The organism is Amycolatopsis acidiphila, from assembly GCF_021391495.1.
Classification (GTDB): Bacteria; Actinomycetota; Actinomycetes; order Mycobacteriales; family Pseudonocardiaceae; genus Amycolatopsis_E; species Amycolatopsis_E acidiphila.
In genome coordinates, this window is sequence record NZ_CP090063.1 from 7,328,311 (window position 1) to 7,441,446 (window position 113,136).

108 protein-coding genes, 1 tRNA gene, 5 pseudogenes and 1 riboswitch (2 of these 115 cut by a window edge) are annotated in these 113,136 nt (G+C 70.5%); of the genes and pseudogenes, 50 read left to right on the forward strand and 64 right to left on the reverse strand.

Going from position 1 to position 113,136, the window contains the following annotated elements; all coding sequences use genetic code 11:
* The 6 genes from LWP59_RS35835 to thiD (LWP59_RS35860) form a co-directional block, all read left to right on the forward strand.
* Positions 1-506 carry the 3' portion of a peptide deformylase gene (locus LWP59_RS35835; RefSeq protein ID WP_144642803.1) on the forward strand. It extends 52 nt beyond the left edge of the window, so only the last 506 of its 558 coding nucleotides appear in the window; its start codon lies beyond the left edge, outside the window; its stop codon occupies positions 504-506.
* A 149-nt stretch (positions 507-655) separates the two neighbouring features.
* Positions 656-1,510, forward strand: coding sequence for a S1C family serine protease (locus LWP59_RS35840; protein WP_144642823.1), 855 nt, complete (start codon positions 656-658; stop codon positions 1,508-1,510).
* Positions 1,511-1,851: 341 nt separating this feature from the next.
* Entirely contained in the window at positions 1,852-2,292 is a 441-nt protein-coding gene (locus LWP59_RS35845) for a hypothetical protein (protein WP_144642802.1), read from the forward strand.
* 199 nt (positions 2,293-2,491) lie between these two features.
* Positions 2,492-4,123, forward strand: a complete 1,632-nt coding sequence (gene thiC, locus LWP59_RS35850) for a phosphomethylpyrimidine synthase ThiC (protein WP_308431752.1) — start codon at positions 2,492-2,494, stop codon at positions 4,121-4,123.
* On the forward strand, positions 4,120-4,938 hold the full coding sequence (thiD, locus tag LWP59_RS35855; protein ID WP_144642801.1) for a bifunctional hydroxymethylpyrimidine kinase/phosphomethylpyrimidine kinase: 819 nt from the start codon (positions 4,120-4,122) through the stop codon (positions 4,936-4,938). The genes thiC and thiD (LWP59_RS35855) overlap by 4 nt, the downstream gene beginning before the upstream one ends.
* A 5-nt stretch (positions 4,939-4,943) precedes the next feature.
* Positions 4,944-5,768, forward strand: coding sequence for a bifunctional hydroxymethylpyrimidine kinase/phosphomethylpyrimidine kinase (gene thiD / locus LWP59_RS35860; protein ID WP_144642800.1), 825 nt, complete (start codon positions 4,944-4,946; stop codon positions 5,766-5,768).
* A gap of 384 nt (positions 5,769-6,152) precedes the next feature.
* On the opposite strand, the gene LWP59_RS35865 is transcribed toward thiD (LWP59_RS35860), so the two are convergent.
* From LWP59_RS35865 to thiO, 4 genes are all read right to left on the reverse strand, one after another.
* Positions 6,153-6,584, reverse strand: coding sequence for a MarR family winged helix-turn-helix transcriptional regulator (locus LWP59_RS35865; protein ID WP_144642799.1), 432 nt, complete (start codon positions 6,582-6,584; stop codon positions 6,153-6,155).
* Positions 6,585-6,701: 117 nt separating this feature from the next.
* Complete coding sequence (gene thiG, locus LWP59_RS35870) at positions 6,702-7,463, reverse strand: thiazole synthase (protein WP_186383422.1); 762 nt, start codon at positions 7,461-7,463, stop codon at positions 6,702-6,704.
* A gap of 4 nt (positions 7,464-7,467) precedes the next feature.
* Positions 7,468-7,668, reverse strand: a complete 201-nt coding sequence (gene thiS / locus LWP59_RS35875) for a sulfur carrier protein ThiS (protein ID WP_144642798.1) — start codon at positions 7,666-7,668, stop codon at positions 7,468-7,470.
* Entirely contained in the window at positions 7,668-8,756 is a 1,089-nt protein-coding gene (gene thiO / locus LWP59_RS35880) for a glycine oxidase ThiO (protein ID WP_144642797.1), read from the reverse strand. Before thiO ends, thiS begins: the two co-directional genes overlap by 1 nt.
* A riboswitch (TPP riboswitch) is annotated at positions 8,751-8,860 on the reverse strand. It overlaps the preceding gene by 6 nt.
* Positions 8,861-8,891: 31 nt before the next feature.
* On the opposite strand from thiO, the gene thiE reads away from it, so the two are divergent.
* On the forward strand, positions 8,892-9,551 hold the full coding sequence (thiE, locus tag LWP59_RS35885; RefSeq protein WP_144642796.1) for a thiamine phosphate synthase: 660 nt from the start codon (positions 8,892-8,894) through the stop codon (positions 9,549-9,551).
* A gap of 3 nt (positions 9,552-9,554) precedes the next feature.
* On the opposite strand, the gene LWP59_RS35890 is transcribed toward thiE, so the two are convergent.
* The 3 genes from LWP59_RS35890 to LWP59_RS35900 all read right to left on the reverse strand — a co-directional run bounded on the left by LWP59_RS35890 (position 9,555) and on the right by LWP59_RS35900 (position 12,796).
* The gene (locus LWP59_RS35890; RefSeq protein WP_144642795.1) at positions 9,555-10,430 is read right to left on the reverse strand and encodes a hypothetical protein; all 876 of its coding nucleotides are present in this window, start codon (positions 10,428-10,430) and stop codon (positions 9,555-9,557) included.
* Between the two features lie 165 nt (positions 10,431-10,595).
* On the reverse strand, positions 10,596-12,005 hold the full coding sequence (locus LWP59_RS35895) for an MFS transporter (protein ID WP_144642820.1): 1,410 nt from the start codon (positions 12,003-12,005) through the stop codon (positions 10,596-10,598).
* Between the two features lie 62 nt (positions 12,006-12,067).
* Complete coding sequence (locus LWP59_RS35900) at positions 12,068-12,796, reverse strand: GntR family transcriptional regulator (RefSeq protein WP_144642794.1); 729 nt, start codon at positions 12,794-12,796, stop codon at positions 12,068-12,070.
* 229 nt (positions 12,797-13,025) lie between these two features.
* On the opposite strand from LWP59_RS35900, the gene LWP59_RS35905 reads away from it, so the two are divergent.
* Both LWP59_RS35905 and LWP59_RS35910 read left to right on the forward strand, forming a co-directional pair.
* The gene (locus LWP59_RS35905) at positions 13,026-14,033 is read left to right on the forward strand and encodes an SIS domain-containing protein (RefSeq protein ID WP_144642819.1); all 1,008 of its coding nucleotides are present in this window, start codon (positions 13,026-13,028) and stop codon (positions 14,031-14,033) included.
* A complete protein-coding gene (locus LWP59_RS35910) occupies positions 14,030-14,941 on the forward strand; it encodes an N-acetylglucosamine kinase (protein WP_144642793.1) in 912 nt (303 codons plus the stop codon). Before LWP59_RS35905 ends, LWP59_RS35910 begins: the two co-directional genes overlap by 4 nt.
* Here the strand turns inward: LWP59_RS35910 and LWP59_RS35915 are convergent.
* Positions 14,876-15,592, reverse strand: coding sequence for a DUF3159 domain-containing protein (locus tag LWP59_RS35915; RefSeq protein WP_144642792.1), 717 nt, complete (start codon positions 15,590-15,592; stop codon positions 14,876-14,878). The genes LWP59_RS35910 and LWP59_RS35915 overlap by 66 nt on opposite strands.
* Before the next feature lie 222 nt (positions 15,593-15,814).
* On the opposite strand from LWP59_RS35915, the gene LWP59_RS35920 reads away from it, so the two are divergent.
* Genes LWP59_RS35920 through LWP59_RS35940 form a run of 5 tightly spaced genes read left to right on the forward strand, consistent with a single transcriptional unit; the run spans position 15,815 to position 18,756 of the window.
* A complete protein-coding gene (locus LWP59_RS35920; protein WP_186383421.1) occupies positions 15,815-16,618 on the forward strand; it encodes an SGNH/GDSL hydrolase family protein in 804 nt (267 codons plus the stop codon).
* 36 nt (positions 16,619-16,654) lie between these two features.
* Positions 16,655-17,113: an OmpA family protein gene (locus tag LWP59_RS35925; RefSeq protein WP_144642790.1), complete on the forward strand. Its 459-nt coding sequence runs from the start codon at positions 16,655-16,657 to the stop codon at positions 17,111-17,113.
* Positions 17,114-17,122: 9 nt separating this feature from the next.
* The gene (locus LWP59_RS35930; protein WP_144642789.1) at positions 17,123-17,371 is read left to right on the forward strand and encodes a hypothetical protein; all 249 of its coding nucleotides are present in this window, start codon (positions 17,123-17,125) and stop codon (positions 17,369-17,371) included.
* A 27-nt stretch (positions 17,372-17,398) separates the two neighbouring features.
* On the forward strand, positions 17,399-17,878 hold the full coding sequence (locus tag LWP59_RS35935) for a DUF6932 family protein (protein WP_144642788.1): 480 nt from the start codon (positions 17,399-17,401) through the stop codon (positions 17,876-17,878).
* Complete coding sequence (locus LWP59_RS35940; RefSeq protein WP_144642787.1) at positions 17,872-18,756, forward strand: hypothetical protein; 885 nt, start codon at positions 17,872-17,874, stop codon at positions 18,754-18,756. The genes LWP59_RS35935 and LWP59_RS35940 overlap by 7 nt, the downstream gene beginning before the upstream one ends.
* 211 nt (positions 18,757-18,967) lie before the next feature.
* Here the strand turns inward: LWP59_RS35940 and thpD are convergent, their stop codons facing one another.
* The 9 genes from thpD to LWP59_RS35985 form a co-directional block, all read right to left on the reverse strand.
* Entirely contained in the window at positions 18,968-19,861 is an 894-nt protein-coding gene (gene thpD, locus LWP59_RS35945) for an ectoine hydroxylase (protein WP_373299701.1), read from the reverse strand.
* Between the two features lie 60 nt (positions 19,862-19,921).
* A complete protein-coding gene (locus LWP59_RS35950; RefSeq protein ID WP_144642785.1) occupies positions 19,922-20,314 on the reverse strand; it encodes an ectoine synthase in 393 nt (130 codons plus the stop codon).
* Between the two features lie 14 nt (positions 20,315-20,328).
* Entirely contained in the window at positions 20,329-21,582 is a 1,254-nt protein-coding gene (gene ectB / locus LWP59_RS35955; RefSeq protein ID WP_144642784.1) for a diaminobutyrate--2-oxoglutarate transaminase, read from the reverse strand.
* 47 nt (positions 21,583-21,629) lie between these two features.
* Positions 21,630-22,130: a diaminobutyrate acetyltransferase gene (gene ectA / locus LWP59_RS35960; protein WP_186383420.1), complete on the reverse strand. Its 501-nt coding sequence runs from the start codon at positions 22,128-22,130 to the stop codon at positions 21,630-21,632.
* 229 nt (positions 22,131-22,359) lie between these two features.
* On the reverse strand, positions 22,360-23,112 hold the full coding sequence (locus tag LWP59_RS35965) for an Abi-alpha family protein (protein WP_229857876.1): 753 nt from the start codon (positions 23,110-23,112) through the stop codon (positions 22,360-22,362).
* Positions 23,113-23,142: 30 nt separating this feature from the next.
* A complete protein-coding gene (locus LWP59_RS35970; RefSeq protein WP_144642783.1) occupies positions 23,143-23,529 on the reverse strand; it encodes a LapA family protein in 387 nt (128 codons plus the stop codon).
* A 37-nt stretch (positions 23,530-23,566) separates the two neighbouring features.
* On the reverse strand, positions 23,567-24,343 hold the full coding sequence (locus tag LWP59_RS35975) for a class I SAM-dependent methyltransferase (protein ID WP_144642782.1): 777 nt from the start codon (positions 24,341-24,343) through the stop codon (positions 23,567-23,569).
* 32 nt (positions 24,344-24,375) lie between these two features.
* On the reverse strand, positions 24,376-24,975 hold the full coding sequence (locus tag LWP59_RS35980) for an alpha/beta hydrolase (RefSeq protein ID WP_144642781.1): 600 nt from the start codon (positions 24,973-24,975) through the stop codon (positions 24,376-24,378).
* Positions 24,972-25,934: a ring-cleaving dioxygenase gene (locus LWP59_RS35985; RefSeq protein WP_144642780.1), complete on the reverse strand. Its 963-nt coding sequence runs from the start codon at positions 25,932-25,934 to the stop codon at positions 24,972-24,974. Before LWP59_RS35985 ends, LWP59_RS35980 begins: the two co-directional genes overlap by 4 nt.
* A gap of 98 nt (positions 25,935-26,032) precedes the next feature.
* On the opposite strand from LWP59_RS35985, the gene LWP59_RS35990 reads away from it, so the two are divergent.
* Together LWP59_RS35990 and LWP59_RS35995 are read left to right on the forward strand one after the other, a co-directional pair.
* On the forward strand, positions 26,033-26,476 hold the full coding sequence (locus LWP59_RS35990; RefSeq protein WP_144642779.1) for a MarR family winged helix-turn-helix transcriptional regulator: 444 nt from the start codon (positions 26,033-26,035) through the stop codon (positions 26,474-26,476).
* Positions 26,477-26,549: 73 nt separating this feature from the next.
* Entirely contained in the window at positions 26,550-26,930 is a 381-nt protein-coding gene (locus LWP59_RS35995) for a VOC family protein (RefSeq protein WP_144642778.1), read from the forward strand.
* A 256-nt stretch (positions 26,931-27,186) separates the two neighbouring features.
* Here LWP59_RS35995 and LWP59_RS36000 read toward each other — a convergent pair whose 3' ends face one another.
* The 4 genes from LWP59_RS36000 to boxC are packed head-to-tail and all read right to left on the reverse strand — an operon-like array spanning position 27,187 to position 32,675.
* A complete protein-coding gene (locus LWP59_RS36000; protein WP_144642777.1) occupies positions 27,187-28,044 on the reverse strand; it encodes an amidohydrolase family protein in 858 nt (285 codons plus the stop codon).
* On the reverse strand, positions 28,041-29,603 hold the full coding sequence (locus LWP59_RS36005; protein WP_144642776.1) for a benzoate-CoA ligase family protein: 1,563 nt from the start codon (positions 29,601-29,603) through the stop codon (positions 28,041-28,043). The genes LWP59_RS36000 and LWP59_RS36005 overlap by 4 nt, the downstream gene beginning before the upstream one ends.
* A 39-nt stretch (positions 29,604-29,642) precedes the next feature.
* Positions 29,643-31,061, reverse strand: a complete 1,419-nt coding sequence (gene boxB / locus LWP59_RS36010; RefSeq protein ID WP_144642775.1) for a benzoyl-CoA 2,3-epoxidase subunit BoxB — start codon at positions 31,059-31,061, stop codon at positions 29,643-29,645.
* A gap of 3 nt (positions 31,062-31,064) precedes the next feature.
* Positions 31,065-32,675, reverse strand: coding sequence for a 2,3-epoxybenzoyl-CoA dihydrolase (boxC, locus tag LWP59_RS36015; RefSeq protein ID WP_144642774.1), 1,611 nt, complete (start codon positions 32,673-32,675; stop codon positions 31,065-31,067).
* Positions 32,676-32,775: 100 nt separating this feature from the next.
* Here boxC and ilvD point away from each other — a divergent pair, with 100 nt between their 5' ends.
* Positions 32,776-34,443: a dihydroxy-acid dehydratase gene (gene ilvD, locus LWP59_RS36020; protein ID WP_144642773.1), complete on the forward strand. Its 1,668-nt coding sequence runs from the start codon at positions 32,776-32,778 to the stop codon at positions 34,441-34,443.
* A 765-nt stretch (positions 34,444-35,208) separates the two neighbouring features.
* On the opposite strand, the pseudogene LWP59_RS41310 reads toward ilvD, so the two are convergent.
* The 3 genes and pseudogenes from LWP59_RS41310 to LWP59_RS36025 form a co-directional block, all read right to left on the reverse strand.
* Positions 35,209-35,763: pseudogene (locus tag LWP59_RS41310) on the reverse strand (transposase); the annotation flags it as partial.
* 169 nt (positions 35,764-35,932) lie between these two features.
* A pseudogene (locus tag LWP59_RS41315) lies at positions 35,933-36,265 on the reverse strand (transposase domain-containing protein); the annotation flags it as partial.
* A gap of 310 nt (positions 36,266-36,575) precedes the next feature.
* The gene (locus tag LWP59_RS36025) at positions 36,576-37,070 is read right to left on the reverse strand and encodes a hypothetical protein (protein ID WP_144639289.1); all 495 of its coding nucleotides are present in this window, start codon (positions 37,068-37,070) and stop codon (positions 36,576-36,578) included.
* 93 nt (positions 37,071-37,163) lie between these two features.
* Between LWP59_RS36025 and LWP59_RS36030 the strand changes: the two genes are divergently transcribed.
* The 4 genes from LWP59_RS36030 (at position 37,164) to LWP59_RS36045 (ending at position 42,011) form a co-directional block, all read left to right on the forward strand.
* Positions 37,164-37,571, forward strand: a complete 408-nt coding sequence (locus tag LWP59_RS36030; RefSeq protein ID WP_144639287.1) for a CoA-binding protein — start codon at positions 37,164-37,166, stop codon at positions 37,569-37,571.
* A gap of 71 nt (positions 37,572-37,642) precedes the next feature.
* Positions 37,643-39,499, forward strand: coding sequence for an ArnT family glycosyltransferase (locus LWP59_RS36035; RefSeq protein WP_144639285.1), 1,857 nt, complete (start codon positions 37,643-37,645; stop codon positions 39,497-39,499).
* 113 nt (positions 39,500-39,612) lie between these two features.
* Positions 39,613-40,143 carry a hypothetical protein gene (locus LWP59_RS36040; protein WP_144639283.1) on the forward strand — a complete coding sequence of 177 codons (531 nt, stop codon included), beginning with the start codon at positions 39,613-39,615 and terminating at the stop codon, positions 40,141-40,143.
* 65 nt (positions 40,144-40,208) lie between these two features.
* Entirely contained in the window at positions 40,209-42,011 is a 1,803-nt protein-coding gene (locus LWP59_RS36045; protein WP_144639281.1) for an arabinofuranosyltransferase, read from the forward strand.
* A gap of 9 nt (positions 42,012-42,020) precedes the next feature.
* Here LWP59_RS36045 and LWP59_RS36050 read toward each other — a convergent pair whose 3' ends face one another.
* Complete coding sequence (locus LWP59_RS36050; RefSeq protein ID WP_144639279.1) at positions 42,021-43,010, reverse strand: glycoside hydrolase family 25 protein; 990 nt, start codon at positions 43,008-43,010, stop codon at positions 42,021-42,023.
* A gap of 93 nt (positions 43,011-43,103) precedes the next feature.
* Positions 43,104-43,253 carry a hypothetical protein gene (locus LWP59_RS36055; RefSeq protein WP_186383273.1) on the reverse strand — a complete coding sequence of 50 codons (150 nt, stop codon included), beginning with the start codon at positions 43,251-43,253 and terminating at the stop codon, positions 43,104-43,106.
* A 224-nt stretch (positions 43,254-43,477) separates the two neighbouring features.
* Between LWP59_RS36055 and aroQ the strand changes: the two genes are divergently transcribed.
* Entirely contained in the window at positions 43,478-44,044 is a 567-nt protein-coding gene (gene aroQ / locus LWP59_RS36060; RefSeq protein WP_144639277.1) for a gamma subclass chorismate mutase AroQ, read from the forward strand.
* A 155-nt stretch (positions 44,045-44,199) separates the two neighbouring features.
* Here aroQ and LWP59_RS36065 read toward each other — a convergent pair whose 3' ends face one another.
* Entirely contained in the window at positions 44,200-44,574 is a 375-nt protein-coding gene (locus tag LWP59_RS36065) for an ArsR/SmtB family transcription factor (RefSeq protein WP_144639275.1), read from the reverse strand.
* Between the two features lie 103 nt (positions 44,575-44,677).
* Between LWP59_RS36065 and LWP59_RS36070 the strand changes: the two genes are divergently transcribed.
* Entirely contained in the window at positions 44,678-45,694 is a 1,017-nt protein-coding gene (locus tag LWP59_RS36070; RefSeq protein WP_144639273.1) for a cation diffusion facilitator family transporter, read from the forward strand.
* 317 nt (positions 45,695-46,011) lie between these two features.
* Here the strand turns inward: LWP59_RS36070 and LWP59_RS36075 are convergent.
* Positions 46,012-46,084 (reverse strand) — tRNA-Thr (locus LWP59_RS36075).
* Positions 46,085-46,134: 50 nt separating this feature from the next.
* Here LWP59_RS36075 and LWP59_RS36080 point away from each other — a divergent pair.
* From LWP59_RS36080 to LWP59_RS40535, 5 genes are all read left to right on the forward strand, one after another.
* Positions 46,135-46,548, forward strand: coding sequence for a MarR family winged helix-turn-helix transcriptional regulator (locus tag LWP59_RS36080; protein WP_144639271.1), 414 nt, complete (start codon positions 46,135-46,137; stop codon positions 46,546-46,548).
* Positions 46,549-46,672: 124 nt separating this feature from the next.
* Positions 46,673-48,190 (forward strand): threonine/serine exporter family protein, encoded by a 1,518-nt coding sequence (locus LWP59_RS36085; RefSeq protein WP_144639269.1) that lies wholly within the window; start codon positions 46,673-46,675, stop codon positions 48,188-48,190.
* Positions 48,191-48,281: 91 nt separating this feature from the next.
* Positions 48,282-49,724 carry an alpha,alpha-trehalose-phosphate synthase (UDP-forming) gene (locus LWP59_RS36090; RefSeq protein ID WP_144639267.1) on the forward strand — a complete coding sequence of 481 codons (1,443 nt, stop codon included), beginning with the start codon at positions 48,282-48,284 and terminating at the stop codon, positions 49,722-49,724.
* A 48-nt stretch (positions 49,725-49,772) separates the two neighbouring features.
* Entirely contained in the window at positions 49,773-52,325 is a 2,553-nt protein-coding gene (otsB, locus tag LWP59_RS36095) for a trehalose-phosphatase (protein WP_186383271.1), read from the forward strand.
* A gap of 291 nt (positions 52,326-52,616) precedes the next feature.
* Entirely contained in the window at positions 52,617-52,739 is a 123-nt protein-coding gene (locus tag LWP59_RS40535) for a hypothetical protein (RefSeq protein WP_267903767.1), read from the forward strand.
* A 93-nt stretch (positions 52,740-52,832) separates the two neighbouring features.
* Here LWP59_RS40535 and radA read toward each other — a convergent pair whose 3' ends face one another.
* Together radA and LWP59_RS36105 are read right to left on the reverse strand one after the other, a co-directional pair.
* Positions 52,833-54,191: a DNA repair protein RadA gene (radA, locus tag LWP59_RS36100; protein ID WP_144639262.1), complete on the reverse strand. Its 1,359-nt coding sequence runs from the start codon at positions 54,189-54,191 to the stop codon at positions 52,833-52,835.
* Between the two features lie 33 nt (positions 54,192-54,224).
* Positions 54,225-54,854: a copper chaperone PCu(A)C gene (locus tag LWP59_RS36105; protein WP_186383270.1), complete on the reverse strand. Its 630-nt coding sequence runs from the start codon at positions 54,852-54,854 to the stop codon at positions 54,225-54,227.
* A 277-nt stretch (positions 54,855-55,131) separates the two neighbouring features.
* Between LWP59_RS36105 and LWP59_RS36110 the strand changes: the two genes are divergently transcribed.
* The 8 genes from LWP59_RS36110 (at position 55,132) to LWP59_RS36145 (ending at position 62,178) form a co-directional block, all read left to right on the forward strand.
* Positions 55,132-55,623 (forward strand): CarD family transcriptional regulator, encoded by a 492-nt coding sequence (locus LWP59_RS36110; protein WP_020417039.1) that lies wholly within the window; start codon positions 55,132-55,134, stop codon positions 55,621-55,623.
* Positions 55,624-55,704: 81 nt separating this feature from the next.
* Entirely contained in the window at positions 55,705-56,304 is a 600-nt protein-coding gene (locus tag LWP59_RS36115) for an IspD/TarI family cytidylyltransferase (RefSeq protein ID WP_233459052.1), read from the forward strand.
* A complete protein-coding gene (ispF, locus tag LWP59_RS36120) occupies positions 56,301-56,768 on the forward strand; it encodes a 2-C-methyl-D-erythritol 2,4-cyclodiphosphate synthase (protein ID WP_144639258.1) in 468 nt (155 codons plus the stop codon). Before LWP59_RS36115 ends, ispF begins: the two co-directional genes overlap by 4 nt.
* A 46-nt stretch (positions 56,769-56,814) precedes the next feature.
* A complete protein-coding gene (locus LWP59_RS36125; RefSeq protein WP_144639256.1) occupies positions 56,815-57,501 on the forward strand; it encodes an HAD family hydrolase in 687 nt (228 codons plus the stop codon).
* Positions 57,502-57,535: 34 nt separating this feature from the next.
* Positions 57,536-58,915, forward strand: coding sequence for a cysteine--tRNA ligase (gene cysS, locus LWP59_RS36130; RefSeq protein WP_144639254.1), 1,380 nt, complete (start codon positions 57,536-57,538; stop codon positions 58,913-58,915).
* 5 nt (positions 58,916-58,920) lie between these two features.
* Positions 58,921-59,877, forward strand: a complete 957-nt coding sequence (rlmB, locus tag LWP59_RS36135) for a 23S rRNA (guanosine(2251)-2'-O)-methyltransferase RlmB (protein ID WP_144639252.1) — start codon at positions 58,921-58,923, stop codon at positions 59,875-59,877.
* Between the two features lie 248 nt (positions 59,878-60,125).
* Entirely contained in the window at positions 60,126-61,559 is a 1,434-nt protein-coding gene (locus LWP59_RS36140; RefSeq protein WP_144639250.1) for an MBOAT family O-acyltransferase, read from the forward strand.
* A 79-nt stretch (positions 61,560-61,638) separates the two neighbouring features.
* A complete protein-coding gene (locus LWP59_RS36145) occupies positions 61,639-62,178 on the forward strand; it encodes a hypothetical protein (RefSeq protein WP_144639248.1) in 540 nt (179 codons plus the stop codon).
* On the opposite strand, the gene LWP59_RS36150 is transcribed toward LWP59_RS36145, so the two are convergent.
* The 3 genes from LWP59_RS36150 to LWP59_RS36160 form a co-directional block, all read right to left on the reverse strand.
* Positions 62,168-62,548 (reverse strand): VOC family protein, encoded by a 381-nt coding sequence (locus tag LWP59_RS36150; protein ID WP_144639246.1) that lies wholly within the window; start codon positions 62,546-62,548, stop codon positions 62,168-62,170. The two genes, LWP59_RS36145 and LWP59_RS36150, sit on opposite strands and share 11 nt — an antisense overlap.
* A 33-nt stretch (positions 62,549-62,581) precedes the next feature.
* A complete protein-coding gene (locus LWP59_RS36155; RefSeq protein WP_233921956.1) occupies positions 62,582-64,222 on the reverse strand; it encodes an APC family permease in 1,641 nt (546 codons plus the stop codon).
* 276 nt (positions 64,223-64,498) lie between these two features.
* Entirely contained in the window at positions 64,499-65,608 is a 1,110-nt protein-coding gene (locus LWP59_RS36160; RefSeq protein WP_229858544.1) for a coiled-coil domain-containing protein, read from the reverse strand.
* Between the two features lie 173 nt (positions 65,609-65,781).
* On the opposite strand from LWP59_RS36160, the gene LWP59_RS36165 reads away from it, so the two are divergent.
* From LWP59_RS36165 to LWP59_RS36175, 3 genes are all read left to right on the forward strand, one after another.
* Positions 65,782-67,008, forward strand: a complete 1,227-nt coding sequence (locus tag LWP59_RS36165; RefSeq protein WP_373300065.1) for a DUF445 domain-containing protein — start codon at positions 65,782-65,784, stop codon at positions 67,006-67,008.
* A 129-nt stretch (positions 67,009-67,137) separates the two neighbouring features.
* Positions 67,138-68,304 (forward strand): DUF445 domain-containing protein, encoded by a 1,167-nt coding sequence (locus LWP59_RS36170; protein WP_144639362.1) that lies wholly within the window; start codon positions 67,138-67,140, stop codon positions 68,302-68,304.
* Between the two features lie 22 nt (positions 68,305-68,326).
* Positions 68,327-69,637: an alginate O-acetyltransferase AlgX-related protein gene (locus tag LWP59_RS36175; protein WP_144639241.1), complete on the forward strand. Its 1,311-nt coding sequence runs from the start codon at positions 68,327-68,329 to the stop codon at positions 69,635-69,637.
* Here the strand turns inward: LWP59_RS36175 and LWP59_RS36180 are convergent.
* Genes LWP59_RS36180 through LWP59_RS36190 form a run of 3 tightly spaced genes read right to left on the reverse strand, consistent with a single transcriptional unit; the run spans position 69,591 to position 72,175 of the window.
* Positions 69,591-70,475, reverse strand: coding sequence for a metal ABC transporter permease (locus LWP59_RS36180; RefSeq protein ID WP_144639239.1), 885 nt, complete (start codon positions 70,473-70,475; stop codon positions 69,591-69,593). The two genes, LWP59_RS36175 and LWP59_RS36180, sit on opposite strands and share 47 nt — an antisense overlap.
* Positions 70,476-71,276, reverse strand: coding sequence for a metal ABC transporter ATP-binding protein (locus LWP59_RS36185; RefSeq protein ID WP_144639237.1), 801 nt, complete (start codon positions 71,274-71,276; stop codon positions 70,476-70,478).
* Positions 71,273-72,175, reverse strand: coding sequence for a metal ABC transporter solute-binding protein, Zn/Mn family (locus LWP59_RS36190; protein WP_144639360.1), 903 nt, complete (start codon positions 72,173-72,175; stop codon positions 71,273-71,275). The genes LWP59_RS36185 and LWP59_RS36190 overlap by 4 nt, the downstream gene beginning before the upstream one ends.
* Before the next feature lie 198 nt (positions 72,176-72,373).
* Here LWP59_RS36190 and LWP59_RS36195 point away from each other — a divergent pair, with 198 nt between their 5' ends.
* From LWP59_RS36195 to LWP59_RS36205, 3 genes are all read left to right on the forward strand, one after another.
* Positions 72,374-73,474: a LacI family DNA-binding transcriptional regulator gene (locus tag LWP59_RS36195; RefSeq protein WP_144639235.1), complete on the forward strand. Its 1,101-nt coding sequence runs from the start codon at positions 72,374-72,376 to the stop codon at positions 73,472-73,474.
* A 78-nt stretch (positions 73,475-73,552) separates the two neighbouring features.
* A complete protein-coding gene (locus LWP59_RS36200) occupies positions 73,553-74,044 on the forward strand; it encodes a beta-class carbonic anhydrase (protein ID WP_144639233.1) in 492 nt (163 codons plus the stop codon).
* A 68-nt stretch (positions 74,045-74,112) separates the two neighbouring features.
* Complete coding sequence (locus tag LWP59_RS36205; RefSeq protein WP_144639231.1) at positions 74,113-74,994, forward strand: HhH-GPD family protein; 882 nt, start codon at positions 74,113-74,115, stop codon at positions 74,992-74,994.
* Here the strand turns inward: LWP59_RS36205 and LWP59_RS36210 are convergent.
* Complete coding sequence (locus LWP59_RS36210) at positions 74,974-75,723, reverse strand: alpha/beta fold hydrolase (protein WP_144639229.1); 750 nt, start codon at positions 75,721-75,723, stop codon at positions 74,974-74,976. The genes LWP59_RS36205 and LWP59_RS36210 overlap by 21 nt on opposite strands.
* Positions 75,724-75,750: 27 nt before the next feature.
* Between LWP59_RS36210 and LWP59_RS36215 the strand changes: the two genes are divergently transcribed.
* Positions 75,751-76,056 (forward strand): antibiotic biosynthesis monooxygenase family protein, encoded by a 306-nt coding sequence (locus LWP59_RS36215; protein WP_144639227.1) that lies wholly within the window; start codon positions 75,751-75,753, stop codon positions 76,054-76,056.
* The gene (locus tag LWP59_RS36220) at positions 76,046-76,873 is read left to right on the forward strand and encodes an SIR2 family NAD-dependent protein deacylase (RefSeq protein WP_229858546.1); all 828 of its coding nucleotides are present in this window, start codon (positions 76,046-76,048) and stop codon (positions 76,871-76,873) included. The genes LWP59_RS36215 and LWP59_RS36220 overlap by 11 nt, the downstream gene beginning before the upstream one ends.
* Here the strand turns inward: LWP59_RS36220 and LWP59_RS36225 are convergent.
* Positions 76,860-77,774, reverse strand: a complete 915-nt coding sequence (locus LWP59_RS36225) for an endonuclease/exonuclease/phosphatase family protein (RefSeq protein ID WP_144639224.1) — start codon at positions 77,772-77,774, stop codon at positions 76,860-76,862. The two genes, LWP59_RS36220 and LWP59_RS36225, sit on opposite strands and share 14 nt — an antisense overlap.
* Before the next feature lie 84 nt (positions 77,775-77,858).
* Here LWP59_RS36225 and LWP59_RS36230 point away from each other — a divergent pair, with 84 nt between their 5' ends.
* The gene (locus tag LWP59_RS36230) at positions 77,859-78,077 is read left to right on the forward strand and encodes a M20 family metallo-hydrolase (protein WP_144639221.1); all 219 of its coding nucleotides are present in this window, start codon (positions 77,859-77,861) and stop codon (positions 78,075-78,077) included.
* Between the two features lie 221 nt (positions 78,078-78,298).
* Positions 78,299-79,249, forward strand: a complete 951-nt coding sequence (locus LWP59_RS36235; RefSeq protein WP_144639219.1) for an ATP-binding cassette domain-containing protein — start codon at positions 78,299-78,301, stop codon at positions 79,247-79,249.
* 8 nt (positions 79,250-79,257) lie between these two features.
* Here the strand turns inward: LWP59_RS36235 and LWP59_RS36240 are convergent, their stop codons facing one another.
* Positions 79,258-80,505, reverse strand: a complete 1,248-nt coding sequence (locus LWP59_RS36240; RefSeq protein ID WP_407653134.1) for an IS110 family RNA-guided transposase — start codon at positions 80,503-80,505, stop codon at positions 79,258-79,260.
* Between the two features lie 176 nt (positions 80,506-80,681).
* Between LWP59_RS36240 and LWP59_RS36245 the strand changes: the two genes are divergently transcribed.
* Positions 80,682-81,482, forward strand: coding sequence for an ABC transporter permease (locus LWP59_RS36245; protein ID WP_144645502.1), 801 nt, complete (start codon positions 80,682-80,684; stop codon positions 81,480-81,482).
* Between the two features lie 52 nt (positions 81,483-81,534).
* Here LWP59_RS36245 and LWP59_RS36250 read toward each other — a convergent pair whose 3' ends face one another.
* Together LWP59_RS36250 and LWP59_RS36255 are read right to left on the reverse strand one after the other, a co-directional pair.
* Complete coding sequence (locus LWP59_RS36250; protein WP_144645500.1) at positions 81,535-84,684, reverse strand: BTAD domain-containing putative transcriptional regulator; 3,150 nt, start codon at positions 84,682-84,684, stop codon at positions 81,535-81,537.
* Positions 84,685-84,829: 145 nt separating this feature from the next.
* On the reverse strand, positions 84,830-87,382 hold the full coding sequence (locus tag LWP59_RS36255) for an ATP-dependent Clp protease ATP-binding subunit (protein ID WP_144645498.1): 2,553 nt from the start codon (positions 87,380-87,382) through the stop codon (positions 84,830-84,832).
* A 333-nt stretch (positions 87,383-87,715) separates the two neighbouring features.
* Between LWP59_RS36255 and LWP59_RS36260 the strand changes: the two genes are divergently transcribed.
* A complete protein-coding gene (locus LWP59_RS36260; RefSeq protein ID WP_373300006.1) occupies positions 87,716-88,507 on the forward strand; it encodes a (2Fe-2S)-binding protein in 792 nt (263 codons plus the stop codon).
* A 410-nt stretch (positions 88,508-88,917) separates the two neighbouring features.
* Here LWP59_RS36260 and LWP59_RS36265 read toward each other — a convergent pair whose 3' ends face one another.
* Together LWP59_RS36265 and lysS are read right to left on the reverse strand one after the other, a co-directional pair.
* Positions 88,918-89,265, reverse strand: a complete 348-nt coding sequence (locus tag LWP59_RS36265) for a histone-like nucleoid-structuring protein Lsr2 (RefSeq protein WP_139095606.1) — start codon at positions 89,263-89,265, stop codon at positions 88,918-88,920.
* A gap of 147 nt (positions 89,266-89,412) precedes the next feature.
* Entirely contained in the window at positions 89,413-90,924 is a 1,512-nt protein-coding gene (gene lysS, locus LWP59_RS36270; RefSeq protein WP_144645494.1) for a lysine--tRNA ligase, read from the reverse strand.
* A gap of 72 nt (positions 90,925-90,996) precedes the next feature.
* Between lysS and LWP59_RS36275 the strand changes: the two genes are divergently transcribed.
* On the forward strand, positions 90,997-91,758 hold the full coding sequence (locus LWP59_RS36275) for a class I SAM-dependent methyltransferase (protein ID WP_144645492.1): 762 nt from the start codon (positions 90,997-90,999) through the stop codon (positions 91,756-91,758).
* Positions 91,759-91,761: 3 nt separating this feature from the next.
* On the opposite strand, the gene LWP59_RS36280 is transcribed toward LWP59_RS36275, so the two are convergent.
* The 7 genes and pseudogenes from LWP59_RS36280 to LWP59_RS36310 form a co-directional block, all read right to left on the reverse strand.
* Positions 91,762-92,532, reverse strand: coding sequence for a type III pantothenate kinase (locus LWP59_RS36280; RefSeq protein ID WP_144645490.1), 771 nt, complete (start codon positions 92,530-92,532; stop codon positions 91,762-91,764).
* Between the two features lie 56 nt (positions 92,533-92,588).
* Positions 92,589-93,086 (reverse strand): aspartate 1-decarboxylase, encoded by a 498-nt coding sequence (gene panD / locus LWP59_RS36285; protein ID WP_144645488.1) that lies wholly within the window; start codon positions 93,084-93,086, stop codon positions 92,589-92,591.
* Positions 93,087-93,099: 13 nt separating this feature from the next.
* Positions 93,100-93,981: a pantoate--beta-alanine ligase gene (panC, locus tag LWP59_RS36290; RefSeq protein WP_144645486.1), complete on the reverse strand. Its 882-nt coding sequence runs from the start codon at positions 93,979-93,981 to the stop codon at positions 93,100-93,102.
* Positions 93,978-94,880: pseudogene (locus LWP59_RS36295) on the reverse strand (Rossmann-like and DUF2520 domain-containing protein); the annotation flags it as partial. The pseudogene LWP59_RS36295 and the gene panC, both read right to left, overlap by 4 nt.
* 135 nt (positions 94,881-95,015) lie before the next feature.
* Entirely contained in the window at positions 95,016-96,122 is a 1,107-nt protein-coding gene (locus tag LWP59_RS36300; RefSeq protein WP_144645504.1) for a PrsW family intramembrane metalloprotease, read from the reverse strand.
* An 82-nt stretch (positions 96,123-96,204) separates the two neighbouring features.
* Positions 96,205-97,947 carry a DUF6779 domain-containing protein gene (locus tag LWP59_RS36305; protein WP_191334882.1) on the reverse strand — a complete coding sequence of 581 codons (1,743 nt, stop codon included), beginning with the start codon at positions 97,945-97,947 and terminating at the stop codon, positions 96,205-96,207.
* A 69-nt stretch (positions 97,948-98,016) separates the two neighbouring features.
* Positions 98,017-98,478, reverse strand: coding sequence for a DUF3180 domain-containing protein (locus LWP59_RS36310; RefSeq protein WP_144645558.1), 462 nt, complete (start codon positions 98,476-98,478; stop codon positions 98,017-98,019).
* A 52-nt stretch (positions 98,479-98,530) separates the two neighbouring features.
* Here LWP59_RS36310 and LWP59_RS36315 point away from each other — a divergent pair, with 52 nt between their 5' ends.
* Positions 98,531-99,454, forward strand: coding sequence for a helix-turn-helix domain-containing protein (locus tag LWP59_RS36315; protein WP_144645556.1), 924 nt, complete (start codon positions 98,531-98,533; stop codon positions 99,452-99,454).
* 91 nt (positions 99,455-99,545) lie between these two features.
* Here the strand turns inward: LWP59_RS36315 and folK are convergent, their stop codons facing one another.
* The 14 genes and pseudogenes from folK to dacB form a co-directional block, all read right to left on the reverse strand.
* Complete coding sequence (gene folK, locus LWP59_RS36320) at positions 99,546-100,037, reverse strand: 2-amino-4-hydroxy-6-hydroxymethyldihydropteridine diphosphokinase (RefSeq protein WP_144645553.1); 492 nt, start codon at positions 100,035-100,037, stop codon at positions 99,546-99,548.
* On the reverse strand, positions 100,034-100,393 hold the full coding sequence (folB, locus tag LWP59_RS36325) for a dihydroneopterin aldolase (RefSeq protein WP_144645551.1): 360 nt from the start codon (positions 100,391-100,393) through the stop codon (positions 100,034-100,036). Before folB ends, folK begins: the two co-directional genes overlap by 4 nt.
* On the reverse strand, positions 100,386-101,186 hold the full coding sequence (gene folP / locus LWP59_RS36330) for a dihydropteroate synthase (RefSeq protein ID WP_144645565.1): 801 nt from the start codon (positions 101,184-101,186) through the stop codon (positions 100,386-100,388). Before folP ends, folB begins: the two co-directional genes overlap by 8 nt.
* Before the next feature lie 35 nt (positions 101,187-101,221).
* Positions 101,222-101,566, reverse strand: a pseudogene (folE, locus tag LWP59_RS36335) (GTP cyclohydrolase I); the annotation flags it as partial.
* Between the two features lie 867 nt (positions 101,567-102,433).
* Positions 102,434-102,748: pseudogene (locus LWP59_RS36340) on the reverse strand (GTP cyclohydrolase I); the annotation flags it as partial.
* Positions 102,714-105,059: an ATP-dependent zinc metalloprotease FtsH gene (gene ftsH, locus LWP59_RS36345; RefSeq protein WP_144645549.1), complete on the reverse strand. Its 2,346-nt coding sequence runs from the start codon at positions 105,057-105,059 to the stop codon at positions 102,714-102,716. The pseudogene LWP59_RS36340 and the gene ftsH, both read right to left, overlap by 35 nt.
* A 203-nt stretch (positions 105,060-105,262) precedes the next feature.
* Positions 105,263-106,072, reverse strand: a complete 810-nt coding sequence (locus tag LWP59_RS36350; protein ID WP_229858405.1) for an ESX secretion-associated protein EspG — start codon at positions 106,070-106,072, stop codon at positions 105,263-105,265.
* Entirely contained in the window at positions 106,069-106,872 is an 804-nt protein-coding gene (locus tag LWP59_RS36355) for an ESX secretion-associated protein EspG (RefSeq protein WP_144645545.1), read from the reverse strand. Before LWP59_RS36355 ends, LWP59_RS36350 begins: the two co-directional genes overlap by 4 nt.
* A complete protein-coding gene (locus LWP59_RS36360; RefSeq protein WP_144645543.1) occupies positions 106,869-108,242 on the reverse strand; it encodes a hypothetical protein in 1,374 nt (457 codons plus the stop codon). Before LWP59_RS36360 ends, LWP59_RS36355 begins: the two co-directional genes overlap by 4 nt.
* A gap of 13 nt (positions 108,243-108,255) precedes the next feature.
* Positions 108,256-108,624: a hypothetical protein gene (locus tag LWP59_RS36365; protein WP_144645541.1), complete on the reverse strand. Its 369-nt coding sequence runs from the start codon at positions 108,622-108,624 to the stop codon at positions 108,256-108,258.
* Positions 108,625-108,778: 154 nt separating this feature from the next.
* Positions 108,779-109,333 carry a hypoxanthine phosphoribosyltransferase gene (hpt, locus tag LWP59_RS36370; protein ID WP_144645563.1) on the reverse strand — a complete coding sequence of 185 codons (555 nt, stop codon included), beginning with the start codon at positions 109,331-109,333 and terminating at the stop codon, positions 108,779-108,781.
* A 2-nt stretch (positions 109,334-109,335) separates the two neighbouring features.
* A complete protein-coding gene (gene tilS / locus LWP59_RS36375; protein ID WP_144645539.1) occupies positions 109,336-110,292 on the reverse strand; it encodes a tRNA lysidine(34) synthetase TilS in 957 nt (318 codons plus the stop codon).
* Positions 110,279-111,340 (reverse strand): zinc-dependent metalloprotease, encoded by a 1,062-nt coding sequence (locus LWP59_RS36380; protein ID WP_186383616.1) that lies wholly within the window; start codon positions 111,338-111,340, stop codon positions 110,279-110,281. The genes tilS and LWP59_RS36380 overlap by 14 nt, the downstream gene beginning before the upstream one ends.
* Before the next feature lie 20 nt (positions 111,341-111,360).
* On the reverse strand, positions 111,361-113,136 hold the 3' portion of the coding sequence (dacB, locus tag LWP59_RS36385; protein ID WP_191334883.1) for a D-alanyl-D-alanine carboxypeptidase/D-alanyl-D-alanine endopeptidase. The gene runs 390 nt beyond the window's last position; only the last 1,776 of its 2,166 coding nucleotides appear in the window; its start codon lies off the right edge, out of view — the gene reads right to left on this strand; the stop codon is at positions 111,361-111,363.

Below are 113,136 nucleotides of genomic sequence, written 5' to 3' on the forward strand. Positions count from 1 at the left end.
CGCGCGAGGTGGAGAAGTTCGACGAGGAGCTGCGCACGCTCACCGACGACATGTTCGAGACCATGTACGCCGCCGAGGGAGTGGGCCTCGCGGCCAACCAGATCGGCATCGACCTGCGGGTGTTCGTCTACGACTGCCCCGACGACGAGGGCATCCGGCACAAGGGCCTCGTGGTCAACCCGACGCTGGAGACCTCGGAGATCCCGGAGACCATGCCGGACCCGGACGACGACTGGGAAGGCTGCCTGTCCGCGCCCGGCGAGTCGTACCCGACGGGCCGCGCGAGCTGGGCGAAGGTGACCGGCTTCGACGTCGAGGGCAACCCGATCGAGGTCGAGGGCACCGGCTACTTCGCGCGTTGCCTGCAGCACGAGACCGACCACCTCGACGGCTACATCTACCTCGATCGGCTGGTCGGCCGGCACGCGCGGGACGCTAAGCGGATGCTCAAGCGCAACAAGTGGGGCGTGCCGGGCCTGGCCTGGCTGCCGCCGAAGGAGTCGTGAGTTCGCTCCTGGTGAACGGAGCGCACGACCGCGCTGAACGGACGGACACTGATACTCAAGTAACGGTGTAATCCGAGGTGGTGGCCGCGGTGGAAGACTCCGACGTCCTCGATGCCTATTCACGGACGGTGAGCACGGTCGCGGCCGAGATGACGCCGCACGTGGCGAGCCTCCGCCTCGCCCACGGCGGGGGTTCCGGCGTCGTCTTCAGCGACGACGGGTACCTGATCACCAACGCGCACGTCGTCGGCCGGGATCGCCGTGGCGTCGCGACGTTCTCCGACGGCACCGAAGCGGACTTCGTGGTCGTGGGGGCGGACCCGCTGTCCGACCTCGCCGTGGTGCGGGTCGGGGAGGCGCCGCCCGCCGCCCGGCTCGGTGACGCGGACAAGCTCGTCGTCGGGCAGCTCGTGGTCGCGGTCGGCAGCCCGCTCGGACTCGCCGGTTCGGTGACGGCCGGCGTGGTCAGCGCGCTCGGCAGGTCGCTGCCGGTGCGCAGCGGCCGGGCCGGGCGGGTGATCGAGAACGTGATCCAGACCGACGCGGCGCTGAACCCGGGCAACTCCGGCGGCGCCCTCGCCGACTCCAGCGGACGCGTGGTCGGGGTGAACACCGCGGTCGCCGGGATCGGCCTCGGCATGGCGGTGCCGATCAACGCCACGACACAGCGGATCGTCGACACCCTGCTGGTCGAGGGCCGCGTCCGGCGGGCGTACCTCGGCGTCGTCGGGGTGCCCGCGCCGCTGCCGGACGAGGTCGCCGAGCACACCGGCCAGCGGGCGGGGCTGCGCGTGGTGGAGGTGGTGCCGGGCGGCCCGGCCGCACGGGCGGGCCTGCACGCCGGCGACCTGGTGCTGACCGTGGGCCGCGCCAGGGTCGCCGACGCACAGGACATCCAGCGGCAGCTGTTCGCCGAGGTGATCGGCACCCGGTTGCCGATCACCGTCCTGCGCAACGGCGCGATGGTGGACATGGTCGCCGCCCCGACCGAGTTGGCGGGTTAGCGCCGCTTCGCGGAGGGCGAACGCCGTCGTTCCTGCCCGGCCCGGCGGTTGACACGCTTCGGCGAACTCACGCATTCTTGCGGCAGGCGTTGATCCGCCGCCCAACCTCCTTCGGCTCTCCCCGGCAGAGCCGCCCGGTGGAGGCAAAGGGGACTCGTATCCTCGGATCGTTGTCATCCGCCTGCACGGGCTCTTCGCCGGGGGCCGGGCCGCGTGCTGCCGAGGGCCTGATGACAGCGAACAAGAGCTTCAAGCGCCGCGTCCGGGAACGCGCCCGTCGCACCGGGGAGTCCTACACCGCTGCCCTCAGTAACCTTCGGCGTGATCCGAGGAGAAACCTGATGCAGTGGCAGCGGGTCGAAAAGCCCGACTTCGGCTACGCCGTGGCAGTTCCCCAGGGCTGGGACGAGCGGCCGCCGAACCTGAAGAACAGCCCGTGGGAGACCGCCCGCTTCGGAGAGTCCGGCGACCGCAGGCACAGCCTGATCGTCTTCCGGCACCCGGTGAAGCCGGGCCGTGACGTCATGGAAGTCGCGGAACTGGTGCAGCCGTCCCTGGAGCGTTCCGGCTTCACCGACTTCGAGATCACACCCGGCACGATGGCGGGCAGGCCCGCCGCCGTGCTGTGGTGCGCGAAGCACGACGCCGGGCGCACCTGGGCGGTGCGGGAGTACCTGTCCGTCCAGGACGATGTCGCGTTCTGCCTCGGCTGCGGCACCTCCGTCCCGGGTGAGGACGACGAACTGTTCGCGAGCATCGCCGAGCGGTTCGAACTGCTGTGATCCCGTGCGGGTCCCCGCCGTGCGCCGGGGCCCGCACTTGTTCTCCGGGCCGTCGCATGGCATGGTCGGAAGACACAACAGAAATCGCGGGAGCTCGCGCCTTGGCGGGCTGAGAGGGTGACTGGTGTCCTTCGGCGGACCCGGTGTCACCGACCGCCGAACCTGACCGGGTAATGCCGGCGTAGGGAGTGACTCTGCTTTGACGACCCTGGAGAACAACGCGGATGTTCGCGTCACCACCGGGCCGATCACCGGGTCGCGGAAGGTCTACCACGCCACCGAGTCGGGGCTGCGCGTCCCCGCCCGGCGGATCGACCTCTCCAACGGTGACCACTTCGACGTCTACGACACCTCGGGCCCGTACACGGACCCGGACGCCGCCATCGACGTCCACAATGGACTCCAGCCGCTGCGCAGTGGCTGGAGTCAGCAACACAACACCCAGCTGGGCTGGGCGAAGGCGGGTGTGATCACCCGCGAGATGGAGTTCGTCGCGGCCCGGGAGCGGGTCAGTCCGGAACTGGTGCGCGACGAGGTCGCCCGTGGTCGCGCGGTGATCCCGGTCAACCGCAGGCATCCCGAGAGCGAACCGATGATCATCGGGAAGAAGTTCCTGGTGAAGGTCAACGCCAACATGGGCAACTCGGCCGTGTGGTCCTCGGTCGAGGAAGAGGTCGACAAGATGGTGTGGGCCACCCGCTGGGGCGCCGACACGATCATGGACCTGTCCACCGGCAAGCGCATCCACGAGACCCGCGACTGGATCCTGCGCAACTCGCCCGTGCCGGTCGGCACCGTGCCGATCTACCAGGCACTGGAAAAGGTCGACGGGGAACCGGAAAAACTCTCCTGGGAGGTCTACCGGGACACCGTGATCGAGCAGTGCGAGCAGGGCGTGGACTACATGACCGTGCACGCCGGGGTGCTGCTGCGGTACGTGCCGCTGACCGCGAAGCGCGTCACCGGCATCGTGTCGCGCGGCGGCTCGATCATGGCCGCCTGGTGCCTCGCGCATCACCGGGAATCGTTCCTGTACACGCATTTCGATGAGCTCTGCGAGATCCTCCGCCAGTACGACGTCACGTTCTCCCTCGGCGACGGGCTGCGCCCGGGTTCCATCGCCGACGCGAACGACCGCGCGCAGTTCGCCGAACTGGAGACGCTCGGCGAGCTGACGCACATCGCACGCGAGCACGACGTGCAGGTGATGATCGAGGGCCCCGGCCACGTGCCGATGCACAAGATCAAGGAGAACGTCGAGCTGGAGGAACGGCTCTGCGGCGAGGCGCCGTTCTACACCCTCGGTCCACTCGCGACGGACATCGCGCCGGGCTACGACCACATCACGTCGGCCATCGGCGCAGCGCAGATCGGCTGGTACGGCACGGCGATGTTGTGTTACGTCACCCCGAAGGAGCATCTGGGGCTACCCAACCGCGACGACGTCAAGACCGGCGTGATCACCTACAAGATCGCCGCGCACAGCGCCGACCTCGCCAAGAGCCACCAGTACGCGCAGGACTGGGACGACGAACTGTCCAAGGCACGCTTCGAGTTCCGCTGGCACGACCAGTTCAACCTGGCGCTGGACCCCGACACGGCACGCTCGTTCCACGACGAGACGCTGCCTGCCGAGCCCGCCAAGACGGCGCACTTCTGTTCCATGTGCGGGCCGAAGTTCTGCTCGATGCGGATCACCCAGGACGTCCGCAAGTACGCCGAGGAGCACGGTCTGTCCACTGTGGATGCCATCGAGGCCGGGATGCGGGAGAAGGCGGACGAGTTCGGGGAACAGGGCAACCAGGTCTATCTGCCGGTAGTGGAGCGATGACGGGAACACCGAGGACGGCTCTCACCATCGCCGGTTCCGATTCCGGCGGTGGTGCGGGCATTCAGGCCGACCTGCGCACGTTCTTCGCCTGCGGGGTGCACGGGCTCGTCGCGGTGACGGCGGTGACCGTGCAGAACTCGCTGGGCGTGCAGGGGTTCACCGAGATCCCGGCGGACGTGGTGACCGCGCAGATCAAGGCGGTCGCCGGGGACATGGGCGTGGACGCGGCGAAGACGGGCATGCTGGCGACCGCGGAGATCATCGACGCGGTGGCCAAGACGCTGGACGAGGTCCACATCGGACGGTCGGGCGAGACGCCGTTCGTCGTGGACCCCGTCGCCGCGTCGATGCACGGCGACGCCCTGCTGCGCGAGGAGGCGCTGGAGGCGATCCGCACCCAGCTGTTCCCGCGGGCCACGCTGGTCACGCCGAACCTCGACGAGGTGCGGCTGCTGACCGGCGTGGAGGTGACCGACCGGGACAGCCAGCGCCGCGCGGCGGACGCACTGCTGGCGCTGGGGCCGCAGTACGTGCTGGTCAAGGGCGGGCACCTGTACGACGACCCGGACTGCGTGGACCTGCTGTCCGACGGCTTCCAGTACATCGAACTGCGCGGGCCGCGCTACGAAACGAAGAACACCCACGGCGGCGGTGACACCCTCGCGTCGGCGATCACGGCGTCGCTGGCGCAGGACCTCGGGGTGCCCGACGCCGTCGCCGAGGGGAAGCGGTTCATCGAGCGGTCCGTCGCGGACGCGTACGAGCTGGGTGCCGGTGTCGGTCCGGTGTCGCCGTTCTGGCGGCTGCGACACTAGGGACCATGGGTGATATTCCTAGCGCGCTGACGATCGCCGGCTCGGACTCCGGTGGCGCGGCGGGGTTGCAGGCCGACCTGCGGACGTTCCTGACGTGCGGGGTGCACGGGCTGGTCGCGGTGACCGCCGTGACGGTGCAGAACACCCTCGGCGTGCACGGCCGGTCCGACGTCCCGCCGCACATCGTGGCGGGGCAGATCGAAGCGGTCGCGACGGACATGGGCGTGAACGCGGCGAAGACGGGCATGCTCGCGTCGGCGGCGATCATCGAAGCCGTTGCCGAGGCGTGCGACCGGGCGGACATCGGCCGGGACCGCGCGGTGCCCTTCGTCGTCGACCCGGTCGCCGCGTCGATGCACGGGCACCCGCTGTTCGACGAGGCCGGGCTCACGGCGTTGCGGGACCTGCTCCTGCCCCGGGCGACGGTGCTGACACCGAACCTGGACGAGGTGCGCCTGCTGACGGGCCTCACGGTGACCGGTCGTGAAGGAATGCACGAGGCGGCGGTGGCGCTGCACGCGATGGGGCCGCACTATGTGCTGGTCAAGAGCGGGCACCTGCGGGACGATCCGGAATGCGTGGATTTGCTGTACGACGGCTCGGGTTTCGTCGAGCTGCCGGGCCCCCGGATCGCGACGCCACACACGCACGGCGCCGGCGACTCGATGGCGTCAGCACTGACGGCGGGCTTGGCGCGTGGCATGACCGTCCCCGACGCGGCGCGGTTCGGGAAGTGGTTCGTGAGCAACGCCGTGGCGAACGCCTACCCGATGGGCGCCAAGGTCGGCCCGGTGTCGGCCTTCTGGCGCCTGGCCCCGGAGGAGCGGTAGGCGGCGGTGGCGGCGGTGGGCCGACCACCCACCCAGGCCGAACCCGGCAACGCCCAGCTACCCACCATGGCGAACCCGGCAACGGCAGCCGAATGCCCGCGCCCAGCCCGCTCCCTAACCCCGATCCCCGCCTCCTTCAACGATCAAAAATCGGGGTAGGACGGGCGTTCCCAACCACCCGCGCGCTACGCGCCCCCGCGCTTCGCGCGACCCCCGCGCTATGCGCGGGGGAAAAGATCAAGAGAGTCCTCGCCGGACGGGCAGGCTCAAACCGGACGGGCAGGCTCAAAGATGAGCCAGGAAAAGGCCCCTTCACGTCACCTTCTCGAGGTGGTCGAGTTGGGGGTCTTCGGCCTTGGCTTACGCCAACCCACCCCGAACCCCTCAATCCTCCTCCGACAGCAGCATCTCCAGCGCCACCAGGCCCGCCGCCAGGTCCTTCCGCTGCTCCGGCGGCAGGCGGTCGATGCGCTTGTTCAGCTCGTGCACCCTCGTCGACCGGACGCCCGACAGCATGCGCTCGCCGTCCTCCGTCGCGGTCGCCAGCCAGGCTCTGCGGTCGACCGGGTCGGGCTCGCGCCGGGCATAGCCCGCCTCCACCAGGCCGGCGATGATCCGTGACATGGTCGCCGCCGCGACGCCTTCCTTCACGGCCAGGTCACCGAGCCGCATCGAGCCCGACGCGACCAGCGTGGCGAGCGCCGAAATCGCGCCGTGCCCGGGACCGGGCGATCCCGCCTGCCGCAGCGAGCGCGACAGCCTGCCCACTGCCAGGAACAACCGCCCGGCGACGTCCTCGGTCGTCGACGTGTCCACCTCGGGCTCCTTCTGTTCGCCGTTCCCCCGACCCCCGAAGGGTGCGGACAACCATACGTGGTTCCCCTGTCTGAGTACGGTGAACACCCGAAAAGGGGCATTCCGCGTCGTCGCGCCTCAGCGGGCCGGCGAAGACGCCTGCGCCCAGAACCGCTGCGGAACCCGGCCCGCGCCGCGCGCGAGCCGGCCCGCGACCACCGCCGAACGCATCGCGTGCGCCATCCGCTCCGGGTCCTGCGCCCGCGTCACCGCCGTCGACAGCAACACCGCGTCGCAGCCCAGCTCCATCGCCAGCGCTGCGTCCGACGCCGTGCCGATACCCGCGTCCAGCACGATCGGCACGCCCGCGCGGGACACGATCAGCTCGATGTTGTGCGGGTTCCGGATGCCGAGCCCCGTCCCGATGGGCGCGCCGAGCGGCATCACCGCGGCACAACCCGCCTCCTCCAGCCGCAGCGCCAGCACCGGGTCGTCGTTGGTGTACGCGAACACCGTGAACCCGTCGTCGGCCAGCCGCTCCGCCGCGTCGAGCGTCTCGACCGGGTCCGGCAGCAGCGTCCGGTCGTCGGCGTGCACCTCCAGCTTGATGAGGTCGGTCTCCAGCGCCTCGCGCGCCAGCTGCGCCGTCAGCACGGCCTCGGCAGCGCTCCGGCAGCCCGCGGTGTTCGGCAGCAGCCGGATCCCCAGCCGCCGCACGAGCTCCAGCACCCCGGACCCGCCCTCGGCGTCGGCCCGGCGCATCGCGACCGTGGTCAGCTCGGTCCCGGACGCCACCAGCGCCCGTTCCAGCACCGCCAGGTTCGCCGCGCCACCGGTCCCGATGATCAGTCGCGAGCCCAGCTTGTGCTCGCCGATCGCGAGCTCGTCGCCCTCCAGCATGTCCTCACCCACCTTGTACCGCCGTCAGGATTTCCAGCCGCGCGCCCGCGGGCACGACCACCTCGGCCCAGTCGCCCCGCCGGACGACCTCGCCGTCGAGCGCCACCGCGATCCCGCGCGGCGCCGTGCCCAGTGCCTCGAGCAGCCCGGCCACCGTCGTCCCGTCCGGGAACGTCCGCCAATCGCCGTTGATCCGTACTTCCATCACTTCGCTCCCAGCCGATGTGGATGTGCCGCTTCGACGTGCGGAGGCGGCGCGGCGCCGTCGAGCCACGCGACGATCGCGTCCGCGGTCACCGGGGCCATCAGCAGCCCGTTGCGGTGGTGGCCCGTGGCCGCGAAGACGCCTTCGCCGAGCTCGCCGATGAACGGCAGCGTGTCGACGCTCGCCGCGCGAAGGCCCGCCGCGGTCTCGACGAGCTCGTACTCGTCGATGCTCGGGAAGATCCGTTCCGCGCCTTCGAGCAGCTCGCGCACCCCGCGCGCGCTCACGGTCTCGTCGAACCCGGCCTCGTACTGCGTCGCGCCGAGCACCAGCTCGCCGCCCGCGCGTGGCACCAGGTAGATCGGCCGCCCCTCGACGACGGCACGCACGGTGCGCGACGGCGGCGGCAGGCTCGTCCGCCGGGCTCGCAACCGCAGGATCTCGCCCTTCAGCGGCCGGACGGCCAGCGCCGGGTGCAGCCGCGCGCTGCGTGCACCGGCGGCGATCACCGCGACCTCGCACGGCACCTCCCCGGACACGGTGCGGACGCGGCCGGTTTCCACCTCGGTCGCGTCGTCGTCGACGAACTTGACGCCGTGCCGGATCGCGGCGGCCTGCAGCGAACGCAGCAGCTTGCGGTTGTCGACGGCCAGGTCACCCGGCACGAGCAGGGCCCGCACGCCGCTGACCCCCGGTTCGAGCGAGCGCAACTGTCGCCCGGTGACGGACTCGACCTCGCGGCCGACCGTGCGCAGGTAGTCGGCGAGCACGCCCAGCTGGTCGGCGTCGCCGCGGTCGAGCGCGACCACGACGGTGCCGGTGGTCGACAGGCCAGGGTCGCCACCGTCTTCGGCAAGTGCGGCCGCGAACGCCGGCCACCGCCGCAGCGACTCCTCGCCCAGGTGCAGCGCGGCTTCCTCGCCGGGCCAGGCTTCGGTGACCGGCGCGAGCATCCCGCCCGCGACCCACGACGCACCGCACCCCGGCGAACGATCGATGACCGTCACGTCGTACCCGGCGGCCGCGGCACGCCAGGCCACGGACAGGCCGATGACGCCGCCACCGACGACTGCCAGCTGGTTCACCACAGAAATCACGCTCCCTGCGCCGGCATGATCCGGATCAGGTTCCACGGTCGGAGCGGTTCCGGCTCCCTCTCAGCCCGTGTCCTCGGGCTCCCGTGCGGACACCTCCACGTTACCTCTTGCACTACCGTGACCATCATGCCAGGCCTCAGTGGGGATCAGATCAGGAAGCGGCTCGACGCGGCGCGGCTCTACCTGTGCACCGACGCGCGCAGTGAGCGCGGCGACCTCGCCGAGTTCGCCGACGCGGCGCTCGCCGGAGGCGTCGACATCATCCAGCTCCGCGACAAGACCAGCGGAGCGCCGCTCGAGGCGAAGCAGGAGCTGGCCGCGCTGGAGGTGCTCGCCGAGGCGTGCGCCCGGCACGGCGCACTGCTCGCGGTGAACGACCGGGCGGACGTCGCGCTCGCCGTCGACGCGGACGTTCTGCACCTGGGCCAGGACGACCTGCCGGTGCCGCTCGCGCGCCGCGTCATCGGGGACGAGCCGGTCATCGGCCGCTCCACGCACTCCGTCGAACAGGCACGGGCGGCGGCGGCGGAACCGGGCGTGGACTACTTCTGCACCGGGCCGTGCTGGCCGACCCCGACCAAGCCGGGCCGCTCGGCGCCGGGCCTGGACCTGGTGCGGGCGACGGCCGGGGCGACGCGGCCGTGGTTCGCCATCGGCGGGATAGACGACGAACGCCTGCCCGAGGTGCTCGAGGCAGGCGCTACCCGTGTCGTGGTGGTGCGGGCGATCACCGAGGCCGAGGACCCGCAGGCCGCGGCCCGCCGGATCGTCTCCGCCCTGCCGTAGCGGTCAGCCGCTGGTCGGGCCGGCGCTCTCGGTCGGCGTCGCCGAAGCCGTCTGCGAGGCGCTGCTCTGCGAGGGCTGTTCCTGCTGAGTGGTGCTGGGGACGGACGTCTCGCTCTGCTCGGTCGAGGTGGCGGTCGGACGCGACTTCGAGGTCTGCGTCTCGGTGACCGTCGTCGTCTCGTGCGTGGTGGTCGCCGAACCGCCCGACCTGCCCACGACCTGGCCGAACGTGGTGCCCGAACCACCTGAAACCGCGTGCCCGGTCAGGCTCTCGAACCCGGTCAGGGCCAGCATCCCGACGAGAAACGCCACGACGCTGGTGCCCGCGATGAGCGTCCAGCGGTTCTTCCACCAGGGCGGCTTCGGCTTGGTCTCGGGCTTCGCCAGCACCTGCGTCGGTGCCCCCGTCGCGTTCTGCACCGCGGTCGCGTTCTGCGCGCCGGGCCGGGGGAGGTACACCGTGCGCTCCCCGCCGCCGGACTGCCCCGCGCCCGCCATCGGCAGGTACTGGGTGGGCTGCACCCGGTTGACCGCCGTCGCCGGCAGCTGCCCCTGCTGCGCCGGCCCGGGCTGTATCAGCGGGTTGGCCGGGAGCCGCGGCGGCGGTTCGACGAACCGCGTCTCCTGCCGCAACCGCGTGTCGGTCAGCGCCAGCACCTCGGCCGTCTTGCGGGCGGCCTCCTTGGTGCGGCGCAGCGACCGCAGGTACACCTCACTGCCGATCGTGGTGATGATGCTGGCGATCCCCGCGCCCGCGACGGTTCCCCCCACGCCCAGCGTCGAACCCAGGAACGCCGCCGTGATCGCGGCGAGTGCCGACGCGACCACCTGTGCCGGCTTGAGACCGGTCTTCTGAGTCTCTTCCTTTTCCTCGGTCATGATTCCGATCTGCTCGCAAGTTGCCCCACCGTGATCCCACGGTGTCCAACGTGTTAGTCGATCGGAATGCTCCCGGCGTTAGCAGTTTCGTGAGCAGCACCACGACGACTGTCCACTTTGGATCAAGCGGCCTTCACCACGACCTCATACCCGTGAAATCCGGATTCATCCGCGAACGTGCGTAGGCGGTCCGTCGACGGCGCAGTGCAGGCACTTTCCTAGATCAAGCTTCCCTTGCGGCGCAACGTGTTCCGGCGCCAACACGGAGTTACGGACACCGAGCCCGCACAGCGCCCCGACGACCGCGAGCCCGGCGCAGACGAGAAGCGAGACCCGCCAGCCCGAGGTGAGCGCGGCGGGATCGGAATACGACTCGCCGGTAAGTCCGGCGATCGCGGGCAGCACCGCGATGGCGATCAGGTTTCCGGCGCGGGCGATCGCGTTGTTCACGCCCGAGGCGACTCCGGCGTGCTCGTCGGGCACCGCCGCGAGCACGGTCGCCGTCACCGGCGCGACCACCGTGGCCAGGCCCAGCCCGAACACGACGATCGCGGGCAGCACGCTGCCGACGTAGGACGAGCCAGGGCCGACCCGCGTCAGCAGCAGCATGCCCGTCGCCAGCAGGCACGGCCCCACGACCAGCTGCGTTCGCGGCCCGATGCGCTGGGCGAGCGCGCCGGAACGCCCGGACAGCAACAACATGATGATCGTGATGGGCAGCCCGGCGAGGCCGGCCGCGGTGGGCGAGTAGCCGAGCGAGACCTGCAGCTGCAGCACCAGCAGCATCATCACGCCGCCGAGCGCGGCGTAGACGACGAAGGTCAGGCCGTTGGACAGGGTGAACGTGCGGTCCGCGAACATGACCGGCGGCACCAGCGGGGTGGCCGAGCGCAGCTGCAGCCGGACGAACGCGGCGAGCCCGGCGAGGCCGACGACCGCCGCGACGAGCACCAGCGGGTCGGCGACCCCTCGTCCGGGCGCCTCCACCAGGGCCGCGGTGATGCCGGCGAGCCCGATCGCGCCGAGCACGGAGCCGGTCACGTCGATCCGGCCGCTCACGGTCTCGTCGCGGGACTCGGGCACGTACTTGCGGGCGAGCCAGACGCACACCACGGCGATCGGCAGGTTGATCAGGAAGCCCAGCCGCCACGACCACACCTGCACGAGCAGGCCGCCGACCAGCGGGCCGATCGCGGCCGCGAGGCCGCCGAGCCCGGACCAGGCGCCGATCGCGCGCCCGCGGTCGGCGCGGACGAACGACGCCTGCAGGATCGCGAGCGAGCCGGGCGTCAACAACGCGCCGCCGATGCCCTGCAGCACGCGCGTGCCGACCAGCATCGGCGTCGACACCGCGAGCCCGCACAGCACTGAGGAGGCGCCGAACCACACGACGCCGATGACGAACATCCGGCGCCTGCCGTAGTGGTCGCCCAGCGAACCCGCGATGAGGATGAGCGAGGCCAGCGCGAGCAGGTAGCCGTCGAGGATCCACTGGAGGCCGGCGACGGAGGCGTTCAGCTCCCTGCCGATCCGCGGCAACGCGACGTTGACGATCGAACCGTCGAGCATCGCCATCCCCGACCCGAGGATGGTCGTCGCGAGGACTCCGCGGGCCTGCGCCGTCCCCCAGCGGACGGTCACGGCGTGGTGAGCGTGGTGACGAACTTGTAGCGGTCGCCCCGGTAGATGGAGCGGACGAACTCGACCGGCTTGCCGTCGGTGCCGAACGAGTGCCGGGACAGCAGCAGCACGGGCATGCCGACGTCGGCGCCGAGCAGCTCCGCCTCCTGCGGGCCGGCGAGCGAGGTCTCGATGGTCTCCTCGGCGCGCTCCATCTGGACGCCGAACTGCTCGCGCAGCACCGCGTAGAGCGAGCCGCCCGAGGAGATGTGCTTGCGCAGGCCGCGGAACCGGCTCAACGGCAGGTGGGTGGTCTCCAGCGCCATCGGCTCGTTGTCGGCGAGGCGCAGCCGCCGCATCCGCATGATCTTGGCGCCGCTGCGGATGCCGAGCAGCTTCGACATCTCCGGCTCGGAGACCAGTTCCTCGATCTCGAGCAGCTTCGACGACGGTTCACGGCCCTGCGCCCGCATGTCCTCGGTGTAGGAGGACAGCTGCAGGCGCTGCGCGAGCTTGGGCTCGGCCGCGAAGGTGCCCTTGCCCTGCACCCGGTGCAGGCGGCCTTCCGCGGTGAGGTCGGCCAGCGCCTGGCGCACGGTCGTGCGGGAGACGCCGAAGTCGGTGGCGAGCGCACGCTCGGTCGGGATGGGCGAGCCGGGCGGCAGGCTCTCCAGGAGGTCCAGCAGATGCTGCTTCAACGCCCAGTACTTCGGCTCGCGCTGACCCCGCGTGGGTGACTCGAACATGACCGACTCCCTCTTTTTGAACCGCCCGCCGGGCGCAGGAAGAAACTACCCTTTCGCCTCGTCCCCGCGCCCGCGTTAATATTGGTCTAGACCTTAAAGTGCCAATGCTGCGAAGATGCAGCGAAACCTACCGGATCGCGGCCGCGGTCCGCCCTGGCGACGCGGCGGGGACTACGCGCACAATCGCAGGAACACGAGAGGGACGACTATGACCACCCCCGGACAGCACATGGCAGCCGAGATCGCGGAGCAACCCGCCGTGCTGGCCGGCCAGGTGGCCCGCCGCGCGGAGTTCGCCGAGGTGGCCCGGGGCATCGCCCGGCGGCCGCCGCGGTTCGCGCTGCTGGCCGCGCGCGGGTCGAGCGATCACGCGGCGCTGTACGCGAAGTACCTGATCGAGGTACTCCTGGGGCTGCCGGCGGGCCTGGTGTCGCCGTCGACCGTGACACTTTACGGCGCTCGTCCCGACCTGCGCGACGTCCTGCTGATCTCGGTGAGCCAGAGCGGCGGCTCGCCCGACCTGCTGGAATTCACCGAGACCGCCCGCGCGCAGGGTGCGCTGACGGTGGCGGTCACGAACACCCCGGCCTCGCCGCTGCACAAGGCCGCCGAGCTCGCAGTGGACATCGGCGCGGGCACCGAGCAGGCGGTCGCCGCGACCAAGACGTACTCGGCGACGCTGCTGGCGTTGTACCTGCTCATCGACGCCGTGCGTGGCGGGGACGGCTCGGCGGCGGCCGACCTGGGTGCCCTCGCGGAACAGGCGCTCCAAGCCGATGTGCAGCGCGCGATCGACCGGTACCGCTTCGTCAACCGCGTGATCACAACCGGGCGCGGCTACTCGTACGCGACAGCGTTGGAATCGGCGCTGAAACTGGCCGAGACGAGCTACCTCGCCGCCCGTGCCTACAGCGGCGCGGACCTGCTGCACGGCCCGGTCGCGGCGATCGACGAGGACACCGCGGTGCTCGCGGTGACCGGTTCAGGTCGCGGCGGCGGCGCCATGCACGACGTGCTGAAAGCGGTTGCCGAGCGGGGCGCGGACGTCCTCGCGGTCGGCTCGTCCAGTCAGGACGTGCCCGCGGCGCTGCGCATCCCGGTGCCGGAGGTCGCCGAGGAGCTGGCGCCGGTGCTGGAGGTGCTGCCCGTGCAGCAGCTCGCGCTCGGGCTGTCGGTGGCACGCGGCGGTGACCCGGACAGCCCGCGTGGCCTGCTCAAGGTCACCAAGACGCGATGAGCTTCGTCATCGGGGTGGACGCGGGCGGCACGTCCACCCGCGCGCTCGCGGTGGCCGCGGCCGGGACGGTCCTTGGCAGCGGTCGCTCGGGCGGTGCCAACCCGAACTCGCACTCGCCCGAGACGGCCGCCAAGCATCTCGGGGAGGCGATCGGCGCCTGCCTCGGCGGACTCGATCCGCAGGAGGCAAACGCTTGCGTGGTCGGCATGGCCGGCAGCAGCAAGCTGACCGACCCGGCGGTGGCCGGTCTGTTCGAGGCGACCTGGGCCCGGCTGGGGCTGGGCGAGGTGCTCGTGTTGACCGACGCCGAGGTCGCGTTCGCGTCGGCGACGGCCGCCCCCGACGGCACGGTGCTCATCGCCGGCACCGGCTCGATCGCGGGCCGGATCCGCAAGCGCCGGATGGTGTCCACGGCCGGCGGCTACGGCTGGCTGCTGGGCGACGAGGGCTCGGCGTTCTGGCTCGGCCGCGAAGCCGTCCGCGCCACGCTCGACGCCCTCGGCGGCAGTGACGAGCTGGGCCCGCTCGCCACCGCGGTGCTCGCGGAGGCCGGCATCGAGGTCGCCGACCGGCTCCAGGCCTGGCGGCGGCTGATCACCGTCGCGAACGCCGAAGCCCCGATCCGGCTCGCGCGGTTCGCCCCGCTGGTCAGCGCGGCGCCCGACGCGGGGCCGATCCTGAACCGGGCCGCGACCCTGCTCGTCGAGATCGCGCTGGCGACCCGCGAGCCCGGCGAGGACACACCGGTGGTGCTCGTCGGAAGCGTGCTCAACGGGCCGGTCGGTGCCAGGGTGCGCGCGAACCTTTCCAGCCTCGAGGTCCTGACCAGCACCGACGGCGTGCTAGGCGCCGCCTGGCTCGCCGCGGTCGAGGCCTTCGGCGAGAGCGCCGTCCGGCCCCGGCGCTGACTCCCTTTCCCCGGCGGGCTCGAGGCGCAGGCCCGGATGGTCGGCAGGCAGCGTGCGGTAGAGCACCCAGCCGCTGACCGCGATCGTCAGCGCCTGCAGCGGCCAGGTGAGCACGGTGCGTGCGACGCCGAGCGCGACCAGTTGCCCGGTCCACCACAACGGCAGGTAGACGGCGACCCGCAGCAGGTACTGGCACGACCAGGTCAGGCTCGCGCGCGAGTAGGCACGCAGCAGCGCCGGATCCCGGCGCCACCGCGTCTTCTGGCCGAGCACCAGCCCGACCACCACGCCGAGCAGCGGCCAGCGCACGACCACGCTCGCCGCCCACAGCAACGCGCTGGCCACATTGGACAGCAGCTGGATCAGAAAGAAGTCCTGCGCACGACCGGTGTGCAGCGCGACCAGCGCCGCGACGATCACCGCCGCGAGGCTCACCACGACCGCGCGGGCCTTGTCGCCCCGGACGAGCCGGAACACCCCGACCGCCACCGCGGTCGCGGTCGCCGCCACCGAGCCCCACGCGATGGAGTTCCCGGCGATCAGCCAGCCCAGGACGAACGCCAGCGGCGGCAGGCTCGCGTCCACCGCGCCCTTGCGGCCGCCGAGCACACTCGCCAGGGATTCGCGTTCCCGAGCCGCAGGTGAGGTCACCCTCACATGCTGCCCGATTGCGCCCTTTCGGGGGAGTACGTCCCGAGATCTTCGCCACAGGGAGTGTTTCGCTCCGGTAATGAAGAGGCGCTGATGACCGACAAAGTAAGAAACTATGACGTCCGAGGAAACCGACGGTGGCGTAGGTCGGGAACAGGGGTGCATCCTCGCGATGTTGGTTCTGGGGAGAACCGGCAGGTGCGTAGAGAGGGGAATCGCAGCGTGTACGGCTACGACAGCTATGTCGCCTTGGGCGACAGCTTCACCGAAGGCCTGAACGACCGCCTCCCCGACGGCACCTTCCGCGGCTGGGCAGACCGGCTGGCCGAGATCCTCGCCGGCGGCCGGCCCGGCTTCCAGTACGCGAACCTGGCGCTGCGCGGGAAGATGCTCGCCGAGATCATCGACGAACAGGTCCCTCTCGCCCTCGAGCTCAAACCCGACCTCGTGACGTTCTGCGGCGGCGGCAACGACGTCATCGTGCCCGGCACCGATGTCGACGAGATCGCCGCGAAGATCGACGAGGTGATCGCGGCGCTCCGCGGCGCCGGTATCGACGTGTTGCTGTTCAACGGTCCCGACACCAAGTCGTTGTCGGTGATGAGCGTGCTGCGCGGGAAGATCGGCATCTACAACACGAACCTGTGGACGATCGCCGCGCGGCACGGTGCCCGCGTGGTGGACCTGTGGACCATGGACGTGCTGCGCGACTTCCGCGCCTGGAGCGACGACAGGCTGCACTTCACACCCGAGGGCCATCGGCGGATCGCGTTGCGGGCCGCCGAACTGCTCGGCGTGCCGGTGGCCGAGGACTGGCGTGAGCCGTGGCCGGCGCTGACGGCCCAGCCCAACTGGGTCGAGCTGCGCCGCTCGGACCTGGCCTGGACGAAGATGCACCTGCTGCCGTGGATCCGCCGCCAGCTGCGCGGCGAGTCCATGGGGGACGGCCTGTCGCCGAAGCGGCCGCAGCTCACCCCGTTCGTGATCCCCGCCGTTCCCGTCGACGACCACGCTCCGACCAGCTAAGTCGCGTTCGGGCGTGACGCGGCTTACAGTCGCGATGTGTCCGGTTCACGCAGCTGGATCCCGGCCGTGCCGATCGCGGTGGTGGTGACCGGCGTACTGGCGTTCGCCGCGATCTCGGTGCAGGGCCCGCAGCTGCGTGCCCATCTCGCGCAGCCGGGCCGCGCCTCCGCGCAGGCGGCGATCGACCGGACGCTGGCCGCCGAGCCGATCACTTTCGCGCCCAACGCCACCGAACCGACCGGAGGCGTCGCGCCGCTCGCCGAGGTCCTCCGCATCGCGCCTACAGGACTCACCTTCGAGGTCGGCGGGCATACCGCAGCGGGGCCGGGCGGGGAGGAAACAGCGCTCGCGCTGTCGCAGACGCGAGCGGACGCCGTCGTGAAAGCGCTTGCCGCGGCCGGGGTGCTTGCCGACCGGCTCACGGCGAAGGGCTACGGCGACACCCGGCCCAGCGCCACCGGCGACGACCGGCGCGTGGACGTCACGGTCCGGTAGGAGGTCGCGATGCTGTGGCTGTTCGGGCAGATCTGGCTATGGCTGCTGGTGGCATTCGCGCTCGGCGTGGTCACGACGGTGGTGGTCCTGCGCCCGCGCCGGAAGTCGGTCCCGTCGGCCACGCACGCGGAGCAGACCCAGGTGCTCCCACTGCCGCCGGACGAGTATGTCGACCCGGAGCCCGAGCCCGACGCCGGTGACTGCGCGCGAGGGCGCCGCTCCGGCACGTTGCCGATCGATTGGCCGCCTGCGAGCTGACGAACCGCTCCTTGCTAAGTTTCAGCCATGCCGCTCCCGCACTGGACCATGGAGGGCTTACTCCCGCCTGGGCGGCTTCCAGCCGATGTCGCCGACATCTACGAGCGTCTCGTCTTCGACGCGCCACACCAGAACGAGCGGGAGATCCTGTTCAGCGCGCTCAACAGCTACCTCGGCGCGGTCGCCCGGATCATCCCCAGTGGCCGCGCGTGGGTCGGCGGCTCCTTCATCGCCCGCACCGAGCACGTGCCCGGCGGCCTCGACGTGGTCCTCATCCCCGACGACTGGGGCAGCCTCAAGCGGATGACCGGCCCGGCGCGCGACTCCCTGTACGGCCTGGTCACACTGCGCGGCGTGATCATCGGCCAGCCCGCGATGTACCTCGACCAGGTGCAGCCGGTGGGCGGCCTGCTCGACGGCTTCCTGTGCTTCCCCGGTGATGAGGAGACCTGGGCGCAGACCTGGTCCGGCCAAGGCACGCGCGGCTTCCCCGAGGTGATCTGGTGACCGAGTTCCGCAGGATCGCCGACGACATCCCCGGCGGCACCTGGCTCGACGACCTCGCCCGCGCCTCGGCGATGGCCGCGCACGCCAAGTTCGAGCGCACCTCACGGTCGCCGCTGCTGCGGGTGTCGATGCTGGGCTCGACCAACCTCGACGCCTATACGTACTCCGACATCAGCCGGGCGCTGCAGGACGCGACCGCGAAGGTCGGCCACATCATCCGCAACCCGCAGGCCGAGGTCACCTACGTCCAGCCGACCGACCGCGACAAGGCCCCGCTCATCCAGCGCGGCCAGGCCGGGAACACGATCTTCTTCGGCTTTCCGGAACCCGCCCTCGACGACGCGCTCATCCACGACGGCATCGAGACGCTGTCCGAGCGCGCAGTCAAGGAGCTGTGCGACTTCCTGCCCGCGAACGGGTCCGACGACGGTGCGCTCGACGCGGTGCTGCTGCAGCGCGACACCGTCCGCAACGCCGTCAGCGACATCGTCAACGCGGTGGTCAAGAACGTCGGCATCGGCATCCAGCTGACCCCGACCTCCGGCGACGAGGTCGCCCGCAGCATGACCCTGGACCAGGCGAAGGTGCTGCACAGCAGCCTGCGTGAGTCACGCGAGGCGGTGGGGTACGAGACCGTCTCCGGCCGGCTCGACGGGGTGCGCACGCGGCGGCGGATCTTCTACCTGGAGCGCGAGTCCGGCGGCACGATCCAGGGCGCGGTCGCGCCGGACCTGCTGGGCCAGATCAAGGAGAACCTCGACCGCCCGGTGACGGCGCGGCTGCGGGTCGTGCGCACGACCACCATCGACGGCAGGCGCGGACGGCCGGTGCACGAGCTGCTCGAGATCACGCCCGAGGTCAACCTCTTCGACCAGTAGAGACGAGTACGGCCCCGCGCCACCAGTCCCGATCTGGTGGTGCGGGGCCGCACCCGGTGGAACACATTGTCAGCGGTCGCACAGGACTACCCGAGCGAGGAAGAACCCCTACCACCGACGACAACCTCGGACCGCTCCGTCGCCGGAGCGGTTGCGACACCGTAACAGGCTGCGTTGGACCGGCTACAAGCGGCCCGAGTTTCCCTGTGATTCAGCGCGCAACCGGGGTGAACTCCCGGCTGCCGATGAAGGTCGGCCGCGGCTTGCTCGCCGCGTACGGCTCCACCAGTGCGTTCTCGACGCTGTTGAACACGATGAAGATGTTCGACCGCGGGAACGGCGTGATGTTGTTCCCCGAGCCGTGCATGATGTTCGAGTCGAACCACAGCGCCGAGCCGGCCTGCCCGGTGAACTGCTCGATGCCGTACTCGGCGGCGAGCCTGGTGACGTCCTCCTGGGCCGGGACGCCGATCTCCTGCTCCTTGAGCGACGCCTTGTAGTAGTCCTCCGGGGTCTCCCCCACGCACGGCACGAACGTGCGCTGCGAACCGGGCATGACCATCAGTCCACCGTTGAACGGGTAGTTGTCCGTCAGCGCGATCGAGCAGCTCACCGCCCGCGGCCGGGGCATCCCGTCCTCGGCGTGCCAGGTCTCGAAGTCCGAGTGCCAGTAGAACCCCGTGCCCTTGAACCCGGGCATGTAGTTCACCCGGCTCTGGTGGATGTACACCTCCGAGCCGAGGATCTGCCGGGCCCGGTCGAGGATGCGGGGATCGCGGATGAGCTCACTGATGAGCTCGCTGAGCCTGTGCACCTCGAAGACGGACCGGACCTCGCCGCTGGCCTTCTCGGTGATCACCCGCTCGTCGGACTTGAGCGCTTCGTCGCCGGACAACCGGACCAGTTCCTGCCAGTAGGTCTGCACCTCTGCCGGGGAGAGCAGCCCCTCGGCGACGTGGAAACCCTTCGCGTCGTGCGACGCCAGCGTCGCAGCGTCCACCGGGCCGTCGCCCACGGCGCCCCAGACCGTCGGGTCGACCCGGTCGAACGGCTCCGCGGTCCCGGTGACCCGCGTCGGATACAGGTCCTCGACCTGGGTGTCCATGATGGTCAAAACGGTTCGCCTCCTTGTGGCTTCCCCTTTTTTTCGTGTTCGGCGGTTGCGTCAGTCGTCTTCGGTGACCAGCGGGTACACGCCGTTCTCGTCGTGCACCTCGCGCCCGGTCACGGGCGGGTTGAAGACGCACACGGTCTTCATGTCGGTCTTCGGCCGGACCTGGTGCTTGTCGTGGTCGTTGAGCACGTAGATCGAGCCCGGCCGCAGCTGGTGGGTCTCGCCGGTCGCCTTGTTGGTGACCTCGCCTTCACCCTCGTAGACGAACACGGCCTCGATGTGGTTCGCGTACCAGAAGTCGTTCACGGTTCCCGCGTACAGCGTGGTCTCGTGCACGGAGAACCCGACGCCGTCCTTGGCGAGCAGGATGCGCTTGCTCCGCCAGTTGGGCTCCTTGATGTCAGCGTCGGTGTCGGTGACCTCGTCGAGGGTACGGACGATCAAAACTCTCTCCCGTTCTACTTGCTCAGTACGGCCTTGACGGAGGCGTCGATGATCTCGAGGCCTTCGCCCACTTCGGCGTCGGTCAGCGTCAGCGGCGGCAGCAGCTTGGCCACCTCGCTGTCCGGGCCGGAGGTCTCCATCAGCAGACCGCGTTCGAACGCGGCCGCGCACACCTTCCCGGCGATCTCGCCGCTCTGGAACTCCAGGCCGCGGGCCAGGCCCCGGCCCTTCGCGGTCAGGCCCGCCTCGGGGTAGGCCTCGGCGATGCCCTCGAGGGCAGCCCCGAACCGCTCGCCCTTGGCCCGCGTGGACTTCTCCAGCTCGTCGTTGCTCCAGTAGGTGCGCAACGCCTCGGCGGCGGTGACGAACGCGGGGTTGATGCCGCGGAAGGTGCCGTTGTGCTCGCCCGGCTCCCAGACGTCCAGCTCGGGCTTGATCAGCGTGAGCGCGAGCGGCAGGCCGTACCCGCCGATCGACTTGGACAGGCACACCATGTCGGGCTTGATCCCGGCGTCCTCGAAGGAGAAGAACGGCCCAGTGCGCCCGCAGCCCATCTGCACGTCGTCGACGATCAGCAGGATCTTGTGCCGCTGGCACAGGTCGGACAGCCCGCGCAGCCACTCCAGGCTGGCGGCGTTGATCCCGCCCTCGCCCTGCACGGTCTCCACGATCACCGCGGCCGGCTCGTTGAGCCCGCTGCCCGAGTCGTCGAGCAGCCGCTCGAAGTACAGGAAGTCCGGGTACGCGCCGTCGAAGTAGTGGTCGTAGGGCATCGGCGTGGCGTGCACCAGCGGGATGCCGGCACCGCTGCGCTTCATCGAGTTGCCGGTGACCGACAGCGCGCCCAGGGTCATGCCGTGGAAGGCGTTGGTGAAGTTGATGACCGACTCCTTGCCGGTCACCTTCCTGGCCAGCTTCAGCGCGGCCTCGACGGCGTTGGCGCCGCCGGGACCGGGGAAGATGACCTTGTAGTCCAGCTCCCGCGGCTTGAGGATGTTCTCCTCGAAGGTCTCCAGCAGGTCTCGCTTGGCGACGGTGAACATGTCCAGCGCGTGCGTGACGCCGTCCCGGGCGATGTAGTCCAGCAGTGCCTGCTTCAGCACCGGGTTGTTGTGTCCGTAGTTGAGCGCCCCCGCGCCCGCGAAGAAGTCCAGGTACGGCTTGCCGTCCTCCGCGTAGAGGCGGCTACCCACGGCCCGGTCGAACACGACCGGCCACCCGCGGCTGTAGCTGCGCACTTCGGACTCGAGTTTCTCGAAGATGCTCACTGGTGTTTCCAACTCCCGACTGATGCCTTATCGGCCACCATTCCGCGCTATTGCACGGAAAGCGGGCCGATTCGGTAGAGGTCCTCTTGTTCGTGCCACTCGCCGTCCGCCGGGAAGTCGGATGACGCGAACAGTTCCGTCCGCTCCATCGTCGCGTTCCATCGTTTCGCGAACGACGCGAATGTTCTTATCGACGCTTCGTTGTCCGGGGTGACGGTGGTCTCCAGGTAGCGGACGCCCTGCCCCACCAGACGCGTGAACAACTCGTCCAGCAGTGCCCCGGCCAGGCCTTGTCCACGTTGTGACGCGTCGACGGCCACCTGCCACACCAGCGCCGCATCGGGCGCCACCGGTCTACGGTACGCGATTACGAAACCGACCGCTTGACCGTCCACTTTGGCCACAACCGAGGTGTCGGCGAAATCGCGGCACCACAACAAATACGCATACGGCGTGTTGAGATCCAGCTTCTGTGAATCCCGTGCGATTCGCCACAGCGCCGCGCCGTCGGCCTTGGTCGGAGAGTCGATCAAGTGCTTTGCGGACATGTCAAAACAAGCTAACAGAGGTTCTTAGCCCGTTCAGCGGAAGAGGAAGCGCGCACGCTAACTACCTGCAACGACGAGGAAACACGTGTGACAATGCCAACAGGATCGTATCTTTTGCGAGCGCGACGTGCTATAGGCCCAGCACGGACCTGCCGCGGTACTTTCGCGGGGTGCGGCCACCCTGCACAGCGCCGAGGCCGACGGTTTCGTTACACGGTAGTGGCACGGGTCACCTGATGCGAGTCGAAGCGGCCGGATCGCACGCCGCCCAGAACCGGGCTCCGAAGCGGGACAGTCGCACAGTGTGACGAACGAGCTTGACGCGCTTGGCCGTCGCGCTCGCCGTGCGGACCAGTTCGTCGGTCGCCAGGATCTCGTACTGCGAGCTCAGCGCGGGGTCGTCGGCCGTGATGTCGACCAGGCCGAGACCGGCCAGCCGGGTCAGGTAGCTGGGCACCTCGTCGGGCAGGATCACCCCGGCCGCCTTGCCGACCGTCGAGGCGTTGCGCAGCAGGATCCGCTCCCCGCGGGCGACGACGTCCACGGCCGGGTAGGCGTCCCCGTCTGAGAGCACCGCGAGGATGCGCGCCTCGTCCGGCGTCAGCGCACGCAGGACGGTCGCGTACAGGTACTCGCGAGCACGGTCGCGGTCGAAGGCGACCGACCGGTCCAGCAGCTCCTTCATCGCGGCGCGGAGCGGTTCGGCGGCGAGCACGACCTCTCCGGCACCGTCGGGCTCGCTGCCGCTCGACGCGGCGCTGAGCGCCACCACGTACGGGTCGTCGACCTCGTCGAGTCGTTTGCGCAGACCGGAGAGCACCTGGCGTTCCACCACGCGCAGGCTCTCGGTCGCGTTCTCCACGCCCGGCAGGCGGCGCCCGAGCGAGACGCCTGTGCGCGCGGCCCAGCCTGCGAGCCGGCCGGCTCGCTGGGGCAGGGAGTCCTCGGCGTCCGGCACCGCCGGCAGGTCGTCGCTGGTCACGAACGAGATGCTAGCGAAGCGACAGGCCGGTCAGCGTGCTGCTCGGCCGGCCCGTTTGGTCGCCTTGCGCAGCTGCAGGATCCGGGCCGCGCCGATCAGCGCGACCAGCACGGCCCCCGCGATCGCGGAGAACAGCATCGCGACCGCGAGCGGCAGGCTGCCGCTCATGCCGAGGAAGTTGACCGTGGCGGTGGCCAGGTTCTGCAGGATGAAGATGAGCAGGAAGACCAGGATGACGAGCGCGACGATCACCGCCACCCAGGTGCCGCTGATGCGGGTCCGCTTGATCGGCGCTGGCCGGGGCGGGGCCACCGGCGTGGCCGGGGCGGCCGGTTCCGCCGCGGCAGCAGGTGTTGCCGGGGTTGCCGGGTCCCGGCGAGTCTCGGCGAGGGGCTCGGGGTCCTGCGCGTGGGTCATACGCGGATTATGGTCCGGACGACGGTTTCGTGCTGCTTTACTGCATCCGATCGGGTGACCAGAGCAGGGTGATCATGCGGCGCGTGCCGATCTCCTCGCTCGCGAGGACGGCGGCCAGCTCCTCGGTGCGCTCGGCGCCGAGGCACAGGCGGCGACGCGTGACCGCGACCCGCTCGTCGAATGGCATCGGCGCGGGATCCTTCCGCCAGCGCACGACTTCCGGCTCCACGCCCAGCTCGCGCAGGGCCACGATGGCGTCGTCCGCGGTCGGCCCGGCGGGGCGGTCGAGATTGTGAAAGCGCTTCCACAGCTCGTTCATCCCGGTCAGCGGATGGGCCGCGGTCAGCTCGAGGACGACCCTGCGCGCGTGCTTCTCCAGCGCCCGGACGAACGGCCGCAGGTCGGGCACGTTGTAGAGAACGTTGGCGCAGACGGCGACATCGACCATGCCGACTTCGGCGTGCACGTCGGGCCAGCGCCCTTCGACCGTCCGGTACGGCAGGGACAACGCGGCGGCCCGCTCGGCGAACTCGGCGAGCAGCTTCGCGTTCGTGTCGACCGCTGTGAGGTGGGAGAGCGCCCTGGCGCACGGCAGGCTCGCCGCGCCCGCCCCGGCGCCGACGTCCAAAACCGTGCCGCCGTAGTCGAGTACGGCCTGGTGGGTCGGCGTCGAGGGAGTGCCGAGCTGGCGATCGGCCCGCCGGATGAACACGTTCCGCGGCACTTCCCACGGAGATTCCTTCGCCTGCGCGAGGATTTCGGGCGGGATCGCCCAGCCCGCCAGGTCGGTGGCCCAGCGCTCGACCGCGTTCATCGGCAGCTGCCGACAGTGTCCATGCAGTCAGGCTAGAGCCAAGCTTTCGCCGCTTCGACCGCTTCCAGGGTGATCATGTGGCCGCCTGGGTGGCGGTGCACGGTGACGTCCGCGCCGCGCTTTTCGAGCAGCGCGACGAACTGCTGGTTGGAGGGCAGCGGGGCCATCGGGTCCTGCTGTCCGTTGGACAGGAACACCCGGGTGCCGCTCAGGTCGTGTGCCGGCGGGTCGGGCACCGGCAGCATCGACGCGAACAGCGCGGCTTCGGTGAGCACGTCCGGGCGCAGCAGCGTCAGCGCGCCACCGATGTTCGCGCCGTTGGAGAAGCCGACCGCGATCAGGCGGCGGCCTTCGAGATCGTACTTCTCGCGCGCCTCGAGCACGAAGTCCGCCAGCTGGTTGGCGCGCACGACGACGTCCTCGTAGTCGAAAACTCCCTCGCGCAACCGCCGGAACCAGCGCGCCGCGCCGTGCTCCGACACCGGGCCGGCCGGCGCGAGCAACGGTGAGCCGGGGCTCAGCTCGCGGCCGAGGCCCATCAGGTCCGCCGGCCCGCCGCCGGTGCCGTGCAGCAGCAACAGCACCGGCGCGTCCGGCTCGCCCGCGACGAACTCGTGCTCGAGCGCGGTCACACCAGCTCCGGGTTGTTCTCGCTGGGCAGGTCTAGCTTCGGCAGCGTGTTCGCGATCTGCTCGCGGTTCGGCTCCAGCCACGGCGGGAGCTTCAGCGCGCGGCCCAGCTCCAGCAGCGGCTCGTCGATCGCGAAGCCCGGCTGGTCGGTCGCCACCTCGAGCAGGGTGCCGCCCGGCTCGCGGAAGTAGATCGAGCGGAAGTACTGGCGGTCGAGGATCGAGGTCACGTTCACCCCGCGGTCGACCAGCTCGTCGCGCCACGTGGCCTGGGTCGGCTCGTCGGGCGCGCGCCACGCCACGTGGTGCACGGTGCCGGCGGCGACCAGCCCACGCGGGGCGTCCGGGGTGACCAGGACGTCGACCATCGCGCCGGGGCCGCCCTCGCCGGCGCTGAAGCGCAGCCGGTTGGAGTCCTGGCTGGTGAAGCTCAGGCCCAGCTCACGGAACATCTCCGCGGTGGCGTCCTCCTCGGCGACGGACAACGTCACCGAGTGCAGGCCGCGGATCGCGTGCTCGGCCGGGACGTGCCCGTTGTCCCACGGGTCGCGCGGGTCGCCCTGCGGGTGCGCGACGAGCGCGAGCTGCAGGCCGTCCGGGTCGTCGAAGGTCAGCACGTCCTCGCCTTCGCGGTTGGCGATGCGGCCGGTGGTGATGCCGGCCTGGGCGAGGTGGTCCTTCCACCAGCCGATGGAGTTCGCCGGTACGGAGAAGGCGGTCGTGGTGGCCTGGCCGTTGCCGCGGCGGCCGCTGGGTGCGTCCTTCCACGGGAAGAACGTCATCAGCGAGCCGGGCTTGCCCGACTGGTCGCCGTAGTACAGGTGGTACGTGCCGGGGTCGTCGAAGTTGACGGTGGTCTTCACCAGCCGCAGGCCGAGCGTGCGCAGGTAGAAGTCCGCGTTGCGCTGCGGGTCGCCGCCGATCGCGGTGACGTGGTGCAGGCCGTTGGTCTTGATGGACATCGGTCCTCCTTAGCGAGGCGTGCCGGGAAGAAACTATCCCGACAACCTCTCGTGCGCAAGATATATTCCAAGAAGACAACTGTGCGTATACTGCCCGGGTGGCTGATGATGACGAGATCGTGACGTGGTGGGGCCTGGTCATCGAGGGCTACGTGGCGACGCAGGACAAGCTGATGGGCGAGATCGCCGAGCGGTTCGGGCTCTCGCCCGCGCAGTTCGACATCCTGCTCCGGCTGGTTCGCACACCCGGGTACCAGCTGCCGATGACCCGGCTGGCGAAGGAGGCCGCGCTGTCGAGCGGCGGGTTCACCAAGGTCGCGGACCGGCTCGTGGCGGCCGGGCTGATCGTGCGCCGACCGAACCGGGACGACCGGCGCGTGACGTACGCCTGTCTGAGCGAGCACGGCCGGGGGGTCGCCGAGAAGGCGCGCCGGGTCTGTGCGGACATCCTGCGGCAGCGGGTGCTGGAGCCACTGGGCCCGGACGCGTCGAAGGCTCTCGCCGCGGCCATGCGAACTCTGCGGACTGTCAACGGAGAGTAGTCGCGCGACGTAGTTGCCTCCCCGTCCACGCGGGCGCACGATGGTTCGGTCGCCCCCGATCGAGGAGGCAGTCATGCTCGCGAAATCCACCGTCGTCACGATGCTGCCGGTGCAGGACGCACACCGTGCGGGCCACTTCTACACCGACGCCCTTGGCCTGCACGAAGCGGCCGCGGGCCCCGACGGGACGCGGTACTTCGAGGTGGGCGGCGGCAACGCGATCGGGCTCCGCGAGCTGCCGGACGCCCGGCCGAGCGAGAACACGGCGCTGAGCTTCGAGGTCACGGACATCACCGCCGAGGTCGGCGACCTGGAAAAGCGCGGCGTGCGGTTCCTCGACTACGACAGCGGCGACCTGCGGACGGTCGGCCACATCGCCACCGTGGGCGCGGAGAAGGCGGCCTGGTTCACCGACACCGAGGGCAACTGCCTCTGCCTGCACCAGCTCGGCTGAGGCGGGCCACGCCGAGCCCGCGGCACGCCGGGGTGCTGGAGCACCTGGCCGAGCCCGCCGCACACCGGCCTGCCGGAGCAGGTGCCCGATCCCGCGGCACAGCGGCCTGCTGGAGCAGGTGCCCGATCCCGCGGCACAGCGGCCTGCTGGAGCAGGTGCCCGAGCCCACGGCACGCCGGGGCGCTGGAGCACTTGGCCGCGCCCGCGGCACAGCGGCCTGCTGGAGCACCTGCCCGATCCCGCGGCACAGCTCCGCCTAGATACCCAGCCCCGGGAAGAGCTTCGCCGCGTTGCCGGACAGCACGTCGGTCAGGACGTCGTCCGGCAGGCCCAGCCCGGCCAGGGCCCGGACGTTGCGGGACGCGCCGGGCACGCCGGGCCAGTCCGTGCCGAACACGAACTTCCCCGCCAGCCGGACGAAGTCGAAGCGCGCGTAGTACTCCGGCAGCTTCTTCGGCGGCAGGCCCGACAGGTCCAGCCACACGTTCTCCTTCGTCAGCGCCATGAACGCCGCGACGTCGTACCACCAGCCGCGGCCGCCGTGGGCGAAGACGAAGTTCACCCGCGGGAAGTCCTCCACGACGTCCGACAACAGCTCCGGGTTGCCGAAACTGGTGCGGGCGCCGGGAAAGCTGCTCGTGCCCGAATGCAGGATCACCGGCACCCCCCGCTCGGCGCACACGTGGTACGCCGCGTACAGCTCCTTGTCCGCGGGCGAGAACGCACCGTGCACCGGGTGGATCTTCAACGCGACCGCACCGAGGTCCAGCTGCCGCTCGACCTCGGCCGCGACGGGATGGTGCAGGTACGGGTTGACGTTCGCGACCAGCCGGAACCGTTCGGGGTTGTGGCGCACCAGCGGCAGGTTGTGCTCGATCGGCTGGATCCCCGTCGCACGCGGGCTGTACTCGCTGAACAGCAGCGCGCGGTCGACCCCCTCCGACTCCAGCAGCGCGTCCAGCGCGGCCGGCACCGGCTCGCCGTTCTCGTCGTAGGCCGAGCGCCAGTCGTGCGGTCCCGAGAACTTCTCCGCCCAGTCCAGCCACGCCGGCTTCAACGTGCTCAGCCGCGGCGCGTGGACGTGCGCGTCGACGACGGTCCTGCCATCGATCACGCGAGCGCCCCCGGGCGCAGGGAGTCGCGGACCTGCTCGCGGATGACGTTGCGCCGGATCTTGCCGGTCGCGGTCTTGGGCAGCTCGTGCACCGCGACGACTGCGCGGGGGCGCTTGAACGACGCCAGCCCCTCGCGGCAGAACTCGATCAGCGCGTCGGGCTCGACGGCCCGCCCGGCCACCGGCACCACACACGCGACGGGCTTGTCGATGCCGTCCTCGTCGGGCGCCGCCACCACGGCCACCTCGGCCACGTCGGGGTGCTGCAACAGTCTCTGCTCCACTTCGGACGGCGACACCCAGATGCCACCGGCTTTCAGCATGTCGTTGAACCGGCCGAGGCAAGTGTAGGTGCCGTCGGGGTTGCGGACGTAGCTGTCACCCGTACGCAGCCAGTCGCCCTGGAAGACCCGCTTCGAGGTCTCGTACCGGCTCCAGTAGCCGAACGCCGTCGACGGGCCGCGGACGAACAGCTCGCCCGGCTCGCCGATGGCTTCGATCGGCACGCCCAGGGTGTCGCGGATCTCGACGTCGTACCCGGGCACAGCGGTGCCGGTGGTGCCGGGCACGACCGCACCCGGCCGGTTCGACAGGAAGATGTGCAGCGCTTCGGTGGACCCGATGCCGTCGAGGATCTCGACGCCGAACCGCGCGCGGAAGCGTTCGAACAGCACCGCCGGCAGCGGCTCGCCCGCGGAAACCGCTTGGCGCACCGAGTAGAACGTGTTGTCGGGGACGTCGCTGGCGAGCAGCGCGGAGTAGAACGTGGGCACCCCGAAGAAAAGCGTCGGCCGCTCCCGGCGGACCCGATCGGCGACGGCCTGCGGGGTCGGCCGTCCGGGCTCGAGGACCGAACAGGCGCCCACCGACAAGGGGAAGAACGCGGAGTTCCCGATACCGTAGGCGAAGAACAGCTTCGCGACCGAGAAACACCTGTCGTCGTCGCGGATGCCGAGCACCTGACGGCCGTAGGTCTCGCACACCGCGCGGATGCTCGCGTGCCGGTGCATGGCGCCCTTGGGCTCACCGGTGGTGCCCGAGGTGTACAGCCACAGCGCGGGCGAGTCCTCCCACGTGTCGAACGGCAGCACCGGGTCCGATGTGGACAGTTCGCTCCAGTCGTGCGTCACCACCCCGGGGAAGTCCAGCGGGTTCGCGCGGTCGAGGACGACCTCGGCGACCTCCGGCGCGAGCGCGACCGCCTCCTTGGCCGCGGTGGTGAACTCCGCCGACACGCACAGCACGCGCGCCCGCGAGTCCGCCAGCACCTTGCCCAGCTCCTGTCCGGTGACCATGGTCGACACGGGTACCGGGACCGCGCCCGCGTACATCGCGCCGAGGATGCCGGTGAGCAGCTCGAGACCGTCCACCATGCACAGCATCACGCGTTCCTCCGGCCGCACCCCGAGCGCGGCCAGGCCGCCGGCCACGCGGTGCACCGTGTCCGCGAGCTCGGCGTAGGTCAGCGTCCTGGCCGGGGTCACGACGGCGGTACGCCCGCCGTCGCCGCCCCGCACGTGCCGGTCGAGCAGGTAGTCCGCCGCGTTGAACCCGACCATGAGCCGCCTCCTGTGCCGTGCGGAGACCCGCACCCGTTCCTACAGATACACGTACTCGTAGTCGAAGGGCTTGCCGTTGATCCCCTGCCGCGGCGGCGCGACCCAGCTCGCGATCTTCCCGCGCTCGTAGACCGGGTGCATCAGCGAACGCACGAACGCGAAGTCCTCACTGCTCGGCAGCCAATGCTTCTGCCCGTCCTGCCACGTCTGCTCGTCCACGATCGTCCCGTCCGGCGTGATGTGGTGGCCGGAGTTTATGCCGACCTGGCGGTTGAAACCAGGGTGCGGCAGCGCGAGCCGGAACGAGATCCCGGCGTCCTCCAGGATGCGGTTCCAGCGCTTGACCCCGGTCTGGCAGTCGGCGATGTACTCGCCGCGCAGGTCGAGGTTCAGCAGGAGGATCTTCTGCAGCTCGTCGGTCTCCCAGGTGCCGTCCTCGCGGGGGCGCCGCAGCTCGGCGCTGTCGTCGGTGAGCTGGTGGTCGTCCTTGCGGCGCGGTTCCATCCAGCGGCCCTTGAGCCCGGCGGTGTAGTAGTTCGCCGCATTGGTCGAGGTCTCGCTGCCGAACAGGTCGAGCGAGACGGTGTAGTGGAAGTTGATGTACTTCTGGATGAGGTCCAGCGGGATGCCACCGTGTGCGGCGATGTCCATCGTGTCGTGCTCGCGGATCAGCTCCGCGGAGCGCTGCACCACCCGGTCGACCCCGGTGGTGCCGACGAACATGTGGTGCGCCTCCTCCTTGAGCATGAACTCGCACGTCCGCGACAGCGGGTCGAACGCCGACTCCTTGAGCGTGCCCAGCTGGTACTTGCCGTCGCGGTCGGTGAAGTAGGTGAACATGTAGAACGCGAGCCAGTCGGCGGTCTCCTCGTTGAACGCACCGAGGATGCGCGGCGTGTCCGGGCTGCCGGAGTTGCGGTGCAGCAGCCCTTCGGCCTCTTCGCGGCCTTCGCGGCCGAAGTAGGCGTGCAGCAGGTACACCATCGCCCACAGGTGACGGCCCTCTTCGACGTTGACCTGGAACAGGTTGCGCAGGTCGTACAGCGACGGCGCGCTCAGGCCCAGCAGCTTCTGCTGCTCCACCGACGCCGGTTCGGTGTCGCCCTGGATCACGATCAGCCGCTGCAGGTCCGCGCGGTACTCGCCGGGGACCTGCTGCCACGCCGGCTCGCCCTTGTGCTCGCCGAACGCGATCGTCCGGTCGGGGTCGCGCTCGGCGAGGAAGATGCCCCAGCGGTAGTCCGGCACGTTGACGTGGTCGAAATGCGCCCAGCCGTCCCGGCCGACGCTGACCGCCGTGCGCAGGTAGACGCCGTGGGTCTCCAGCGTGGGGCCCATCTCGGCCCACCAGTTCATGAACTTCGGCTGCCAGCCCTCCAGCGCCCGCTGCAGCCTGCGGTCGTCGGCGAGGCTGACGTTGTTCGGGATCTTGCTGTCGTAGTCGATCTTCTCCGGCACTGCTCACACCCGCCTGCGGTCGAAGGAAGCCTTCTGCCCGGTGCCGTAGCGGCGCAGCGCGCCCTCCGGCCCGGAGGCGTTCGGTCTCGTGAAGATCCAGTTCTGCCAGGCGGTCAGCCGCCCGAAGATCTTGGTCTCGATGGTCTCCGGACCGACGAACCGGTGGTTGGCCTCCATCCCGGTCAGCGCGTCCGGGGACAGCGCGGCCCGCCCCTCCAGCGCGATCCGGACCTCGTCCTCCCAGTCGATGTCGTCCGGGGCGTCGGTGACCAGGCCCAACTCGACGGCCTCGGACGCGTCGAGCGGGTGGTCGCGTTCCCGCTTGAGCCAGTCGAGGTGGTCGCTCTCGCCGTAGAACCGGGATTCCAGGCGGGACAGGCCGTTGCCCATCGGGAAGGCGCCGAAGTTGGCTTCGGACAACAGCATCGACGCGCGCTCCTCGCTGTCCTCGTCGTCGATGGGCGGCCCGTCGAGCATGTACTGCCGGTCGCAGGCCAGCGCCAGTTCCAGCAGCATCCCGGCGAAGCAGCTGCCCGGCTCGATGAGGGCGATGAGGCTGCGGCTGGTCACGTCCAGTCGCTTGAGCGTGCGCTTGTAGTAGTGCGCGAGCTCGCTGGACAGCCAGTCGCCGCCGCCCAGCACGCGCCGCTCGTGCTCGAGCACCGCCTGCGGATCGCCCTCGGTGCGGATGACCCAGGTGCCGAGCTCGGGTTCGTTGGTCCGCAGCCGCAGGATCAGGTCGTCGAGCTCGCGGGTCATCTGCAGGAACCAGTCGTCGGACTCGGGGCCGCGGACGGTGATCTCCACGAGACCGTTGCCCAGCTTCGCGGTGACGTTGGGATAGCGGATCTCGTCGTCGGTCTCGGTGCGCTCCAGCGGAGCGAGCTGGATGCCCTGCGCGTCCGCCGGACGGCTGGTGCGCGCGGCGATCTCCCGGGCACGGGCGGCGACGACCTCGCGGAACTCCTGACGCGGCACCAGCTCGTCGACCAGCCGCCAGTCCACCGCGGTCTTGCCCTTCACCCCGTCCGGCCGGGTCGCGAAGACGTCGGCCCGGTCCTTGCGGACGCGCCGCTTGTCGGTCACCCGGGTCAGCCCGCCGGTGCCGGGCAGGACGCCGAGCAGCGGCACCTCCGGCAACGCGACCGTCGAGGAGTTGTCGTCGACGAGCAGGATCTTTTCGCAGGCCAGGGCGAGCTCGTAGCCGCCGCCGGCACAGCTGCCGTTGACCGCGGCCAGATACGTCTGGCCCGAGTTCGCGGTGGCGTCCTCGATGCCGTTGCGCGTCTCGTTGGTGAACTTGCAGAAGTTCACCTTCCACTCGTGTGAGGAGGCGGCGAGCATCCGGATGTTGGCGCCCGCGCAGAACACCTTGTCCTTGGCGCTGGTGATGATCACGGCGCCGACCTCGGGATGCTCGAAGCGCAGCCGCTGGACGGCGTCGTAGAGCTCGATGTCGACGCCGAGGTCGTATGAGTTGAGCTTGAGCTCGTAGCCCTCGACGAGGCCGCCGTTCTCGTCCACGTCGAGCTCCAGCCAGGCGACCGGCGGCTCGATACGCAGGTGCCAGTGTCGGTAGGAGCCTGGATCCCGGTCGAATGACACCTTCGTCATGGCTCGATTGTCTACAGCTGCTTCGCGGGCGTCAATGTTCTGTAGAAAATTGATCGGTTCCAGACTGCGTTCACCGGCAGCCGGACCTATCGTGCTTACCATGGCCGATCTGAAGCCGCGATCCCGTGACGTGACCGATGGCCTCGAACGCGCGGCCGCCCGCGGCATGCTGCGTGCCGTCGGGATGGGCGACGACGACTTCGCCAAGCCCCAGGTCGGCATCGCGTCGTCGTGGAACGAGATCACGCCGTGCAACCTGTCGCTGCAACGGCTCGCGCAGGCGGGCAAGCAGGGCGTGCACGCCGGCGGCGGTTTCCCGCTGGAGTTCGGCACGATCTCGGTCAGCGACGGGATCAGCATGGGCCACGAGGGCATGCACTTCTCGCTCGTCTCGCGGGAGGTCATCGCCGACTCGGTGGAGACCGTCATGCAGGCCGAGCGGCTCGACGGCGTGATGCTGCTGGCCGGCTGCGACAAGAGCCTGCCGGGCATGCTGATGGCGGCCGCGCGGCTCGATGTCGCGGCGGTCTTCCTCTACGCCGGCTCGATCCTGCCGGGCACGGTCGACGGCCGCGAGGTCACGATCATCGACGCGTTCGAGGCGGTCGGCGCTTGTGCCCGCGGGCTGATCTCACGCGCGGAGGTCGACAAGATCGAACGCGCCATCTGCCCTGGCGAAGGGGCCTGTGGCGGGATGTACACGGCGAACACGATGGCGTGCGCGGCCGAGGCGCTGGGCATGTCGCTGCCCGGCTCGGCGAGCCCGCCGTCGGTGGACCGGCGGCGCGACCGCTTCGCGCGCCAGAGCGGTGAAGCCGTGGTCGGGCTGCTCGCGGCAGGGCTCACCGCGCGGGACATCATGACGCGCGAGGCGTTCGAGAACGCGATCGCCGTGGTGATGGCGCTCGGCGGGTCGACCAACGCGGTGCTGCACCTGCTGGCGATCGCACACGAGGCCGAGGTGGAGCTGACGCTGGACGACTTCACCCGGATCGGCGACCGGGTGCCGCACCTGGCGGATGTGAAGCCGTTCGGGCGGCACGTGATGACGGCGGTCGACCGGGTCGGCGGGGTGCCGGTGGTGCTGAAGGCGCTGCTGGATGCCGGGCTGCTGACCGGCTCGTGCATGACGGTGACCGGCCGCACGCTGGCCGAGAACCTCGAGGAGCTGGCGCCGCCGGAGCTGGACGGCGAGGTGTTGCGGAAGCTGTCGAACCCGATCCACCCCACGGGCGGCCTCACGATCCTGCACGGTTCGCTCGCCCCCGAGGGCGCGGTCGTGAAGAGCGCGGGCTTCGACTCGTCGCGCTTCGAAGGCAGGGCAAGGGTTTTCGACGGCGAGAAGGCCGCGATGGACGCCCTGGGGACGCTCGAACCGGGTGACGTGGTGGTGATCCGGTACGAGGGTCCGCGGGGCGGGCCGGGGATGCGGGAGATGCTGGCGGTGACCGGCGCGATCAAGGGCGCGGGGCTCGGCAAGGACGTGCTGTTGCTGACGGATGGCCGGTTTTCCGGCGGTACCACGGGTTTGTGCATCGGCCACGTCGCCCCGGAAGCGGCTCACGGCGGCCCGATCGCCCTGGTCGAGGACGGCGATCCCATCGTGCTGGACATGGACTCGCGCACGCTGGACGTCGTGGTGGACGAGGATGAGATAGCCCGCCGGAGGGCCGCGTGGACGGCGCCACCCTCGCCCCGGCGGCGAGGCGTGCTGGCGAAGTACGCGGCCCTGGTGGGATCGGCAGCGCAAGGCGCGGTCTGTTCCTGAGGCCGACGGCGAACCCGACACGCCCAGCCCCCACTCACGGCGAACCCGGCAACGGCAGCCGAATGCCCGCTCCCAGCCCCGCTCCCTTACCCCGATCCTCAGCGACCCTGGCGGTGGACACGCCGGGGCAAGGGTGGACGAAGTCCTTCGCGCAGCAATGCCGCGTAGTTGAGGGTTGGGTGGGGTTGTCGAGGGTGGTTGCGGGTTGGGGGTGTAGTAGCCGGTGGAGGTTCTGGTCAGCGGTTTGGGTCGTGCCCATTCCGCGAGTTGGGTTAGCAGGTTGTGGGATGGGATGTTCGGTCGTGTGGCCAATTCCGTGGCGTTCCAGTGGCGGTCGGGATCGGTGGTCATTAGGGCGATGACGCGGGCGTGGCGTGTGGTGGGCCGGGGTTTGGTTCGGTCGCGTGGCCGTGCCGGGCGTGGCGGTGGCGTGGTCAGAGCTGGGGTGTGGGTGACGATGTCGATCGCGGTGATTGTGGTTGCGGTGGCGGGGCGGTCGTCGTCGCGGTTGAGGTAGCGGGATGTGCTGCATTTGACCTTGCGGGCGCTGTATCGGGACCGGCGTGGGGGCAGCAGCGTGGCCAGGACGGCGCGGCCGAGGGCACCGAGGCTGTCAGCGCACGGGTCCGGGCAGACCCCGGCGGCGGCGGTGAGTTGGTCGCGGGCGGTTTCCAGGGCGGTGGTGAAGCTGGCCCGGTCGGGGTCGATACCCGGTTGGGACTCGATCGCGGTGACCATCGCGGTGCGCAGCAGTTGATAGACGGTCAACAGGGCCCAGATCTCTTGTTCCAGGCCGGGCCGGTCACCGGAGCGCAGGACGTGCCCGTCTAGCAGGGTGTGGCGCAGGGCGAGGTAGGCGGTTTCGATTTCCCACCGCTCGTGGTAGAGCCGGATCAGCGCCGTGGCGGGGTAGCGGGCGTGGTCGGTCAGTGTGGTGATCAGCCGATAGGAGTCACCGACGCGGCTGCCGTCGGCGCCGGTCACGGCCAGTTCGGCCTCGATGATCCGCACCCCGAGACCGTCCGGAGTGGACAAGTAGGAGCCGTCGGGCAGGTGCCGCAGCACCGGTGGGTTGCGGGTGGATTTGGCGCGGGCCAGCAACATGGCCCCGGTGGCGGCGACCTCGGTGAAAAACCCGGTGGCGTCGAACGCTCGATCCACCAGCAGCAGCATGCCCGGCCCCAGCTTGGGCAGCAGTCGCCGGGCCAACCCGGTTTCGTCTCGCTCGCTGGCCTGCCCGATCACGGCGCCCAGTAGGGCGCGGGTGCCGGTCTCGGCCAGCGTCATCAACCGCAGGGTGGGATATCCGGCGAAGCCCATCCGGTAGCGGATCCGGCCCAGCCGGCACCGGTTGCGGTCGGTGTCGGGCACCTTCAGCGAGTTGAGCCCGTCGAAGGCGACCGTACGCAGCCCGGCGACACACACACCGGGAGTGCGGGGCTGGGCCAGCGGCCCAGCGACCACCTCGAACAGGGCTTTCAACGGGTGCCGGTCCCAGCCGGCGGCGCAACTCCCGCAGGGCTTTCTCCGACGGACGTGGCAGCGCCAGACCTGCCAACCCGGCGGTCAGTTCGTCCCAGACTCGCGCGTATCCCAGCCGGGGGAACAACCCCAGCGCGAGCACAAAGTACACCCCCACGCGAGAGGGCAGATCCCGCAGTCGACGCTGCACCGTCCGGGTGTGTTCCAGCACGTCATCGACCATCTCGAACGGCAGGTAGCGAGTCAATTCACCCAGATGTCCGGGGGCGAATACACCCCCGACGACCGTGACGGCACGGGTGATCGTGATGGTATCGAGGGTCGTGGCAGACTGCGGCATTGGCGGGACTCCGGCAAGCAAGGTGATCTAGGCAATCCCGTGCTCTACCGAAGTTCTGCCTTATCCCCGCTCCCGCACGCCTGACACAACCAACACGTGATCAACTCGGTCTTGCCAGGCACCCTCGCAGCTTAACTACGCGGCATTGCATCGCGCAGCGACGCCGAAGGCGCCCTTGACGCGGTGGGCCGACCGTTGAACGATCAAAAATCGGGGTGGGACGGGCGTTCCCAACCACCCCGCGCACACGACACGCCCGGACCGGGCGCTCCGAGGAGCCCCGGCCAGGGCGTGGTCAGTGCTTGATTCCCTAGAGCCTGCCGTCGCCCGGGGAGTACGGGCCACCGTGCTCCAGGTTCGGGCTGACGTGCGCGATCCGGCCGTCCTGGCCCGGCACCGGCTGCACCGTCGGCTCGCTGAGCTGGCGGTCTATCGGCGCCCGGCTCTGGTCCGGCAGCACGCGGCTGTTGAAGTCCTCGACGGCCTGCTCCTCACGCATCCGCGCGAGCACGCTGATCGCGATCGCGTGCGCCAGCGCGATGACCAGCAGCATCACGCCCAGCCGCCCGACGATCGAGGGCAGCGAGCTGCCGCCTGGGAAGTGGATGGTCGACAGCAACGCGAGCGCGCCCAGGACGACCAGGTGGAACAGCACCGCGATCAGCCGGGTCATCGACGACTCGGCCTCGGGGTTGCCCTTCGAGTTCTCCAGGTACCGCTTACCGCTGTGGTAGATGACCTGGCCGTCGATCACGACCATCAGGATCCCCACCACGAGGAAGGCCACATAGGCGTTCGTGTCCACGACGAGCTCCTCTCCTACCGTCCGTGGGCTACCCGCGACCCAACGCGGCGAAACGCCCGGAATTCCGGCCCGACCTGCGGAGTTGAACCTGGTATGGCTGACCTTGTCGAACGCGCTCTCGCCGCCGCGAACACCATCGCGGTCGTGGGCCTGAGCCGGAACCCCGCCAAGGCCGCGCACTCCGTGCCGGCGAACCTGCAGGCCGCCGGGTTCCGCATCATCCCGGTCCACCCGTCCGCGCGGGAGCTGCTCGGCGAGAAGGTGTACCGCTCGCTGACCGACATCCCCGAGCCCGTCGATCTGGTGGACGTGTTCCGGCCCGCGGCGGAGGCGCCCGACATCGCCCGCCAGTCCGTCGCCATGGGCGCGAAGACGCTGTGGCTGCAGCAGGGCATCGTCTCGGCGGAAGCCCGGCGGATCGCGACCGAGGGCGGGCTCGACTACGTGGAGGACCGCTGCACCGCCGTGGTGCGGGCGCTGGCGTCGATCCGCAAGAACTAGGCCCGTGGGTTGAGGAAAGTTCCATTTCGAGGTTGACGATCGGCGCCTCCGGCTGCGGTTGGGTAACCGCCATGATCGTTCGCCGCCGCTGGGAGGTCGCCGCCCTCCTGGCGATCCTCGTCGCCGCCGCACTGTTGTACCTGTGGGCGCCCGGGAGCCGCGTGGTCCAGCCGTACTACGCCGCGGCCGTGCACTCGATGTCGCAGAGCACCACCGCACTCCTGTTCTCGGGCTTCGATCCGGCCGGCGTCGTCACGATCGACAAGCCGCCGCTGGCGTTCTGGGTGCAGGCGGTCGGCGCGTGGCTGCTCGGCTATCACTGGTGGGCGATCGCGCTGATCCAGGCCATCGAGGGCGTGGCGGCGGTGTTCGTGCTGCACCGGGTGGTCCGGCGCTGGGCCGGGGAGCCGGCCGCGCTCGTGGCCGCGCTGCTGCTCGCGCTGTCCCCGATCACCACGGCCGTCAACCGCGACGACCTGCCCGACACCCTGCTGATCCTGTTGCTGCTGCTGGCCGCGTACTGCGTGACACGCGCGGTGGAGGAAGGCCGGGCGGGTTGGCTGGTCGCGGCCGGCGCCTTCGTGGGCCTGGGGTTTCTCGCCAAGATGCTCGTCGCGTGGGCGGTCCTGCCCGCCCTGCTCCTGGCGTACCTGCCCGCGCCGGTGAGCCGGTGGCGCAAGCTCGGACAGCTCGCGCTCGCCGGTGTCGTGACGCTCGCGGTGTCGCTGTGGTGGCCGCTGCTGGTGAGCCTGTGGCCGGGCACGAAGCCGTTCGTCGGCAGCACCAGCGACAACTCGATCTGGCAGCTCATCCTGGGCTACAACGGGTTCGGCAGGCTCGTCGGTGCCGACAGCGGGTCGCTGAGCGCGTTCGGTTCGGCGCTCGGCACGAACCTCGGTGGCGCGCCAGGGCCGTTGCGGCTGTTCGACTCGACGGTCGGCGGGCAGATCGCCTGGTTCCTGCCGCTCGCGGTCGGTGCGGTGGTGGTGGCCGGGTTCCGGTACCGGCAGGGCACGGTGAAGCAGCGCAGCGGTTGGTTGTTGTGGGGTGGGTGGCTCGCCGTCTTCGCGATCGTCTTCTCCTTCACCGGCGGCATCTTCCACGCCTACTACACCGCGACACTGGCGCCGGCGGTCGCCGCGACCGCGGCCGTGGGCCTGGTGTTCGCCTGGCGAGAGCGCCGGGCGTGGCTGCCGGCCGCGATCGCCGGAACCACCGCGATGTCGTTCCTGCTGCTGAGCCGGACACCGGAATGGTTGCCGTGGCTCAAGTTCGTCGTGCTGGCACTCGGCGTGCCGGCGATGCTCGCCGTCCTGCCGAGGTGGCGGGCGGTCGCGCTGGCCGGGGTGGCCGCGATCGTCGCCGGGCCTGCCGCGTACGGGATCGCCACCGCCGCAACGCCTTCCGACGTACTCACCGCGGCGGACCCGGTCGCCGGTCCGTCCACTTCGGACGATTCAACGGCCGCCCGCTCGTTGCTCGGCGGTGCCGGTGCGGCCTACCTGAACTTCATGAACTCGTCCGGACAACTGTCGGCGGGACAACGGGAAACGCTCGACTACGCCATCGCGCAGGACGCCGTCGCGCCGATCGAATTGGCGGTCGAGGGTGGTAGCTACGGCGCCGACCCGTACCTCGTCCGCACCGACGCGCGCGTTGCGGCGCTGGGCGGCTACCTCGGGCTCGACCCGGCGCCGACCGCGGCCCAGCTCGCCGACTGGGTACGGGCAGGCCGGGTCCGGTTCGTGCTGCTGCCGTCGGTGTTCCTGCAGCTGAGCGGAAGCGGGAACCGGGCGAGCGCGGTCCAGGGCGAGGAGCTCGCCATCACCGACCGGCTCGCCTGGATCAGCCGGCACTGCCCGCGCGTGCCGGCCGCGCGGATCGGCCCGGACGCGGCGAAAGCGGGCGTGTTGTTCGACTGCCAATGAGGTCCGGCGGAAAACGCCCCCCGTGGTTCGGGGACTTTTGACCCTCGTCGCGGTTACCCGCTATATGGCGACAATGCTGCAATGACAGGCGGGCACGAGAAGGGGTGTTCACCGTGACCGTGGACAACGCCGCACCAACCTTGCTGGACCAGTTCACACCGCGCTTCGACTTCGCGCTCCGGGAGCACGTGCTCGTCGACGGCAGACCGGACGAGACCTACGAGAAGTTCAGTGCGCTGCCCGAGGTGTTCGGCTGGGCCCTCGGTGTGCCGTTACCCCTGCGTCCCCGCGACTGCGCACCGGGTTTCGACGAGATCCTCGCGAACGGCCGGTGGACGGTGCTGGGACGGCGCCCCGACCGGGAGATCGTGGTCGGCGCGGCGGGCCGGTTCTGGACCTCGTTCTCCGACTGGCAGAACGTCACGGCGCAGGAGTTCCCGACGTTCTCCCGGCCACGCCGGGGTACGATCGCGATCGCTTTCGTCCACCGGCCCTATGGCGAGGAGCAGACCCTCTTGACGTTCGAGGCACGCGCGACCACGACCGACGAGGTCGCCTACCGCTGGGCCGACTGGTACTGGCACACGATCAAGCCCACCGCACGGCTCGTCGTCCGCCAGGTCCTGCGCAGGGCCACGAGCTGATCGCGCAGGAGACCCGGCCGAGCCCCGCACCGTCCCAGGCCCGGCCTCGTCGGGTCGGCTGGGCCGTGGAGCTCGCGCTCGGCGCGTGTTTCGCGGCGGTGCTCAGCCTCGTGCTGCAGCTCGCCGTCAACCGCCTGCACGTCACGCCCGGCACCTACGTCCCGGAGGCGCTGACCGCCCTCGCGAGCACCGTGCTCGTGGTGGTCGTGTTCGCGGTGCTGGCTTTCCGCCGCGGCGGGCGGCTGCGGCGGTGGCTCAAGGTCGCCGCCGCCTGGACGTCGCTGAGCGGGCTGGCCACCCTGATGACGGCGCTGCCGCTGCAGGGCACCCGGTACTACCTCTACGGCGCGTCCGTCGACAACCCGTTCCGCCTGCAGTTCATGGAGCGGATGACCGCGAGCTCCGGGCTGGCGGACATGAACTACTACGGCGTCCCGTCCTACTACCCGGCGGGCTGGTTCTGGCTCGGCGGGCACTTCGCCAACGTCGTCCACCTCGAGGGCTGGGCCGCGTACAAGCCGTACTCGATCGTCTGGCTCGCCATCACGCCGGTGGTGGCGTTCACCTTGTGGAGCCTGGTGACCCCGCGGCGCCTGGCCCTGCTGGCGAGCGTCGCGACGATCTTCACCGGCTTCATCTCGCAGGGCGTCGAGGAGCCGTACTCGTGGCCGACCGCGGCCTGGCTGCCACCGGTCGCCGTGTTCGCCTGGACCGTGCTGCGCCGGCGCGAAGGCGTGCGGTTCTGGCCGCTCGCGCTCATCGGCGGCTATCTCGGCTTCGCCGCGATGACGTACACCCTCAACTTCTTCTTCGCGGTGCTGGTGATCGTGGCCCTCGCGGTGGTCGTGGGCGTGCGTGATCGCCGGGTCGCCCCGCTGGTCCGGCGGGTCGCGGTCATCGCGGTCGTGTCGGCGCCGCTAGCGCTGGTCACCTGGGGTCCGTTCCTGCTCGCGGGCGGTCTCGGCAAGCCGAACACCGCCGCCCACCACCTGCCCGCGAACTCGACGTCGTTCCCGACGCCGTTCGTGCCCGGCAGCGTCTTCGGCTTCCTGTGCCTCGCGGGGCTGGTGTGGTTGCTCGTGCGTGCCCGGCAGCAGGCGATCGCCGCCGCGCTGCTGGTGGCAACCGGTGCGGTGTACTTCTGGTTCGCCGCGTCGACGCTCGCGCTGGCCGCGCACACCACGTTGCTGGCCTTCCGGGTGATCATCCCGCTGGACGTCACGCTCGCCGTCGCCGGTGTGTTCGCCGGGGTCGAGCTGGTGCGCCGGGCGCCGTGGCGAGTGCCGGCCGTGGCCTTGGTCGTGGCGTGCGGCGCGGCCGTCGCGCTCGCGCAGATCAGCGTGTCCGACGGGGTGCGGGAAGGGCTGCAGGCCGCCGAGGACGACTCCTATCCGACCGGGGTCAACGCCGGCGGCCGGCACGATCCCGACGAGGACCGCGGCTGGTCGAGCCGGCTCATCGCGACGATCGACCAGCTGTCCGGCCGGCCCCCGACCGACGACATCGTGTTGTCCGCCAACGGTTACCTGCTGTCGTACGCACCGTACTGGGGCTTCCAGCACACCAGCGCCCAGTACGCGAACCCGCTGGCGGACTACGGGCAGCGCAACGCCGAGATCCGTTACTGGGCGACGTCGGCGAGCCCGCAGGAGCTGCTGGCCAGGCTGGCCGCGAACCCGCACACCCCGCCGAACGTCTTCGTGCTGCGCAACCACGAAACGACCCTGACGATGGGCGTCGTCAGCGACGTGTTCCCGCGTACGCCCGACATCCGCGTCGACGACGTTCCCTTCGACCGCACGCTGTTCGACTCGCCGGAGTTCGTGCAACGTGCCGTCGGCCCGTTCACGGTGATCGTGCGCCGCTAGGGAAGGTCCTCAGCCGACGTAGGCGGTGAACGAGTGCCCGGCGGTGTACCGGAGGGAGACGCCGGCCGGCTGACGGCCGTCGGGATGGCGCGGGATGTCGATCGGGCCAGGCCGGTCGGGGTCGAAGACGTGGTCCTCGGCCACGTTCGGGTCCCAGCCCCAGCCCGCGTTCGGCACGAACTCCGCGTCCGGCGAGTCGGCGCGCGTCGGCATCACGTAGGCGCACTGGTGCACGGTGACCCGCTGGCCGAAGGCCGTGTACAGGTACCAGAACAGCGGTCGGCCCGCGCAGGGCAGCACGACGTGTTCGTTGGTACCGGCGGGAACGAGCATGGTGGTCTCCTCGTCGTTGTTCGTGACGGCGTTGGGGGCGGTGTACCCGAGCACGGCGGCCAGCTCGACGCGGGTGCCGCGGAAGGCATCGGCGTCGAGCGGCGAGTAGCCGGCGATGGTCGCGGTGCTGGTGAACTGCAGGACGGCGACGTCGAGACCGCCGTAGCCGTCCCAGTAGCTCGCGGGCACTTTCGCCCACTGCTCGGCCAGGCTGCCGGGGGCGGTGTCCGGGTAGCGGCTCGACCAGAGCGGCGGCAGTCCCGCGAGCGAGGGTGAGCCGAGCTGCTGCCAGTACCAGCGCGGCAGGTACAGCAGGGGCACGCGGTATCCGGCCGCGCGCAATCGGTCGACGAGGTCCCGGGTGAGCGCGACGTCGCCGGAGTTGGTCTCGACGTCCGGGATCACCGGCACGTCCTTCGGCACCACCTGCGCCACGCGGTCGACGTGCGCCTGCGCCGAGACGTAGTCGCGCTGGTAGACGTACGCGGCGGCGAGCATCCCCGCGGCGCGCGCTTCGGCGAGGTTCGCCCCGAAGGTCGGGTCTGTGTAGGTCGAGCCTTCGGCCGCCTTGAGGAACACGAACTCGCAGCCCTCGGCCCGCGTCTGGGCGAGGCTGAGCGACGAGCTCTGGTAGTGGCTTATGTCCAGCCCGAACGTGGTGGCCATACCCTGCATACGGCTGGGCGGACGGTGCCGGTTCACCGCGGACGCCGTGACGACCTTCACCGCTCCCCGATTTGCGGAACGCCGCGCGGGGCCCTATTCAGCGGCGCTCCGCCACACGGTGGGCAGCACGTCGTCGGCGAGCACCGCCCCGAGCTGCACCGCCCCAGCGGCGGCAAGCTTCTTCAGCTCCAGGGACACCGTCGTGTCCTTGCCGGCGTAGCTGTCCCCGGCGACTCCCGCCACGGGACGGTGCTGGGCTGAGTCGCCGCCTCGCGATGAAGATGTGCAGTGCGCGGTCCCCGAAGCCCGCGTCCGATGCGAAGACCATTCCAGCCGCCCCCGGCGTTTCACCACGTATCCCGCGGGCGGACGGTTCAGCTGCCCTTTGGTGAGCACAAAGGACTCATTTCCGGCGATCTCCGGCCAAAGCCCCTCGCCGCACGCCGGTCCGATGGTTTAGTGGTTCCGTGGGCAGGCTGACATGTTTGGCGGTGCAACGGCTTCTCCTCGGCGACAAGGTCGCCGCCGCGAAGTTCGGCACGGCGGTCCCGATCGAGGATCCGGTCCACGAGGGCCAGTTGCTCGCGGCGGTGCAACGGCTTTCGCTCGCGGCGGGTATCGACCCGGTGCTCGGCGTGCGGTTCTTCGAGGACCAGATCGAGGCGAACAAGTACATCCAGGCGGGCCTGCACGAGAGGTGGACCGCGAACCCGGCGCTACGCCCGCGGCAGCGGCCGGACCTGAGCATCGAGGTCCGGCCCCGCCTGGACGAGCTGACCGGCGAGCTGTTCACCCAGCTGGCCGCCGGCCGGTGCGCCAAGCCGGACGAGCCACCGGACTGCGCACTGGACGACCTGCACCGCGAGGCACTGCAGCTGGCGATGCGCTCGGTACCCGCGACACGCACGGATCCGACTAGGGGACTCGAACCCCTGACCTGCTGTTTACGAATGAGACGGCCACGGCGGGGACACGAGCCGGCTCCTGCCAACACGAGGGACTGGCTCGAGCACAACTTGCGGGTGCCGTTGTAGGGACGTGTCGATGTAGACGCGGTCGCAGCGGGAGGGCGGTACAGATCCCGAGCCGGACGTGGGCGCTGCTGCCCAGGACAGCTGCGAGTGCGCCGGCGACACTCCACGCTCCTCGCGCCGGCGACACTCCACGCTCCTCGCCGGAGCTGGACCTGCTATCCGCGGGGAAGGTGCGGTTGCGGATGCTCACCGCGAGGACCTGCCGGGATGTCCCGATCGACGTGATCGGCGTGATACAGCGCCTGTGCGAGCAGGCTGCGCACATGATCGTTCGCGGCGGAGTAGTACACGAACGTCCCCTCCCGGCGCCCCTTCACCAGACCCGCCAGCCGCAGCTTGGCCAGATGCTGGCTCACCGCGGTCGGCGCGGCGCCGGCCAGCTCGGCCAGACACGCCACCGACGACTCACCCTGCAGCAACGCCCACAACACCTTGATCCGGGTCGGATCGGCCAGCAACCGGAACGACTCCGCGGCCAAGTTGACCTGCTCGTCGCCCGGCATGTCGAACTCCGGCTGCGCACTGTGCATACCCGCACCCTACCGATCTCGGCCCACAACCTGCATACCTGCGTGTATGCGCAGGCAGGTTGCTAGCCTCGATGGTGAGGAACCGCAACCCGGGGAGCACGGCATGCCCACAGCACCGCACAACCAACACGGCCACGGCCACGATGAGCAGCAGGGGCACGGGGCGAGGTGGCGGCACCGGGTGCGGCACCTCCTCACCCCGCACAGCCACGACAGCGCCGACCGGGTCGACGACGTCCTCGAGACCAGCCGGCGCGGCCTGCGGGCCCTGGCCTGGTCGTTCGCCGGTTTGTTCGCCACCGCCGTCGCGCAGCTCGCACTAGTACTGGTCACGGGGTCGGTGGCACTACTCGGCGACACCATCCACAACTTCGCCGACGCGCTGACCGCGGTCCCCCTCGGCGTCGCGTTCCTACTCGGCCGTCGCGCTGCCACCCGCCGCTACACCTACGGACTGGGCCGCGCCGAAGACCTCGCCGGCATCGCGGTGGTCGTCGTCATCGCCGCCTCCGCCGCGCTCGCCGCCTACCAAGCCGTCGACCGGCTGCTGCACCCCCGCCCGGTCGAACACCTGCTCGTGCTCGCCCTGGCCGGCGTCGTCGGCTTCGCCGGAAACGAACTCGTCGCCCGTTACCGGATCACCGTCGGCCGCCAGATCGGCTCCGCCGCGCTGGTCGCGGACGGCCTGCACGCCCGCACCGACGGCTTCACCTCCCTGGCCGTCGTCCTCGGCGCCCTCGGCGTCGCCCTCGGCTTCCCCGCCGCCGACCCCATCATCGGGCTGCTCATCACCGTGGCCATCCTCTTCGTGCTGCGCGACGCCGCCCGCGAGGTCTTCCACCGCCTCATGGACGCCGTCGACCCCGCCGCCCTTGACCTCGCCGAGCACACCGCCCGCGCGGTGCCCGGCGTGCACAGCGTCCGCGACCTACGCATGCGCTGGATCGGCCACACCCAACGCGCCGAACTCGCTATCCACGTCGACAACACCCTCACCGTCGAGCAAGCCCACCGCCTCGCCCACGCCGTCGAACACCAACTCACCCAGACCGTGCCCCGCCTCACCGCCGCCACCGTCCACACCGAACCCGCCACCACACATCAAACCCGCGCGGAGTAACCCCGGGCGTATCCCTCCCCCCGCCGGTGACTGGCAGGTCTGCGAGAGTGACGCTGATTCGGGGGCCTACTGGCGCTTCATCTCGCGGAGTTGGCGCTCGGTCCACACCGATGGCTTTCGCCGCATCGACAGTGGGGACAAGAACGCTGGGCACTTACGTACTGTTGCGCTGCCGGCGATCGTCGTAACGTCGCTGACCGGGTATTTGCCCAGGCGGCCTACAGCTTACTTACGTGAAGCCGACAAGTGAGACTGAAACTGAGACGATCCACGACTAGGGAGCTTCCGCACGACAACGAACTCCCTGGTCAGAAGAGAGCCGACTAGGGGACTCGAACCCCTGACCTGCTGTTTACAAGACAGCTGCTCTACCAGCTGAGCTAAGTCGGCGCGTCAAGCGTCGTCATCATACTTCGGGTCGGCTCGATACCCTCGTCCCCATGACCCGGCCCGACCTCGCGGCGATGATCGTTCCACTCGGCCGCGCCCTGATGCGCGCCGAGGAGCCGATCCTGCGCGAGCACGGGCTGGCGATGTGGGCGTACAGCGTCCTGCTCGCCCTGCGCGAGCAGGACACGCGTACCCAGGCCGCGCTCGCCGAGCGGATCGGCGCCGACAAGACCCGCCTCATCCCGGTGCTCGACGACCTGCAGGACCGCGGTCTCATCGAGCGTCACCCGGACCCGGCCGACCGGCGCGTGCGCCTGCTCGCCATCACCCCTGCGGGTCGTCGGCTCGCCGCGAAGACCCAGGCGGCGATCCAGCGCGACGAGGAAGAACGCCTGGCCAAGCTGGACCCGGACGACCGCGAGGCGTTCCTCAGAGCGCTTCGCACCCTCGCCGCCGACAAGTAGCGCGACCCGCCGTTTTGTGGATGATCAGCGAGGTGGTGTACGCCACCGTTTCTTTCTTGCAACGGACGAGACCGCCGTGGCGATGCTCACCGGGGGAAGATCCCTGCGAGGAGGTGGAGGCCCGATGAAGAACAACCAGCGCGCCCGGGGCCCGGTGACCCGGCGGCGCGGCTGGCACATCCTGGAAGCGCCCCAGGATCCGAACGTCGCACGAGAGAACAGGCGCAAGCGCTCGACCGAACCACGCCGGCGCGCGTGGCACATCCTGGAAGCACCCACCGGGGAACAGCCGGCACCCGAGGCCGGCGCCGAGCACGGTCCGGCACTGCCGGACGACACGACGGTCAACTTCGTCCTCGACCTGGCGCTGCGCATCGGCGAGGTGCAGATGGCCAGCGGCGCGGGCGCGTCCGACGTCACCGCGACCATCATCGCGCTGACCTCCGCGCTCGGCCTGCCGCACTGCGAGGTCGACGTGATCTTCACGTCCATCACCGTCACCTGCCACCGCGGCACCGACATGGCCCCGGTGAGCGCGCTGCGCGTGGTGCGCTCCCGCAGCCTCGACTACACGCGGCTGTCCGAGACCGAGATGCTCGTGCAGCAGATCACCCGCGGCAACGTCGGCGCCGAAGAGGCGTACGCGTCGCTGCACCGCATCACCACCGCGCCGCACCCGTACCCGCGCTGGGTGGCCACTCTGGCCTGGGGCGGCATGGCCTTCTTCATCACGCTGCTGCTCGGCGGCGGTCTCGACATCGCCGCGGGCGCGCTCGTCATCTCCGCGCTCGTCGACCGGCTCGGCCGCCAGCTCAACAAGTACGCCCTGCCGTTCTTCTTCCAGCAGGTCGTGGGCGGGCTCGTCGCCACGGGACTGGCGACCCTGATCGTCGAGACGGGCATGGTGTCCACCCGGTTCTCGACGCTCGTCGCCGCCGCGGCGATCACCGTGCTGCTGTCCGGGTTGTCCACCGTTTCCGCGGTCCAGGACGCGATCACCGGCTACAACGTCACCGCGGCCGGGCGCACCATGGAGACGGCACTGATGAGTGCCGGCCTCATCACGGGCGTCGCCCTCGCGCTGAACATCAGCAAGGCGCTCGGGTTCACCCAGGTCGAGCCGGAGCTGCCCGCGCAGACCGCGCTGGGCCTGCCCGTGGTCATCGTCGCCGGCGCGGGCACGGCCGCCTGCTTCGCGCTCGGCAGCTACTCGATGCTCCGCCCGATGCTCGTCGCCGCCGCGGCGGGCGCGATCGGCGCGGGCGTCTACGGCGCGCTCGTGCTCGCCAGCTTCGACCCCATCACCTCCTCCGCCGTCGCGGCGACGCTCGTCGGGTTCTGCGGTGGCGTGCTGTCGCGACGGCTCCGGGTGACGCCGCTGGTCGTCGCGGTGTCGGGCATCACGCCGCTGCTGCCCGGCCTGTCGACCTATCGTGGCCTGTACGAACTCGCAACGCAGGGGAACGGCAACGTCTCTACGCTGATGAAGGCGGTCGCCATTGGTCTGGCTCTGGCCGCGGGCGTGGTGCTCGGCGAGTACCTGGCCCAACCCGTGCGCTCGGGGCTGGGCAGGCTCGAACGCAAGCTGGCGGGCCCCCGGATGGCCGGACCGCTGCGTCCGTCAGGACGACGGCTGGAGTAGGACATTTCAGCCACCGCGCGGTCGATCTTGTCCGGTCGTCACGAGATAGTCTCTCGGGACGCCGCGCCCGCAGAGCAAGGGAGCAGCAAGCGTGACTGAAGATGGCAACGGCAACGGCTCGGCGGACTTCGTCGTCGTCGCCAACAGGCTGCCCGTCGACCTCGACCGAGGGTCCGACGGCACGCAGCGCTGGACGGCGAGCCCCGGCGGACTGGTGTCCGCACTCGAGCCGTTCCTGCGCTCCCGCAAGGGCGCCTGGGTCGGCTGGCCCGGCGTGCCCGGGGTCGAGGTCGAGCCGTTCAGCGACGAGGGCATGGTCCTCTACCCCGTCACGCTCACCGCGGAGGACGTCCGCGACTACTACGAGGGCTTCTCCAACGCGACCCTCTGGCCGCTCTACCACGACGTCGTCGAACGCCCGGTGTTCGACCGCAGCTGGTGGGAGAGCTACGTCAAGGTCAACCGGCGCTTCGCCGAGGCCAGCGCGAAGGTGGCGGCCGGTGGCGCCACCGTGTGGATCCAGGACTACCAGCTGCAGCTGGTGCCGAGCATGCTCCGGGAGCTGCGGCCCGACCTGCGCATCGGCTTCTTCCTGCACATCCCGTTCCCGCCGGTCGAGCTGTTCATGCAGCTGCCGTGGCGGGCCGAGATCGTCCGCGGGCTCATCGGCGCCGACCTGGTCGGCTTCCACCGGCCCGGCGGCGCGCAGAACTTCCTCTGGCTGGCCCGCACCCTGGTCGGCCTCGAGCCGAGCCGGGGCGCGGTCGGCGTCCGGTCGCGGCCCGGCATGATGCAGGTCGGCAACCGGACGGTCCGGGTCGGCGCGTTCCCCATCTCGATCGACGCCGCCGGGCTCGACACGCTAGCCCGCAGCAAACAGGTGAGCGAGCGGACCGCCGAGCTCCGCCGCGACCTGGGCAACCCCAAGACGGTGCTGCTCGGCGTCGACCGCCTCGACTACACCAAGGGCATCGACCTGCGCCTGCAGGCGCTGCACGAACTGCTGCACGAGGGCCGCGTGAAGCCGGAGGACGTCACCTTCATCCAGCTCGCGACGCCCAGCCGGGAGCGCGTCGAGCACTACCAGCGGATGCGCAGCGACATCGAACAGATGGTCGGCCGTATCAACGGCGAGTTCTCCCGGGTCGGTCACCCGGTGGTGCACTACCTGCACCAGTCGGTGAGCCGCACCGAGCTGGCCGCCTTCTACTCGGCCGCCGACGTGATGGTGGTGACCCCGCTACGCGATGGGATGAATCTCGTGTGCAAGGAGTACGTCGCGTGCCGCCACGACCTCGGCGGCGCGCTCGTGCTGTCGGAGTTCGCCGGCGCGGCGGCCGAGCTGACCAGCGCGTTCCTCGTCAACCCGCACGATCTCGACGGGGTGAAAAACGCCCTGGAGGCGGCCATTACGCTCGACCCTGCCGAGGGCAGACGCCGGATGCGAGCATTGCGGCGTCAGGTCCTCACCCATGACGTAGACCGGTGGGCACGATCGTTCCTGGAAGCGCTCGGATCCGAACCGGCTTCCTGATTCGCCAACTTGTCGACATTGCTGCTTTGAGCTCCTTAAGGAGGAGTGGTGACCGCCGAGTCCCTGCCCGCCGAGCTGCGCCGTGCGATCGTGCAGATCGCCCGCACGCCGCGACTGCTGGTCGCCTGCGACTACGACGGGACCTTGGCTCCGATCGTGACCAACCCCGACGAGGCGCGGCCGCTGCCCGAGTCCGTGGGCGCGCTGCGCTCCCTCGCCGGGTTGCACGAGACGACGACCGCGGTGATCTCCGGCCGTGCCCTGCGGGATCTGGCGATCCTGTCCCGGCTGCCGTCCGAGGTGCACCTGGTCGGCAGCCACGGTTCCGAGTTCGACATCGGTTTCGTGCACGCGCTCGACGCCAAGGCCCGCGACATGCACCGCAGGCTCGAGCGCGAGCTCGAGGAGCTGGCCGGGGAGGTGCCCGGGGTGCAGCTGGAGGTCAAGCCCGCCAGCATCGCCGTGCACGTCCGCCGCGCGGAGCGCGATGCCGCCGGTCGCATCCTCGACGCGATCCACAATGGACCGTGCACATGGGACGGTGTGTCGACGACCGACGGCAAGGAGGTCGTCGAGCTCGCCGTCGTGCAGACCGACAAGGGCCGCGCCCTGGACACCCTGCGCCACCAGGTCGGCGCCACCGCGGCGGTCTTCCTCGGTGACGACGTCACCGACGAGAAGGCGTTCGCGCGGCTGTCCGGGCCGGATCTCGGGGTCAAGGTCGGCGACGGGGAAACCCTTGCCACCTACAGCGTTCCGGGCACCGAGGACGTCGCGACCGTGCTGGCGTTCATTCTCGAGGAGCGGCGCAACTGGCTCTACGGCGAGCAGGCGCCGCCCATCGAGCGGCTGTCCATGCTGGCCAACGAGCGCTCGGTCGCGCTGGTCACCCCGGACGCTCGGCTGACCTGGCTGTGCCACCCCGGCCCCGACGCGCCCGCGGTGTTCGCGGACCTGCTCGGCGGCACCGGCGCCGGCCATTTCTCGATCAAGCCCGCGCGGGGCGACTCGACGCAGCGCAACGGCAACCTGCCGCTGGGCCAGCGCTACCTGCCGAGCACGATGACCGTCGAGACCCGCTGGTCGCGGCTGCTCGTCACCGACTACCTCGAGCCGGAGGCCCCGTCGCACCGGACGGACCTGGTCCGGGTGATCTCCGGGTCCACCGCGGCGTCCGTGGTGTTCGCGCCGCGGCCCGAGTTCGGCGCGGTGCCGGTGCGCCTGGTGCCCGAGGAGGAGGGCCTGCGCGTCGTCGGCACGTCGGAGCCGATCGTGCTGCGCGCCCCGGGTGTGCAGTGGGAGATCACCAACGACGGCCTGCACGACACCGCCACGGCGGTCGTGCAGCCCACGCCCGAGAGTCCGGTGCTGCTCGAACTGCGTTGCGGCACCACGGATCTCGGCCCGGCCGAGTTGTCCGAAGTGGACCGTCGCGCGCGGGCGGGCCGGTACTGGAGCGAGTGGGCGTCGGCGCTGAAGCTGCCGAACGTCGAGGCGGAGCTCGTCTCGCGCTCGGCGCTGACGCTGCGCGGGCTGTGCAACACCGACACCGGCGGCGTCCTCGCGGCGGCGACGTCCTCGCTGCCCGAGGAGATCGGCGGCGTGCGGAACTGGGACTACCGGTACTGCTGGGTCCGCGACGCGGCGATGACCGTGCGCGAGCTGGTCGGGCTCGGCTCGCTGGTGGAGGCCGACGGGTACCTGCAGTGGCTGCACGGCGTGCTGTCGACGCTGGCGGGCCCGGAGCGGCTGCACCCGCTGTACACGCTCGCCGGCACGACGCTGGGCGCCGAGGCCGTCATCGACACCCTGCCGGGCTATGCCGGCTCGCGGCCCGTGCGCGTCGGCAACCTGGCGAACCACCAGGTGCAGCTCGACGTGTTCGGGCCCGTGGTGGAGCTGGTGTGCGCACTGGCCGAGGCGCGCGGCGACCTGCGGGACCAGGACTGGCAGATGGTCCGCGCGATGGCCGAGGCCGTGACGCGGCGCTGGTTCGAGGCCGACCACGGCATCTGGGAGGAGCGGCACGTGCCGCGGCACCGGGTGTACTCGCGGGTCATGTGCTGGGTGACGATCGACAGGGCGATCAAGCTCGGCGAGATCTACGAGCGCGAGATCCCGGTGTGCTGGCATGAGCTGCGCGAGACCATCGCGGACGACGTGCTGCAGAACGGTTGGAACGACGAGGTCCAGGCGTTCACGACGGCGTACGACGGCACTGACCTGGACGCGGCTTCGCTGTTCGTGGGGCTCTCGGGCCTGCTGGACCCGTCCGACGAGCGGTTCCAGTCGACGGTGACGGCGATCGAGGCGGAGCTGCGCAGCGGGTCCACGGTGTACCGCTACCGGCGGGACGACGGCCTGCCCGGCGGCGAGGGCGGGTTCCACCTGTGCGCCGCGTGGCTGATCGAGGCGTACCTGCTGACCGGGCGGCGCACCGAGGCGGAGGAGCTGTTCGAGCAGATGGTGGACGCAACCGGCCCGACGGGCCTGCTGCCGGAGCAGTACGACCCCATCGCGGAGCGCTCGCTGGGCAACCACCCGCAGGCGTACTCGCACATCGGCCTCATCCGCTGCGCCAAGCTACTGGCGGCGCAGTAGCCGCCAGCGGCGGAGCGCGTCCGCGTGACCAGGCTCTTTCGCCCCGGTGGTGTTGTGGGCCTCGGTAAACTCGGCCTGAGGCGAAAGGCCGGGGACAAGGGAGGGGCGGAATGACTGCTCAGCCCGCGCACGAGGAGCACGAGCCCGAGCTTGGCCCTGTCACGGTCGAGGACTGGTTGGCGGCCGACGCGCCTGCCGATGGTTCGCGTCTCGAGCTGCTCCTGGGGTACTTGACGATGACGGCGCCGCCAACCCCGCCACCAAGATGTCACCGCTGAGCTGACCGGCCTGGTGCGCGCCGCGATCAAGACTGCCGGCCGGAGCGACCTGCGCGGGCTGCCCGGCGTCGGCGTGCGCAGCGTCACCGCACCCGGCCCGGTTCCCGTCGAGGTGGACACGGCCGGGCTCGGCTAGGTTGTGTTTCATAAGCGGCGGAGCCGCTTGCGCCTGCGCCGTCAGTGTGCACCGCCACCCGCACCGGCCCGCAAACCACTTCTGAAACAGTCGCTAGGCGTGCATCGCCGCGTTCACCGCGTCCGCGACGCTGGTCACCTCCAGCACCCGGATGCCGTCGGGCAGCTTGCCGGGGTCCGGCGGCACGATCGCGTGCGTGAAGCCGAGCCGCGCGGCCTCCGCCAGCCGCCGCCCGACGCCGTTGACCCGGCGGATCTCCCCGGCCAGTCCCACCTCCCCGAGCGACACCAGCCGCGGCGAGAGGGCCACGTCGTTCACCGACGACGCGATCGCCAGCACCACCGCGAGGTCCACCGCCGGCTCCGTCACCTTCATCCCGCCGACCGTCGCCGCGTAGACGTCCTGCGTCCCGAATGCCACGCCCGCACGCTTTTCCAGCACGGCCAGCACCATCCCCACCCGCGCCGAATCCAGCCCGCTGACCGCCCGCCTGGGCTGCGGCAGGCTCGACTTCGACACCAGGGCCTGCACCTCGCACAGCAGCGGCCGTTTGCCCTCCACCGTGACGGTGATGGCAGTGCCCGCGACGCCGTCCTCGTGGCGGTTCATGAACAGCCCCGACGGGTCGGGCACCCCCACGATCCCGTCGTCGCGCAGTTCGAAGCAGCCGATCTCGTCCGCCGGCCCGAACCGGTTCTTGATCCCGCGTACCAGCCGCAGCGTCGAATGCCGGTCACCCTCGAACTGGAGCACCACGTCCACCAGGTGCTCCAGCACGCGCGGCCCGGCGACCGAACCGTCCTTCGTCACGTGTCCGACCAGCACGATGGGCAGCCCACGCTCCTTGGCCAGCGCGACCAGCCCGGCCGTCACCGCGCGCACCTGTGTCACCCCGCCCGGCGCGCCTTCGGCCTGCGGCGAGGCCATCGTCTGCACGGAGTCGACGATCAGCACCCCGGGGTCGACGGCGTCGACGTGCCCGAGGATCGCCGACAGGTCGCTCTCGGCGGCCAGGAACATCCGCTCGTGCAGGTTTCCCGTGCGTTCGGCACGCAGCCGGACCTGTCCTGCCGACTCCTCGCCCGTCACGTACAACGCCGGCTTCGCCGCCGCGGCCGCCCACTGGTACGCGACCTCCAGCAGCAAAGTCGACTTGCCGACCCCGGGCTCACCGGCCAGCAGGACCACGGCACCGGGCACGAGACCGCCACCCAGCACCCGGTCGAGCTCGCCGACCCCGGTCGCCCGCGCCCTGGCCGACTCGAGGTCGACCTGGCCGATCGGCCGCGCCGGCGCGCTGGGCGCCCCGGCGGCCACGCGGGCTATCGCCGGACGCGCGTCGCCGCGCTCTTCCAGCGTGCCCCACGCCTGACACTCAGGGCAGCGGCCGACCCATTTCGCGGCTTCGTAGCCGCACTCGCCACAGCGGTAGCTGATGCCCTTCTTGACCACGGTCGCCGACGTTAGCGGGGGGCACCGACAATCTCAGTGACCCGTCTCGGCCTGTTGCGGCAAGGTGTCGCAGTTCGGCAGTTCCTTCGTCGGCGCCGCGATGGGCAGCTGGACGGTCACCGGGCCCGCGTCGCGGAAGACGAACGTGACCGGGGTGAGCTGACCGGGCCAGATGACCTGTTTGATGCCCGTCAGCACGATCGAGGCGCGCCCGATCTTGCTCTTCGCGCCGGTCGCCGCGGTCTCGGGGCTGCTGCTGCTCGTCGGCGACACGGAGGTGGCGCCGGCGGCGGACTCGGCCTCGTCGGCATTGCCGACGATCAGGCTGCTCCCGGCGACGATGGTCCTCTGCCCGTCGATGGTGGCGCCCGCGGCGTTCGGGGAGGAGACCGAGACCAGCTCGTCGTCCTGGGCGCCGTCGTTGGTGATGGTCAGCGCGAGCGGGGCGTTCGAGCCCGGGGCGTAGGCCTGCTGGCAGGTGTTGCTGTTCGCGATGCCCGCGTTACGCACCGAAATCTTGCCGACCGTCGCGAGTGCGCCGTTGACCGCGGGCAGCATGGTGGCGGTCTGGGTGATCTGCCCGGCCCCGCACCCGGCCAGTGCCAGAGCGGCACCGAGGCCCAGCACGCCCGAAGTGAGCACACGACGTTTCTGCAGCCTCACGGTCTTCAGTCCCTCCTAGAGCCCGCGCGTTACCAATGCGCAGACTAGCCCGGACCCTTCCGCCCGGCAGAACCCGGTGGCCACTGGCCGCGGCCAACCGTCCACAGTGGATTCGTGATCAACGGGTGGACCACCTGCATGAGCACGCCGAAAGTGGATTTGTCAACCCCCCGGATGGCCCCGGCCAAGCCCCTGACCTGCGAGGACGATCTCGGCCCGCTAGGTGGGCCCTCTCGCAGCGTGCTATTATGGAGTCAGCGAAAGGGGCAGAGGACACATGGTTTTCAAGGTCGGAGAGACCGTCGTCTACCCGCACCACGGTGCCGCACTCATCGAAGCCATCGAGACCCGTGTGATCAAGGGCGAGGAGAAGCAGTACCTCGTCCTCAAGGTCGCGCAGGGAGATCTCACGGTTCGCGTACCCGCTGACAACGCCGAGATCGTCGGTGTGCGGGATGTCGTCGGCCAGGATGGTCTGAACCGCGTCTTCGACGTACTGCGTGCTCCGCACACCGAAGAGCCCACGAACTGGTCTCGGCGGTACAAGGCCAACCTGGAGAAGCTCGCCTCCGGCGATGTGAACAAGGTGGCCGAAGTGGTGCGCGACCTCTGGCGGCGAGAGAAGGACCGTGGCCTTTCCGCTGGTGAGAAGCGGATGCTGGCCAAGGCGAGGCAGATCCTGGTGAGTGAACTGGCCCTGGCGGAGGGCACCGACGAGGGCAAGGCGGAAACCCTCCTCGACGAGGTGCTGGAAACCGCGGCGGTCTGACCGGCAGCGAGGGCGCACCCGAGGGTCTGTGAAAAACAGCTCATGAGGACGGCTGCGCTCGTCATCGCCGACGCCGAGGGCTTGGACACGCTCGTTCAGGGTGAGCCGCTGCTGGCGCACGCCGTTCGCGGCGTGCTCGATGCGGGCTGCGTGACTGACCTGCGGGTCGTGGTCCCGGCGCGGAATCTCGGCAGCTACGAATTGATCGTGCAGACAGTACCCGGTACCGGAAAACGGTGCCGGGTACTGTCGTGCGACGGTAACCGAGCCGAATCGATTCGGTCCGCGTTCGAAAACCTTTCCGGCGAGTTCGACGTGATCCTCATTTGTGACGCGGCCCGCCCATTCGTGCCGCCTTCCACCCTTCGCGCGGTGGCGGAAACGGTTTCACCGGAAATCCCGGCGGTCGTTCCGGTGCTTCCCGTCACCGACACCGTGAAGCTCGTGGACGGCAGGGACGTGATCATCGCCACGGAGGATCGCGCCGGTCTGCGCGCTGTTCAGGCGCCGTTCGGCTGCACGCCCGCCGTGCTCCACGAGATGTGCGCGCGGGCCGTGGACCCGCTCACCGACCCGCCCGATACGGTCCGCACGATCGCCGGGCACCAGAACGCGATCCGGGTCACCACGCCGTTCGACGTCGCCGTCGTGACGGCACTACTGAGCGAGGAGCAGGCGTGAGGGTCGGCACGGGCGTGGACGTCCATCCGGTCGAGCAGGGTCGCGAATGCTGGGTGGCCGGGCTGTACTGGGAGGGCGTCCCCGGCTGCGCCGGGCATTCCGACGGCGACGTGGCGGCCCACGCGCTCTGCGACGCGATGCTGTCGGCCGCGGGGCTGGGCGACCTCGGCTCGGTGTTCGGCACCAGCGACCCGCGCTGGGAAGGCGTGCACGGCCCGGAGTTCGTCGCCGAGGTCCGGCGGCGCGTCGAGGCAGCGGGCTGGCGCCTCGCCAACGCGTCGGTGCAGGTCATCGGCAACGCGCCGCGGATCGGCACGCGTCGTGAAGAGGCGCAGGACGTGTTGGGCAAGGCCGCCGGCGGCCCGGTCGGCGTCAGCGGCACCACCAGCGACGGCCTCGGGCTCACCGGCCGCGGCGAGGGCATCGCGGCAGTGGCCACCGCCCTGCTGCTGGCCGCCGAGTAGGTCACAACCCGCGCGCCACCCGGCCGTGTCCCCTTAGGCTCGGGACGTGACGATTCGGGCGGTGATGTTCGACTTCTCCGGCACCTTGTTCCGGCTCGAACAGAACGACAGCTGGCTGACCAATCTGACCGACCTCGACGGCGACCCGCTGGACATCGAGGCCCAGGCCGAGCTGATGCGCCGGATGACTGCCCCGACCGGCCAGGTCGTGCAGCTGTCCGAGGAGTACCAGCACGCGTGGGAGAACCGCGACCTGGACCCGGCGCTGCACGAGAAGATCTACCTCGAGGTGCTGCGCAAGTCCGGCATCCCGAAGGTCGAGCAGGCCAAGGCGCTCTACAGCCGGCTGGTCGACCCGGACGAGTGGACGCCGTACCCGGACACCGAGACGGTCCTCAAGGACGCCGCGGGCAAGGGCCTGAAGGTCGGCGTGCTGAGCAACATCGCCTTCGACATCCGGCCCGCCTTCACCGTCCGCGGCCTCGACCAGTACGTCGACTCGTTCGTGCTGTCGTTCGAGGAGCACGTGATCAAGCCCGATCCGGCGATCTTCCAGACCCTGCTCGACCGGCTCGGCGTGCCGGGCGAGGAGGCGCTGATGGTCGGCGACAGCGAGGAGGCCGACGGCGGGGCGCGGGCCCTGGGCTGCGCGTTCGCCCTGGTCGACCCCCTGCCCACCAGCGAGCGACCGGAGGGCCTGCTCGCCGCGCTGCGCGCGCACGGGGTGCTCTAGCGCCGTCCGGCGAGCAGGCCCGTACCATTTCAGGGTGGCCTTACACCTTTTCGACACCGCGACCAGGAGCGCGCGGGAGTTCCATCCCGCTCGTAGTGGAACGGCGTCCATCTACGTGTGTGGGGCCACCGTGCAGGGCATCCCGCACATCGGGCACGTCCGGGGCGCGCTGAACTACGACGTCCTGCGCCGCTGGCTCGTCCACAAAGGACTGGACGTGCTGTTCGTGCGGAACGTGACCGACATCGACGACAAGATCCTCGCCAAGGCCGCCGACGCCGGCCGGCCCTGGTGGGAGTGGGCCTTCACGCACGAGCGCGCGTTCGAGGACGCCTACGAGACGCTCGGCTGCCTGCCGCCGTCGATCGCCCCGCGGGCGACCGGGCACGTCACGCAGATGGTCGAGCTGATGCGGCGGCTCATCGACAGCGGACACGCCTATGCCGCGGGCGGCGACGTCTACTTCGCCGTCAACACGTTCCCCTCGTACGGCGAGCTGTCGCGGCAGAAGCTCGACGAGGTCCACCAGGGCGAGACCCTGGCCGAGGGCAAGCGGGACCCGCGCGACTTCACGTTGTGGAAGCGGGCGAAGCCGGGCGAGCCGTCGTGGCCGACGCCGTGGGGGCCGGGGCGTCCCGGCTGGCACCTCGAGTGCTCGGCGATGGCGACCAACTACCTCGGCGCGGAGTTCGACATCCACGGCGGCGGCGTCGACCTGGTGTTCCCGCACCACGAGAACGAGCGCGCCCAGTCGAACGCGGTGGGCGATCCGTTCGCCCGGTTCTGGCTGCACAACGCGTGGGTGACGCTCTCGGGCGAGAAGATGTCGAAGTCGCTGGGCAACACGGTGTCGATCGAGGCGATGCTGCGGAACTACCGCGCGGCCGAACTGCGGTACTACCTCATCCAGCCGCACTACCGCTCGACCATCGAGTACTCCGACGGCGCGCTGTCCGAGGCCGCCGCGGGGTACCGGCGGATCGAGCAGTTCCTGCGGCGGGCCGGCGGCGTGGCGCCGGGCGAGCTCGCACCGGAGTTCGCCGCGGCGATGGACGACGACCTCGCCACCCCGGCGGCGATCGCCGTGGTGCACAACGCCGTCCGCGAGGGCAACGCGGCGCTCGACGCCAGGAACGAGGAGGCGGCCCGCGCGGCGGCCGGCTCCGTCCGCGCCATGATGGGGGTGCTGGGCCTCGACCCGCTGGCGCCCGAGTGGGCGGACACGGCGGGCACGGAAACGCCGGGGCGGCAGGCGCTCTCGGATCTCGTCGACGACATGCTCGCCGAGCGCCAGGAGGCACGCGCGGCACGCGAATTCATGCGGGCGGACGCGGTGCGGGATCGGTTGCTCAAGGCCGGGATCACGGTCGAAGACACCCCAGATGGTCCACTGTGGACCGTAAAGGACGCTTAGGAACAATGGCAGGGAACTCGAAGCGCCGGGGTGCGGTCCGCAATCCCGGCAGTAAGAAGGGTGCCGTCAAGGGCACCGGCGGGCAGGTCCGCAAGGGCCTGGAGGGCAAGGGGCCGACCCCGCGGGCGGAGATGCGGCCGGGTCACCCGGCGCAGCGGCGCGCGGCGGCCGCGGCGAAGGCCAGCCGTGCCCGGGACAAGAAGGCCGAAGGGCCGGAGATCATCGCGGGGCGCAACCCGGTGGTCGAGGCGTTGCGCGCCGACGTGCCCGGCACGACGCTGTACGTCGCGCTGAACATCGATGCCGACGACAGGGTGAACGAGGCCGTGCAGCTGGCCGCGGACAAGGGCATCTCGGTGCTGGAGATCCCGCGCGAGGAGCTGGACCGCAAGACCAACCGGGCGGTGCACCAGGGCCTGGGCCTGCAGGTGCCGCCGTTCGAGTACGCCCATCCCGACGACCTGCTCGCCACCGCGCGTGATTCCGGTGAGCCGCCGCTGCTGGTCGCGCTCGACGGGGTGACCGACCCGCGGAACCTCGGTGCCGTGGTGCGCTCGGCCGCCGCGTTCGGCGCGCACGGCGTGTTGCTGCCGGGGCGGCGCAGCGCGGGCATGACGGCCGTCGCGTGGCGGACGAGTGCCGGCACCGCGGCGCGGATGCCGATCGGGGTGGCCGCGAACCTCACCCGGCAGCTCAAGACGTGGGCGAACGAGGGCCTGATGATCGCGGGGCTGGACGCCGACGGCACGGTGGACATCGACGGGATGGACCTCGCGGCGGACCCGCTGGTGATCGTGCTGGGTTCGGAGGGCCGCGGCCTGTCGCGCCTGGTGCGCGAGACCTGTGACGTGACCGTCTCGATCCCGATGGCCGCCGGCGTGGAGTCGCTCAACGCCTCCGTGGCCGCTGCGGTGCTGCTCGCCGAGGTCGCCCGCCGCCGCCGGATCGCGGGCCGGGTCTAGGAGTTCGCGAGGGGGCCGGTCAGCAGCTGGCCGGCCCCGCGCGCATGCGGCGAGGCCGAGCGCTACCCCGAAGCGGCGCTCGGCCACGGAGTCCAGTCGGCTCACGATTTCCGGTGCCGGTCAGAGCCGAAGCGTTGACCGTACGTACAGCCAATGAACTGTGGCAGGAGCGTCCTCCTTTTCGCCCGGGGCGCCGACGGGGTCGGTTAAGGTCAGCACGCTGACTGGATATGGGGGGCTCTCGCGCGATGTCGTTCGTTTCGCCGTTGTTCCTGTGGTACTTCATGCCGGCGTTGCTCATCGCCGTGCTGGTGCTGCCGCGAACCTGGCGGAACGGGATCGTCGCGGTCGCGAGCCTGATCTTCTACGTGAGCGGGGCCGGTGCGTTCCTGCTGCTCCTGCTCTCCTGCATGGTGGTCAACTTCTTCGTCGGGACCGCGCTGGAGCCGAACGACTGGGACAGCCGGTCGTCGCGGCGCAAGCGCCTGCTGATCGGCGTGCTCTGCTTCGACGTGGGGATGCTGGTCGTCTGGAAGTACGCCGGGTTCGCCACGCAGCAGTTCGACTTCCTGGCGCGGCTGTTCGGCGGGGACTTCCCGATCGTGCACCTGGCGCTGCCCATCGGGATCTCGTTCTTCACGTTCCACCACATCTCCTACGTGGTGGACATCTATCGCGGGGAGCGGCGGGCGCTGCGCAACCCCGTGTCGTTCGTCACCTACATCGCGATGTTCCCGCAACTGGTGGCGGGCCCGATCGTGCGGTACCGGGAGATCGCCGACCAGCTGCCGCAGCTGCGCTCACACCGGCTGGACGACATCGCGGCGGGCTTCCCGCGGTTCGCCTTGGGCCTGTGCAAGAAGACGATCATCGCCGACACGCTCAACCCGATGGTCGAGGCGTGCTTCGCGACGTCGCCGGACAACATGACGTTCGGCGTCGCATGGCTGGGCGCGGTCGGGTACACGCTGCAGCTGTTCTTCGACTTCTCGGGCTATTCGGACATGGCGATCGGGCTCGGGCGGATGCTCGGGTTCCGGCTACCGGAGAACTTCGCGCGGCCGTACTCGTCGGTGACGGTGACGGAGTTCTGGCGCCGGTGGCACATGTCGTTGTCGCGCTGGTTCCGCGACTACCTGTACATCTCGCTCGGCGGCAACCGGCACGGCGCGGCGAAGACGTACCGGAACCTGTGCATCGTGTTCGTGCTGACGGGTTTCTGGCACGGGGCGAACTGGACCTTCGTCGTGTGGGGCTGTTACCACGGGGCGCTGCTGATCATCGAGCGCGCCTTCGGCTGGGACACCACGCCTTCCGCGTTCTGGCCCCGCCTCGGGCGGCGGGCGCTGACGCTGGTGCTGGTGGTCTTCGGGTGGGTGTTCTTCAAGTCGCCGGACATGACGCACGCGCTGACGATGATCGGGCACATGTTCCTGCCGGACTTCTCGGGCCTGACCGATGTGGTCTCGTCGGCGCTGACGAACCAGCGGCTGGTGATCCTGTTGCTGGCGCTGCTGGTGGTCTTCCTGCCGGCGCACCCCGTGACCGGTCCGCTGCTGGAGTCCTCCCGCAGCCGCCCGGCGACGAGCCTGCGCCTAGGCGTGATGACGGTGGGCCTCGCCTACGCGGCCATCCTCGTGGCGAACGGCACCTTCAGCCCCTTCCTGTACTACCAGTTCTGACGGTCGGCCTGGCGGGCGCAGGGCCGCGTCCTGACCAAAAGCGAACCGCCCGGGGCTGCCGATGCGAGATGATGCAGCCATGACCGCACCCACCCGCGCCACGCCGGGACTCGCCGCCGGGTCGTTGATCGCCATCGTGTTCGGGCTGGTGTTCGTCGAGGTCAACAGCGGCGGGCTCGACACACCTTGGCCACTGGTCGTCCGGATCGCCGGGGTGCTCGTCGCGGCCGGGCTGGGCTTCGCGGTGTTCCGGCTCGGGCGACCGCAGGACTCGGGCGACGCACAAGGCACCTGGTTCGGTGAACGGCGGTACTGGATCGTCGTCGCGGCCGAGGCCGTCGCGTTGTTCGGCGGGCTGTTCGTGATCAACGGCGTCCTCGGCCACAGCGAGGTCGCCGTCGCGTGGATCGCGCTCGTCGTCGGGGTGCACTTCTTCGGGCTCGCGGCCGCGTTCCGGCTCAACCGGTTCCACGTGCTCGGCGCGGTGATGACGCTGCTGGGCATCGCAGGCTTCGTGCTCGACGTCGCCGGTGCGTCGGCCGCGACGATCGGGCTCGTGTCCGGGGTGCTCTCCGGGGTCGCGTTGTTCGCGACCGTCGCGGTGTCGCTCAGACTGTAGGCAACCGCTTGCGCAGCAAGCAGAACTCGTTGCCCTCCGGGTCGGCGAGCACGTGCCAGTTCTCCTCGCCGGTCTGCCCCACGTCCGCGGGCACCGCGCCGGCCGCGAGCAGCCGGGCCAGCTCGCCGTCCTGATCCCGGTCCGTCGGGTTGACGTCGATGTGCAGCGGCAGCTTTCCGGCCTTCGGCTCGCCGACCGGGTTGAACACCAGCGTCGGCTGCGGGCCGCCGAAGCCGGTGTCCGGCGGGCCGATCTCGATCGAGCCGTCCTCGCGCCCGAGCTCGACGTACCCCAGCACTTCCCGCCAGAACGCCGCGAGCCGCTCGGGGTCGCGCGCGTCGAGGACGAGTTCACTGATCCGGCAGGCCATGCGGGCGAATGTACCCGCATGGCCCGCCGCGACTCACGGCTGCAGCGCCAGCTCGTCGGTCTCCCGGTCGATCGCCTCCTGGACCTTCGCGCCGTCCACGGCGAGGCTGACCGCCCAGTAGAAGACCGCCAGGCTGAACACGATGACCACCGCCAGGTCCCACCACTCGGGCAGCGCGTTGATGTTGCCGCCGTCGCCGTACCGGCCGAGCCAGCTGATCAGCACCGACCCACCCAGCCACGGCGGGATCCACATGACGGCCTTCCAGTCCACCGGCAGCCGGTCGGCGCTCTTGGTCGTGGCGCGGGCGATCAGGAACAACACGAAGCCCGCCACGATGGCGACCATGATCTTCCAGATGATGTCGAACCCGGTCCAGTAGATGATCAGGTTCGCGGCGACGAACCCGGCCGGCGCCAGGACGTTGCCCGCCGGCGCCCGGTACGGACGCGCCCGGTCGGGGTCGCGCTTGCGCAGCGCGATCATCGACACCGGCGCGAACGCGTACATCAGCGCCGTCGCCGAGGTGATCACCTCGACCAGGTTCTGCCAGCTGGGGAACGGCAGGAACATGATCTCGCCGACCACGAAGGACAGCACGATCGACCACACCGGCACACCCCGGACACTCAGCTTGCCCAGCTGCTTCGGCAGCACCTTCTCCCGGCCCATCGCGTACGACAGCCGCGATGACGTGCCGAGGTAGAGCAGACCGGTGCCGGCCGGTGACACGAACGCGTCCGCGTACAGGATGTACGCCAGCCAGCCCGCGCCGGCGAGCGTCGCCAGCGTGGCGTACGGGCCGAACGAGCCCTGCGTGATCGGGTTGTCCCAGTTCTTCACGATGGACGCGGGGTCGAGCGAGCCGATGAACGCGATCTCCAGCAGCAGGTAGACGATCGTGCCGATGATCATCGCGGTGATGATCGCGCGCGAGATGTCCTTCTGCGGGTTCCGCGACTCGCCACCGATCTGCACGGCCTGTTCGAAGCCCTGCAGGGCGAACACGACACCGACCGGCAACGCCGCGAAGATGCCGTGCGCGCCGGCCGGGGCGAAGCCGCCGCCGGCGCTGAAGTTCCCCGGGTGGAAGCGCAGCGACAGCAGCACCACGACGGTCAGCACCGGAACCGCGACCTTCCAGATCACGGTCGCCGAGTTGCTCTCCGACAGCAGCTTCACGCCGATGAGGTTGATCACGGTGAAGATCGCCATCAGCAGGGTCGCCCAGCCGAACCCGCTCGCGGTGAGCGTTTCGCCGCCGCTCAGCAGGTTCAGGTGCTGCTTGATCCAGGAGATGTTGTCCAGGTACTGCAGGCTCGCCTCGACCTCGACCGGCGCCAGCGCGACCGCCTGCAGCCAGGCGACCCAGCCACCGGCGAAGCCGCCGAGAACGCCGTACGCCAGCGCCGGGAAGCGCGCGGTGCCGCCCGCCATGGGGTACGCGGCGCCGAGCTCGGCGTGGACCAGGGCGAGCGTGGCCATGATGACCGCCGTCAGGATCCAGGACAGCAGCGACGCGGGGCCGGCGACCTTGGCGGCTTTCAGCGCACCGAGCAGCCATCCGGAGCCGATGATCGAGCCCAGGGACACGAACATCAGGCCGTAGAAGCCGACCGATCTGCGCAGCTGCGGTCCCGCGTCCGACCTCGCCGACTGCACGGGTTTAACCATCAAACGCCTCGATCCCGAATTCGAGCGGATTTTGTCCGGTGTGACGTGCAGCTTGCCCGATGGGGCAAGCACCCGATCGGGTGCCGCGCATTCACAACCGGCAATGATGGCGAACTCTACGGGATCACGGAACAGCCACGATGTTACGGGTTAGTTTCGTTCAGCAAAATCAGACACTTCGAAAATATCCGGCAAAACGCTGGTGGAAGCTGGTTCCTGGACAATAAAAGCCGCCTCCTCGTCGAGGACGAAAAGGCGGCTGTGGGGTGGATGGGGTCAGGCGGGAACCTTGGCCGATTCCTTCGCGGATTCCTCGGCGGATTCCTTCGGAGTTTCCTCGACGGGAACGAGTTGCTTGAGTGCCTCCTGCAGCGCGGAATGCGTCGCGGTGAGCCGCTCGGTGACCTCCTGCTTGAATTCGAAGGCCTGGGTGCGGTTCTGCTCGGCTTCGGCGCGCTGCTGCTCGGCGTCGGCCACCAGCAGCGCGGCCCGCTCCTCGGCCTCCTGCGTCTGCCGGGACAGCCGGTTCTCCGTCTCCGACACCTTGGCCGCCAGCGACTCCTCGGTGCTGCGGACCTTGGCCGAGAGGTTGGCCTCGGTGCTCCGGACCTTGTCCGACAGGTTGGCCTCGGTGCTGCGGACCTTGTCCGCCAGGTCCGCCTCGGTGGTCGAGACCTTCTCCGCGAGCGCCTCTTCGGTCGTCGAGACCTTGGTGGCGAGCGCCTCCTCGGCGTCGGCGATCTTGACCGCCAGCTCCTGCTCGGCCTTCTGCTCGGCCGCGGCACGCCGCTGGTCGGACTCGGCGTCGAGGCGGGCCCGCCCGGCCTCGGCGTCGGCGTTCAGCCGCTCGATCTCGCCGCGGGCGTTGTCCATCAGCTCGTCGTGCTCCGCCTTGAGGCGGGCGGTCAGCGTCTGGTACTCGGCCTCGAGCTCGTTGCGACGCTCGGCGATCTCGGCTTCGCGCTCGGCGACCCACTTGTCGGTGGCCTTGCGGGTGTCGAGGTCGTACTTCTCGGCCTCGGCGCGGATCTGGTCGGCCTGGCCGTCGGCCTGCTGACGCAGCTCGGCGATCTCCTCCTCGGCCAGCTGCATCATCGAGCGCACGCGCTCGGTCATGGTGGCCGCGCTGGAGGGGTCGCTGGCCATCCGCGAGAGCGCGGTCTTGGTCTCGGTCAGCTCCTTCTGCGCGTAGCTGAGCGCCTTCGTCAGCTCACCGACGGAGGCCATCGCCTCGTCACGGGCCTGGGAGAGCTCCTTCATCTCCGCCGCGAGCTGGTTGAGGCGCTCGTCGACCGGGACCCGGTCGTAGCCGCGGAAGACCAGCGGGAAGTGCGGATTCCCGACGGAGGGTTCGGTGGATTGGATTGGGGACTGGGCTGGGGGCATGCGGCGACCTTAGTGGGTCCGGACGCCGGATTCCATACCTCCATCAGAACGCTTTGCTCTCGGTGAATGGTGGGTTAACGGGCCGCCGACCTGCGTAGTACGACTGTCCAAGTTGGTCACTGCCGGCTGGGCTACGGTTCCCCGGGGAGTCGCGGAGGTGGAGCCGGGTGGATCTGCGGCAGGTCGTCGCCGACCTGGGTGCGCATTGGCCGATCTATGTGAGCATGCCGTTCGTCGCGGCGTTGATCGGCTACGTGACGAAACGGGTGGCCATCGAGATGATGTTCCGGCCGATCGAGTTCGTCGGGATCCGGCCGTTCCTCGGCTGGCAGGGCGTGCTGCCCGCCAACGCCCGGCGGATGGCGACGACGGCCACCCAGATGCTCACCCGGAACCTCGTCGACCCGAAGGAGATCTTCGCGCGGCTGGACCCGGAGCAGGTCGCCACCGAGATCGAGGAGCCGCTGCTCGAGATCGTCGAGGACGTCACCCGCGAGGTCATGGAGCAGTACCAGCCGCGGCTGTGGGACGCGCTGCCCGACGGCGCCAAGCAGCTGCTGCTCAACCGGGTGCGCGCGGAGTCGCCGAAGGTCATCGCCAAGATCATGCGGGAAGTCGCGCACGACATCGACGACGTGCTCGACCTCGAGCACATGGTGGTGACCAACCTCGTCCGCGACAAGGCGCTGCTCAACCGGCTGATCCGGGAGATCTCGCGGCCGGAGATGCGCTTCATCGCGCGGTCGGGGCTGGTGTTCGGCTTCGCGCTCGGCATCGTGCAGCTGCTGGTGTGGGCGCTGACCAGGTCGCCCATCGTGCTGCCGCTGTTCGGGCTCGGCATCGGCTGGCTCACCGACTGGCTGGCGCTGAAGATGATCTTCCTGCCGCGCGAGCCCCGCGAGTTCCTCGGCCTCTACACCTGGCAGGGCGTGTTCCAGAAGCGCAAGGACCAGGTCGCCGCCGACTACGGTGACATGATCGCGCGCGAGATCATCACCATCCCGAACCTGCTCGAGGAGATCCTGCGCGGACCGCGGTCGGACCGGCTGTTCCACCTGGTCACCCGCGAGGTCCAGCGCACGATCGACGCGCAGGCGAGCATCGTCAAACCGCTGGTGGCGTTCGCGGTCGGCAGCCGCCGGTTCCAGGAGATGAAGCAGTCGGCGGCGGCGAAGGCGGCCGACCGGGTGCCCGACACGATCCGTTACGCCGAGGACTACGCCGTCAACGCGCTCGACGTGCGCAACACGATCTCCGAGCGGATGCGGCGACTGTCCCCTGTGGAGTTCGAGGGGCTGCTGCGCCCGGCGTTCCGGCAGGACGAGTGGAAGCTCATCGCGGTCGGCGCGGTGATCGGCGGCCTGGTGGGTGAGCTGCAGGTTCTGCTGCTGCTCCACTAGGGGGTGCCGCTTCTCCGCCACCGCCCTCGGCGGACACGCCCCGCACGGCTCGCCTAATCTTTGCCCCACACAGGGGAGGAGGTCAGGGTGGCGCAGGACCTCGCCGCGCACTGGCCCGTCTACGTCACGATGCCGTTCATCGCGGCGCTCATCGGCTACCTGACCAAGCGCGTCGCGATCGAGATGATGTTCCGCCCGCTGGAGTTCGCCGGCCTCCCGCCGCTGCTGGGCTGGCAGGGCATCGTGCCCAAGCACGGCGGCCGGATGGCGGCGATCGCGACCGACCTGCTCACCTCGAACCTGCTCGACCTGAAGGAGGTCTTCGCCCGGATCGACGCGGACCGGATGACCACCGCGATCGAGCAGCCGCTGCTGCGGGCGATCGACGACATCACCCGCGACGTGCTCGCCGAGTACCACCCCCGGCTGTGGGAGGCGCTTCCCGCGATGGCCCAGGAGCTCGTGGTCAAGCAGGTGCAGGCGGCCGCGCCGCGGCTGGTGCGGGAGCTGATGGCCGACATCAGGGAGAACCTCGACGAGGTGCTCGACGTCAAGCACATGACCGTCCAGCACCTCACCCGCGACAAGGCGCTGCTGGTCCGGCTGATCCGGGACACGACCCGGCCGGAGATGGCGTTCATCGCGCGCTGCGGCATCTACTTCGGGTTCGGGCTCGGCCTCGTGCAGGCGGTGGTGTGGGCGCTGACGCACAACCCGTGGGTGCTGCCGGTCTTCGGCGGGTGCATCGGGCTGTTCACCGACTGGCTCGCGATCAAGCTGATCTTCCTGCCGCGGGAGCCCGTGCGGGTGCTGCCCTGGCTGACGCTGCAGGGCAAGTTCCAGCGGCGCCGCCGCGAGGTCGCCCGGCAGTACGGCGAGCTGATCGCCCGCGAGGTGCTCACGACCCGGAACCTGCTCGACACGATTCTGCGCGGGCCGCGGGCCGACCAGATGGTCGCCATGGTGCGCCGGACGGTGTCGAACGCGGTCGACGAGCAGTCCGGGCGGCTGGTGTCGGTGACGATCGGCGCCCCGCGGCTGCGGGAGATGAAGGAGGCCGCGGCCCGGCGTGCGCTGGCGCTGCTGCCGGACACCGTCCGGCACGCCGAGGGCTACCTCACCGAGGCGATGAACGTGGCGAACATGGTCGAGCAGCGGATGCTCGCGCTGACCCCGGTGCAGTACGAGGGCCTGCTGCGCCCGGCGTTCCGGCAGGAGGAGTGGAAGCTGATCTCCGTGGGCGGGGTGATCGGGTTCGTCGTCGGCGAGTTGCAGGTTCTGCTGATGCTGCACTGAACCTGCGGATACCGTGGGGCCCGTGGCGCACGAACCGCAGCACCTGCCCGCCGTGCACGAGGCGTGGCTACCCCGGGAGCATCCGCTGCACCGGCCCCGGCACGGGGGCAAGCAGCTGACCGCGCTGATCGGTGCGCTGGTGTTCTTCGTGACGCCGACCCTGCTGTGGGTCTTCGGGGTGCGCCCCAGCGAGATCGAGAACCACGCGCTCGCCGGGTTCCCCAGCGTCTCCGACGGCTGGGCGTTCTTCACCGGCCTGCCGACCTGGGCGACCGACCAGCTGTCGTTCCGCACCGGCGCGATCGACGCCGCGGACGGGATCAGCCGCGGTGTCTTCGGCGAACCGCTGCCGCACGACCAGGGCGGCACCTCGAACTCCGGGCCGCTGCCCGGCAGCCCGCCACCGGCGAACGGCGAGGTGCCCGGCCCCGGCGTCAGCTCCGGGCCGACCGACCAGGCCGGCTACCGGCAGGTGATCGAGGGCACGAACGGCTGGCTGTACTACGGCATCGACGCCGAGTCCAAGTGCACGCCGACCCGGCCGCTGGCCGACACCATCGCCCGGATCCAGCAGGTGCGGAACCTGGTGCTCAGCTCTGGCCGCCAATTCGTGTGGGTGGTGCCGCCGGACAAGTCGACCATGGTGCCGCAGTTCCTGCCCTCGAGCTACCCGGGCAAGGACTGCCAGCAGGCGGCCGAGGCGCCGACCTGGGCGCGGCTCGACGCCGCGGGTGCGCTCGACCTGCGCCCCGAACTGCGGGTGATCGCGAAACAGCTCAACCGCCCGGTGTACACGCCCACCGACACCCACTGGACCGACGAGGGCGGCCTCTCGCTGACCCGGAACGTCGCCGAGGCGGTGCAGCCCGGGGTCACCAGGACCTGGCAGAGCCCGGCCATCGGCACCTACACCGGCAGCGCGGACCTGCCCAAGCTGCTCGGGAAGTCGGGCACCAAGACCAGCGTCCTCTACAACCTGCTGCCGGACGGGCTGACCAACCGCGCCGGGCCGATCGTCACCGAGATCGAGACGCCCGCGGTCCACACTGCCGCGCCGATCACCGGCACCGTGGACAAGAAGACGCTGGTCTACGGCGACTCGTTCAGCATCGCGTCCTCGCGGTACCTCACCGGCGCCTTCAGCGACGTCACGCTGCTGGCCTACTCGACCACGAAGACCACCCCGGCGCAGGCCGTCGACCAGTTCGTGAACAGTCAGGTCGTGGTGCTGGAGACTGTGGAGCGCAGCGTGTCCGCCGGCGCGCTGCCGTTCTTCGACAACGGGTTCATCGACCAACTGCGGACGGCACTGGCGCAACATCCGCTGCGCTGACCGTGCCCGCGCGGGCGCGGCGGTGCGCGATCACCCGGCACACCAGGTAGATCAGGAACGAGATCGCCGTGACGAAGGCGCTCACCGGGACGCCCGGCGCGAGCGACAGGATGATCCCGCCCAGCGCGGCGACCTCCGCGAAGATCACGGCCAGCAGGGTGGCCCGCCACGGGCTCGCCGTGACGCGGATGGCCGCGGCCGCGGGGGTGACCATCAGCGACACGACCAGCAGCGAGCCGACGATCTGCACGCCGAGCGCGGTGGCGACGCCGACCAGCACCGCGAACACCACCGACAGCAGCCGCCCCGGGACGCCGCGCGCGGCGGCGACGTGCGGGTCGACGCTCGCGAACAGCAGCGGCCGGTAGATCGCCGCGAGCACCAGCAGCACCACGACCGCGGCGATCACCAGCACGATGATGTTCGTCGACTCGATGGACACGATCTGCCCGACCAGGATGCCGAACTTGTTCGAGGTCCGTCCCGGGTAGAACGACAGCAGCAGCACGCCGAGGCCCAGCCCGAACGACAGGATCACGCCGATCACGGAGTCGCGGTCGGACTCGCGGCCGCCGAGCAGCCCCAGCAACAGCGCGGCGAGCACCGAACCGGCCAGGGCGCCGTACTCGATGCCGATGCCGAGCAGCAGCGCACCGGCCGCACCGGTGAACGCCAGCTCCGCCGTGCCGTGCACCGCGAACGACATCCTCCGGGTCACGATCAGCGGGCCGAGCGCACCGGCGACCAGTCCCAGCACCGCCGCGGCCAGCAGCGCCGTCTGTACGAAGGGCTGCGCGAGCAGCTGCCCGGTCAGCCCGAAGTCGAACAGTTTGTCCACTCAGGACACCCGCTCTTCCTCGTCGAAGTGGTGCGCCTCGTCCTCGCACAGCGCGCTCTGCGCGCCGGCCACGTGGATCTGCCCGCCGACCCGGATGACCTCGACCTTCGTCCGGTACAGCTCCGAGAGCGTCTTCGAGTTCATCACCTCTTCGGGTGCGCCGATCCGGAACCTGCCATCCACCAGGTACAGCACCCTGTCCACATAGGACAGGATGGGGTTGAGCTCGTGGGTCACGAACAGCACGGCGGTGCCCGCCGCGCGGCGGCGCTCGTCGATCAGGGCGCTCACCGCGCGCTGGTGGCCGAGGTCCAGCGACAGCAGCGGCTCGTCGCACAGCAGCACGTCCGGGTCGCCGATCAGCGCCTGTGCGACCCGCAGCCGCTGCTGCTCACCGCCGGACAGCCGCCCGACCGGCGACTTCGCGTACGCCTGCGCACCGACGGACTCGATGGCCGCCGCGACCCGGCGGCGGCGCTCGGCCAGCCCGCGCAGGCCCAGTCCCCAGCGGTGACCGTCGAGCCCGAGCCCGACGAGGTCCACGCCCCGCAGGGTCAGCGCCTCCTGCATCGCGCGCTGCTGCGGCACGTAGCCGACCGGCCGGTCGCTCGCCATCCGCCACGATCCCGCCGACAGCGGCTGCAGTCCCAGCAGCACCTTCAGCAAACTGGTCTTGCCCGACCCGTTCGGACCGAGGATCGCGAGGAACTCGCCGCGCTCGACCCGCAGGTCGAGCCCGGACCACAGCGTGCGCCCGCCGAAGGCAAGGCTCGCGCCGGAGATCTCGACTGCCGGGCTCAAGACTTCAGTGCTCCTGCCAGGGCGTTCACTTCACTGGTCATCCAAGAAATGTAGTCCGTGGCCCCGGCCGGGAGCGTCTCGGTCACGTCCACGACGGGCAGCCCGGCCTTCTTCGCGTTGTCGACCACCTGCTGCGTCACCGGGGTGACGGTCTGCGCGTTGTTCACGACGGCCTGCACCTGCCGGCCGGAGATCATGCCGTTCACCTCGGCCAGCGCGGCCGCGGGCACGTCGCTCTCCTCCTCGACCGCCTCGGAGAACTCGTGCGGGGTGGCGTCGGTGACCTTCGCGGTCTCCAGCAGGTAGTGCGCGACGGGCTCGGTGGCGATGACCTTGCTGCCCGGGTGCGCGGCGCCGGCCTGCTCGGTCTTCGTCTGCAGGTCCGTGACCTTGGTCTTGAAGGCGGCGGCGTTCGCGGTGAAGGTCTGCGCGTCCGCGGGACGCAGCTGCCCCAGCGTGGCCGCGACCTGGTCGGCGACCTTGTTCACGGTGGCGAAGCTGTACCAGACGTGCTCGTTCTCGTCACCGGTCGCGCCGATATCGTAGGCCACGAGCTTCTTCGCGTTGGACGCCTGGTCGGCGAGCTTGGTGAAGAAGTCGTCATAGCCGCCGCCGTTGGCCAGGGTCAGCTGCGCCCGCTCCGCGGCGAGCGCGTCCTGCGGGGTGGTCTCGTAGGAGTGCGGGTCCGCGGCGGGGTCGTGGATGATCGAGGTGACCTGCACCTGATCGCCCCCCACGGCGGCCAGCACGCTGCCCCAGACGTCGGTCGAGGCGACCACGTCGAGCTTCCCGCCGGTGTCGCCCGCGGTGTTACCACCGCCACATCCAGCGAGCGCGAAAGCCAGCGCGGCGGCGGCGGAAACCAGGCCGATCAGGCGCGGCGAACGGCTGTGACGCATCACGAATACTCCCGAAAGTGGCAGGTGAAGGCACCGTCAGTAGTTATTGGAAACGGTTTTCGAGTTCACCTTACGCTATCGAGTGATGATCTTGCTATGCCGGGTTAAGCGCAGCTGAACGCGACGTGGCGCGGACGCGGCCCCGGGGCGCCCGCACTTCGACTTCAGGAATCCGATCTGAACCGTTACGGTTCCCTCATGGGGCGTCCTATGCGCATGAGGCGACAGGCGACGTTGGCGTCGCTCGCCGCGGAACTCGGCGTGTCCAGGACCACGGTGTCCAATGCGTACAACCGGCCCGACCAGCTGTCCCCCGAACTACGCCGCCGGGTGCTCGAAACCGCGCGCCGCCTCGGCTACCCGGGCCCCGACCCGGTCGCCCGCTCGCTGCGCACGCGCAGGGCCGGCGCCGTCGGGCTGCTGCTCACGGAGAACCTGTCCTACGCCTTCCGCGACCCCGCCGCCATCGGCGTGCTCGAAGGGCTCGCGCTCGCCTGCGAGGACGCGGGGGTCGGGCTGCACCTGGTGCCGGCCAGCCCGGGCCGGGACGACGTGGCCGCCGTGCACCGCGCCGGCGTCGACGGGTTCGTCGTGTACTCCGTGCCGGACGACGACCCGCACCTGGCCGCGGTCCTCGCGCGGCCGGTGCCGACCGTGATCATCGACCAACCGCAGATCGAGGGCATCGACCGCGTCGGCCCGGACGACGCCACCGCGATCAGCGCGCTGGCCGAGCACCTCATCGGCCTCGGGCACCGGCAGATCGGCGTGCTGTGCATGCGCCTCGGCCGGGACCGCAGCGACGACTTCGTCTCGCTGGAACGCCAGCGCACCGCGCACTTCCACGTGCAGCGCACCCGGCTCGAGGCGCTGTCGACCGCGTTCACGAAGGCGGGGGTGGACTGGGCGAGCGTGCCGGTGGTCGAGCGCTTCGACCACACGGTGGACGAGGGCGCCTCCGCCGCACGCCAGCTGCTGGGCGCTTATCCGCAGGTCACCGCGTTGATCTGCACCTCGGACATCCTCGCGCTCGGCGCGCTCGCCGAAGCCGACCGCCGGGGCCTGCGGGTGCCGGCGGACCTCACGGTCACCGGCTTCGACGGGATCGCCGAGGCCGAGCGCCTCGGGCTCACCACCGTGCACCAGCCGGTGCTGGAGAAGGGCCGCGCCGCGGGGAAGCTGCTGCTCGCCTCGGCCGACCACGTCAACCCGCGGGTCATCACGCTCGAGACCGATCTGCGCATCGGCACCACGTCCGCGCCGCCCCGGACGATGGAGGAGCACTGGTTCGGGCCGTGACGTTGGCCGCGTGAGATTGCCCCGTCCGGTTCGAACGGGTCAAATGGAACGACCGACACGGACGCCGGGAGGGGCCAGATGACCGCCATCGACGAGCTGCTGAACCGCCACCGCGAGCTGGAGGACCGCTTACGGGGTGACCGCTCCTCGGCCGAACCCTCCATGCACGTGGCGGTGCTGACCTGTATGGACGCCCGGATCCGGGTGTTCGAGCTGTTCGGCCTCATCCAGGGCGAGGCGCACATCCTGCGCAACGCGGGCGGCGTGGTCACCGACGACGTGATCCGCTCGCTCGCACTGTCCCAGCGCAAGCTCGGCACCAGGGAGGTGCTGGTCGTCCAGCACACCAGCTGCGGGTTGTCGACGGTGACCGAGGACGAGTTCAAGGACGAGCTGGAGCAGGACACCGGCTTGCGGCCGACCTGGGCCATCGAGGCGTTCCGCGAGGTGAAGGACAGCGTGCGGACCTCGGTGCAGCGGGTGAAGCGCAGCGCTTTCCTGCCGCACACCGACAACGTGCGCGGCTTCGTCTACGACGTGCACACCGGGGACCTCACCGAGGTCGCTTGAGCAGGCCGGCCTCTTCCCCACCACCGCCCTCGACGGACGCGCGGCGCGCGACTGTTTACCCTCCGAGGGTGCCCATCGACGCCGAGACCCTGATCGACTGGTTCGACCGCACGGGCCGCGACCTGCCCTGGCGCAGGCCGGAGTGCACCGGGTGGGGTGTGCTGGTCAGCGAGATCATGCTGCAGCAGACGCCGGTCGCGCGGGTGCAGCCGATCTGGGAGGAGTGGCTGGCGCGCTGGCCGGTGCCCTCCGCGCTGGCCGCCGCGAGCCAGGGCGAGGTGCTGCGGGCGTGGGGCAAGCTCGGCTACCCGCGCCGGGCGTTGCGGTTGCACGCCGCGGCGTCGGCCATCGCGGCCGAGCACGGTGACATCGTGCCGTCCGATGTGGACACCCTGCTCGCGCTGCCGGGGATCGGGGCGTACACCGCGCGGGCGGTCGCGACCTTCGCGTACGGCAAGCGGACGCCGGTGGTGGACACCAACGTGCGCCGGGTGGTCGCCCGTGCCGTGCACGGTGCGGGCGACGCGGGCCCGGCCTCGAACACGCGCGACATGGCGGACGTCGAGGTCATGCTGCCCGCCGCGGAAGCCCGCGCGGCCCGGTTCTCCGCGGCGCTGATGGAGCTCGGCGCGCTGGTGTGCACCGCGCGCTCGCCGAAGTGCGCGGACTGCCCGCTCTACGAAGCCTGCGCATGGCAACGCGCGGGGCGCCCGGCGTACGCGGGGCCGGCCAAGCCGGTGCAGCGCTTCGCGGGCACGGACCGGCAGATCCGCGGCAAGCTGCTCGACGTCCTGCGGGGCACGCCGGAGCCGGTGTGGAAGGACCGCCTGGACGTCGTGTGGCCCGAGGACGCCGGCCGCCGGGACCGCTGCCTGGCGTCGCTGCTGACCGACGGCCTGGTCGAGCAGATCCCCGACGGCCGCTTCGCCCTACCGGGCGAGCACCGCTGACAGGAACGCCTCCACCGCACCCCGGTACTGCTCGGGCGCGTCGTCGTGCACGACGTGGCCGGCGCCCTCGATCACCACGTGGTGCCCCTGCGCGACGCGCGACGCCAGCTCCGCCTGCTGACCGGCCGGCATCGCCGTGTCGGCGGCCTCGATCACCAGCAGCGGGCACTTCACCCCGTCGGCGAACGACCAGTACTCCCGCCGCCCCCACTCGGCCGCGATCTCGTACAGGTCCTCGAGATCGGCCGTCAGGTGGTAGCCGTCCGCCCGCTCGGTCACGCACTCCGTGAAGTAGTTCCCGGTGCTGCCGAAGAACTCCCGCACGTGTGCGAGCGACTGGAACGGCACGGGCCAGGAGTCGAAGTAGCCGCGCCACGTGTCCACGGTGCGCCCCCGCTGGTCGGGCGCCATGTCCTCGACCACCACGGCACGCACGAGGCCGGGATGCGTCGCGGCGGTCGCCCACGCGTGCAGACCGCCCATCGAGTGCCCGATCAGCACCGCGGGCTGGTCGAACGTGCGCAGCAGCCCGGCGACGTCCTCGACGAACTGCTCCGTCGTCCACGGCCCGGCCCGCGGCCCGCGCCCGTGCCCGCGCGCGTCCAGCCCGACGACGTGGCCGTAGCGCGTCAGCCACTGCGCCACCGACCACCACGTCCGCGCGCGCCCCATCAGCCCGTGCAGCAGTACGATCGGCTGCCCCTGCCCACCGAAGTCCACGACGCTCATCCCCGCAGTCTAGGTAGGGTGATACCCATGGCAGTCGTGAAGATCAACGCTATCGAGGTGCCCGAGGGCGCCGGCCCGGAGCTGGAGAAGCGCTTCGCCAACCGGATGCACGCGGTGGACTCGCAGCCCGGCTTCCTCGGCTTCGAGCTGCTGCGCCCGGTCTCCGGTGAGAACCGCTACTTCGTCTACACGAAGTGGGAGTCGGAGGAGGCGTTCAAGGCGTGGGCAGAGGGCCCGTCGCGCGAGGCGCACTCCGGCGAGCGTGCCAAGCCGGTGGCCAGCGGTGCGAGCCTCCTGGAGTTCGAGGTCGTCCAGCTGGACAGTGCCGAGTAGCGAGGACCTGGACCGGGCGGCCGAGCTGATCGCCAGCGCGGACGCCCTGCTGGTGTGCGCCGGCGCGGGGATGGGCGTCGACTCCGGGCTGCCCGACTTCCGCGGTGACGAGGGGTTCTGGCACGCCTACCCGCCCTACGAGCGGCTCGGCCTGCGGTTCGTCGAGCTGGCCGACCCACGGCACTTCACCGAAGACCCGGAACTGGCCTGGGGTTTCTACGGCCACCGGCTCCGGCTCTACCGGAAGACCGTGCCACACGAGGGTTTCGCACTGCTGCGCAAGTGGGGCGAGGCCAAGCCGGGCGGCACCGCGGTGTTCACGTCCAATGTGGACGGACAGTTCCAGAAGGCCGGGTGCGCGCTCGTCGCCGAGGCGCACGGCTCGATCCACCACCTGCAGTGCACGGTCCCCTGCGGCACCGACGTCTGGTCCGCCTCCGGGTACGAGCCGGACATCGACGAGGCCTCGATGCGCGCGCTCGAACCGCTGCCGGATTGCCTCGTCTGCGGCAGCCTCGCCCGGCCCAACATCCTGATGTTCGGCGACTTCGACTGGATCTCGCGGCGCAGCGACGAGCAGCTGCGCGCGGTCAACGAATGGCGTCGCGCCCACCCGAACCTCGTCGTCGTCGAGCTCGGCGCCGGCAAGGCGGTGCCCACCGTGCGGCGCTACGCCGAGCTCGCCAGCGCCTCGACCGGCGCGCTCGTGCGCATCAACCCCCGTGAGCCGGAGATCCGGCACGATCGCGGGGTCTCCCTGCCCTACGGCGCCCTGGAGACCCTCACCGCGCTGGACGAGCTGCTCACGGGAGCGTGAGCTCCGCGATGACGGCGTGGTGGTCGGAATCGGGCACGTCCAGCACGCGGTAGCTGTCGACGGCGACGCGCGGGTCCACGAGCACGTGGTCGATCGTCACCGGCGGCGGGAAGAACGACGACGGCCAGGTCGGCGTGAACCCCTCGCCCCGGCTCAGCGCCGCGTCGGTGTAGCCGCCGCCGAGCAGGTCGCGGAAGGTGGCGTGGTCGACCGTGGAGTTGAAGTCCCCGGCGAGGATCCGCACCGGGCCCGAGCTGTCGGGCCGCGGCAGCCCGGCCATCTCCTTCTTCCACTCGCCCGCGTCGGTGGTGGGCGGGATCGGGTGCACGGCCACCACCTCGACGGACGTGCCGTCGACGTCGACCCGCGCACTCGGCTGCTCCATCAGCGACGGCCCGGCCAGTGACAGCTCGGTCAGCGGGTAGCGCGACGCGATACCCGAGCCCGCGCCGCCGTACTGCGGTTTGAACACCCGGTACGGCAGTGCCTCGAACAGCCCGGCCCTGGCGAGCTCGGTCACCTCGCGTGGCGTCAGCTCCAGCAGGTTCAGCACGTCGACCTGGTTCTCGCGGACCAGCCGCACAACGCTCTGCACGTCCGCGCGGCCCAGGTACTGGTTCGACGACATCACCCGCAGCTTGCCCCCGTGCGCGGGCGGCTGGGCGGCGGCGAAGGCACGCGGCAGCAGCACCCCGACCAGCGCGAGCGCGACCACGAGCACGACCCCGCCGATCCACCAGTGCCGCAGCGCCAGCGACACCCCGCCGAGGAGCAGCCCGCCGACCGCGCAGTACGGCGTGAGCGCGAGCAGCGCGGCCGTCAGCCGGTTGCCGTCGACACCGATGAGCCGGAGCGTGGCCACCTCGAGGAAGGCCACGGCCAGCACGAGGAGCACGATCATCCGGAGGTTCCGGCCTGCGGACCGGACAGAGGGCTGGGCAGCTTCCGCAGTGTGCACACGATCCGTTCTACGCGAAACTGCGGTATGACGTTCATGGACGACTTCCACGCGCTGTCCGCGCTCGGCGCCACCCCGGCCGGTGGCGTCGAGCGACAGGCCGCGACCGAGGCACACCGTCAGGTCCGGGAGTGGCTGCGCGACCACGGCTTGAGCACGGTCGTCGACCGGATCGGCAACCTGTTCGGCCTGCGCGAGTGGCACCCGGGTGAAGGAAGCCCTTGCGGCAACGGGCTTTCTGGGTGAAACGGACGGACCGCGCCCGGCCTCGCCGCCGAGGTCCACATCGAGCAGGGCCGGATCCTGGACAAGGACGGCATCCGGATCGGGCTCCTGCTCACCCTCGCCGGTGACGGAGGTCGTCGCGCGGCTCTGCCAGGGCGCTGTCAGCGCCTGACAGCGCGCCGTGCGCCGCCTGCCAGCGGCGACGGGCATCTTGTCCTGGTGCGACTACCAAGGAGGATGAGATGTCGCTGGCGATCCGGGCTGAAGGCCTGATCAAACGTTTCGGGGAGACGGTCGCGCTGAACGGGGTGGATCTCCAGGTGCCGACCGGCAAGGTCGTGGGCGTGCTGGGGCCGAACGGTGCGGGCAAGACGACGGCGGTCCGGATCCTCGCGACGCTGCTGCAGCCGGACGGCGGGCATGCGAGCGTCGGGGGCTACGACGTGGTGCGCGACGCGGTCCGGGTGCGTTCGCTGATCGGGCTGACCGGGCAGTACGCGTCGGTGGACGAGGACCTCTCGGGCACGGAGAACCTGGTGCTCATCGCGCGGCTGCTGGGGCTGTCGCGACCCCAGTCGAAGACCAGGGCTGCCGAGCTGCTGGAGCAGTTCGAGCTGACCGAGGCCGCGGGCCGCGCGGCCAAGACGTACTCGGGCGGGATGCGGCGGCGGCTCGACCTCGCCGCGAGCCTCGTCGGCCGGCCGCAGGTGCTCTACCTGGACGAACCGACCACCGGGCTCGACCCGCACGCCCGCAACGAGGTGTGGCACGTGATCCGGCGGCTGGTCGCCGACGGCGCGACCGCGCTGCTGACGACCCAGTACCTCGACGAGGCCGACCAGCTCGCCGACTCGATCACGGTCGTCGACCACGGGAAGGTCGTTGCCGACGGCCGCGCCGACGAGCTCAAGCGGCGGGTCGGCGGGCAGACCATGCTCGTGCGGCCGACCTCGCTCGCGGACATGGACGTGGTCGCGCGCATTCTCGGCGAGCTCACCGGCGTCGTGCCGCTGCGCGACGACGACACCGGACTGCTGTCCGCGCCGGTGTCCGACCCCGTCCTGCTGTCCACAATGGTCCGCAAGCTCGACGAGGCCGGCATCACCGCCGACGAGCTGGCACTGCGGCTGCCGAGCCTGGACGAAGTGTTCCTCGCCCTGACGGGCAAGCCCACCGAGGAGGTGGCTTCCTAATGCTGATGTCAAGCGGTGGCGGTGACCGGTACGGGTTGGTAGTAGCGCCCGTCGCGCAGGAGTGCCCACAGCACGTTGACTCGTCGTCTGGCCAACGCGAGGACGGCTTGGGTGTGATGTTTGCCTTCGGCGCGTTTTCGGTCGTAGAAGCGACGCGATTCGGGGCTGAACTGGATGCTGATCAGCGCGGAGGTGTAGAAGACCCGTTGCAGGCCACGGTGATAGCGCTGGGGCCGGTGCAGGTTGCCGCGGACGCGGCCGGAGTCGCGGGGTGCGGGTGCCAGGCCGGCGAAGCCGGCCAGGTGGTCGGCGCTGGTGAAGGCGCTCAGGTCGCCGCCGGTGGCGGCCAGGAACTCCGCGCCGAGCAAGGTGCCGATGCCGGGCAGGCTGGTGATCAGCTCGGCGTGGCGGTGGCGGCGAAACCGGCCCTCGATGAGCTTGTCGGTGTCGCGGATCTGCTCGTTGAGGGCCATCACCTCCCCGGCCAGCGTGGCGATGAGCTGAGCGGTCAACGCTTCGGCGGGCAACGTGGTGTGCTGTCCTTGGGCGGCCTGGATTGCTTTGGTGGCCAGTTCGGCGGCGCCTCGGACCTTGCGGTGGCCCAACCAGCTCTCCAGCCGGGCCTGGCCGGTCCGGCGCAGCGCGGCGGGGGTCTGGTAGCCGGTGAGCAGGACCAGTGGTCCGGTGTTGGTGACATCCAGGACGCGTTCCAGGCCGGGGAAGATGCTGGTGAGCAGTTCCCGCAGGCGGCTGATAGTGCGGGTGCGGTCGTGGACGAGGTCGGTGCGGCGGCCGGTGAGCAGCTTCAGTTCGGTGGTGATCTCGTCACCAGGACGGATCGGGTGCAGGTCGCGGCGCATCCGGGCCTGGTCTGCGATGATCGCGGCGTCGCGGGCGTCGGTCTTGCCCTCACCCCGGTAGCCACTGGCTGCGCGGTTGACCGCGCGGCCGGGGATGTAGAGCAGCCACTGGTCATGGGCTGCCAGCAGCCCGATCAGCAAAGCGGCCCCGCCGTCGGCCAGGTCCACCGCCCAGGTCACCGCGTTGTCGGTGCCAAGCGCGATGACATCGGCGATCAGGCGCAGCAACTCGGTCTCGTCGTTGAGGACCCGACGCGACATCAACCGCTGTCCTTCAGTGTCGATCACCACGCAGTGGTGATGAGTTTTCCCGGCATCCACACCGGCCCAGACCTGGGGCACGGTCACCTCCGCACACTCGATGGATTTTCCTCCCGGAGACGACCTCGCCGGCATGGCCCTACACAGCGATCTACTCGCACATCCCAATCAGCGGCCGGGTCGTCGTGGGGTGCCAGGCGGCCAAGCCACCTGAACCATCGAGGGCAGCGTCATGAAAGCCATACCCGACACCCCTGGGTGAACCGACCCTACGAACGGACTACCTCACCCACCACAGAAGGTAGGGCGGCATGACCGCCGCGGTTCTCGCGCCGCCGCGCTACATCAGCCCGGCCAAGGCGGCGCAACACGGTCTCTCGCTCGCCTGGCGCGGCATCCTGAAGATCCGCAAGAACCCCGAGCAGCTGATCGACGTGACCATCCAGCCGATCCTGTTCCTCGTCATGTTCGTGTACCTGTTCGGTGGCGCGATCTCCGGCAGCACCGGCGCGTACCTGCAGACCCTGACACCGGGTCTGATGGTGCAGAACACGATCATGGCGAGCCTGTCCGCCGGGGTCGCGCTCAACACCGACGTCAGCAAGGGCGTCTTCGACCGGTTCCGCAGCATGCCGATCGCCCGGTCCGCACCGCTGGTGGGCGCGGTGCTCGCGGACATCGTGCGGTACCTGGTGGCGATCGTGGTGCTGCTGGCGATGGCGATGATCATGGGCTTCCGCGTCCACACCAACCCGCTGGCGGCCATCGGCGGCGCCGCGCTGATGGTGGTGGCGGGGCTGTGCTTCTGCTGGATCGCGGTGTTCGTCGGAATGCTCGTGCAGAACCCCGGCTCGGTGCAGGGCATCATGATCGCCTTCATCTTCCCGCTCACCTTCGGCAGCAACGTGTTCGTGCCGAGCGGCACGATGCCCGGCTGGCTGCACGCGTGGTCCGACATCAGCCCGGTGAGCCTGCTCGCCGACACGATGCGCGGCCTGCTGGTCGGCGGCGATGTCGGCGGGCCGTTGCTGGGCGCACTGGCCTGGATGGCCGGCGTGGTCGTGGTGTTCTTCCCGCTCGCGATGCGCGCCTACCGGCGCCGCGTGGGCTGACCAGGGGGTACGAACAGCCGGCCTTCTCCGCGAAGGCCGGCTGGTCGTCGCGTCAGGGTTGGTGCGGCGTCTCGCAGCCGAACTCGGCGCGCAGGCGCTCGACCGCCTCGTCCTTCGGCAGGCCGGCACCTGCTTGGTAAGCGCTTTCGAAGCCGGCCTCGCCGAGCTGCGCGGTGAGGGCGGCGACGAGTTCGGCCAGCTCCGGATCGCCGTCGTCGGCCGCACCGCGAATCGCCTTGCTGACGCCGAGCAGCCACGCCGCCCGCTCGGCAGCGCCCTCCAAGGCGAACAGGCGGGCGCCGACCTGCGCGGCGATCGCGACGTCCGGCATGTCCCGGCGGCTGCTCGACGACCGGATCGCGACCGGCAGGTTCTCGCGGGCCAAGGTGGCGTCCCCCTCCGACACGGCGAGCGCCGCACCGAACAGGGCCACCCACTCGTCGGCCATCTGCATCGGGAACGGCAACCGGTCGACCACGGACGCCAGCCAGTCGAGCACGTCGTGCGCCTCGGCGAAGCGACCGGCCCGCCGGGCGAGGTCGAGAGTGGTGAACCGCGCGAGGGCCTGGTGTTCCAGCTGCCCGCTGCGGTCGGCGATGCGTTGTGCTTCACGGCTGTCCCGCCAGGCGCCTTCGTCGTCACCGGCGCGCATCCGCTCGCTCGCCAGCCGCGAAAGCTGCTGCACGACGTCGTCGGCCGAATCCAGCTCGCGCGCCATGGCCAGCCCCTGCTCGAAGCCCACGATCGCCTTGTCGTGCCGCCCGCGCAGCGAATGCGCGCTCGCCTGCATCGAGAGCGTCATCGCCACGCCCCACCGGTCGCCGACCTCGCGGAACCCGGCCAGCGCCTCGTCGCGCGCCTGCTCACTGCCCTCGAGATCACCGGCGTCGTCCATCATGAAGCCCTGGACCCATTTCGCGCAGGCGCGCGCCCACGGATCCGGGTTGGCGAACGCGCGGCGCAGCTCGCGGTCGGCGAGCTCCGGCCGGCGCGCGATGAAGGCGAGCATCGGGACGGCGAGGGAGAGCGCCGGGAAGCGCGCCCACGCGTCGGTGCGCACGCACTCCTCGACTAGGTCGACCAGCTCGGGCATCGGCCCCAACATCGGCACGGCGTCCACGAGCGCGTGCATCACGGAGAACGCGGCGTACACGTCCTCGGGAATGCGGCCTTCGAACTTGACCACGTCGGTGAAGAACTCGACAGGCTGGTCGTGGAAGCCGCGGATCACCCAGTACCAGGTCAGTGCGCACACCAGCTGGTAGGACAGCTCGGCGTCGTCGGCCTTAACCGCGCGGCGCAGGGCGGTGACCATGTTGTCGTGCTCGGCCTCGTACGTCGCGATCGCGCGCAGCTGTTCCCCCGTGCGCAGCAAGGGTTCGTTCTGCTCGGCGACGCGCAGGAAGTACTCGGCGAACCGGCGGGTGACCAGCTCGCGCTCGCCGATCTCGTCGAGCCTTTCCTCGCCGTAGGCCCGGATGGTCTCCAGCATCCGGTACCGCGGCTCCGCGGCCTCGACCGCGTCCACAAAGGACTTCTCAACGAGCGAGCCGAGGACGTACAGCACGTCCTCGGCGGGCAGCTCCTCGTCCGCGCAGATCTCCTCGACCGCGGAGACCGTCGCACCGCCGGGAAAGACGGAGAGACGCCTGGCGAGCACCCGCTCCGGCTTCTCCAGCAGGTCCCAGCTCCACTCGACGACCGCCCGCAGCGTCCGCTGGCGCGGCAGCGCGACCCGGCTGCCGGAGGTGAGCAGCCGGAACCGGTCGTCGAGTCGCTTCGCGATCTGCTCCGCGCTCATCGACCGCAGCCGGGCGGCGGCGAGCTCCAGCGCGAGCGGCATCCCGTCCAGCCTGCGGCAGATCTCCCGCACCGGCTCGATCGTCGTGTCGTCCAGGACGAAGCCCGGGCGCACGGTCGCCGCGCGCTCGGTGAACAGGCGCACGGCCTCCGGGTCTTCGAGCGGGCCGAGCTGGCACAGCAGCTCGCCGGTGATGGCGAGCGCCTCGCGGCTGGTGGCGAGGATGCGCAGGTTCGGCAGCCGGGTCAGCAGGTCGTGAGCCAGCTCGGCGGCGGCGCTGATCAGGTGCTCGCAGTTGTCCAGCACGAGCAGGCCCTCGCTGCCGCCGACCAGCTCGGCGATGCGGTCCAGCGGCTCGACCGGATGCAGTGACGAGGTGGAGTTGAGCAGGCGCATGTCGAGCGAGCCGAGCGCGGCGAGCACCGCGCCGGTCACGTCGCCGGCGTCGCGGACCGATGCGAGGGCGACGAACCAGACGCGGCCTCGCAGGTAGGCGGGATGCTGCACGGCGGCCTCGGTGGCGAGCCGGGTCTTGCCGGCGCCGCCGGGGCCGGCGAGGGTGACCAGCCGCGCGGACCGCAGCGAACTCGCCAGCAGGGCCAGCTCCCGCTCCCGGCCGACGAAGCTGGTGAGACGGGCGGGCAACGGGTCGTGCTCGGGGCGAGGTTTGGTCAGCTCGCCGCGCAGGACCGCGAGATGGGTCTGCTGGAGCTCGGCGGACGGGTCGACGCCGAGCTCGTCGGCGAGGGTCGCCCTGGCCTGTTCGTAGACGGCGAGCGCGTCGGACTGGCGCCCGGCGGCGTAAAGGGCCCGCATGCGCAGGCTCACCAGCCGTTCGCGCAACGGGTTGTCGGCGCCGACGGTTTCGAGGTCGGCGAGGATGCCCCCGTGCCGGCCCAGTTCGAGCTCGGCCTCGAAGCGGTCCTCCATCGCGGCGATCCGCAGCTCGGCGAGCCGCGCGGCGGGCGGCGGGGCGAACGGGGCTTCGAGGACGTCAGAAAGCGCTTCCCCACGCCAGAGGGAGAGGGCTTCGGTCAGCGCGTTCGAGGCATCCGCGTAACGCCCGGCGGCCAGCTCGTGCCTGCCCTTGGCGGCCAGCTCCTCGAACCGGTGGGCGTCGACCTCCTCGACCTTGAGCAGGTACCCGCCGTTGGCGGACGCGAGGCGAGCACTGTCGCCGAGCGCCCGGCGGAGCCGGGAGACGAGGGACTGCAGGGCGTTGGCGGCGTCCGCCGGCGGGTCGGCGCCCCAGAGCCCGTCGACGAGGGACTCGGCGGTGACGGGCCGGTTGGCGCCGAGGGCGAGCCTGGCCACGAGCATGCGCAACCGGGCGCCGCCGATGTCGATCGGCGCGCCCCCGTCCGCCCGGACGTCCACCGGGCCGAGTACGCACACCTGCACTGGTCCAGCTTCCCAGATCCAACCTGAGTGCGGCCGCGAAGTTGGGGGTTGGCCGCCACGGCGGGCGGCGAGGTCACCCCCGGGGCAAAACCAGAACGCCCCCAGGAACCGGGGTCCCTGGGGGCGTTCTGGTGCCTACTGGAGGTCAGTCGCCCTCCGCCTCGTGCCGGGGGTCGTTCGCGGCACCGATGGACACGGGCGGGGCGTCCGGCACCTCGAGCGGCTTGGCCTCGCCGCGGAAGGTGAAGTGCGCCTTGTCGTCCTTGTCCTCCGGGTTGCCGCTCCAGCCCTCGACATCGACGATGACGATCTGGCCCGGCTGGATCTCACCGAACAGGATCTTCTCGGACAGCTGGTCCTCGATCTCCCGCTGGATGGTGCGACGCAGCGGCCGGGCGCCGAGCACCGGGTCGAAGCCGCGCTTGGCCAGCAGCGCCTTCGCCTTGTCGGTCAGCTCGAGAGCCATGTCCTTCGCCTTGAGCTGGGTCTCCACCCGGGTGGCCATCAGGTCCACCATCTCGATGATCTGCTGCTGGGTGAGCTGGTGGAAGACGATGATGTCATCGATCCGGTTGAGGAACTCAGGCCGGAAGTGCTTCTTCATCTCCTCGTTGACCTTTTGCTTCATCTTGTCGTACTTGGCTTCGCCCTCGTTGCCGGAGGAGAAGCCAAGGCTCACCGACTTGGAGATGTCCTGCGTGCCCAGGTTCGAGGTGAAGATCAGCACCGTGTTCTTGAAGTCGACCGTGCGGCCCTGACCGTCGGTGAGGCGACCGTCCTCCAACACCTGCAGCAGCGTGTTGTAGATCTCCTGGTGCGCCTTCTCGATCTCGTCGAACAGCACCACCGAGAACGGCTTGCGCCGCACCTTCTCGGTGAGCTGGCCGCCCTCCTCGTAGCCCACGTAGCCCGGAGGGGCACCGAAGAGCCGCGAGGCGGTGTACCGGTCGTGGAACTCGCCCATGTCGATCTGGATCAGGGCGTCGTCCTCGCCGAACAGGAACGCCGCGAGCGCCTTGGAGAGCTCGGTCTTACCGACACCGGACGGCCCGGCGAAGATGAACGAGCCGGACGGGCGCTTCGGGTCCTTCAGACCGGCGCGGGTGCGGCGGATGGCCTGCGAGACCGCCTTGACGGCGTCCTCCTGGCCGATGATCCGCTTGTGCAGCTCGTCCTCCATGCGGAGCAGACGCGTGGTCTCCTCCTCGGTGAGCTTGAACACGGGGATACCGGTCCAGTTGGCCAGGACCTCGGCGATCTGCTCGTCGTCGACCTCCGCGACGACGTCCAGGTCACCGTCCTTCCACTGCTTCTCCCGTTCGGACTTCTGGCCCAGCAGGGTCTTCTCCTCGTCGCGCAGGCGCGCGGCGCGCTCGAAGTCCTGCGCGTCGATCGCGGACTCCTTGTCGCGGCGGACGGCGGCGATCTTCTCGTCGAACTCGCGCAGGTCCGGCGGCGCCGTCATCCGACGGATGCGCATCCGGGCACCGGCCTCGTCGATCAGGTCGATCGCCTTGTCCGGCAGGAACCGGTCGTTGATGTACCGGTCCGCCAGGGTGGCCGCGGCGACCAGCGCGGAGTCGGTGATCGACACGCGGTGGTGCGCCTCGTAGCGGTCCCGCAGGCCCTTGAGGATCTCGATCGTGTGCTCGAGCGAGGGCTCGCCGACCTGGATCGGCTGGAAGCGGCGCTCCAGCGCGGCGTCCTTCTCGATGTACTTGCGGTACTCCTCGAGCGTGGTGGCGCCGATCGTCTGCAGTTCACCGCGGGCGAGCATCGGCTTCAGGATCGAAGCCGCGTCGATCGCGCCCTCGGCGGCACCCGCGCCGACGAGCGTGTGCAGCTCGTCGATGAACAGGATGATGTCGCCCCGGGTCTTGATCTCCTTGAGCACCTTCTTCAGGCGCTCTTCGAAGTCACCGCGGTAGCGGGAGCCGGCGACCAGTGAGCCGAGGTCGAGCGTGTAGAGCTGCTTGTCCTTCAGCGTCTCCGGGACCTCGCCCTTGACGATGTTCTGGGCAAGGCCCTCGACGACGGCGGTCTTGCCGACGCCGGGCTCGCCGATGAGCACCGGGTTGTTCTTGGTGCGGCGCGAGAGCACCTGCATGACCCGCTCGATCTCCTTGCCGCGCCCGATCACCGGGTCGAGCTTGCCCTCGCGGGCGGAGACGGTCAGGTTGCGGCCGAACTGGTCGAGCACGAGCGAGGACGACGGGGTGCCCTCGCCACGGCCGGCACCGGCCTCGGCCGGCTCCTTGCCCTGGTAGCCGGACAGCAGCTGCAGGACCTGCTGGCGCACGCGGTTGAGATCCGCGCCGAGCTTGACGAGGACCTGTGCGGCCACGCCCTCGCCCTCGCGGATGAGCCCGAGCAGGATGTGCTCGGTGCCGATGTAGTTGTGACCGAGCTGCAGCGCCTCGCGCAACGACAGCTCGAGCACCTTCTTGGCCCGCGGCGTGAAGGGGATGTGCCCGCTAGGAGCCTGCTGGCCCTGGCCGATGATCTCCTCGACCTGCTGGCGGACGCCCTCCAGCGCGATGCCCAACGATTCGAGCGCCTTGGCGGCGACACCCTCACCCTCGTGGATCAAACCCAGGAGGATGTGCTCGGTGCCGATGTAGTTGTGGTTGAGCATCCTGGCTTCTTCCTGAGCCAGGACGACCACCCGCCTCGCGCGGTCGGTGAACCTCTCGAACATTCCCACTCCCTCGACTGCTGCGCCGGCGGTGAGTCTCCATCATCGCGATGGATTCAGCACCGTGAGTCCACTGTAGTAGCCAACGGCTCACACCGGACTACCACTGGGGCTGATTAGGTCACAGAAGTCAGTTCGCCGGCCAGGTCAGGCCGTGCGTTTTCGCTGGTAACTGACACCTTGCACAACGCGCGCCCGCCCCGTGGGATTCCGCCGGGGCCCCTTGTCCGCTCACCGCGAACACCATCGGATGTCCCACTGGCGGGCTCCGGAAAAGTCGGTAAGGTAAGGCAGACCTAACACCCGATCGGAGCAGCGGAGGCCGTCATCGACACCGTGCGACGACCCTCTGCGGTCGCCGGTCTCGCCGCCTCGGTCGCGCGGGTCGCGCCGCTGCAGCGACGCACGGAATTCCGCGCTGACCTGCCCGCCCGCGAAGGCTGGCAACGCTGCTCAGCCCTGCTGGGCGATCCCGCGCGCTTCGACGGGTGGCGGCGGCTGCTCGCCGGCTGGCTGCGCGACCGCTTCGGAGAAGCACCCGCTCGGACCACCGCCGGTTACGTCATGTCGTGGTACCTGCACGTGCCGGCCTACACAGCGGCACTGCTGCTGCACCACGAACGGCGGGTGCCGCTGCTCCGGCCGGGCGAGCTGGCCTTCCGGCTCGGCGGCGACCGCCCGCACCCGGAGGGAATCGCCGTCCTCGGGGCCGAGTTCTACTGCCTGCCCGCCGATCCGGCCGCGGGCTGCCCGGAGGCCACGGTCGTCGCGGACGAGCGGGCGCTGGCGGCCGTGCTGCGCGCCCGCTACACCGCGCACGCAGCGAAGTTCGTGCATGCGTACGCCCCGGTCGCCGGACTCGGCCGCCGGATGCTGTGGGCGGCGGCGACCGACGCGCTGGACAACTCCCTCTGGTGGGCCGGCCGCCAGTCCGGTGACGAGGGCGCGGGCGTCGCGGACGCGGCACTGGTCCTCGACGCCCGGCACGCGCCGCTCACGTCCGCATCGGCCCTGCGACTGAACGGGGACCGCACGTGGGTACGCCGGCGGGAGAGCTGCTGCTTCTCCTATCTACTGCCGGGCGAGGCCGAATGCGTCGAATGCCCGCGGGTCCGGCATCGGGCGTGACCTTCGCCACTTTCAATCGGCGAGCGCCGCCGGCATGCCGTTTTTGATATCGCGGTACCGCTCACCGAAATACCCGGTTCAATTTCGCGGAAGGCGGTACAAACTCCACCGCCGGGGAAATGGGGCGGCGACGGATCATCACCAGGTGCCCGAATGCGCCACCGGTGCCCGTCCGCACTACGCCTCGGTCGCATTGGGAAAACAATGCGGTGATCACGACCACAACTTGCAACTTGCAGTGTTGTTTCGGGCGGAAGCAGTAATAGGACCCAAATGGACTACCCGGGTGCATCGGGTCGCTCGCGTGTCACAGCACCGGCTAGAACACAGTACAAGATTTTCGGTACACGAACAGGGCCGCCGGGAAGGAATCCCGGCGGCCCTGTGCGCGCTTCGCTGACCCAGACGCGTCAGTTCTTCTTGTGGTAGGCCTCGACCACCTCGGACGGGATACGGCCGCGGTCGGAAACCTGGAAGCCGTTCTTGCGGGCCCAGGCGCGAATGGCCTGGTTCTGCTCGCGGTCCACCGAAGCGGAGCTGGCGGCGGGCTTTGCCGAGGGGCGGCCACCCGCGCGCTTGCGGCCACCGGCACGGCGGGCGTGCTCGACGTACTGCGCGAGCGCGTCACGCAGTTCTTCGGCATTTTCGCTGGAGAGGTCGATCTGGTAGTTGATCCCATCCAAACCGAACTCGACGGTCTCGTCCGCCTCCGAACCGTCGAGGTCGTCCACGAGGGAGACCAGCACCTTCTGTGCCATCAGTTTCCTCCTGTTTTGAACTAGCCGCAAATGTCTGGGTAGGGCGAGCGCCCCGGTCAGAAGCCATTGACTACGACATTAATACCCGGAATCGGCACGCAACGCAAACTCCGTTTGCATTGCGCGTGTGTGCTAGCCCTCGTCCAGTTATTCGGGACGCACCAGCGGGAACAGGATCGTCTCGCGGATACCGAGGCCGGTGAGGGCCATCAGCAACCGGTCGATCCCCATTCCAACGCCACCGGATGGTGGCATTCCGTACTCCAGGGCCCGGAGGAAATCTTCGTCGAGCCGCATCGCTTCGCTATCCCCGGCGGCCGCCAAACGGGACTGCGCGGCCAGCCTTTCCCGCTCGACCACGGGATCGACCAGCTCCGAGTAACCGGTGGCCAGCTCGAAACCACGCACGTAGAGGTCCCACTTCTCGGCCACCCCGGGTTGGCTGCGGTGCTGCCGCGTCAACGGGGAGGTCTCGATCGGGAAATCACGAACGAATGTGGGGGCGTGCAGCTGGTCGCCCACCAGATGTTCCCACAGTTCTTCGACGAGCTTGCCATGACCCAGTTTCGGGTCGACCTCGAGGCCGCGCGCCTGCGCGAACGAGCGCAGCTTCTCGGCGGGCGTGTCCGGGGTGACCTCTTCACCGAGCGCCTCGGACAACGATCCGTACATCGTCAGCGTCGTCCATTCACCCGACAGGTCATAGGGCGTTCCGTCGGCGAGTGTCACTTCCAGGCTGCCGAATACCGACTGTGCGGCTTCCTGGATCAGCCGTCGGGTCATGACCGCGTTCGTGTCGTAGGTCGCATACGCCTCGTAGAACTCCAACATGGCGAATTCAGGCGAATGCGAAGAGTCGCTGCCCTCGTTGCGGAAGTTGCGGTTGATCTCGAAGACCTTCTCGATACCGCCGACCACGCAGCGCTTGAGGTACAGCTCCGGCGCGATGCGCAGAAACAGGTCGATGTCGAACGCGTTGGAGTGGGTGACGAATGGCCGGGCCGCCGCGCCGCCGTGCAGCGTCTGCAGCATCGGCGTTTCCACCTCGACGAACCCGCGGTTCTCGAAGGAATTGCGCAGGGAACGCACGACCGCGGCCCTGGTGCGGACGACGTCGCGTGCCTTCGAGCGCAGGATCAGGTCGACATAGCGCTGCCGGATGCGCGTTTCCTCGGCGAGTTCCTTGTGCGCGACCGGCAGCGGCCGCAGCGCTTTCGAGGTGATCTGCCACCGGTCGGCCATGACCGAGAGCTCGCCGCGCTTGGACGTGATGACCTCGCCGTGCACGAAAACGTGGTCGCCGAGGTCTACATCCGCTTTCCAGGCCGCGAGGCTCTCCGCGCCGACGCCGGCGAGACTGATCATCGCCTGCAACTCGGTGCCGTCGCCTTCGCGCAGAGTGGCGAAACACAGTTTTCCCGTGTTGCGCACGAACAGCACGCGCCCGGTCACGCCGACGATCTCGCCCGTCGCGGTGTCCGGCGGCAGCTCCGAATACTTGGCCCGGATCTCGCCGAGCGAGTGCGTGCGCGGCACCTCGACGGGATACGGGTCGCCGCCTTCCGCGATTATCCGGTCGCGCTTGGCCCGGCGAACCCGCAGCTGTTCCGGCAGGTCTTCATCGGGCAAGGGGCGCTCGGAAGCGGCGGAATCGGTCATGTGCCCAGGGTACGAACCCGGCCGCTCGCTAGGCCAACCGGATTACCTTTTCCCGCGAATACCATCGGCCTCGTGACCGATCCCACTTCCGCGGACCAGGAACTGCGCGCCCGGCGCGCCCGGTCGTTCGGCGCGCACGCGAGCGCGTACGCCGAGCACCGGCCCGACTATCCGCTGCCCGCCCTTCGCTGGGGGCTGCCCGCACAGGCAGGCCACGTGCTGGATCTGGCGGCGGGCACCGGAAAACTGACCGAGGGCCTGCTCGCGCTGGGCCTGCGGGTGACCGCGGTCGAACCGGACCCGGAGATGCGGGCGGAGCTGGTGCGCCGCTACCCCGAGCTGCCCGCGCTCGACGGCACCGCCGAACGGATCCCGCTCGCGGACGGTGAGGTCGACGCCGTGCTGGTGGGACAGGCGTTCCACTGGTTCGACGCGGACCGCGCGCTCGCCGAGATCGCCCGCGTCACGCGCCCTGGCGGCACGGTGGTCGCGCTGTGGAACCACGACGACAACTCCGTGCCCTGGGTGGCCGAGTTCGACGAGCTGGGCCGGACCGGGGTGAGCCGCCGCTGGGTCTCGCAGGCTCGGGAGCTGCCGGCACACCCGGGCTTCGAGCCGTTCGAGCGCGAGCGGTTCCGGCACGCGCAACGGCGGACGGCGCAGACGCTGGTGGACACGATCGCCACGCACTCGCACATGCTGACCGCGTCCGCGGAGGAGCGGGCGGCCACGCTGGGCCGCCTGTACCGGTTCCTCGAACGCACCCCGGAGACCGCGCAGGGCGAGTTCGACCTGCCGATCATCACGACCGTCATCCGGGCCGTGCGCAGGTAGCGATCAGCGGGCCTGCTGGCGTTCGAAGACCAGCCGCAGGCCGAGCAGGGTCAGCCCGGGGACGTGGTCGGTGATGGTCTCCGACTCGGAGATCACCAGCGGCGCGAGGCCACCCGTGGCGAGCACGGCGACCGGCCCGTCCCCGGACAGCTCCTTGACGATCCGCCGCACCAGGCCGTCGACCTGGCCCGCGAAGCCGTAGAGGATGCCGGACTGCAGGCACTCCACGGTGTTCTTGCCGATCACCGACCGCGGCGGCACGAGTTCGACCTTGCGCAGCGCCGCCGCCCGCGCGGCCAGCGCGTCGACCGAAATCTCGATGCCGGGTGCGAACGCGCCGCCGAGGAACTCGCCGCGCGCGGAGATCGCGTCGACGTTGGTCGAGGTGCCGAAGTCCACGACGACACAGGCGGTCTGGTGCAGATGGTGCGCGGCGAGGGTGTTGACCAGCCGGTCGGCGCCGACCTCACGCGGGTTGTCGACCAGCAGCGGCACGCCGGTGCGGACGCCGGGCTCCACCACGACTTTGGGCACCCGCGGGTAGTAGCGACCGAGCATGACCCGCAGCTCGCGCAGCACGGCGGGCACGGTGGACAGGGCACTGATCCCGGTGACCTGGTCGGCGTGCGAGCCCAGCAGCCCGCGCATGGTCAGGGACAGTTCGTCGGCGGTCATCTGCGCGTCGGTCCGCATCCGCCAGTCGCCGATCAGCTCGGCGCCGGAGTAGAGCCCGAGCACGATGTTCGTGTTGCCGACGTCGATCGCTAGCAACATCGCTGCTCGCGCGACGCGCGTCCGCCGAGGGCGGTCGTGGGGAAGCGGACGGCCACCTAGCTCTCCGCGTGCAGCAGGGCGTCGAGCCGGGCGGCGTCGACGGTCTCCGCGACCGGGAAGCTGGCCTCCCGCTCCGGCGGGGCGACGGTCACGGTGCCGCTGAGCAGGCCAGAGCCCTCCGGCGCGTATCCGGCGTCGGTACCGGCGTGCTTGATCCGGTTGTCCCCGTCGACGAACACGATCCGCGGCTGGAACGACACCGCCTCGGCGGCGTCCAGCTGTGCGTAGGAGATCAGGATGACCAGGTCGCCGGGGTGCACCAGGTGCGCGGCGGCGCCGTTGATGCCGATGACGCCGCTGTCGGCCGCGCCCGCGATCACGTAGGTCTCCAGCCGCGCGCCGTTCGTTATGTCCACAATGGACACCTGCTCGCCCGGCAGCAGATCCGCGGCTCTCATCAGCGTCTCGTCGATCGTTACCGAGCCCACGTAGTGCAGGTCGGCCTGCGTGACGGTCGCACGGTGGATCTTCGACTTGAGCATCGTGCGGTACATGTGCAACTCCTTCTCAATCCCGAGCCGAGCCGAGCAGGACGGACACGTTGTCGATCAGCCGGGTGCGGCCGACCCTGGCGGCGATCAACAGGCGTGCCTCTCCATCGACGGGTGCGGGACCCAGATCGGTTCCGCGCAGTTCGAGATAGTCCACGGCGACCTCCGGCCGCGCGGCCAGCGTCTGCCGCGCCGCGGCCAGCACCGCGTCGGCGCCCTCCTGGCCGACGTGCGCCCCCGCCGCCAGTGCCGCGGACAGCACGACGGCGTCGGCTCGTTGTTCCTCGGTGAGATAGACGTTGCGGGAGGACAGGGCCAGCCCGTCGCTCTCGCGCACCGTCGGCACCCCGATGACCCGCGTCGGGATGTTCAGGTCCCGCGTCATCCGCTTGATCAGCACCAGCTGCTGGTAGTCCTTCTCCCCGAAGAACGCGTAGTCCGGCGTCAGGATGTTGAACAGCTTCGCCACCACGGTGAGCACGCCCGCGAAATGCCCCGGCCGGGCCGCGCCCTCCAGCTCGTCGCCGAGCGGGCCCGGATGCACCGTCACCGCGTGCCCCTCGGCGTAGAGGTCCTCGGCCTTGGGCACGAACGCGAGCTCGGCGCCGGCCTCGGTGAGCGCCTCGAGGTCGCGGTCGAGCGGGCGCGGGTAGGCCTCGAAGTCCTCGCCCTCGCCGAACTGCAACGGGTTCACGAAGATCGACGCGCCGACCACCGTGTTGGGCAGGCGCTTCGCGCGCCGCAGCAGCTCGCGGTGCCCGGCGTGCAGCGCGCCCATGGTAGGCACCAGCGCGACCTTCCGGCCGGCCGTGTGCAGTGCCGAGGTGACCCGGCTGACGTCATCGGGCGTCTGGAACGTGTTGAGCTGCCCGCGGGTGAACTTCGGGGTGGTGGTCACGGTTCGTCCGGTCCTTCGAGGAGTTCGGTGATTTCGGCGGCGGCGTCCGGGCCGAGCAGGCCCGCCGCCGAGGCTCGCGCGGCGGTCCGCTTCGCGAGCGCGGTGTAACAGGGCCGGACGTCGGGCGCCTCGGCGCCCAGTACGGCCAGGTGCTTGCGGACGGTGCCCGCGTCACCGCGCGCGACCGGCCCGGTCAGCGCGCGATCGCCGTGGCGCAACGCGTTGTCGAGTGCGGCCGAGAGCAGTGGGCCGAGCATCCGCTCGCCGTTCGGGATGCCGGCGCCGTCCAGCAGTTCCAAGCAGTCTGCCACCAGGGTGACGAGATGGTTCGCGCCGTGTGCCAGTGCCGCGTGGTAGAGCGGGCGGGCGGCCTCCGGCACCCGGACGGCCTCACCGCCCATCTCGACGGTCAGCGCCTCGCCGACGTTCCAGGCCGCCTCGTCACCGGGCGGCGCGGTCACCCCGACACTGCACGCGGCCATGCGCTGCAGGTCCTCCGGGCGTCCGGTGAAGGTCATCACCGGGTGCAGGGCCAGCGCGAGCGCGCCGGCGTCAGCGGCGGGCCGCAGCACGTCGACGCCGTGGGAGCCGGAGGTGTGGATGACGATCTGGCCGGGCCGCCAGTTCCCGGTGGCGGCGAGCCCGGCGACCAGGTCCGCGAGCGCGTCGTCGGGAACGGCGAGCAACACCAGGTCGGCGGCCGCGATGACCTCGTCGGGCGGCAGCAGCGGCACACCCGGCAGCAGCCGTTCGGCGCGGGCGAGAGAGGCGGCGGAAATACCCGAAGCGGCGACGACCGTGTGGCCCGCCCTGGCGAGGGCGGCACCCAGCACGCTGCCCACCCGGCCGGCGGAGACCACTCCGACCGCGAGCCTGGCCGGCCGCGTCATGGCGTGCCCCGATGGACGCTCATGGCAAAAGCTCCTCGTTTCGTTCCAGTCCCGCTCTTCGCGCGGGTACCGGACGACGGCGCGAGAGTAGCCCGGACTACGGCCACTGACTCGTTCCTGGTGACCAGCTTCACCCGACCCGGGTCACGCCGTTTCGCCGTTTCCCCCCGCCAGTCTGACCGCCTCCGCGCGGGAACTACGCAGCGTGTCGAGCAGTTCCGCTTCCTTCCTGCAGGTATCGGCACTGCCGTTGTGACGCTTGAGGAACGCGAGCTCGGTCACGCTGTTCTGGTACACCGCCACCGCCTTCGCGGCGCGGCGACCTGACTGCCGCCGCGCCTGCCTGCGCCAGTCGCGGCGGCCGTTCAGCGTGGACAGCAGGTCGACCTCCGAAGCGGCGATCCAGCGCGCCTTGACCATCTTCGGCAACGCGGCCTCGACGATGCGCTGCTCCCGGCGCCGCTGCAGGATCACCACCAGCACGACCGCGATGAACATCGGCACCATGATCAGGAAGTACACGTTCAGGAAGGTCTGTGCGCCGCCGAGCGTCGCCGCGCCGTTCCACAGCGCGTGCAGGCACACCGCGCCGAGGTAACCGGCCAGCGGTGCGAGGATCCGCGTCGCCCGGGTCGTGGCCCGCGCGGCGAAGCCGATCCCGACGCCGGTGAGCGCGGTGAACAGCGGGTGGGTGAACGGCGAGAGCACCCCGCGCAGCACGAAGGCGGCGATCACCCCGGCGCTGGTTCCGTTCCCGAACCCGTACTCGGCGAACGCCCGGCCGAAGTAGTAGATGTTCTCGGTGAACGCGAAGCCGGCGGCGGTGAACCCGGCGTAGACGACGCCGTCGATGATCCCGTCGAACTCCTCGCGGCGGCGCAGCAGGACCAGCAGCACGAACGAGCCCTTCGCCGCCTCCTCGACCAGCGGCGCGGAGACCAGCGCGCTGACCCGGCTGCCGTTCCCGTGGCCCAGCAACAGGTCGCCGACGCTCTCGGCGGTGTTGTTGATCAGCAGCGCGGTGATCGTCGCGATACAGGCGCCCCAGGCGAAGGCCGTCAGCAGCAGCTTCGCCGGTTCCGGCTCCCACCGGTCGACCCACAGCACGGCGGCGACCACCACCGCGACCGGCACCAGCGCGGCGGCCAGGCCGATGACGACGGCCAGCGGACCGACCCGGACCGTGGCGAGCGCGAGCAGGGTCAGCCCGCATACCGCGACCACGACGAGGCCGAGCACGGGCAGCAGCACGGTGAGCCTGCGAGGTGCCGTCACAGCCCGGAACTCTACGGTGACTCCGCAGAGCGGCAGAAGGGACGTAGGGGCCCCTCGGTCAGTCCTCGGCGCGACGGCGGCGGCGCGGGATCGCGTCGGTGGTGCCGTGTGCGGCGAGCAGGTCGCTCACCGACCGGCCTGCCGAATGCGAGCCGCTCACCGGCTCCTCGGGCGCGGCCCGGCGACCGGTGGGCTCCGCGGACCGGTGGCCCCCGGCGCCCGGTTCCGGCTTCGCGTGACTGCCCGTGGAATGCCCGCCCGAGGGCGTCTCCCAGGCAGGAGGCTCGCCCTCGGGGCGACGGCGACGGCCCCCACCGGGCTGCTCGGCCGGAGCCTCGTCCTCGGCCCGCCGGCGACGGCCACCGCTGCGGCCCTCCTGCGCGACGCGGCGGACCTCCTCCGGCAGCGTCGGGTTGGACGGCGGCGGCAGCTCCTCCTCACGCGGCGGCTGCGCCGGTTGGCTGGTGGGCCGGGAGAGCTCGAACCTCGACTCGACTGCTTCCTGCCGGACCGGCTCCATCCGCGGGCGCGAGGTCTCGAACCTGGGCTGCTGTACGGGCTCCATCCGCGGGCGCGAGGTCTCGAACCTCGGCTGCACGGGCTCCATCCGGGGACGCGAGGTCTCGAACCTCGGCTGCTGCACCGGCTCCATCCGGGGACGCGAGGTCTCGAACCTCGGCTGCTGCACCGGCTCCATCCGCGGGCGCGAGCGCTCGGCCCGGCGGGGCGGCGCGGGCTCCGGCGGCCGGGCGGCAGCGGGGGGTTCGGGGGTGGCGGGCGCGGTGTTGCCGTGCCCGTTCGACGACTGCAGATCGCTGGCCGAGCCGTCCCGGACCAGCGGCGACTCCCAGGACGCGGTCCAATCGGCGTCGACGGGCTTCGCCAGCTGCGTCGGCTCGTCCACGGAGGCCGGCGGCTGCGGGGCCGGAGGCGCCGGCTGTTGACGGCGGCGTCGTTCCGAGGGGCTGAAGGCGGGGCGGGTGGCGTCGGCGGATCCGCCGTACCGGGGCGCCGGTTCCTGCTTCTTCGCCACGGGGTTCATCCGGGTCTGCTCGGCCCGGGCTTCCGCGGCGGCTTTCGCCACGCTGGCCGCGGCGTTGCCGCTCCTCGAGGGCGGCGAAGGCATCGGCTCGCTCTTCGCCACCCGCCGGGGCGGCAGGTCAAGGGAACGTTCCGGGCGACGGGGCTCCGGCGCGGCCTGACGCCCGACGGGCCGCGCCTGCTGTTTTTCGCGGACTCGGTCGACCAGCTCCGTCGGTCTCTCGGGCTGCCGTTCCGCTGCCGCCAGCTGTGGTGGGCCGTGCCCGTTGCCGCCCGACTCGATGATGCCCTGCTCCTCGCGCAGGGCGCGCATCCGCGTCGCCTGTGCGGTCAGCGCGAAGCGTTCGAGCAGCACCTCACCGCCGAACAGCGACTGCAGGTTGTCCCGCAGCGCGGCGACCTCGGCCCGCAGGGCGTCCAGCTCGGCACGCGAGTCGACGTGCGCCTTCGCGCGGACGTCGTTCTCGACCTCGAGCTCGTACTCCCGCCGGGCGGCGATCTCGCGTTCCAGCTCCAGTTCGTAGACCTCTTGCGCCTGCGCGACGGCTTCCTCAGTGCTGGCGGCCTGCTTGCGGTACTTGACCGCCAGGAACGCGCCCACCAGGGCGGCCCAGAGCGCCGCGACGATACCCAGCCGGAGGTAGCGGAGGTCGTCGGCGAGCACGAGCGCCAGCGTCGCGGCCAAGGCGAGGGCCAAGCCGACAACGAACCACGGCCTACCCAGCAGGCGGCCGCGCGAGTCGTCACCCACGCCAGTCATGCCGAACACCGTACCCTCTAGTTATCCGTCTGAGACCTAGTCGGTACTTCGAACGGTCGGTTCTCAGCGTTAACCGGTCCGGTGATCGTCGGGATCTTGGTCACGTTGCTCGGGCGTCCGGCAGCAGTGTTCCAGCCACAGCGCGACGGCGATCAACACCGCGGCGCTGATCGCGCCGATGATCGCGCTGCGAAGATCACTGGCGGCCGCCGTCACCTCGTCGACGCTCGGCAGCAATGCCACCAGTGCACCCAGCCACGCGCCGAGCATCAGTGCTCCCAACAGGGAAGACGCCTTCGCGAGCGCCACCGCGCGGGCGACCCCGAGCGCGCCGATCAGCCGTCCGCTCCGGATCCGCGAGCGGATGGAAAAGGCCAGCGCCGCCTCCACGGCAGCGAGCACGACGAGCGTCACGCCGGCGTACCGGGGCAGCCGCGGCAGCGAGCCGTAGGCGAACTTGAAGGCGAGGTAGGCCAGCACGACGCCGACCAGCCCGGCGGTCACGAGCTCGCGGGGCCGCGTGAAGTGCATGGGTCAACGGTACCGTGCGAAGCTTGACTCTCCAGCCAGTGGAGACATCAGCATGGATTCCGTGAGCAAGACGTTCACCATCGGAGAGCTGGCACGGCGGACCGCCCTGCCGGTCAAGACCATCCGGTTCTACTCCGATGAGGGTCTGCTCCCCCCGACAGACCGCACCCATGCGGGTTACCGGCTCTACGACACCAGGTCGCTGGCCCGGCTCGAGCTGATCAGGACGTTGCGCGAGCTCGGCCTGGGGCTCGAGGACGTGGCGGAGGTGCTCGCGTCGCGGGTCGGCGTGCCGCAGCTCGCGGCACGGCACCTGGAGGCACTCGACGAGCAGATCCGCCGGTTGCGGCTGCGCCGGGCGGTGCTGCGTGCGGTCGTCAAGCGGGAGTCCGAACTGGAGGAAGTGAAACTGATGAACAAGCTGGCTTCGATGTCCGACGAGGAGCGGGTCCGCCTGCTGGACGAGTTCTGGGCGGAGATGATGTCGGGGTTGACGCTCGACCCCGAGTTCGCCGCGATGATGCGTTCGGCCAAGCCGACCCTGCCCGACGATCCGACGCCCGAACAGGTCGAGGCCTGGGTCGAGTTCGCGGAGCTGATCCAGGACCCGTCGTTCCGGGCGTCGATCCGCGCCATGAGCGAACGCCAGTCGGCGGCGATCGAGGCGGGTGAGCAGATGCTGCCGGCGCAGACGCTGCGCGAGAACTGGTCGGCGTGGAGCGAGCGGGCGCAGGAGCACCTGGCGGCGGGCGTGGACCCGGCTTCGGCCGAGGGCCGCGCGCTGGCGGAGGAGATCGTGCGCGCCTCGAACGACGTGCCGGCGGGCGACCTGGCCGACCAGATCGACGCCGGCAACGACCCGCGCGCCGAGCGCTACTGGCAACTGCTGGCCATCATGAACGGCTGGCCTCCGGTACCCGACCGCGCACGCGCGGTGGCGTGGATCGCGGCCGCGCTCCGGGCGATCCGGAGCTGAGGCGGCCCCGGCGGGCCGCTGACGGGGCAGCTGGCGCGGGGAGCGTTGTCGGGGTGGGGGCCGCCCCGCTGGGCGGCAGCCTCGCGGTCCCTCAGAGCGCCAGGTCCCGCCGGGGCCGGACGCCCGCGCGGTCGGCCTCGGGGAGAGCCGCGAGGAGGTCGCGGACCGGGCCGTGGCCGGGGAGGGTCGCGTCCGGGTCGATCTCCAGCCACGGGATCAGGACGCTGGCCCGTTCCGGGGTGCCGGGGTGCGGCAACAGCAACTCGGGGTCCGCCGAGCGCACGCCGTCCACCGTCACGACGTCCACGTCCAGCGTGCGCGGGCCCCAGCGGAGCTCGCGCACGCGCCCCGCCGCCTGCTCCAGCGCCTGGCCCGCCCGCAGCCACGCCCAGTGGTCCCGCGCCGGATCGTCCACAATGCACACCGCGTTCAGGAAGTCCGGCTGGTCCTCGACCCCCCAGGGCTTCGTCTCGTACACGGTGGACACCCGGACCACCGCCTCGCCGAGCCCCGTCACCACCGACCGGAGCCGACCCAGCCGGTCGCCCAGGTTCGAGCCCAGCGAGAGGACCGCGCGGCTCACCGTTCCCGCCGGACGGTCACGGCGACGTCGTCGAACGTCAGCGGGATCGGGGCGGACGGCTTGTGCACGGTCACCTCGACCGCTCCCAGCCGCTCGTCCCGGATGACCTCGTCGGCGATCTTGCCCGCCACGCTCTCGATGAGGTCGTACGGCTCCCCGCCGACGATGCCCGCCGCGAGCTCGGCGAGCTCGCCGTAGTGCAGCGTCTGCGTGAGGTCGTCCGTCTTCACCGCCGCGGACAGGTCCAGCCACACGGTGACGTCGACGACGAACTCCTGCCCGTCGCGCTTCTCGTGCTCGAAGACCCCGTGCCGGCCGAACACCCGCAGCCCGGTCAGCGTGATCCGGTCACTCATGTCCACGCTGCCAGGCGGCCGCCACCGTGACGGCGTCCAGCGACGCACCGACCGCGTGCGCCCGCACGCCCCACGCGCCGGCCGCGGCGGCGAGCGCCGAGATGGCGGCCGTCGCGTCCTCGCGTCCGGACGGCGGCCGCGGGGTCCCGTCGGCGTCGGCGAGCAGTCGGCCGAGAAAGCGCTTGCGGGAAGCACCGACGAGCACGGGGAAGCCCATGTCCACAAAGGACGGAAGCGCGTGCAGCAACGCCCAGTCGTGCGGCGCGTGCTTGGCGAACCCGAGACCGGGGTCGATGACGATGTTCTCCGCCGCGACCCCGGCGGCCAGCGCGGCGTCCACCCGGGCCCTCAGCTCCGCGTGCACGTCGGCGACCACGTCGTCGTACTGCGCGAGCCTGTTCATGTCCTTGCTGTGCCCGCGCCAGTGCATGAGGATCCAGGGCGCCCCGCCGGCCGCGGCGACCTTCGCCATGTTCGGGTCGGCCAGGCCGCCCGACACGTCGTTGATGATCCGTGCGCCGCCGTCGAGCGCGGCCTCGGCGACGGCCGCCCTCGTCGTGTCCACCGAGAGGCAGAGGCCGTCCGCGGCGAGTGCCCGCACGACCGGGAGGACCCGGTCGATCTCCGTCTGCGCGTCCACCCGGGCGGCGCCGGGACGGGTCGACTCACCGCCGACGTCGATGATGTCCGCGCCCCGCGCCCACATCTCGTGCGCGTGCGCGAGCGCGGCGTCGGTGTCGAGGTATCGGCCGCCGTCGGAGAAGGAGTCGGGCGTGACGTTCAGGACCCCCATCACGACACACCGGTCCGGCGACGGCAGCGCGCTGTTCACCGGCGGCCCTTGATCAACTCCAGGGCTTCCGCCCGCGTGGTGGCCGAGGACTGCAGCAGCCCGCGCACCGCCGACGTGGTGGTGCGGGCGCCCGGCTTGCGGATCCCGCGCATCGACATGCACAGGTGCTCGGCCTCGATCACCACGATCACCCCGCGGGGCTTGAGCCTGCGGTCCAGCGCGTCGGCGACCTGGGAGGTGAGCCGCTCCTGCACCTGTGGGCGTTTCGCGTAGAGGTCGACCAGCCGCGCGAGCTTCGACAACCCGGTGACCCGCCCCTGCCCGTTCGGGATGTACCCGACGTGTGCCACCCCGTGGAACGGGACCAGGTGGTGTTCGCAGTTGTGCGTCAGGTGACCGGCGACCAGGAAGGTCGGATGCGGTTCACATTTGAAGCTGTACACCGTGTACGGCTCGGTGTCGGTGGCCACGACCGGACGGACCGACTGCACCTCGACGTACTCGGACTCGATGAGATCGGTGGCGTGGTCGTCCTGTGGGAAACCGTGTCGCCGGAACCAACTGTCCGCGATGTAGAGCTGCGAGGCGGTGTCGAGCCGCGGTGAGAACCCAGCACCGACGATCGCGGCGAGATCCTCGAGAAACGGCACGTCGGCGCCGCTCCGGCAGCCGTCTCCATCGAAGAAACCATCGAGGAAACCGTGGAAGGTGGCCGAATCGGCCAACGCTGTCCTCGGGAACCGGTCGCCTTCGCCCACGTACCGGCGGATCAGGCCGGCCACCGGAGCCGACAGGACCTGGACCTGGAAATCCGCACCGATCGTTTCGATCTTCGCGTCGATGCCGAAGGCCCGGTACAGCGACTCGGCGAACTTCTTCGCCCGGTCACGATCGTCGACGACCAGCGACACGTATCGCTCGGCAACCGTGCCGTCGGCGCAAACGGTTCCGATCACGTAGCCGAAGTCGTACCCCAAGGTGGGCTTCCACCTGTCGCGGCAGAGCTTCCGCGCGTGCGTCCACTCGATGAAAGTGCCCGCGACGTCCTTGGCCTCCACCCAGCCCTCGGGGGTTGCCAGCGGATGATCCGGTGTGACCTGGAAGATTCCCTCCGAGGTGACCACCTCGACCAGCTCACGAGTCTGGTGCGAGCTGATCTGCGTGATCGTCGTTTCCTCGACGCGCCCCTGAGCCAGGGTCCACAACTTGTCGCCGACCTGGACGTCCCGCGCCTGCTTCTGCCCACCGACGGCATTCACCGGCTGCGTGCTCGGCACACAGGTCGAATAGATCGGGATGTCCGTGACCAGCACGAGCTCCTCGTGCGACTCCGCGAAGGTGCGGTCGAGGACGGCCTCCGGCTCGGTGTAGAGACCGGCGAACATCTCCTGGTAAGCCCGTGCGACCCGGGCCGGGGTGTCCTGGAGACCATCCCGGTCCGGGTTCTCGCCGATGGCCAGCAACAACTCGCGCACGGCCTTCTCGGCGCGCGCCTGGTCGAACACCGGCCCGTTCTCGCGGGTCAGCTCACTGTCGATTTTGACCGTCCTGCTCGTCGGGATCACGGCGGCGCTGCCCCTCGCCGAAACCGCCGAACCAGTTCCCGCGCTGCGGCTCCTCGCCCGGCTGCTTACGCCACTCGTCCGTCGGCGGGCGCCACTGCTGGCCACCCGGCTGCGTCGCGGGCGTCCATCCCGGAGGGGCACCGTAGTTCGGCGGACCGCCCTGGCCCGACGACGGCTGCGGCCACTGGCCGCTGCCGTTCTTCGGGTTGTACCGGCCACCGCCGTTCGGCCCCGCGGGCGGAGCGTACGGGTTCGAGGGGGGCTCGGGCTGGGAGTACGGCGGACCACCAGGCAGGTCCGAGCCACCGGGCACGGTACCGACCGGGGTCGGTGCCGGACGCGGGGCCGGCTTCTCCTCCTCCGGCGGGGGCCACGGCTCGCCGCGCTCCATCGCCAGCTCGCCCGGGGTCTTGATGGGCGGCTTGTCCGACGGCGTGCGCTCACCGAACTCGTTGAACACGGTGATGTGCGGCCGCTTCTGGACTGTCGCGAAGATCCGCTCGAGGTCCTTGCGCTGGAGGGTCTCCTTCTCCAGCAGTTCCCGCACCAGGTCGTCGAGGACGTCCCGGTAGGTGTTGAGGACCTCGTAGGCCTCGGTGTGCGCGGTCTCGATGAGCTTGCGCACCTCTTCGTCGATCTCGTGCGCGACCTCGAGCGAGTAGTCCGCCTGCCGGCCCGCGGACCGGCCGAGGAACGGGTCGCCCTGCTCCTGGCCGTACTTGACGGCGCCCAGCCGGGCACTCATCCCGTACTCGGTGACCATCGCCTTGGCGATCTTGGTGGCCTGCTCGATGTCGGAGGACGCGCCGGTGGTCGGCTCGTGGAAGACGAGCTCCTCCGCGGTCCGCCCGCCCATCGCGAAGACCAGCCGCGCGATCATCTCCGAGCGGGTCATCAGCTGCTTGTCGTCCTCGGGGACGACGAGCGCGTGCCCGCCGGTCCGGCCACGCGGCAGGATCGTCAGCTTGTACACCGGCTCCAGGTCGGGCATCGCCCACGCGGCGAGCGCGTGCCCGCCCTCGTGGTAGGCGGTGATCTTCTTCTCCTTCTCGGAGATGATCCGGCTCTTGCGTGCCGGACCGCCGATCACCCTGTCCACCGACTCCTCGAGCGCGGCGTCGTTGATCACGTGCCCGTTCTGCCGGGCGGTGAGCAGGGCGGCCTCGTTGATCACGTTGGCCAGGTCGGCACCGGACATGCCGACCGTGCGCTTCGCGAGCGAGTGAAGGTCGACGTTCTGCGCGAGCGGCTTGCCCTTGGAGTGCACCTCGAGGATCTGGCGGCGGCCGAGCAGGTCCGGCGCGGACACCGGGATCTGCCGGTCGAACCGGCCGGGGCGCAGCAGCGCCGGGTCCAGGATGTCGGGCCGGTTGGTCGCGGCGATCAGGATGATGCCGCCGCGGGCGTCGAACCCGTCCATCTCGACCAGCAGCTGGTTCAGCGTCTGCTCACGCTCGTCGTGCCCACCGCCGAGGCCGGCACCACGCTGGCGGCCGACCGCGTCGATCTCGTCGACGAAGATGATGCAGGGCGAGTTCTGCTTGGCCTGCTCGAACAGGTCACGCACACGGGAGGCACCGACACCGACGAACATCTCGACGAAGTCCGAACCGGAGATCGTGTAGAACGGCACCCCGGCCTCACCGGCGACGGCACGCGCGAGCAGCGTCTTACCGGTGCCGGGCGGGCCGTAGAGCAGGACACCCTTCGGGATCTTCGCGCCCAGCGCCTGGTAGCGGGCCGGGTTCTGCAGGAAGTCCTTGATCTCGTACAGCTCTTCGACGGCCTCGTCGGCGCCCGCGACGTCACCGAAGGTGGTCTTGGGCATGTCCTTGTTGAGCTGCTTGGCCTTCGACTTGCCGAAGTTCAGCACCCGGTTGCCGCCACCCTGGGCGTTGTTCATCATCCACATGAGCAGCAGGAGCAGGATGCCCAGCGGGATCATGTAGATCAGCAGTTGGGAGATCCACGACTGCTGGGTCACCGTGGTGGTGAACTTGACGTTCGGCGTCGCGATGAGCTTGCCGTAGATCTGGTCGGTGGCGCCGGAGGGGTACTGGGTGATGATCTGGTCGACCTGCTGGCCGTTGACGTCGATCTTGTTGTTGAGCGACAGCTTGAGCTGCTGCTCCTTGTCCTCGAGGTTCACTTCCTTCACGTTGTTCGCGCTGAGCTGCGCGATCGCTTGTGAAGTCGGAACCTGGGTGTAGCCGCGATTGCTGTCGAAGATGGTGCTGAACGCGAAGTAGAGCAGCAGAACCGCGACGATCCACAGAAGTGGGTTCCTGAGCAGGCGCTTCCGGTCCATATGCCTCGGCCGTGCTGGCCTTGACCCTCCCTGGTAAGGCGGTAGATGCTGACATCCGCCGTCACGGTGTACACAACGACTTACGGTGCGCGGGGGACACCCGTCCAACCAGGGTACAGTCCGGTCGACCTGGACACCCGCACGAGCCTCCTGCAGGTCAACGGCCGATCAAGCCGGGAGGTTCCCGGTGAGGTTTTCACTGCTCAAGACGTGACGGTCGCGACCATCTCGGAAAGCCTCGTGCGCAGGGTCTTCGCGTCGGCCGGCGCGACCGTCACCCATTCCCGCCCGTCGGTGCCCGCACGGGAAAGGCTGAGGTAGCGGCCGCTCGCGGTGTCGAACCAGGCCAGCACCGGGGACCGGCGCCTGCCGCTCACCTCGCTCCGGCTGTTCGCTGCCAGCTGACCGCCGCGCAGCCGCGGCTGGCCGGCGAGCCGGGCGTACGACTCACGCGGATCGGCGACCTGGTCGCTCAGCGACGTCCTGCGGCGAGACCTCGTGCTCGGCGCCGGCTCACCGTCGGGCGTCACCGGCACCCGGCTCGGCGGGATGCGCAGGGCCTCCTCGACCGGCAGCGTGATGGACGCCTCCGTGCCACGGCTGCCCTGGGGCAGCAGTTCGACGACGGCGGAGGCCAGGCCTTCCGCGAAGGTCGGGCGGAGCCAGATGCCGTCGGTGGTCTGGATGGCGAGCACGCCCGTGCTGCCGTCGGACGCGGCGAGGATGCCGACCGGCGGGGCCTGGTAGTCGGGGATGTGCAGCGCGTCGACGCTCAGCGTGGGCCGCGCGAGGACCGTGAACCAGTCCTCGACGTGCGGCTCGAGCCGGCCGAAGTGGTCACGCAGACCGCGAGCCTTCAGCTCGTTCTGCGCGCGCTGACGCAGCGCCGACCGTTCGTCCTCGGTCGTGCCGTGCGAGCGCACCCGCAGCGGGTAGGGCAGTTCGCCAAGGCCGACCGCTTCCCACAGGAAGTCGAACGTCAGTGGCGTGAAGAACTCTGCTCCGCCCGTCACCATGCTCCTCCCGGTGCCATCGTCGTGCTGGCGGCACCGGAGAGCATCTCATTGAGCCGCTGGCGCAGTGACGCGGCGTCCGCGGGGGCGATGGTGATCCAGTCGCGGCCGTCGTGCCCGCGGCTGGCCTGCGTGAAGTAGCGGCCGGAGTCGGTGTCGAACCAGCTCAGCACCGGCGTCCGGACCTTGCCGGACAGCCGCCCGCGGGCGTTCGCGCCGATCTGCCCGCCGCGCAGCCGCGGCTGCGCCTGCAGCCGGGCGAGCGCCTTGCGGTCCTCGTCCGCGCTGACGCGGCCCGAGGCGTCCGGCACCCGCCGCTGCAGGAAGTCCGCTCCAGTGCCGGTGAGCAGCTGCTCCAGCGGCACCGTGATCGACTTCTCCGCACCGCGCGGTGCCGGCGGCAGCAGCGAGACGATCGCACTGGCCAGGCCGTCGGCCGGAGCCGGGTGGAAGTGGAAGCCCCGCTCGTCCTGGACGGCCAGCACCCCCTCGCCTCCCAGCCCGGCCGCCACGGCGAGCAGCGGACGCGCGTTCGGCGCGGCGAGGTGCACCGAATCGAGACTCACGTCGGAGCTCGCCAGCATCTCGAAGAAGTTCTCGACATGCGGCTCGGGGCGCCCCCGACCGTTCGCGACGCCACGGCGGGCCAGTTCGGCCATCGTCTGCCGGCGCAGATCCGCGCGTTCGTCCAGGGTCGCCCCGTGCGATCGGAACTCCAGTGGATAGGGCAGCTCACCTGCCCCGAACGACTCCCACAGGAAGTCCAGCTCCAGCGGAGTCAGCAGCTCCGCACGCGTCACTCTTCGTCCTCGTCGGACCAGGCGCCGATGACCGGCGGCGCGGTCGCCACGTTGGCGCCGAACGCCTCGTCGGGGTCGGCTTCGACGAGGTACGAGGCCCGGGTGTGCTCCTTGTCCTCCTCGCCGCCCTGCGCACCGGCGCCGCCCATGCCACCCATCCCGGGCGGCGGGGTGTTGCCGCCACCGATCGTGCCGTTGGGCGACACCACCGGCCCCTGCGGCGCGTTCGCGGCGGCGCTGTGGCCCTGCTGCTGGGCCTGGTCGGTGCTCGCCGCGGCGGTCTCGTCCGGGTTCTGCTTGGCACCGGTCTTGCTGCCCCGGCCCAGGGCCGCCTTGCCCGCGGCCGCGCCGAGCCCGGCGCCGGCGAGGCCGAGCCCGACCCCGAGCGCCGCACCGCCACCGCTGGAGGACGTCGGCACCGGCGTCGTCTGCGCGGCCGGGGCCACGCCCGCACCGGAGACCACGCCAGGACCCGCGGGCACCGGACCGCCCGCGGCGCCACCGACACCGGCGGGACCGCCGGCCTGGCCCACCGCACCGAGGTGGGCGCCGAACGCCGAGGCGCCGCCGGACGAGTCCACGCCGCCCAGCTGCATGCCGGGCGCGGGGCCGAGCGAACCGACGGCCGGGGCACCGGCCATCGAGCCCGGACCGGAGACCGACGAAGCCTTGGTGGCGCCGAACGTGCCGTCCGGCGGGAGGCCGAGCGAGTCCGGGCCGAAGCTCGGCGTGGAGTTGTCGACCTCGGACATCGCCTGGGTGTAGGCGTTGAAGTACTGGACCTGCTGCGCGTGCACCGACTTGGCCTCGTCGGCCTGCTGCTTCATGTCGGCGACCATCGCGGCCGGACCGCCCGCGAGCATCGCCGCGGTCTGTTTGGCCGGGTCGAACTCCTTCGGCGCCGGCATCTTCTTGACCTCGGCGGCGGCCGCGGCCTGCTGCACCATCCGGCTCGACATCGTGTGCGCCGCGTCGCCGGCCTGCTGACTGGAGTTGGCGATGCCCACCAGCGCGCCCTGCGCGGCGCCGGCACCGTGGCCGACCCAGGCACTGCCGAGCTCGGTGATCGCGTTGTACAGGTCGTTGGCCGCCTGGTGCAGCTCGTCGCCGTGGCCCTTCCAGACCTGGCCGGTGGCCTCGGCGGACGCCGGGTCGTTGTTCACCGTCGCGCCCTGGTACAGCTGCGTGCTCTCCTGCGAGGCCCAGTTCGGCGGGCTGCCGATCGCGCGGTCCGAGCCGTACTGGAACCCGCCGGCACCGCTGCGGGCCTGCTGCACGATCGCCGCGCTCTGCCCGTTGTCACCGAGCGGCACGGAGCTGGTCGGCGTGCCGCTGCCGGTGGAGTCTCTCTGGTCGTCGAAGCCGCTCATGCCCGCCCCCTGGTTACGCCCGCCCGGACAGCGCGTCCGAGGCGTCCTGGTCGATCTGCTGGTAGTGGCTCATCGCCGCGACGATGGCCTGCTCGGCCTGTGCGTACTGGCCGTAGAGGTTCTGCAGGGCCGTGGTGTAGGAGTCACCGCCGCCGTCGGCGCGCTGGACGAACTTCGCGGCGATGGCGTTGCCCACCGGGTTCGCACCGAGCTTCGGGGCCTCGGCGAGGGCGCCTGAGCTGCGCAGGAGGTTTTCCACCGAGTCCTTGCCGGCGCGGATCTTCTTCAGCACTGTCTGCGCGGCGTCCGGGTCCACTCCCAGCTGACCGTTGACCGCCGCGTTCCTGAACGCCGCGGCATCCCCGTAGCTGCTGTTCCCCATCGGTTCTCTCCTGCCCCAAGTCGATGCCGGGAGTACCGGCCCGGCTACCCCTGTTCGCATAGGTTAACGCACTCGGACAGGCAGTATGACGCGTTCGCACGACCTCGGGTTCCGCTTTTTCCGCACCGGTCGTCAGACATTCACCCTGCGTTACTCAGGAGCTGTAGACCTTGGGGTCGAGGGTCCCGATGTAGGGGAGGTCGCGGTAACGCTCCGCATAGTCGAGGCCGTAGCCGACGACGAACTCGTTCGGGATGTCGAACCCGACGTACTTCACGGGCACGTCCACCTTGACGGCCTCCGGCTTGCGCAGCAGCGAGCAGACCTCGAGCGAGGCCGGACTGCGGCTCGCGAGGTTCTTCAGCAGCCAGGACAGCGTAAGCCCCGAGTCGACGATGTCCTCGACGATCAGCACGTGCTTGCCGGTGATGTCGCGGTCGAGGTCCTTCAGGATCCGCACGACGCCCGAGGACGACGTCGCGGAGCCGTAGGAGGACACCGCCATGAACTCCAGCTGCGCCGGCATCGGCAGCGCGCGGGCGAAGTCGGTCATGAACATGACCGCGCCCTTGAGCACGCCGACCAGCAGGAGGTCGGCCGTGACGCCGTCCCGTGCGTAGTCCGCCGCGATCTGCTTGGCGAGTTCGTTGATCTTGTCCTGGATCTGCTGCTCGGTGACGAGCACGGAGGCGATCTCGCCTTCGTACAAGGTCATTCCCCTTTGGCTTCTTCGCGACGATTCATGCTCAGCCTGCCACGCGTCCGCGTGACGACCAAGCTGCCCGGCAACCACACCCCGCCCTGACCACGCCATTCGCCGATCAACGCGTCGACCGAACGCAGCTGCGCGTCAGAAAGATCACACGCGCCCCGCTCGATCAGCCAGCGCCGGAGCACCCGGCGCCGCAACGCGGGCGGCACCGGCTCAAGTGCCCCGACCTCGAGCGTCTCGCCCTCGCCGCACAGCTGCGCGGCGAGGGCATCGAGGGTTTCGTGATCCTCGCGCAGCTGGGTCGCGGTGCGGGCGAGCGCGGCGGCTACCCCACCGGAAAGGACGTCTTCGAGCAGCGGCAGCACCTCCGTGCGCAGCCGGACCCGGGTGAACCGCGGATCGGTGTTGAACGGGTCCTCCCACGGCTCGACGCCCAGCGCCGCGCAGGCCGCGCGGGTGGCCGAGCGCGGCACGTCCAGCAGCGGACGGCCCCACGGCGGGTCGAACGGCTTCATCCCGGCGATCGACCGCGGGCCGGAGCCGCGGCCGAGGCCGAGCAGCACCGTCTCGGCCTGGTCGTCCCTGGTGTGCCCGAGCAGCACCAGATCGCGTCCCTTGCCCGACAACGCCGCGTACCGGGCCCGCCGGGCGGCCGCCTCCACCCCACCCGGACCGCTGACGTCGACGGTCAGCACCTCCGCCTCGTCGACGCCGAGCCTGCGCGCGGTGTCGGCGGCGGTCTCGGCGACCTCCGCGGAGCCGTCCTGCAGGCCGTGGTCCACGACCAGCGCGCGCACCCGCAGGCCCAGCTTGTGCCCCTCGTGCGCGGCCGCCTCGGCGAGCGCGAGGGAGTCGGCGCCGCCGGAGACGGCGACGTCGAAGTCCGACTCGGCCCGTGCGGCAAGGAACCGCCGCACGGCCAGCCGGACCGGGATCAGGACGTCATCCGTGCACACGCCGGACCCACGCCTCCGGGTCGGCGATCTCCGCGCGGCTGGGCAGCGTGTTCGGCGAGGTCCAGACGGCGTTGAAGCCGGTCATGCCCACCCGGTCGACGACGTGCCGGGTGAACGCCGCGCCCTGCGCGTACTGGCGGATCTTGGCGTCGACCCCCAGCAGGCTGCGCAGCAGCCGGTCGAGCAGGCCACCGCCCTTGCGGCGGGCGGTGAACCGGGAACGGATCATTTCGACGGCGGGCACCACGCCCGGGCCGACGGCGTCCATCACGTAGTCGGCGTGGCCTTCGAGGAGGGTGGACAGCGCGAGCAGCCGGTCGAAGACCTCACGCTGCTGCGGCGAGCGAAGCAGCTGCGCCAGCGCCACCACCCCGCCGTCCGCCTTGGCGCGCTTGGCTTCCCGCAGCGCCTCGGGCAGCCTGCCGAGCAGGTCGCCGACGCCGTCGTCCTCAGCGGCGAGGCCGCCGACCAGTCGCTCGACCTCGTCCGCGAAGTAGTCCCGCAGCCAGCCGACGGCGGTGAACTGCAGGCGGTGGGTGCACTCGTGCAGGCACACCCACATCCGGAAGTCGCGGCCCGGCACCTGCATCGCGTGCTGGGCGGTGACGACGTTGGGCGCGACGAGCACCAGGCGGCCGCCGTCGCCGCCGAACGGGTCGTACTGGCCGAGCACGCGCGAGGCGAGGAACGCCAGCACGACCCCGGTCTGCACGCCCGCGCCACCCGCGAGCACTGGCGCGAACGGGTTCGCCGGCAGCGTGCGCAAAGCCTTGCTGGTCAAGGCATCCAGCCCGGCGGCGGCGGAACGCACCCAGCCCGGCCGGTCGACGACCTCCCCGGGCAGCAGCGGCAGGCCCGCGCCGAGCCCGGTCAGCTCCCGGACGTGCGCCTCCGCGTCCACGGTCAGCTCGCGCAGCTCGCTCACCGCCAGCTGCGCCTCGGTGCGCGGCACCGACGGGCCGCCGCGGACGAGGAACGCACCCGTCGACGCGGCGAGCGACCAGTCCACCACCGGACGCGTCTTTTCCTCGCTCACCGTGCTGTTCATTGCCCCGACGCTACCCGTCGCTAACCGCATCCGCAGCCACGCAGTGCGGCCGCCAGTGCGTCCAGTGCGGGGCGCGCCGCCACGATGTCCGAGCCGTTGGACATCATCGCGAACACCAGTACCCGGCCGTCCTTGTCGAGCACCACCCCGGCCAGCGTGTTGACGCCGGACAGGGTGCCGGTCTTCGCCCGTACCCAGCCCTTGCCCGCCGAGGAGTTCGCGTCGCCATAGCGGTCCGCCAGGGTGCCGCTGCCGCCTGCCACCGGAAGCCCTTCCAGCAACGGCCGCAGCTTCGCGGTGCGCGGGTCCTTGTTGTCCGGCGCGGCGGCGACGGTGAGCAGCTGGGCGAGCAGCCGCGGCGGCACCTTGTTCAAAGTGGACAGTCCACTGCCGTCGTTGAGCGCCACGCCCGAAACGTCGAAACCGTTCTGCGCCAACGTGTTCAGTGTCGTCTGTGCGACGCCGGCGAAGGTGGCCGGGGCGCCACTGGCGATCGCGGTCTGGCGGCCGACGGCCTCGGCGAGCGTGTTGTCCGAGATCTGCAACAGGTTGTCGACCAGCTCGGTCAGCGGAGCCGACCGCACCTCGCCGAGGACCTTCGCGCCCTGCGGGGCCGTCGCGTGGCCGCTCGCGGTGGCACCGAGCCGCTGGGCGAAGGTCTGCAACAGGGTGCCCGCCGGGTCGGCCGACCGCAGGACCTCGTCCACCGTCGGGTTCGGCCGCCCCGCGTCGAGCATCCCGGGCACGATCGGCGCGGCGTACGTGGACGGCGCGTCATCCGGCGCCCAGCCGGGGGCGGTCAGCGGCCCGGAGAACAGCGACACGTCGATCTGCACCTTCTTGATGCTGCCGCCGGAAGCCTGTTTGACCTGTGCGACGAGGTCATCCAGATGCGCGGCGCCCGGCAGGACGGACTGCTGGCCGTCGGGCAGCGCGGACAGGGTCACGTCGCCTCCCGCGACGATGATCGCGGTGTCCGGCGAGGAACCCTGCACGACCTTCGTCGGGATCTGCAGGCCGTGGTCGAGCTTGAGCAACGCGGCCGACGTGGTGAGCAGCTTCGTCGCCGAGGCGGGGGTCAGCAGCTGGCTCGAGTTGTGGTTCCACAGGGTCGAACCGGTCGCCGGGTCGATCACGATGCCGGCCAGCGTGCCGAGCGCGGGGTTGGCGGCCGGGCCCGCGAGCTCGGCGGCCACGCCCGAGTTCGTCGGCGTGGGCGCCGAACTGCTGGGCGGTTGCAGCGCGAGGGTCACCGCGGCGGGCTCGGGGGTGTCGGCCTTCGGGAAGTTCGGCGCCCAGGGCAGGCCGAGGCGGTTGGAGACCGGCGGCAGCGCGAGCGCGACCCCGACGACGATCACCACCACCAGTGCGACGGCACCGATCAGCAGGCCGCGGCGCTTGCGCTTGACGGGCTGTTCCGGCGGTGGCGGCGGGGTGGGCTCATCGGGCTGCGCGGACTCGGCGGGACGCACCTCTCCCGACGGCTCGATCCGCATCGGCTGGGCGTGCTGGAGGCCCGCGGGCGGGATGGGCCGCGGTGGCGGGGCCGGCCGCTGCTGGGGCTGGGGCTGGGGCTGGGGCTGGAGTTGCTGCGGCGCGGTGACCTGCGCCGAGGTCTCCTGGGGCCACCGCTGGCGGCCGTTCTGCTGCTGAGGTCCCCGCTGCTGGGGCTGGGGTCCACCCTGCTGAGGTCCACCCTGTTGGGGGTTCTGCCGCTGCCCGCCCGGCTGCTGCCCGCTCTGCTGCGGGCCGCCCTGCTGCTGGGGCCGCTGCTGAGGTCCCTGCTGCTGGGTCGG

Coding starts and splice junctions, on each gene's coding strand:
- LWP59_RS35910 (WP_144642793.1), top strand. CDS start 14,030: ATGAGCTTCGTCATCGGGGTGGACGCGGGCGGCACGTCCACCCGCGCG.
- LWP59_RS36050 (WP_144639279.1), bottom strand. CDS start 43,010: ATGGCCACCACGTTCGGGCTGGACATAAGCCACTACCAGAGCTCGTCG.
- LWP59_RS36070 (WP_144639273.1), top strand. CDS start 44,678: ATGCCCACAGCACCGCACAACCAACACGGCCACGGCCACGATGAGCAG.
- LWP59_RS35905 (WP_144642819.1), top strand. CDS start 13,026: ATGGCAGCCGAGATCGCGGAGCAACCCGCCGTGCTGGCCGGCCAGGTG.
- LWP59_RS35900 (WP_144642794.1), bottom strand. CDS start 12,796: ATGTTCGAGTCACCCACGCGGGGTCAGCGCGAGCCGAAGTACTGGGCG.
- thiD (WP_144642800.1), top strand. CDS start 4,944: ATGGGTGATATTCCTAGCGCGCTGACGATCGCCGGCTCGGACTCCGGT.
- ectA (WP_186383420.1), bottom strand. CDS start 22,130: ATGTCCGCAAAGCACTTGATCGACTCTCCGACCAAGGCCGACGGCGCG.
- panD (WP_144645488.1), bottom strand. CDS start 93,086: ATGTACCGCACGATGCTCAAGTCGAAGATCCACCGTGCGACCGTCACG.
- LWP59_RS36200 (WP_144639233.1), top strand. CDS start 73,553: ATGACCGCCATCGACGAGCTGCTGAACCGCCACCGCGAGCTGGAGGAC.
- thpD (WP_373299701.1), bottom strand. CDS start 19,861: ATGGACACCCAGGTCGAGGACCTGTATCCGACGCGGGTCACCGGGACC.
- LWP59_RS35890 (WP_144642795.1), bottom strand. CDS start 10,430: ATGACCGAGGAAAAGGAAGAGACTCAGAAGACCGGTCTCAAGCCGGCA.
- LWP59_RS36140 (WP_144639250.1), top strand. CDS start 60,126: ATGTCGTTCGTTTCGCCGTTGTTCCTGTGGTACTTCATGCCGGCGTTG.
- thiS (WP_144642798.1), bottom strand. CDS start 7,668: ATGGAAGTACGGATCAACGGCGATTGGCGGACGTTCCCGGACGGGACG.
- LWP59_RS36315 (WP_144645556.1), top strand. CDS start 98,531: ATGGATTCCGTGAGCAAGACGTTCACCATCGGAGAGCTGGCACGGCGG.
- LWP59_RS35985 (WP_144642780.1), bottom strand. CDS start 25,934: ATGTCCATCAAGACCAACGGCCTGCACCACGTCACCGCGATCGGCGGC.
- LWP59_RS36145 (WP_144639248.1), top strand. CDS start 61,639: ATGACCGCACCCACCCGCGCCACGCCGGGACTCGCCGCCGGGTCGTTG.
- LWP59_RS36080 (WP_144639271.1), top strand. CDS start 46,135: ATGACCCGGCCCGACCTCGCGGCGATGATCGTTCCACTCGGCCGCGCC.
- ftsH (WP_144645549.1), bottom strand. CDS start 105,059: ATGGACCGGAAGCGCCTGCTCAGGAACCCACTTCTGTGGATCGTCGCG.
- LWP59_RS36085 (WP_144639269.1), top strand. CDS start 46,673: ATGAAGAACAACCAGCGCGCCCGGGGCCCGGTGACCCGGCGGCGCGGC.
- LWP59_RS36210 (WP_144639229.1), bottom strand. CDS start 75,723: ATGAGCGTCGTGGACTTCGGTGGGCAGGGGCAGCCGATCGTACTGCTG.
- LWP59_RS36235 (WP_144639219.1), top strand. CDS start 78,299: ATGTCGCTGGCGATCCGGGCTGAAGGCCTGATCAAACGTTTCGGGGAG.
- LWP59_RS36310 (WP_144645558.1), bottom strand. CDS start 98,478: ATGCACTTCACGCGGCCCCGCGAGCTCGTGACCGCCGGGCTGGTCGGC.
- LWP59_RS36380 (WP_186383616.1), bottom strand. CDS start 111,340: ATGAACAGCACGGTGAGCGAGGAAAAGACGCGTCCGGTGGTGGACTGG.
- LWP59_RS35935 (WP_144642788.1), top strand. CDS start 17,399: ATGCCGCTCCCGCACTGGACCATGGAGGGCTTACTCCCGCCTGGGCGG.
- LWP59_RS35845 (WP_144642802.1), top strand. CDS start 1,852: ATGCAGTGGCAGCGGGTCGAAAAGCCCGACTTCGGCTACGCCGTGGCA.
- rlmB (WP_144639252.1), top strand. CDS start 58,921: ATGGCAGGGAACTCGAAGCGCCGGGGTGCGGTCCGCAATCCCGGCAGT.
- LWP59_RS35975 (WP_144642782.1), bottom strand. CDS start 24,343: ATGAACGCGGTCGAGCGCTGGGCCACCGACCTGGCGGGCTGGGCGATC.
- LWP59_RS36280 (WP_144645490.1), bottom strand. CDS start 92,532: ATGTTGCTAGCGATCGACGTCGGCAACACGAACATCGTGCTCGGGCTC.
- folP (WP_144645565.1), bottom strand. CDS start 101,186: ATGGGGGTCCTGAACGTCACGCCCGACTCCTTCTCCGACGGCGGCCGA.
- LWP59_RS36190 (WP_144639360.1), bottom strand. CDS start 72,175: ATGCGTCACAGCCGTTCGCCGCGCCTGATCGGCCTGGTTTCCGCCGCC.
- boxC (WP_144642774.1), bottom strand. CDS start 32,675: ATGACGAAGGTGTCATTCGACCGGGATCCAGGCTCCTACCGACACTGG.
- LWP59_RS35895 (WP_144642820.1), bottom strand. CDS start 12,005: ATGGCGATGCTCGACGGTTCGATCGTCAACGTCGCGTTGCCGCGGATC.
- LWP59_RS36215 (WP_144639227.1), top strand. CDS start 75,751: ATGGCAGTCGTGAAGATCAACGCTATCGAGGTGCCCGAGGGCGCCGGC.
- LWP59_RS35840 (WP_144642823.1), top strand. CDS start 656: ATGACGCCGCACGTGGCGAGCCTCCGCCTCGCCCACGGCGGGGGTTCC.
- LWP59_RS36360 (WP_144645543.1), bottom strand. CDS start 108,242: ATGAGCGGCTTCGACGACCAGAGAGACTCCACCGGCAGCGGCACGCCG.
- LWP59_RS35930 (WP_144642789.1), top strand. CDS start 17,123: ATGCTGTGGCTGTTCGGGCAGATCTGGCTATGGCTGCTGGTGGCATTC.
- folB (WP_144645551.1), bottom strand. CDS start 100,393: ATGAGTGACCGGATCACGCTGACCGGGCTGCGGGTGTTCGGCCGGCAC.
- LWP59_RS36155 (WP_233921956.1), bottom strand. CDS start 64,222: ATGGTTAAACCCGTGCAGTCGGCGAGGTCGGACGCGGGACCGCAGCTG.
- LWP59_RS36035 (WP_144639285.1), top strand. CDS start 37,643: ATGATCGTTCGCCGCCGCTGGGAGGTCGCCGCCCTCCTGGCGATCCTC.
- LWP59_RS36365 (WP_144645541.1), bottom strand. CDS start 108,624: ATGGGGAACAGCAGCTACGGGGATGCCGCGGCGTTCAGGAACGCGGCG.
- LWP59_RS36245 (WP_144645502.1), top strand. CDS start 80,682: ATGACCGCCGCGGTTCTCGCGCCGCCGCGCTACATCAGCCCGGCCAAG.
- LWP59_RS36110 (WP_020417039.1), top strand. CDS start 55,132: ATGGTTTTCAAGGTCGGAGAGACCGTCGTCTACCCGCACCACGGTGCC.
- LWP59_RS36265 (WP_139095606.1), bottom strand. CDS start 89,265: ATGGCACAGAAGGTGCTGGTCTCCCTCGTGGACGACCTCGACGGTTCG.
- LWP59_RS36240 (WP_407653134.1), bottom strand. CDS start 80,505: ATGCCGGCGAGGTCGTCTCCGGGAGGAAAATCCATCGAGTGTGCGGAG.
- LWP59_RS36030 (WP_144639287.1), top strand. CDS start 37,164: ATGGCTGACCTTGTCGAACGCGCTCTCGCCGCCGCGAACACCATCGCG.
- LWP59_RS35995 (WP_144642778.1), top strand. CDS start 26,550: ATGCTCGCGAAATCCACCGTCGTCACGATGCTGCCGGTGCAGGACGCA.
- thiD (WP_144642801.1), top strand. CDS start 4,120: ATGACGGGAACACCGAGGACGGCTCTCACCATCGCCGGTTCCGATTCC.
- LWP59_RS36160 (WP_229858544.1), bottom strand. CDS start 65,608: ATGCCCCCAGCCCAGTCCCCAATCCAATCCACCGAACCCTCCGTCGGG.
- LWP59_RS36230 (WP_144639221.1), top strand. CDS start 77,859: ATGACGTTCATGGACGACTTCCACGCGCTGTCCGCGCTCGGCGCCACC.
- lysS (WP_144645494.1), bottom strand. CDS start 90,924: ATGACCGATTCCGCCGCTTCCGAGCGCCCCTTGCCCGATGAAGACCTG.
- LWP59_RS36305 (WP_191334882.1), bottom strand. CDS start 97,947: ATGACTGGCGTGGGTGACGACTCGCGCGGCCGCCTGCTGGGTAGGCCG.
- LWP59_RS36065 (WP_144639275.1), bottom strand. CDS start 44,574: ATGCACAGTGCGCAGCCGGAGTTCGACATGCCGGGCGACGAGCAGGTC.
- LWP59_RS36255 (WP_144645498.1), bottom strand. CDS start 87,382: ATGTTCGAGAGGTTCACCGACCGCGCGAGGCGGGTGGTCGTCCTGGCT.
- LWP59_RS36225 (WP_144639224.1), bottom strand. CDS start 77,774: ATGATCGTGCTCCTCGTGCTGGCCGTGGCCTTCCTCGAGGTGGCCACG.
- LWP59_RS35970 (WP_144642783.1), bottom strand. CDS start 23,529: ATGACCCACGCGCAGGACCCCGAGCCCCTCGCCGAGACTCGCCGGGAC.
- LWP59_RS36170 (WP_144639362.1), top strand. CDS start 67,138: ATGCCGTTCATCGCGGCGCTCATCGGCTACCTGACCAAGCGCGTCGCG.
- thiG (WP_186383422.1), bottom strand. CDS start 7,463: ATGCTGGAGGGCGACGAGCTCGCGATCGGCGAGCACAAGCTGGGCTCG.
- LWP59_RS36195 (WP_144639235.1), top strand. CDS start 72,374: ATGGGGCGTCCTATGCGCATGAGGCGACAGGCGACGTTGGCGTCGCTC.
- thiE (WP_144642796.1), top strand. CDS start 8,892: ATGCCAGGCCTCAGTGGGGATCAGATCAGGAAGCGGCTCGACGCGGCG.
- LWP59_RS36005 (WP_144642776.1), bottom strand. CDS start 29,603: ATGGTCGGGTTCAACGCGGCGGACTACCTGCTCGACCGGCACGTGCGG.
- ilvD (WP_144642773.1), top strand. CDS start 32,776: ATGGCCGATCTGAAGCCGCGATCCCGTGACGTGACCGATGGCCTCGAA.
- LWP59_RS36150 (WP_144639246.1), bottom strand. CDS start 62,548: ATGGCCTGCCGGATCAGTGAACTCGTCCTCGACGCGCGCGACCCCGAG.